Raw genomic sequence first — 112,319 nt, forward strand, 5'->3', positions numbered from 1 at the left:
ATTCAGGTTGTGTCGACGGACAGACACGTCCTTCAAGGATGAGGGATATGGATATCGCAGGACGCGATTCATCAGGACGATGAAAAGGAACACAGGGAATAGGGAAAAAATGTGGGCGGGTCAAACCGCCCCTTTTTTTGCCTGCAAAAAAGCAAAAAGGCCCTTTTGGGGCCTTTTACAGGAACGCGGGGGTAATCAGCGTTCGAGGTCTTTGAGCTTGTTGCCAACAGATTTGTTGATGACGCGATCAAACTCTTCTGCATCAGGCAACGATTCTTTCTTCTCGGTGATGTTCGGCCAGATATCGGCCAACTCAGCGTTCAGCTCGATAAAGTTCTCCATGCCGGCCGGAACCTCATCTTCGGAGAAGATAGCCACGGCAGGGCATTCAGGTTCGCACAGCGCGCAATCGATGCACTCATCCGGGTGAATCACCAGGAAATTCGGGCCTTCGTAAAAGCAGTCCACCGGACAGACTTCTACGCAGTCGGTGTACTTGCACTTGATGCAGTTGTCGGTGACGACGAAGGTCATTTCTAATTTTCTCCTCAGGCGCGGCTTGCTGCGCCCCTTCTCGTAGGGGTCGCCAGGTTCGGGAGCGATAGTCTGCTGGCCAGGCTATTAGCCAGCAGCATCCCAAACCGCGCGAGATTCTAACAGCTTGCAAGCCGCTGCGTTAGATCCGTGTCTTTAGTGTATAGAGCATTTCGAGAGCACGACGTGGTGTCATGTCGTCCAGGTCGAGCTTGGCCAGGTCATCCAGCACCGGGTGCGGCAGGCTGGCGAACAGATCGCTTTGCTGCGGTGCTGCCGGTTTGCCTTTGGCCGGTGCCGGTGTTTCATGGGGCAGGGCGGTGTCTTCCAGGCGGCTCAGATGCTCGCGAGCACGGGTAATGACCTCGCTCGGTACGCCTGCCAGTTGCGCAACGGCCAGGCCATAGCTCTGGCTGGCCGGCCCGGGCAGCACGTGGTGCAGGAACACGATGCGTTCATTGTGCTCGGTGGCATTGAGGTGCACGTTGGCCACCAGCGGCTGGGCTTCCGGCAGGACGGTCAGTTCAAAGTAGTGGGTGGCGAACAGCGTGTAGGCACGCAGATGCGCCAGGCGCTCGGCCGCCGCCCATGCCAGGGACAGACCGTCGAAGGTGCTGGTGCCACGTCCGACTTCGTCCATCAGCACCAGGCTGCGCTCAGTGGCGTTGTGCAGAATGTTCGCGGTTTCGCTCATTTCCACCATGAAGGTCGAACGCCCGCCGGCCAGGTCATCGCTGGAACCGATTCGGGTGAAGATGCGGTCCACCAGCGACAATTCGCAGCTCGCTGCCGGCACGAAGCTGCCGATGTGCGCCAAGAGCACGATCAAGGCGGTCTGACGCATGTAGGTGGATTTACCGCCCATGTTCGGACCGGTGATCACCAGCATGCGGGTGTTGTCGTCCAGGCTCAGGTCGTTGGCCACGAACGGCGTGGTCAGCACTTGTTCGACCACCGGGTGGCGACCCTGGGTGATGCGCATGCAGGGTTCGCTGACGAAGCGTGGGCAGTTCAGGTCGAGGTTCAGTGCACGTTCGGCCAGGTTGCTCAAAACGTCCAGCTCGGCCAAGGCGCCGGCAGTGTCCTGCAGCGGTGGCAGCTGGCTGATCAGGTCCTCGAGCAGTGCTTCGTACAGCATCTTCTCGCGGGCCAGGGCGCGACTCTTGGCTGACAGTGCCTTGTCTTCGAACGCCTTGAGTTCCGGCGTAATGAAACGCTCGGCGCCTTTGAGCGTCTGGCGGCGAATGTAGTCGGCCGGTGCCGATTCCGCCTGCTTGCTTGGCAGCTCGATGAAGTAACCGTGGATGCGGTTGTAACCGACCTTCAGGTGCGACAGGCCGGTGCGAGCCTTCTCCCGTGCCTCGAGGTCGATCAGGAATTGCCCGGCGTTTTCGCTCAGCGACTGCAGTTCGTCGAGTTCGCTGTCGTAGCCGGTTTTCAGCACGCCGCCGTCACGAATGACTGCGGGCGGGTTGTCGATGATGGCTTTTTCCAGGAGTGCCGCCAGTTCCGGGTAGGTGCTGGTGATGGTGGCGAGTTGCTGGAGGTGCGGGGCTTCGAGCTCCGTCATTGCCACTTGCAGTTCCGGCAGTGCGCCCAGGGCGTCACGCAAGCGGGCGAGGTCGCGGGGACGGGCATTGCGCAGGCCGATCCGCGCAAGAATCCGCTCGATGTCGCCGATTTCCTTGAGCTGCGGTTGCAGCCCTTCGAAGCGGTAACCGTCGAGCAGGCAAGTGATCGAAGTCTGGCGCGCCAACAGCACGGTCAAATCGCGCAACGGGCGATTTAGCCAGCGGGTCAGCAAGCGGCTGCCCATGGCGGTCTGGCAGCGGTCCACCACCGATTGCAGGGTGTTGTCGCGCCCCCCGGCCAGGTTGGTGTCGAGCTCCAGGTTGCGACGGCTGGCGCCATCGAGCACCACGGTGTCGTCCAGGCGTTCATGACGCAGGCTGCGCAAATGGGGCAGGGCAGTGCGCTGGGTTTCCTTGGCGTAGGCCAGCAGGCAACCGGCGGCGCCGATGGCCAAAGTCAGGTTTTCGCAGCCAAAGCCCTTGAGATCCTGAGTCGAGAATTGCTGGCACAGGCTTTTGAGCGCCGAATCACGCTCGAAATCCCACGGCGCACGGCGACGCACGCCACGGCGTTTTTCCGCCGGCAGGTCCTTGGGCCAGTCATCCGGGATCAGTAGTTCCACCGGGTTGACCCGCTCCAGTTCCGCCAACAGATTTTCCCAACCCTTGATTTCCAGCACGCTGAAGTTGCCGCTGGTGATGTCCAGCACCGCCAGGCCGAACAGGCGCTCATCGCCCAGGACGGCGGCGATCAGGTTGTCCCGACGCTCGTCGAGCAGTGCTTCGTCACTCACCGTTCCCGGGGTGATGATGCGCACCACCTGCCGGTCCACCGGCCCTTTGCTGGTGGCCGGATCGCCGACCTGCTCGCAGATCACCACCGATTCGCCAAGCTTCACCAGTTTTGCCAGGTAACCCTCGGCGGCGTGGTAAGGAATCCCGCACATCGGAATCGCCTGCCCGGCCGACTGCCCGCGGGCCGTCAGGGTGATGTCCAGCAACTTGGCGGCCTTCTTCGCGTCTTCATAGAAGATCTCGTAGAAGTCGCCCATGCGGTAGAACATCAACTGGTCGGGGTGCTGGTTTTTCAGGCGCCAGTACTGCTGCATCATCGGGGTGTGGGAGGACAGGTCAGAGACGGCTTTATTCATCGGATTGTCAGGAAGCTCGTTGAAAGAGGTGGGGCAAAAGCGGGGCAATGGCCGGGCTTTTCCGCGATGGGCGCAAGGTTACCATGGGCGGTCTACCCGACGCAGGCACCACGGCCGGGTGACATCTTTTACGATGCAAAAATCGTGTTATGCATCGATTATGCAAATCGACATTGTCTTCTTCGAGAAGAGCAAGCAGTATGTTGGTTATGCATAAACGCAACGTATCTACCGTATTAAGAGCATTGCTCGATCAGCACGGGATCTCCCCTACGGAGCTTCACCGTCGTACCGGCGTGCCTCAATCCACGCTCTCGCGCATTCTCAGCGGGAAGATCGTCGATCCATCGGATAAACATATTTCGAAGATCGCCGAGTATTTCTCCTTGAGCACCGACCAGTTACGTGGTCGCGCGGACGTCTCGTCTGCCGCTAATGCCGGGCGCGCTCCCGTGCATTCGGAACTCAAGGATATAAGTCTGTGGGATGACGATACCCCTGTCGATGACGACGAGGTGTCGGTCCCCTTTCTTCGCGAGGTTGAATTGGCAGCAGGATCAGGAAGATTCGTCATTGAAGAAAGCGAGCGCTCTAGCCTGCGCTTCGGAAAGCGAAGCCTGCGCCATAACGGTGTGCAGTTCGACCAGGCAAAATGCGTGACAGTGCGGGGCAACAGCATGTTGCCGGTGCTGCGCGACGGCGCCACGGTCGGGGTCAATGCCGGCAAGTGCGGCATTGGCGATATCGTTGACGGCGACCTTTATGCAATCAATCACAACGGCCAATTGCGGGTGAAACAGCTGTATCGCCTGCCGTCCGGAATCCGTCTGCGCAGCTTCAATCGTGATGAGCACCCGGACGAAGATTACACCTTTCAGGAAGTCCAGGAGGAGCCGATTGTTATCCTGGGACATGTCTTCTGGTGGGGCATGTACGCCCGCTAACACTCCCGGCGTTCAGATAAAGCCTGCTTCCCGAGCGGGCTTTTTTTCGCGAGCTGAAAACATTGGCTCATCTTTTAAATGCGTTAATGCATTGACTGAATATGCATCAATGCATAATCTGCTTGCCTGTCCAGGCAAGAACGCGATGTGACCGTTCACTCAAGGAGGCATGAAATGACCGTTGAGCAATATGCGTTGCTGGACATGCCTCTGTGGCTGGTCATCAGCCTGCCAATACTCGGTGGCGTTACCGGAGAAATGTGGCGTGCCGATAAAGAGGGCGTTCGTGGTTGGCCCCTCGTCCGGCGCCTGAGCCTGCGGTCTGGCTCCAGCATGATCTGCGGTGCCTCGGTCATCATGCTGCTGCACGCCGCCAATGTTTCCATCTGGGCTGCCTGTGCGGGTGGTTGTTTAGCGGCGATGGCCGGGACAGAAGTAGTTCTGGGGTTGTATGAACGTTGGGTGGCCAGGCGTATGTGGGGCGGTCATGGCCCGTCCGGTGAAGTCGAAGATTGATTCCCCCGACAGGCCTTTTCCAGAGCCTCTGGTTCTTTACATTTTGATCGCTCCTGTCGCTTGCAAGTGCGGTCTGCTCGTGTACGGTTAACCTCATCCCGCCCGATCAGGAGATGACCGTGAACGAAATCACCCAGCTCGCCGCCGAACTCGGCAGACGCCTGCAGGTTCTCAATGCCCACGTCACAACGGCGGAGTCCTGCACCGGCGGCGGCATCGCCGAGGCAATCACCCGTATCCCCGGGAGTTCGGCCTGGTTCGAGGCCGGCTATGTCACCTACTCCAACCGGCAGAAAACCCTGCAACTGGATGTCCCGGTGGAGTTGTTCACCACCGTGGGTGCGGTCAGTCGCGAGGTGGTCGAGGCCATGGTGCGGGGGGCGCAGAAGAAAAACAGCGCGTATTTCTCCGTGGCGGTCAGTGGCATCGCCGGTCCGGATGGGGGAACGGCGAACAAGCCGGTTGGCACGGTATGGCTGGCCTGGGGCGTTGGAGATCAGGTGTTCTGTGAACGGCAGCACTTCCCGGGTAATCGTGATGACGTCCGCCGACAAACGGTGAGGGCCGCGCTAGAGGGGCTGCTGCGGTATGCCGCGGCAGAAATCTCAAATCAGGGGTAGGCGATCCGGAATCGCTGTGGAATAATACTGGCTACTTATACAGGTGTTGGCCGTCAGGCCTTATTGATTACGTGAGGACTTTAATGGACGACAACAAGAAGAAAGCCTTGGCTGCGGCCCTGGGTCAGATCGAACGTCAATTCGGCAAGGGTGCCGTAATGCGTATGGGCGATCAGGACCGTCAGGCGATCCCGGCCATCTCCACTGGCTCTCTGGGTCTGGACATTGCTCTCGGCATCGGCGGCCTGCCAAAAGGCCGTATCGTTGAAATCTATGGTCCTGAATCTTCCGGTAAAACCACGCTGACCTTGTCCGTGATCGCCCAGGCTCAAAAAGCCGGCGCGACCTGTGCATTCGTCGACGCCGAACACGCCCTCGATCCTGAGTACGCCGGCAAGCTGGGCGTCAACGTCGACGACCTGCTGGTTTCCCAGCCGGACACCGGCGAGCAGGCCCTGGAAATCACCGACATGCTGGTGCGTTCCAACGCGGTTGACGTGATCATCGTCGACTCCGTGGCCGCGCTGGTGCCAAAGGCTGAAATCGAAGGCGAAATGGGTGACATGCACGTGGGCCTGCAAGCCCGTCTGATGTCCCAGGCGCTGCGTAAAATCACCGGTAACATCAAGAACGCCAACTGCCTGGTGATCTTCATCAACCAGATCCGTATGAAAATCGGCGTGATGTTCGGTAGCCCGGAAACCACCACCGGTGGTAACGCACTGAAGTTCTACGCATCGGTTCGTCTGGACATCCGTCGTACAGGCGCGGTGAAGGAAGGTGATGAGGTCGTCGGTAGCGAAACCCGCGTCAAGGTTGTGAAGAACAAGGTGGCTTCGCCGTTCCGTCAGGCCGAGTTCCAGATTCTTTACGGCAAGGGCATCTACCTCAACGGTGAGATGATCGACCTGGGTGTTCTGCACGGTTTCGTTGAGAAGTCCGGCGCCTGGTATGCCTATGAAGGCACCAAGATCGGTCAGGGCAAGGCCAACTCGGCCAAGTTCCTGGCGGATAACCCGGAAGTCGCGGCAAAGCTGGAGAAGCAACTGCGTGACAAGCTGCTGTCCCCGTCATCGGTAGCAGATGCCAAAGCTTCTGCGGTCAAAGAGACCGTAGACGACCTGGCTGACGCTGATATCTGATCGAAGCAATGACCGCCGTACTCGATACACCCGTCGCGGTGCGGCGAACCGCAATGGACCTGCTCGCACGACGCGAGCACGGTCGTGTCGAGCTGACGCGTAAACTGCGTCAGCGCGGCGCCATTCCCGAAATGATCGAAACAGCACTCGACCGATTGACGGAAGAGGGGTTGTTGTCCGAAACCCGTTACCTCGAAAGCTTCGTTTCCTACCGCGCCCGTTCCGGTTATGGCCCTTTACGCATTCGTGAAGAGTTGGGTCAGCGCGGCCTGCAGCGCACCGATATTGAACTCGCCCTGCGTGAGAGCGGTATCGACTGGCAGGAGCAACTGGCCGACACCTGGCGGCGCAAGTTCTCCGGGCAATTGCCGGCGGACGTCCGGGAGCGAGCCAAACAAGGCAGGTTCCTGGCGTATAGGGGATACTCCATGGAAATGATCAACCGCCTGTTCAGCGGTCGAGGGATGGACGATTGAACTGAAACGGCCCGCTATTTCGATAGCGGGCCGTTTTTTTATACCTCACGAAACCTTTGACGGCTCCCGGGTGCGTTGTTGTACCTGGGGTTTTGATTGTGCCCAGTTTTCCGGCAGGTTGATGAAGTCCACAAGCTCGCGCAGACGACCATGATTACGGGCGTTGAAGTTGAAGACCAGCCGCGCCAAATGGCTGAATTCGGTTTCGTCATGTTCCTCGCCACTGTACGCGCGCTGATGGAAATGATCACTCAGGCACAGGTCGGCGAAAGCCTCCTGCATGTGTTCGAGTGCGTGGTCGCTGAGTGTGTGATTCATGCGAATCAGGAACTGATGCTTGAGCCAGCGACTGGAGTGGAAGTTGCTGTAGAACTGGTTGATGTGCTCTACCGCTTCTTCGACGTTGTAGACCAGTTTCACCAGCTTCATGTCAGTGGGCAGGATGTAGTGGTTTTCCTCCAGTTGCTGGTGAATGAAGTCCAGTGCGCCTTGCCAGAATTTGCCGCCCGGCGCGTCGAGCAGCACCACGGGTACCAATGGACTCTTGCCGGTCTGGATCAGTGTCAGCACTTCCAGTGCCTCATCCAGCGTACCGAAGCCACCCGGGCACAGCACCAGGGCGTCGGCTTCCTTGACGAAGAACAGCTTGCGGGTGAAGAAGAAGTGGAAAGGCAGCAGGTTGGTCGTGCCGTCGACAGTGGGGTTGGCATGCTGTTCGAAGGGCAGGGTGATGTTGAAGCCCAGGCTGTGTGTCAGGCCGGCGCCCTCATGCGCAGCGGCCATGATGCCGCCACCGGCGCCAGTGATCACCATCATGTCCGAGCGCGCCAGCGCGGCGCCGAGCTCCCGGGCCATGTTGAAGAGCGGATGTTCCATGGGGGTACGGGCCGAGCCGAAAACAGTGACCTTGCGCCGCCCCTTGAACTGTTCGAGCACGCGGAAAGCCTGTTCCAGTTCGCGCAGGGCTTGCAGGGTGATTTTGGCATTCCAGCGATTGTGGTCTTCCTGGGCCATGCGCAGCACGGTCAGGATCATGTCACGGTAGATCGGGATGTTCGGGCTGTTGGGTGAAATCAGCTTGAGCTGTTCTTCGACCTTGCTGATGAGGTCGTGGCCGCTTTCTTCAAAGTGACGGCTCAGGAGGTCATTCGGTTGGTAAGGCATTCAACTTCTCCTTCTGCACAGAACCCTCGGCCCGACAACGTAAGTCGGTGCCACGACACTTCATGTGTCGCTGTCTGCCCAGGCCCATGCCTGGGCGACCTACTTGACCCGAAAGGCTCGGATCATCCAAACAGGCTCTGTTTTCCCTTGGATGAAAGAAACGTTCGCACTACACGACAATCGACGGCCAGCCCCTTTCCGGCCTTGAAAAAGTATAGGTGGATATCCTGAAATCCAGGCCTTCACAGTGAATTGCGCTGTCTTGATCATTGCGCCACAAAGTCTTTCCTGGCAACCGCTTATTGATGATTTGCAAGGTGCTTTCACCGCTCGTCTGAACATGCGTCGCATGTGCTGCACTCTGATTTACTAAGTTACAGGCGTCACACGACAACTTTGCGTCAACGGCAGGGCGCACGGTACAAGCAATTCAAGGATTTATCACTCAAACATGAGTGAAGTGCAGGGAGGCGGGAAACCATGGCCAGAGTTGTTCTGGAGATCGATACGCAACTGTATCGATTGCTGAAGTCATCAGCCGAGACCCATCATTTGAGTCTCGAAGAGGAGTGCTGCCGACGTTTGCGCGGTGGCGAGCGTCGTTCACATTACTTGCAGGCGCTGCTGGCAGAACTGCGCGCCGAAGATGAACAACGGCGCGCCAATTCCAGGTGATTACTTTTTCTTCTTGGCCGGTTGCAGGCAATCCGACTCCTGGAAGCTTGCGGAGCCGACCGGGCGGTTGGTCTTCACCTCAGTGAAGTCGTAACGCATGATCGCGCCCTTGGCCATCAGCTTGCGAAACCCTTCGTTTCGGCAGACAGAAGCGCCCAACTGGAAGTACACGGCTTTCGGGTCTGCACGCATCTTGTCGGCGTGGCTGCTCTGCACGCTCAGGTGGTTGATCAGCTGTTTGCCTTCAACGGTGTAGCCTTGATCGAGAATGTCTTCGTTGATCGCTCGAGGAGTGCCGACGCTGCTCTGGGTGGCGACGTTTTGCAGCATTTTGTTCAGTTCCGTGTCTTTCAAGGACGCAGCCTGGGCGTTGAAGGACGACGCCAGCAAAATGGCCGCGGTAGGAACGATAAGGCGCAGCATGAAACTCTCCTGGTTCAGTGATGCGGGGTTTGACCCGTCACGTGGCTGTGCGTTCAGTGGCGGCGAATTATAGGGGAGGCGGGCTGGACGGTACAGGCTTGCGCCGGGCGGTCTGGTAAACTGCTGGCACTTTTTACCCTGTCGAGTGTTTTTCGTGTCGATTTCCCTTCTCTGTGGGCATTGCCCACTATGAGTCATACCCCCGCGCGCTTTGCCTTGAATGCCGTAGCCCGCTTGCGCGATCAGCGTGAGGAGGAGGGCATCAAGCCGATTCAGGCCCGCGGCTGGCGCGCGACGCGCTGCCGTGACTGCCGGGTGATCGAGAGCCACTGCCTGTGCGCATGGCGCCCGCAGGTCGCTACCCGCTCCGGCGTTTGCCTGATTATGACCAACAAGGAAGTGTTCAAACCGAGCAACACCGGTTGGCTGATCGCCGACGTGGTGCCTGACAACCATGCCTTCATCTGGTCCCGTACCGAGACCGATCCGAAGTTGCTGGCGCTGTTGTCCGACCCGCAATGGCAGCCTTACCTGGTGTTCCCGGGGGAGTACGTCGAACCTGAACGCGTGACAAACACTGTGGACGTCGATGGCACGAAGCGCCCGCTGTTCATTCTGTTGGATGCGACCTGGACCGAAGCGCGAAAGATCTTTCGCAAGAGCCCCTATTTCGACCGACTGCCGATCCTCAGCCTGCTGCCGGAGAAACTCTCCCGCTACCGGTTGCGCCGCTCGACCCGCAGCGAGCATCTGTGCACCGCGGAAGTGGCGGCGCTATGCCTCGACCTTGCAGGCGATGTCGCCGCGGCATCGGCGCTGGATGCCTATTTCGATGTGTTCAGCCAGCATTACCTCGACGCCAAACACCAGTTGGACATGAACGTTTCGACCCCGGCGCACGCCGAGTTGATGCCCTATGTCCGGTCGGTCACCCCATTGATGGACTGATTGTCGCGCATACTGCAATAAAGTGTACCGGCCATGCTGCTTGACCACCCCGGCTTCGCTGGGCATGCTTGGCGCCGATTAGGGTGCGACCGGAATTTTCGACGCCGTTTTTTGCGTTGAGCGTGCCTTGTCAGTGCAGCTCCGTGGCTGTGTCTTGACTTGCTTTGGCGAGGTCCGAATGCATCGGGCGTCCCATGAAAAACAGGATCATTTGAAAAATGGCCACATACGAAATCCTGATTGCCGATGACCACCCACTTTTTCGTAGTGCCTTGCATCAAGCGCTGACCCTGGGCCTTGGCCCGGATGTGCGTCTGGTGGAAGTGGCGAGCATCGCCGAACTGGAAGTTCGCCTGACCGAAAAGTCCGACTGGGATCTGGTGCTGCTGGACCTGAACATGCCGGGGGCCTACGGTTTTTCCGGGCTGGTCCTGCTGCGCGGGCAGTACCCGCAGATTCCGGTGGTCATGGTCTCGGCCCAGGAAGAGCCGACCATCATGGTCAAGTCTCGTGAATTCGGTGCCAGTGGCTTCATTCCCAAATCCAGCGACTTGAGCGTGATTCAGAAAGCCGTGCGTGCGGTCCTCGATGGCGACGTGTTCTGGCCGCCGCAGGCGTTCGAAGCGGTCAGCGTCTCGGATGAGGCCAAGGCGGCCAGCGAAGGGCTTGCCAGCCTCACCCCGCAACAGTTCCGTGTGCTGACCATGGTCTGCGAAGGCTTGCTGAACAAGCAGATCGCCTACGAGCTGAGCGTTTCCGAGGCGACTATCAAGGCGCACGTGACCGCGATTTTCCGTAAACTGAATGTGCGGACCCGGACCCAGGCCGCGCTGCTCTTGCAACAACTTGAGTCAATTTCCAGCCATTAAAGGCTGGCAAATTCACGCTTTTTTGACTTTGGTTGAACTAGCTTTCTCACTTCTTTTTTGCCAGTTGCCCACTCTATGTCACCTTTCAAAGGCCAGACCGGCCTGAAACGTATTCTCAATGCTTCCGGTTATTCGCTGGACGGCCTGCGCGCAGCCTTCACCGGTGAAGCCGCCTTTCGGCAATTGGTATTGCTCAACGTCATCCTGATTCCTTTGTCGTTCTTCCTGAATGTCAGCCGGGTCGAACGGGCGTTGTTGATCGCGGTATGCCTGTTGGCGTTGATCGTCGAGTTGCTCAACTCGGCAGTGGAAGCGGCCATCGACCGCATTTCCCTTGAGCGGCACCCGCTGTCCAAGAATGCCAAGGACATGGGCAGTGCCGCCCAGTTCGTGGCATTGAGCATGATTGCCCTGGTGTGGGCGGTGATTCTGCTCTAAGCGATCGTCGGCAGCACGATCTCGTCGCTGCGCTGGACCCCGGCGGTGAAGGCGCGGCACAGATCGAGGAACTCGCGCATCGCCGAGGTCTGATATTTCTGTTTATGCCAGATGAAATAAAACTGTCGCGCCAGATCCAGATCCGGCGTCTCGACAGGCACCAGGCTGCCGCGGCGAAATGCGTCGCGCAAAGCCAGCCTGGAAATGCAGCCAATCCCCAAACCTGATTCCACTGCGCGTTTGATCGCTTCGGTGTGTTCAAGCTCGAGGCGGATGTTTAACGAAGTGCGGTGATGGCGCATGGCTTGATCGAAGGTCAACCGCGTGCCCGAGCCCTGTTCGCGCAAGATCCAGGCTTCGTGGCTCAACTCGTCCATGGTGGCCGTGCCGCGCTTGGCCAGCGGATGCTGGGGGGCGCAAAACACCACCAGTTCGTCCTCGACCCAGCTTTGCACTTCGATGTCCGGGTGGCTGCAGTCGCCTTCGATTAGACCCAGATCAATTTCATAGTGGGCCACTTGTTGCACGATATTGGCAGTGTTCTGCACATGCAGCTTCACCTGGCTTTCCGGGTGACGCTGCATGAAGCTGCCGATCAACAATGTGGCCAGGTAATTGCCGATGGTCAGGGTCGCGCCCACGGCCAGTGAGCCGAAACCGGACTTGCCGTTGAGCAGGTCTTCGATTTCCTTGGCCTGGTCCAACAGCGCCACCGCTTGCGGCAACAGTTGTTTTCCGAGGGCGTTCAGGCTCAACCGTTTACCGGCACGGTCGAACAACTGGCAGCTGCACTGGCGCTCCAGTTCGGTGATCGAGGTGCTCGCCGCCGATTGTGAGAGGTTGAGCAGGCCCGCGGCACGGGACACACTTTCCTGCTGGGCGACGGCGACGAATACTTGAAGTTGACGGAGAGTAAATCGCATATCGATATAACCGATAACCCTTATCTTAATAATCCATTTAACAGATATTGTCTCTGCCTTTAGAATGCGATGCAATTGCGCATATCACTGGCGCAGGCAAAATCTCCAGGAGTCCCACGTACATGAGCAACATGAACCACGAGCGTGTCCTCAGTGTTCACCACTGGAACGACACTCTGTTCAGCTTCAAGTGCACCCGTGATCCGGGCCTGCGCTTCGAGAACGGTCAGTTCGTGATGATCGGCCTGCAGCAGCCCAACGGCCGCCCGCTTATGCGCGCTTACTCGATTGCCAGCCCGAACTGGGAAGAGCATCTCGAGTTCTTCAGCATCAAGGTGCCTGATGGTCCGCTGACTTCGCAGTTGCAGCATCTGAAGGAAGGCGACGAGATCATCATCAGCAAGAAGCCTACCGGCACGCTGGTACTGGATGACCTGAAGCCTGGCAAACATTTGTACCTGCTCAGCACCGGTACCGGCCTGGCGCCGTTCATGAGCGTCATCCAGGACCCGGAAACCTACGAGCGTTTCGAAAAAGTGATCCTGTGCCACGGCGTGCGTTACGTCAACGAAGTCGCTTACCGTGAGTTCATCACCGAGCACCTGCCGCAGAACGAGTTCTTCGGTGATGCGCTGCGTGACAAGTTGATCTACTACCCGACCGTGACCCGCGAGCCGTTCGAGAACGAAGGTCGCCTGACCGACCTGATGCGCAGCGGCAAGCTGTTCAGCGACATCGGTCTGCCACCGATCAACCCGCAGGACGACCGCGCCATGCTGTGCGGCAGCCCGAGCATGCTCGACGAGACCAGCGAAGTGCTGAACAGCTTCGGCCTGAAGGTTTCGCCGCGGATGCGCGAGCCGGGTGACTACCTGATCGAGCGTGCGTTCGTCGAGAAGTAAGAAGCGCGCAACACTGAAAAGCCCGCGTTGCCTCAAGGCAACGCGGGCTTTTTGCTTTCCTGTAGGAGCTGCCGAAGGCTGCGATCTTTTGATCTGACATCAAAGTCAAAAGATCGCAGCCTGCGGCAGCTCCTACGTGTTGGCTGCCGGGATAACTTCAAGGATGCGGATCAGCTCCGGTGTCGGATAGTGCCAACGCACATCGACATCCCAAAACTGCGCGCCGTACTCCCGCTCCGGTGCAGGCGTTTGATAGGCTGGGCGCGGATCTTGCGCCAGGCATTGCTCGATCAACTCGACCAAAGGCTCTGCAAGGCGCTGGGCATGCTCGTGAGCCTGTTGCAGCGCTGTGTCCGTCCACTGCACGGGAATCAGTTGCGGCGCAGCGCTGGCGATGCTGTTGGCGGCTGTGTCGATGATGTCGGCGTAGGGCACGTAGGGTTTGATATCGAGAATCGGCGTGCCATCCAGCAGATCGATGCCCGAGATCCACAGCCGGCCGGCTTCGACCTTGTCCAGTTTCACCACTGACTGCCCGATGCCATTGGGGCGGTGGGTGGCGCGGGTGGCGAACACGCCCATGGATTTATTGCCGCCGAGGCGAGGGGGGCGGACCTTCAGGCGAGGCTTTTCCTCCAGGGCCTGGTGGAACAGGAACAGCAGCCACACGTGGCTGACCTGCTCCAGGCCCTGCACCGCGTCCCCTTGATCGAATGGCGCCACCAGTTCCAGCACCCCACGGGCAGCCGGGGCCAGTTGGGGTTGGCGCGGAATGGCGAACTTCTCCTTGAAGCAGGAGTGCACGAAGCCGATGGGGGAAACGCTGTAGGTCATGGTTTGGGGTCGAGGCGGAATTAAGGCAGGCATGATAACCCACACGGCCTTTGGCCCGGTGGCGCCTGTAAGTCCGTCATCGCGGGCAAGCCACGCTCCCACAGGTTTTGTGGCGGGCACAAGTTCTGTGTGCGCTCGAGAACCCTGTGGGAGCGTGGCTTGCCCGCGATGGCCGCACCGCCGATCTAGAGACTGAACCCGCCATCCAGCGGAATGATATTCCCGGTCATGTAGGCCCCTGCGGTACTCGCCAGACTGATCGCCAACGCCGCCATCTCTTCCTCGCGGCCCCAACGCTTCATCGGGATCTGCGCCGTATCCTCGGCCAATGCCTGTTCATCACTGCCAATGTGCTGGGTCATCTTGCTCGGAAAACGCCCCGGGGCGATCACATTGACGTTGATGTGCTGGCTGACCAGTTCTCGTGCCAGAATCCTCGACAGTTGGTGCAACGCAGCCTTGCTCGGCCCGTAGGCATACGCTTGCTCGCCGAAGGAGGAAATCCCGGCCACCGATCCGATGTTGATGATCCGCGCCGGATTCGCTTCGGAGCCGGCCTTGCGCAGCAGGGGCAGGAACTGCTGGATGCAGTTGAACACCGAGGTCACATTGAGCTGCATGACCTTCTCCCAGCCCTTGATCGGGTAGCTCTCCAGCGGTGCGCCCCAGGTGGTGCCGGCATTGTTCACCAGGATGTCCAGATGAGTGATCTGCTCGCCCAGGCGGGTGGCCAGTTGCAGGACGCCCTCTTCGGTGGCGAGGTTGGCCGCGATGGCGTGGCAGCGGCCAAGTGCACCGAGTTCGTCAGCGGTTTGCAGACAGGCTTCGACGTCGCGCGCACAGACGTACACGATGGCGCCAGCCTCGACGTAGGCCTTGGCGATCATCTTGCCGATACCACGGGTGCCGCCGGTCACCAGGGCGGTGCGGCCTTGCAGGGAAAAGTAGGGATGCATGGCGAATCCTTCAGAACTGAGGTCTTTAAACCCTAGTCGTCAGCCGCCAGAAGCGGAGCCACTATTTTTGTGCGGAATGGGGGGCCATATGGCCCGGCCTTGAACTGCATGCATGCCGTTCAAGGCCAGCGGGCGTTTATTGCGGGCGAACGCGCAAGGTCAGGCCCTTGAGGAAGTTGCGCAGCAGCTGGTCGCCGCACGGGCGATAGTTGGTGTGGCCGAACTTGCGGAACAGCGCGCTCAGCTCAGGCTTGGACACCGGGAACTCGGCGGCCTTGAGGATCGCGTGCATGTCGTCTTCTTTGAGCTCGAACGCCACCCGTAGCTTTTTCAGGATGATGTTGTTGGTCACCGGCACTTCGATCGGCTGCGGCGGACGGCTTTCGTCCTTGCCGCGCTTGAAGACCACCAGGCCGTCGAGAAAGTGCGCCATGACTTCGTCCGGGCAGCGTACGAAACCTTCCTCGTCTTCCTCTTTCTTGTCGAGGTAGGTCAGCAGGTCCGGCAGGGTCACGTCCATGTCGCCGAGCTTGATGATCTCGATGACTTTCTTGTCGCTGATGTCGAGCATGTAGCGCACGCTGCGCAGTACGTCGTTATGAATCATGTGGGCAGTCCTGATATTCAGCTGTGGGCGTCGCGGCCAGGCGCGGCGCCGAAATGTATGGCGGCGAGAAAAGCCTTAGAACTTCTCTTTGCCGGACAGGTAGCGCCATTGCCCCACCGGCACTTTGCCGATGGACACGCCGCCGATGCGGATGCGACGGATGGCGATGACCTTGAGGCCGACCGCCTGGCAAAGCAGGGCGATGATGCCCGGCTGCGGGTTCTTCATGGCAAAGCGCAGGCGGTTCTCGTTCTGCCAGCTGGCCTTGACCGCCGGCAACTCTTTGCCCTTGTAGGTCAGGCCGTGATTCAGGCGGTTCAGGCCGTGGGCCACCATCTCGCCTTCAACCTCGACCACATACTCTTGCTCGATCTTGCTGGAGTCGGCGGTGAGTTTGCGCAGGATTTTCCAGTCCTGGGTGAACACCAGCAGACCGCTGGCGTTGGCCTGCAGGTCGGTGCTGGCGGTCAGGCGCAGGAAGTGCCCGCGCAACGGGCGCTTGCCGTAGCGGTGCTCTTCGCTCAGGGTCTCGGCGCCGAGGGTGGCCATGGCGGTGTCTGCATCCATGCCGGCGGGCACGTTGAGCAGCAGGGTCACCGGTTCCGGCGCGGTGGCCTTGGCTTCGGGATCAAGCTCGACTTTCTGGGTGTCGACCTTGAATTGCGGCTCGTCGATGACCACACCGTCGACGGTGACCCAGCCGCCCTCGATGAACAGCTCAGCCTCCCGACGGGAACAGCCGACGAGTTCGATGAGGCGTTTGGAGAGACGAATCGGGTCAGTCATGTCAGGGCCGTAACAAAAAGGGGGTGGGCATTGTACCTGCCTGGCGCCGGTTAATCCCGGTTCCATTTCAATACATGTTTTTGGTTTTATGGTGTATCAGCCATTGCGCGTGAGTTTTTCATCCTGACGCATCCGCATGTGCAACAACGGATACGGCTGCCCCATGCCATCGACCTCCGAGCGACCGATGACCTCGAAGCCCTGCTTGAAGTAAAAGCCGAGGGCTTGCGGGTTCTGTTCGTTGACGTCCAGTTCGCAGGCGTTCAGGTGTTCCAGGGCATAGCGCAGCAATTTCTTGCCCAGGCCCTGGCCGCGATGGTCCGGGTCGATGAAGAGCATTTCGATCTTGCCGGCCGCAACGCCGGCGAACCCGGTGATGCGCTGGCTCGAATCCTTGGTGCAGATCAGCATCACCGAGTCGAGGTAGCGGGTCAGCACCAGGTTCTTCAGCAGTTCGATGTAGCTGTCCGGCAGAAAATCATGGGTGGCGCGGACCGAGGCCTCCCAGACCCGGGTCAATTCTTCGTAGTCGCCGAGTTTCGGCGTGTGGATGACCGAATGCTGACGCATGCCCGTCTGCCTCTTGTGCAGTGGTTGATAGGAATCCTTTCAACCTCAAACAATAGCCGTAAAAAAGCCCCGCATCTCGTCAGGAGAGCGGGGCTTTGCGTATTTTTTGCGTTTAGATCTGTTCAGCCCACAGATCGTATTCGTCGGCGTCGGTCACTTTGCACCAGACCTTGTCGCCCGGCTTCAGGTTGCTGCCGTTGTCGATGAATACGTTGCCGTCGATTTCCGGGGCATCGAAGAAGCAGCGGCCGACCGCGCCTTGCTCGTCGACTTCATCGACCAGCACTTCGATTTCACGGCCGATGCGCATTTGCAGGCGCGCCGAGCTGATGGCTTGCTGGTGCGCCATGAAGCGCTCCCAACGGTCCTGCTTGACGTCGTCCGGGACGACTTCCAGGTCCAGGTCATTGGCCGGTGCGCCTTCTACCGGCGAGTACTGGAAGCAGCCGACGCGGTCGAGCTGTGCTTCGGTCAGCCAGTTCAGCAGGTACTGGAAGTCTTCTTCGGTCTCGCCCGGGAAGCCGACGATGAAGGTCGAACGGATGATCAGGTCTGGGCAGATTTCGCGCCAGTTCTTGATCCGCGCCAGGGTCTTGTCTTCGAAGGCCGGGCGTTTCATCGACTTCAGCACTTTCGGACTGGCGTGCTGGAACGGGATGTCCAGGTACGGCAGGATCTTGCCGGCGGCCATCAACGGGATCAGTTCGTCAACGTGTGGGTACGGGTAAACGTAGTGCAGGCGAACCCAGACACCGAGAGTGCTCAGGGCTTCGCAGAGTTCGGTCATGCGGGTTTTCACCGGCGCGCCGTTCCAGAAACCGGTGCGGTACTTCACGTCGACGCCGTAGGCGCTGGTGTCCTGGGAGATCACCAGCAGCTCTTTGACGCCGGACTTGACCAGGCGCTGGGCTTCGTCGAGCACATCGCCCACCGGACGGCTGACCAGTTTGCCGCGCATCGACGGGATGATGCAGAAGCTGCAGCTGTGGTTGCAGCCTTCGGAAATCTTCAGGTAGGCGTAGTGGCGCGGGGTCAGCTTGATGCCTTGCGGCGGCACCAGGTCGATCAGAGGGTTGTGGTCCTGGCGTGGCGGCACGACTTCGTGCACGGCGTTGATCACTTGCTCGTACTGCTGCGGACCGGTCACGGCCAGCACGCTCGGGTGTACGTTGCGAATGTTGCCTTCTTCGACGCCCATGCAGCCGGTCACGATGACCTTGCCGTTTTCCTTGATGGCTTCGCCGATCACTTCCAGGGACTCGGCCTTGGCCGAATCGATGAAGCCGCACGTGTTGACTACCACGACGTCGGCGTCCTGGTAGGTGGACACCACGTCATAGCCTTCCATGCGCAGCTGGGTAAGGATGCGCTCGGAGTCGACCAGTGCTTTGGGGCAACCCAGGGATACGAAGCCAACCTTTGGATTGGCCGGCGCAGGAGTGGTGGACATGTCTAACCTCGGTATTTTGTGACGCCGTTTGCCGGGCAGGGCAAAACCGACGGACGGGCGCTTGAACTGCGCCTCTGATCAAAAAGTGCGCAATTCTAGCGATGAGTCGTTCACTTGACCAGCTTTATGCAGGGAAATACGACGAGTGCTGCGCTATGCTTCGCGCCGTTACGCTTTACTGATTTTTTACAGTCAACAAAACGTCTGTAACGTGAAGTAAAACAGCGCATGCTGCACGACAAAGCATAGTGCTTCTTTCAAAGAAGCCCGGGTCTGAGAAGTAGGAGTGGTGGATGGGTCAGGCAAGTAGTCAGGCTGCAGGTGCCGAGCATTCGGCGGTCAAGCCGATCGGCATGCTGGTCGCGGCAGTCGGGGTGGTTTATGGCGATATCGGCACCAGTCCGTTGTACACCCTCAAGGAAGTGTTTTCCGGAGGCTATGGCGTGCCGGTCAACCATGACGGGGTGCTGGGGATTCTGGCACTCATTTTCTGGTCGCTGATCTGGGTCGTGTCGATCAAGTACATGATGTTTGTACTGCGCGCCGACAACCAGGGCGAAGGCGGGATCATGGCCTTGACCGCACTGGCCCGGCGGGCGGCGGCGGGGCATGCCAAATTGCGCACGCTGCTGGTGGTCTGCGGACTGATCGGCGCAGCGTTGTTCTATGGCGACAGCATGATCACCCCGGCGATCTCCGTACTGTCGGCGATTGAAGGCCTGGGGCTGGCATTCGAAGGCATCGACCATTGGGTGGTGCCATTGTCGCTGGTGGTGCTGGTCGCGCTGTTTCTGATTCAGAGTCACGGGACCGCACGCATCGGCATTCTGTTCGGGCCGATCATGGTCACCTGGTTCCTTGTGCTGGGTGCATTGGGCGTCTATGGCATCAGCCAGCATCCGGAAGTCCTGGAAGCGATGAACCCGGTGTGGGGCGTCCGCTTCTTCATGAGCCATCCGGGTATGGGCGTGACGATCCTCGGCGCTGTGGTGTTGGCGCTGACGGGCGCTGAAGCGCTGTACGCAGACATGGGCCACTTCGGCCGCAAGCCGATTGCACGTGCGTGGTTCATCCTTGTACTGCCGGCGCTGGTGTTGAACTACTTCGGCCAGGGCGCGCTACTGCTGGGTGATCCGGAAGCGGCTCGCAACCCGTTCTATCTGCTGGCACCGAGCTGGGCGTTGATTCCGCTGGTTGGCCTGTCGACGCTAGCCACGGTAATTGCCTCGCAAGCGGTGATTTCCGGTGCGTTCTCCCTGACCCGTCAGGCGATCCAGCTCGGTTACATCCCGCGCATGCACATCCGACACACTTCCAGCGCCGAACAGGGCCAGATCTACATTGGCGCGGTGAACTGGGCGCTGATGGTCGGCGTGATCCTGTTGGTGATTGGTTTCGAATCCTCCGGAGCCCTGGCCTCGGCCTATGGTGTGGCGGTGACCGGGACCATGCTGATGACCACCATCCTGGTGGCGGCAGTGATATTGCTGTTGTGGAAATGGCCACCGCTTCTCGCCGTTCCGGTGCTGCTCGGTTTCCTGCTGGTGGACGGCCTGTACTTTGCCGCCAACGTGCCGAAAATCGTCCAGGGCGGGGCGTTCCCGGTGATCGCCGGTATTGTGCTGTTTGTGTTGATGACTACCTGGAAGCGCGGCAAGCAGTTGCTGGTCGAGCGCATCGATGAGGGTGGATTGCCGCTGCCGATCTTCATCAGCAGCATTGCCGTACAACCGCCCCATCGAGTTCAGGGCACCGCCGTGTTTCTGACAGCGCGGGCGGATGCGGTGCCCCACGCGTTGTTGCACAACCTGCTGCATAACCAGGTGTTGCACGAGCAAGTGGTGTTGCTGACAGTGGTGTACGAAGATATCCCGCGGGTGCCACCACAACGGCGCTTCGAGGTCGATTCCTACGGCGAAGGTTTCTTCCGCGTAATCCTGCATTTCGGATTCACCGATGAGCCGGACGTACCGCAGGCGCTGAAACTGTGCCACCTCGATGAACTGGATTTCAGCCCGATGCGCACCACCTACTTCCTCAGCCGCGAGACGGTCATTGCCTCCAAGCTCGAAGGCATGGCCCGTTGGCGCGAGGGGTTGTTTGCCTTCATGTTGCAGAACGCCAACGGCAATTTGCGATTCTTCAATCTGCCGCTGAACCGGGTGATTGAGTTGGGGACGCAGGTGGAGATGTAAGCCTCATCAAAAAGCCCCCGCAACCGTAAGGGCTGCGGGGGCTTTTTGCTGGCTGTCAGATCACTCTGTAGCAGCCGTTTCCTTCGCCTGCCGCTTCTCGATCACATCCACCAGGCGCTTGGCCAGCGCCGGGTAGTTTTCGTCGAAGTGGTGGCCGCCGGGCAGCTTGATGGCTTCACCCACCGCCGTCTTGTCGGTGCAGCCGCTTTCATCGGTTTCTTCTTCACCGTAGATGCACACCACTTTGGCGGCTGGCAGCTTGGCCATTTCCGGGCCGGTGGCGGCTTCCTTGCCGGCGTTGCCGAGCCAGCCTTCGACTTCGATCTCGAAGCTGCCGGTACGGGCGAAGGCCAGCAGGATGATCGCGTCGACGCGTTGCTGTTCCGATTCGGCCAGACGGTTGTAGATCGCCGGCAGTACGTCGGCGCCGAACGAGTAGCCGGTCAGGATGAAGCGCTTGGTGCCCCATTTCTGCCGGTAATGTTGCATCAGTTCAGCAAGGTCCAGCGCGCTTTGCTCCGGGCTCTTGTGCTGCCAGTAGTAGCGCAGGGTGTCGATGCCGACCACCGGGTAACCGATCTTGGCCATCTCGCCCGCTACGTCGCGGTCGAGGTCGCGCCAGCCGCCGTCACCGGACAGGAACAGGGTCACGGTGTCCCTGGCCTGGCCTGCCGGCACTTCGACCACCGGGATCTGCAGGCCGCCAGCGGCTTTGTCGCCACCGACGAGGATCTTGCGCAGTTCGTTGTTCAGCACTTGCGGCAGGTTGATGTCGTAGTCGCTGATGCTGGTTTCGGCGTTCGGTTGATCGCGCACGAAGCCGGCACTGGTGTCGTCCGGGTTGTCGTTCCACGCCGCCAGCCAGTGGCCGTGGGCGGCGCTTTTCGGCAACAGGTGCGTGCAGCCACCCTTTTCCAGGGCCAGGTCGACCGAGATGGCGTAGGCCTTGTCGTTCTTTTGCTCGGACAACCAGCGCCAGGCCAGCACGGCGCCAGGGCCGATGCCGCTGACGAGGGTCGCCGGGCCTTTGAGTTCTCGCAGGCCCGATTGCAGGGCGCGGCTTTGCAGCAGGCAATCCTTGGGCAGGATCACCTGGACAATTTGCGCCGAACCACTGCGGCTCAGTGTGATCAATTGCTTGTCGCTGAGTTTCTGGTCTTCATTGACCGCCACCAGCACCTGGGCGCGCGGGTTGGTGCCGGGGATGACACGGGTCATCGCTGCACCACCGGCCGGGGTCAGCAATTCGAGGGTCGGTTCCGGTGCCGGGCGTTTCAGGTACCAGTAACCGCCACCGAGAATCAGGGCCACTATCACCAGCGTGCCCAATACATACCGCAAGGAGCGTTGAATCATCAGCGTTTCACCAATCCGGTCAAGCCGCCCGCGATCAGGGCGGCAGTGTCGGCCAGCGCAACCAGCGGATCGAGTCCGGCGGGCACGGCCATATAACGGGGTTCCCAATCAGGCTGGAACTTGTCTTTGAAACGGCGCAAGCCCTGGAAGTTGTACAGCTGCTCACCACGGCGGAATACCATCGAGCCCAGGCGCTGGGTCAGAGGTGCGCCGCGACGGGGTTGTAACCCCGACAACGGCACCATGCCCAGGCTGAAACGCGCGTATCCATGGTTTTTATAATGTTGAATCAGGCCGACCATCATGAACTCCATGGTCAGCTTCGGGGCATCCGGGTGCGCGCGCATCAGGTCGAGGCTGGCCAGGTCATGGCCATAGGTCTCGAGCAGGTTGGCGAACGCCACCGGGCGTCCTTCGAAACGAATCACCGCGATGCGGAAATGCTTGAGGTAGTCATCGCTGAAGCGGCCCAGGGAGAAGCCTTTCTCCCGGACGTTCTTGCCGGTCAGCCAGGCATCGGAAATCACCTTGAGTTCATCCATCGGCGCCTGGCCCGGTTCATGGATTTCCAGGGACAGGCCATCACGGGTGCCACGGTTCCAGGTGTAGCGCAGGTCCTTCATCTCTTTGCCCTTGGCTTCGAGATCAAAACGCTTGAGGTCGACCCGGGCTTCTTCGCCGAGCTTGATCGCGGTCAGGCCGATGTCCATGTAGTACGGCAAGTTCTCGGCGCGCACTTGATAGAATACGGGACGGGCGTGGTGGATGTCGCACAGGTCGCGGAACTGCCAGATCATTTCCGCCCGTTGCTGGCCCGGGCCGATCGGGTCATACAACGCCACCAGGCTGCGGCCGCGACGGGCGTACATCAGGAACGCTTCGTCATTGGGGTGAAACAGCAGCGCCTTGTCACCGGTCAGGGCCAGGCCGCCATCCGGTTGGGCCGAAGCCATGAGGATCTTGCTGGCGCGCTCCAGTTCGTCGGGCGTGGGCAGGTGAATGACCGGACGCGCGGTGCGCAGCAGCCAGGTCAGGGACACCACCACCAGCAACACGGCAGCCCCAAGCAGCGAGCGCAGGCCGCGAGGAGCGTCGGCGTCGAGGGTGAACTGCCACCAGAGTTGGTGGCTGTAGGGAACGTCCTGGTAGGCGAACAGCAGCAGCCACATCGACGCACCGAGCACGCACAGACTGGCCACCAGATACAGCGGCGAGAACGGCAGTTCGGTCAGGCGGCTGGGGCGATAGAACGAGCGACGAAATACCCCGAGCAGGCTCGCTGTCAGCACCATCAGGCTGGCTTCTTCCCAGTCGAAGCCTTTGAGCAGCGAGAGCAGGGCGCCGACCAGCAACAGAATGGTGGTCAGCATCCACGCGGCCGACAGCCGGCGACGCAGTCCCTGGGCCAGCAACAGGCAAAGCACTCCGACCAGGCTGGCGCCAAAGTGCGAAGCATCGACCAGTCGATGGGGGATCAGAAAGCCGATGTGTTCCAGGCGGGTATCGATTTCCGGGGTGGCGCCGGAGAACAGCAGGACAACACCGGACAGGAATACCAGCACCGCCAGTATCGGAGCCGCCAGGCCCGATGCCGCTCGCAACGTCTGGCGCGTCTGGAACAGGCGCTGACCTTCGTTGATCAGCAGCAACAGGCAGGCCACCAGCAGGGGCAGGACCACATAGATCAAACGATAGAGCAGCAGGGCGGCCGCCAGTGGCGCAGCGCCCAGGGTGTCGGAAAACGCCGCCAGCAAAATGGCCTCGAACACCCCGACACCGCCCGGCACATGGCTGAGCACGCCGGCAGCCAGAGCCAGCAGGTAAACCAGAAGGAACGCACCGAAAGGTGGTGTTTCCGGCAGCAGCAGATAGAGCACGGTTGCGGCGGCGGCTACGTCCAGGGCGGTGATGATCAATTGCAGGAACGTCAGGCGACGCCCGGGCAGGCGCAAGGTGCGGCGCCCGACCCTGACCAGCAGGTTGTCCGGGTAAGGCTGATCCGGCAGCCGACGACGGTAGATACCGATGGCCACCACTGAAAACAGCACGAGCACGGCGGTCGCCACCACGCCCAGCAGCGTCTCGGAGAGTCCCAGGGCGGAGGACGCCGCTGGCAGGTCGCTGAGCGTCGCCAGGGCGGCCAGCGGTGGCAGGGCGCAACCCAGCGAGAGGCTGGCGAACAACGTCATGCGGGCGACTTCAGCCGCTCCCAGGCCATGGCGGGCATAGAGGCGATAGCGGACCGAACCGCCCGACAACATTGAAAGACCGATGGCGTTGCCGATGGCGAAGGCCGTGAAACCGCCCAGCGCCAACGTGCGCGGTGCCAGGCTCACTTCGGCATAGCGGCTGGCCGACCATTCGTAGCCGAGCAGAATAATGAAGCCCACCACGGTTGCGCCCAGTGCGCCCATCAAGGCAGGTTTTGGAACCTCGAGGATCGAGTCGTGCAGCGCGTAAAGGTCGAGTTCGCTCAACAGGTGGCGACAGGCAATCAGCGCGATCGCGAACAGCAGCAGGGTGACCGCCAGGCCGATGGGTTGGCGGTACTTGCTCAATCGATCAAGCAGGCGCAGGCGCTCGGCATTGATCGGTTGTGTCGCTGTGACAGTGTCTTGTGAATCAGACGAGTTGGCGCGCATCAATCACCTCTTGGATTGTGCGCGACAGGATGGAGGTATCCAGCCAAGTTACCAATCCCTGTAGAAAAAAATAATCACAAATATTAACGCCTATCACCGGGCAACGGGGACGGCGCGTTATCAGTCGTGAAGGCTTGAGCCTGTGATAGAGCATAGTCTGAACCCGGCGCATGGGTGACCCCCCAAGCGGCTTGCTGCACAGTGACAGGTCATTGTTGCGAAAGGACTTTTTCAACAGATACAAAAAAGGCCACTCTTTCGAGTAGCCTTTTTTGATGTTTGGTTGCGGGAGCCGGATTTGAACCGACGACCTTCGGGTTATGAGCCCGACGAGCTACCAGACTGCTCCATCCCGCGTCTGTGTGGCGGCATTCTATAGAGATACGCCGGGGTGTCAACCGTTAATCCTGAAGCAGGTCAAATAAATGTTGAATCGCGTCAAACGGTCGCAGGGGTGGCCTAAGTTTCGGAATCAGAACGATTTCCGGTTTCGCTCTGGTTGAGCGCCCAGGCCGTGTTTCGGCGTTCGATGCTACAAAACGAGTGCGCACAAAAAAGGCCACTCTTTCGAGTAGCCTTTTTTGATGTTTGGTTGCGGGAGCCGGATTTGAACCGACGACCTTCGGGTTATGAGCCCGACGAGCTACCAGACTGCTCCATCCCGCGTCTGTGTGGCTCATTCTATAGAGATGCGCTCGGGTGTCAACCTCCAATTCCGTTAAAACCTCTTCCCGTTCAATTGGTTAGCGTTCAAAAGGGGAGGCCGACCGGTCTGTGAGGCAGGCAGGGCAAGGCCTGTGGGTCTATTGAAAGTAACTTTTCGATTGAAAAAAACAAATTCACAATCGACTCTTCCTACGAATGGAAAAGAACATTCAGACTACTGGTGCTATATACAGGTGTCGGTGAGATACTGTTTATCCGGCACGTAATGACGCCTTTTCTTTGCCATGAACACGGCTTTGCTATGACCCAACGCAAGATCATCCACGTCGATTGTGACTGCTTCTATGCGGCCATCGAGATGCGCGACGACCCACGCCTCGCCGGTAAACCGCTGGCGGTAGGTGGGTCGGCGGACCGGCGTGGGGTGATCGCCACCTGCAATTACGAGGCGCGAGCGTACGGGGTGCGTTCGGCGATGTCCTCCGGGCATGCCTTGAAGCTGTGCCCGGACCTGACCATCGTCAAGCCACGCATGGATGCCTATAGAGAAGCATCCAGGGAAATTCACACGATCTTTCGCGATTACACCGAGATCATCGAGCCACTCTCGCTCGATGAGGCGTACCTCGATGTGTCGGACAGTGCGCATTTCGCTGGCAGTGCAACGCGAATCGCCCAGGACATCCGGCGCAGGGTCTCCAACCAGTTGCATATCACCGTGTCGGCGGGCGTGGCGCCGAACAAGTTTCTGGCCAAGATCGCCAGTGACTGGAAAAAACCCAACGGCCTGTTTGTCATCACCCCGGACCAGATCGAGGACTTTGTCAGTGGCTTGCCAGTGAGCAAATTGCACGGGGTCGGCAAAGTCACTGCCGACAAGCTCGGCAAGCTGGGTATCGCCGATTGCCTGCAATTGCGTGAGTGGGACAAGTTGGCGTTGGTGCGTGAGTTCGGCAGCTTTGGCGAGCGACTCTGGAGCCTGGCCCGTGGGATCGATGAGCGTGTGGTGCACAACGACAGTCGGCGTCAGTCGATCAGTGTTGAAAATACCTACGACGTTGATCTACCGGACCTGAAGAGCTGCCTGGACAAGTTGCCCGAGCTCCTCGAGACCCTGGCTGGCCGCATGGCGAGAATCGACAGCAGCTATCGTCCCGGCAAGCCATTCGTCAAAGTGAAATTTCATGATTTTACCCAGACCACGCTGGAGCAGGCCGGGGCGGGGCGGGACTTGGGCAGTTATCAGTTGATGCTGACCCAGGCTTTCAATCGCGGCGGTAAACCGGTGCGGTTGTTGGGTGTCGGCGTGCGGCTGGAGGACTTGCGGGGTGGGTTTGAGCAGATGGAGTTGTTTGAGCGGTAGCGGAAGATAGAGGTTTGGTGGTGAATGTCAGGCCGCCTTCGCGAGCAGGCTTCTGGCTTTTTAGTTCAGCCCCGGATTCGCCACCAGTCGCTCACCATTCCGGGCTAGTGACTTGAGGAATTCGGTCTGCAATTCTGGATCGTTGCGCGTCAATTCGATCAGGCTCTGTTCCAGTTCGCTGGCTTCTTCTTCAAGACCCAGCTCCGACAGGCGCTTGACCCGGTGGACCCACTGATTGACTTCGTCGCCTTCGAGATCGTCATAAATCAGCCCGTGGGCCTCATAGAGCTTGCTGCGCAAATTGCTACTGATGACCAAGGTGGAATCGTTGTGCACGTTGCTCTGGGCATCCTCTACACGGATCAGCAACCGGCTCAGATGATTGATGTCATGTTCTGCGAACGGGTTGTCCAGCAGGTTCAGGCGCAACACGCCGTTTTTGTCGGTGGTCAGTTCGAAGGTTTCCTTGCCGGCCTTGACCTCGACCGGGCGCTCGCTCCAGGGCAGGCTTGAGTATTCCGTGCGCTTGTCGCGCTGGACTTCATCAATGCCGGCCAGGTTCTGCTGCGCGCGACCGTGGGACTGCGTGTTCATGAACGGGTTGAGCCCGGCGAAACCGTAGCTCAGCCAGTCCTTGGTCACGCTGTCCGGCAGATTGCCAAGGGCGAACACGTTGACCACGTTGGCACCGATACCCGCCACCACGGCCACCGCGCCCAGCGGAATTTCGTAAATCTCCCGCCAGGGTTGGTACGGCGTATAGCGGTCGTAGTGACGCGTGACTTCGTACTCAGTGACTTCGAAAGTCTTCTGCTCGTGGATTTTCACCCGCCGTTGCGGCAGCTCAAGCACCTTGGGCTCACCGACATCGATCTGCAGGCTGTGATCGAGCAATTTGCGCTCGACCCGTTCCTCTTGCTCGCTGCGTTGCGACATGTGGTTGGCACAGCCGCTGACCAGCAGGGCGCCGCACAAGGCGGCACCACCGAGGCCTAAGGTGTTTCGCTTGAACATGACGTCTCTATATCTGGTATCAGCGGCGGATGCGGGCCTGAAGGAACGACAGCACGTCGGCGACCGGCAGCGCTTGCGCCTCGGCCTCGGTGCGGCTCTTGTATTCCAGGTTGCCTTCGGCGAGACCGCGGTCACTGACCACGATCCGGTGCGGAATGCCAATCAGCTCCATGTCCGCGAACTTGATGCCCGGGCTGGTTTTCTTGTCGCGGTCGTCCAGCAGCACTTCGAAGCCGGCAGCGGTAAGTTCCGCGTACAGCTTGTCGGTGGCTTCGCGAACCTGCTCGGTCTCGTAGCGCAGCGGCACCAGGGCAATCTGGAATGGCGCGAGAGTGTCGCTCCAGATGATCCCTTTTTCGTCGTTGTTCTGCTCGATGGCAGCCGCCACCACGCGGGACACGCCGATACCGTAGCAACCCATTTCCAGGGTGACCGGCTTGCCGTTCTCGCCCAGCACTTCGCATTTCATCGCTTTGCTGTACTTGTTGCCCAGCTGGAAGATGTGCCCGACTTCGATGCCGCGCTTGATTTCCAGGGTGCCCTTGCCGTCCGGGCTTGGGTCGCCAGCGACGACATTGCGCAGGTCGGCAACGGTCGGAACAGGCAAGTCACGCTCCCAGTTCACGCCGAAGTAGTGCTTGTCGTCGATGTTGGCACCGATGCCGAAGTCGCTCATCAGCTCGACGGAGCGGTCGATGATGATCGGCAGCGGCAGGTTCAACGGGCCGAGGGAGCCGGCGCCGGCACCGATGGCGTCGCGCAGTTCGCTTTCGGACGCCATGACCAGTGGGCTGGCAACGCCAGGCTGGTTGGCGGCCTTGATTTCGTTCAGCTCGTGGTCGCCACGGATGATCAGGGCAATCAGCTTGCCTGGCTCTTCAGCGTGAACCACGAGGGTCTTGATGGTCTTCTCGATCGGCAGGTTGAAGCCTTCGACCAGTTGCGCAATGGTCTTGGCGTTCGGGGTGTCGACCAGGCGCAGTTCTTCGCTCGGTGCGGCACGCGAGGTCTCGCGAGGCACGGCTTCAGCTTTCTCGATGTTCGCCGCGTAGTCGGAACCGTTGCTGAACACGATGTCGTCTTCACCGGACTCGGCCAGTACGTGGAACTCGTGGGAGCCGGCACCGCCGATGGAGCCGTTGTCGGCTTCTACAGGGCGGAACTTCAGGCCAAGACGGGTGAACACGTTGCAGTAGGCCTGGTGCATGCGGTCATAGGTGACCTGCAGCGAAGGCTGGTCGGCGTGGAACGAGTAGGCGTCCTTCATGATGAATTCGCGGCCGCGCATCAAACCGAAGCGTGGACGGATTTCGTCACGGAATTTGGTCTGGATCTGGTACAGGTTGATCGGCAGCTGCTTGTAGCTGCTCAATTCGTTGCGCATCAGATCGGTGATGACTTCTTCGTGGGTCGGGCCTGCGCAGAAATCGCGACCGTGGCGATCCTTGAAGCGCAGCAATTCAGGGCCGTACTCTTCCCAGCGCCCGGATTCCTGCCACAGCTCAGCCGGTTGAGTGCTCGGCATCAACACTTCGAGAGAGCCGGCGGCGTTCATTTCTTCACGAACGACGGCTTCGACCTTGCGCATTACCCGCAAGCCCATCGGCAGCCAGGTGTACAGGCCCGAGGCAAGTTTGCGGATCATGCCGGCGCGCAGCATCAGCTGGTGGCTGATCACGACCGCATCGGAAGGCGTTTCTTTCTGTGTGGCGAGCAAAAATTGACTGGTGCGCATGGTTGGCCGTTATCGATTGCTGATGACGAGAAATGACGGAGCATTGTACGGGCGAGATCCGCTGGCGTACAGGCGTGCGGTCGGCGGTGTGGCAGGAGGGCGCGATTCACTCGGCCCTCCGCGATTCTTCCTGCGTAAGCGCCTACGACTCTTCGGCGACTGGAGTCTGCATCGGTTCCGGTGTCGGTGTCGGGCCTGCACGGCGGTTCTCCTGGAACCAGTGCAAGGCGATCAATAGCAGGGTCGGGACGCCCAGCAGGGCGGTGATCAGGAAGAAGTTGTGGTAACCGAACTTTTCCACCATGACCCCGGAGTAGCCGCCGATCAGGCGTGGCAGCAACAGCATGATCGAGCTGAGCAGGGCGTATTGGGTGGCGGAGAACTTGAGGTTGGTCAGGCTCGACAGGTAGGCGACGAACGCCGAGGTCGCCAGGCCCGAACTGAAGTTGTCCAGGGAGATGGTCAGCACCAGCATGTTCAGGTTGGGGCCCATGTCGGCGAGCATCAGGAACAGGATGTTGGTCGCCGCGGATGCGACACCGCCGATGAACAGGATCGGCAGGATGCCGAAACGCACGATCAACAGGCCGCCCATGCCGGCGCCGACCAGGGTCATGATCAAACCGAAGATTTTACTGACGCTGGCGATCTGGTCCTTGGTGAAACCCTGGTCGATGTAGAACACGTTGGCCATCACGCCCATGACCGTATCGGACATCCGATAGGTGGCGATCAAGCCGAGCAGCAGCAGCGCTTGCCAGCGGTATCGCAGGATGAAGTCGTTGACCGGTGTCAGCACTGGCGCCAAGCCACGACGGCCCATGGCCGAGAGGCACAGGGCGGTGAGCGTGATATAGAGGATGGCTCGCAGGAAGGCGCGGTCTTCGAGCAGCAGGTCGAGCGGACTCATGCCTTCGAACAATACGCTGGCGAAGTCGGTGTTGTAGAGCTGGGTGAACATGGCCGGCACGGACACCAGCAAGATGATCAGCACGAACACCGAGGCCAATTGATGCACGAAGCTGTAGCGCCCGGCCTGCAGTTGCGTGCGCAAGGGCACGGGTGGTTCGCGCATGAACATGGAAGTCAGCAGTGCCGGGATCATCAGGGCACCGAACAGGATGTAAGTGCCGGCCCAGGCCGAATGCTTGTAGTTGAAGCCGGTGGAGCCAAAGCCTTCGGCGAAGTACAGCGCGCCTGCGGTAGCCAACAGCGCAGCGACCCGGTAACCGGACATGTAGCTGGCGGCGAGTGCGGCCTGGCGGTTGTCTTCGGCGATTTCCAGGCGGTAGGCGTCGACCGCGATGTCCTGCGTCGCTGATGCGAAAGCGACGACGACGGCAATGGCGATCAGCCAGGACAAATGCTTTTGCGGGTCGCAGAAACCCATCCCGATCAGGCCCAGGATGACCAGTGCCTGGGACAGCACGAGCCAGGATCGTCGTCGCCCGAGTTTACCGAGCAATGGCAGGCGCCATTGGTCGAGCAGGGGTGACCAGACCCATTTGAAGGCATACGCCAGGCCGATCAGGCTTGCATAGCCAATGGTTTCACGCGCAACGCCGGCTTCACGCAGCCAGACTGAGAGTGTCGAAAACACCAGCATGTAAGGCAGGCCGGCGGCGAAACCAAGCAGCAACAGCACGAGTGTCGAGGGGCTGGCATAAGCGGCGAGCGCGGCGCGCCAGGTTTTACGGGGCATGGGCTGGAGTCTGCCTCAAGAAATACGGAAACAAAGCGCGCACTCTAACCGCTGTGCTCTACCGGGCGCCAGCCATGGCGCTGAATATCAACACGATTGTTCAGGATACTGATGCCCTCCATGCGTAATCGTGCGCGCTGCTCATCACCCGAAGGGCTGCCCACCGGCAGGCTGATACGACCGTTTGCGCCCAGAACACGGTGCCAGGGCAACTTGCTGTCGCCGGGCAGTTGACTGAGGGTGCGCCCGACCCAGCGGGCGGCGCGACCCAGTCCTGCAAGTTCGGCCAGTTGGCCGTAGCTGACGACTTTGCCCTCGGGTACTTGGGCCAGTGTCAAATACAGCGCCGTGCGTCGGATTTGCGCTGCGCTCTCGGGTTCATCGGTTGGATCGGTCACGTCCGTCAGTCCTGAGGAAGATTGCTTTACCATCTGTAGAGTAATTCCTGCGCAGGAAGTTGAGAAATGAACTCAACAGAAATAGTCGGGTCAGTCCTTGTCAGGGCCTTGTTCCTACGGATAATGCCGACTTTTCTAGCAAGCCTGAGCCTGTATTTTGTTTATGTTGTCCAGATCCCTGCTGTGTCTCGCCGTCCTTGGCGCATCCTCTCCCTTGCTGGCCGATACCGTGTGGTTGAAGAACGGTGACAAGCTGAGCGGCAATATCACGCTGTTCGATGGCGGCAAGCTGCTGATTCAGACCGAGTACGCCGGTGCGGTGTTGATCGACTGGAAACAGGTCAAGACCCTGGACAGCGATCAGGAGTTGCTGGTCAAGCAGGATGCCTACAGTGGCGAGAAAGCCAAATCGTTGAAAGCGGCGGACGACGGCAAGGTCACGCTGGCCAACGGCGAGGCACCAAAGACGGTCGAACTGGCGAGCATCCAGCAGATTCTCAAGCCAAAACCGGTGGTCGAGGATCTGGTGTGGAAAGGCAACATCGATATCGCGCTGGATTACCAGCGGGCGGAAAACGACACCGATGACTACGACATTGATTTCAAGACCAGTGCGCGACACGGTCGCTGGCGGCACACCGCTGAAGGTGAATACAACCGTGAGTTTCAGGATGACGTGGTGACCACGGACAACTGGCGGGCGGAGTACTCCATCGACCGATTCCTGACCGAGCAATGGTTCTGGCAGGGGCGCCTGGTCTACAAGCGCGACAAGGTTGAAGACCTTTCCCGTCAACGCACCGTCGGTACCGGTCCCGGCTATCAGTTCTGGGATAACGAACTCGGGGCGTTCTCCCTGGGCTCGCTGGTCAACCGTACGGACTATGAATTCTCCGATGGCAGCAATGACGATTTCTACGCCCTGGCCATGAAGTGGGACTACAATCGCTACCTGGTCGGCAAGCGTGTCGAGTTCTTCACCAATGGTGAGGTTGGCAAGCCGCTGTCGAGTGTGGCCGACTACGCGCTCGATGCCGAGATGGGGTTACGCTACAAGGTGACTGACTGGGCTTCGCTGAACCTGAAGGCGGAGCGCGACATCATCAGCGGCACCGACGATTCGGATCTGGACAAGACACGCTACACCGCAGGGTTTGGCGTGACCTGGTAAGAACATCAAAAGATCGCCGCCTACGACAGCGCCTGCAGGGTCAACCCGGAAGCTGTCGAAGGTGGCGATCTTTTTTTGCGTGGACAAAACACCCGCCCACAAAAAAGCCCCGCTGTTGAGGGCGGGGCTTTTTACTAAAGCAAGTACAAGTTAGATAACTTGAACTTCTTCAGCTTGCATGCCTTTCTGACCGCGGGTAGCGATGAAAGAAACCTGTTGGCCTTCTTTCAGGCTTTTGAAGCCGTCGGATTGGATAGCTTTGAAGTGAACGAACAGGTCGTCACCGGATTGTGGAGTGATGAAGCCGAAGCCTTTTTCATCGTTGAACCACTTAACGGTACCGGTTTGGCGATTAGACATGGTGTAACTCCTTGAACAAAGATAACTGCGACTCAGGAAGAACCCTGGCCGAGACTGAGTGCAAAGAGCAGGAAAAATTCTTGTAGATGGTTGGATCGAAATTCAACATATCGTGTAGAGATTCTCAGTGACACAAGCAGCACAGTGACGCCACCTTAACCCTTTTTACGGGACGTGCCAATGCTTCTTGCACAGGTTTCTCTGTTTTAAGGATCGGCGGTGTGACGGTTCGTCGCCAGAGCAGGTAATTCCTGCCTGTTCGGCGAGAATTGCACCGCGGACTTTGAACCCGGCGGCGCGCCCGGTAAGATGCCGGACAGAATTTTTCGACCTCGCTATTCAGGACACCCGCCATGAGCATCAAATCGGACAAGTGGATTCGCCGCATGGCGCAGGAACACGGCATGATCGAGCCTTTCGTCGAGCGCCAGATGCGCGGTAGCGACGATAACCGTGTGATCTCCTACGGCGTGTCGAGCTATGGCTACGATGTGCGTTGCACCAATCATTTCAAGGTGTTCACCAACATCAATTCGGCCATCGTCGACCCGAAGAACTTCGATGCCGGCAGCTTCGTCGATATCCACAGCGACGTGTGCATCATCCCGCCGAACTCCTTCGCCCTGGCCAGCACCGTCGAATACTTCCGCATTCCGCGTAACGTTTTGACCATTTGCCTGGGCAAAAGCACCTACGCGCGCTGCGGCATCATCGTCAACGTCACGCCGCTCGAGCCTGAGTGGGAAGGCCACGTGACCCTGGAGTTCTCCAACACCACCAATCTGCCGGCGAAAATCTACGCGAACGAAGGCGTGGCGCAGATGCTGTTCCTGGAGTCCGACGAAGAATGTGAAGTGTCCTACAAGGACCGTGGCGGCAAGTATCAGGGCCAGCGTGGCGTGACCCTGCCGCGCACCTGAGTCAACCGTCTGACAAATGTCGGGAATTCCTGAGCGAGCGTACACTCTATGGGGTGTACTGTTCCGATCCGCGCAAGGCGGGTCGGGCCATCGCTCAGGAGCGTTAAATGAAGATCGATCCGCGAATCAGTGCCGAACTGGCAAGGCTTGAACCCAATCAGGTTGGCGTTCTGGCCTGGTCCTTGTTGGCACACCCGCCCGTCAGCATGGCAGGGGGTATTCCCGGCCAGCCTGATCCTGATACCCCTAACGAACAGCCTAACGAACCGGGCGAGCCTACGCTGCCGGATGAGCCGCCGCCTGCGCCTGTCGTCTGATTACCAGTGACTACAGATCAAAATAATGTGGGAGCGAGCCTGCTCGCTCCCACAGGTTTTGCTGTAGTCGTTACTTCAGGTTGCCGCTGAGGAACTGCTTCAACCGCTCGCTTTTCGGATTGCCCAGCACCTCTTCCGGCGCGCCTTCTTCCTCCACCAGGCCCTGGTGCAGAAACAGCACCTGGCTCGACACTTTGCGGGCGAAGCTCATTTCGTGGGTCACCATGATCATGGTCCGGCCTTCTTCGGCCAGGCCCTGGATCACCTTGAGCACTTCACCCACCAGTTCCGGGTCCAGCGCCGAGGTCGGCTCGTCGAACAGCATGACTTCCGGCTCCATGGCCAGTGCACGGGCAATCGCTACCCGTTGTTGCTGACCGCCGGACAGGAAGGCCGGGTATTGGTCGGCCACGCGGGACGCCAGCCCCACCTTGTCGAGGTAGCGCCGGGCGCGGTCCTCGGCTTCTTTCCTGTCGCAGCCCAGTACCCGGCGCGGCGCCATGGTGATGTTTTCCAGCACCGTCATGTGGCTCCACAGGTTGAAATGCTGGAACACCATGGCCAGGCGGGTGCGAATCCGCTGCAGTTCATCGGCGTCGGCCACGTGCATGCCGTGACGATCCTTGATCATGCGGATGTTCTGCCCGTCGAGGCTCATGGCGCCGTCGTTGGGTTGTTCCAGGAAGTTGATGCAGCGCAGAAAGGTGCTTTTACCCGAGCCGCTGGCGCCGATCAGGCTGATGACGTCGCCGGTCTTGGCCTTGAGCGAAACACCTTTGAGGACTTCATGGTCGCCGTAGCTTTTATGCAGGCCTTCGATGGTCAGTTTGTACATGGGGCATGCATCCTCAAGGCGAAAGTAGATAGCCGCTGCGATAGGCTTCGGTGCCCGCGACGTGGGCGATCACCATGCCGGCAGTGGCCATGCGGCGCAGCGAGCGGGCGTACATCAGCCCGGCTGTGGCGCAATGAACCGGAGTGACCCGATCGTTGACCGGATCAATGATCTCGGCGATCAGTTGCCCGGCTTCAAGGTATTCACCCGGCAATGCGGTGAACACCAGCAGTCCGCCCACCGGCGTGGCCACCGGCTCGACACCGGCCAGCGGTGTCGCCGGGTAGGGCAGGTCGGGAAGGGGCGCGGGTTCGCCGGCGATCGCGCCGTATTGGATCAGGTAATCGATCAGTGCCTGGCAATCGAGGCTGGCCATCGGGTGATTGACGTCGCCCTGACCGCGCAATTCGACGGTCACCGAAAAACTGCCTGGCGGAATGTCGAAGTGCTCGCCGAAGCGTTCCTTTAACTGCCACCACAGCAGGGTGAAGCATTCGTCGAATGACTGGCCGCCGGAATCGGTTGCCAGCAGGCTGGCTTGGGCGCCGATGTAGCGGGCCAGCGGCTCGACCTGCGGCCAGGCATCCGGCGTGGTGTAGAGGTGAGCGACCGCTTCGAAATCGCAATGCAGGTCGAGCACCATGTCGGCATCGCAGGCCAGCCGCTGCAGAGTCAGGCGCTGGGATTGCAATTGGGTGCCGGCGGTCTGGCGGGCCAGCGCATCGCGCAGGTTGCTGCGGATCAGTTGCAGGTTGTGCTGCGGATCGTCACCGAGCTTGCCTTCGATCGCGTTGCCGACTTCCTCACTGAGGTCGACGAACCAGCGGTTGAAGTTCTGGCCGCTTTCCAGCTCGTAGCGACCCAGCGGCACATCCATCAGTACCTGTTCCAGGCCCACCGGGTTGGCGACGGGCACCAGCACGATTTCGCTGCGCAGGCGACCGGCGGCTTCCAGTTCCGCCAGGCGTTGCTTGAGGTGCCAGGCCACCAGCATGCCGGGCATTTCGTCGGCGTGCAGGGAGGCCTGGATGTAGATCTTGCCGTTGGCCGGTTGTGGGCCGAAGTGAAAACTGTGGATCTGTCTCGCGGTCCCCGGCAGCGGGGCCAACAGGTCATGTTTCTGGTGGCGCATCTGTTGTTTCCTGAAGCAGGTTGAGACCTAGTGGGTCGGCCCGAGGAAGGCCAGCCATCGGCGTTCGGCAAGGCGGAACAGGCCGACCAGCGCAAAAGTGACGGTCAGGTAGATCAGCGCGGCGATGCCGAACGACTGGAAGGTCAGGAAGGTCGCCGAGTTGGCGTCCCGCGCGACTTTCAGGATATCCGGGATGGTCGCGGTGAAGGCCACGGTGGTCGAGTGCAGCATCAGGATCACTTCGTTGCTGTAGTACGGCAACGAGCGACGCAAGGCCGATGGCATGATCACATAGGCGTACAACTTCCAACCGGTCAGGCCGTAAGCCTTGGCCGCTTCGACTTCGCCGTGGTTCATGCTGCGAATGGCCCCGGCGAAAATCTCCGTGGTGTAGGCGCAGGTGTTCAGGGCGAAGGCCAGGATCGTGCAGTTCATCGCATCGCGAAAGAATGCGTCCAGTACGGGCTGGGCCCGAATGGCGGCCAGGCTGTAGATCCCGGTGTAGCAGATCAGCAGCTGGATATAGAGCGGCGTGCCACGGAACAGGTAGGTATAGAACTGCACCGGCCAACGGATGTAGAAGTGCGGCGATACACGGGCGATGGACAGCGGGATCGACACGATAAAACCGAAGAAGATCGAAGCGCTGAGCAGCCACATCGTCATGGCCAGGCCGGTGATGTTGTTGCCGTCGCTATAGAGGAAGGGTTTCCAGTATTCCTGCAGAAGTTCGATCATCGTACGGCCTCTCGGGTACCGGCGGAGTAACGACGTTCGAGCCAGCGCAGAATGAAGTTGGACGCGCTGGTGATCACCAGATAGATCAGCGCTGCAATTACCAGGAAGTAAAACAGCTGATAGCTGCTTTTGCCGGCGTCCTGGGCAGCCTTGACCAGGTCGGCGAGGCCGATGATCGACACCAGGGCGGTGGCCTTGAGCATCACCATCCAGTTGTTGCCGATACCCGGCAGGGCATAACGCATCATCTGCGGGAACACCACGATCCAGAAACGCTGGCCGCGCTTGAGGCCATAGGCGGTGGCCGCTTCGACCTGACCCCGTGGGACGGCGAGAATCGCGCCACGGAAGGTTTCGGTGAAATACGCACCGTAGATGAAGCCCAGGGTGATGACCCCGGCGCTAAACGGGTTGATCTCGATGTATTCCCATTCCATGTAATCGGTAAACGAGGTCAGCCAGGTTTGCAGGCTGTAGAAGATCAGCAGCATCAGGACCAGATCCGGAACGCCGCGAATGAGTGTGGTGTAGAGCTGGGCAGGCACGCGCATCAGTTTGACTTTTGACAGCTTGGCACTGGCGCCGAGCAGCCCGAGCAACACGGCTACCAACAGCGACAACGCCGACAACTTGATCGTCATCCAGGTGCCTTGCATCAGCAGCGGACCGAAGCCCTTGAGGCTGAAGGCAGAGAGCCCCAGATTTTCTAATAGGATTTCGAACATAAATCAGCAACCTGATCGGATGAAAAAAGCGCCCATCGAGAGATGGGCGCCGGGCATTATTTGCCGCTGTACAGATTCAGATCGCCAAAGTGTTTCTTCTGAATGGTGGCGTAGGTGCCATCATCGTGTAACGCTTTGATACCTTTATCCAAAAGTGCTTTCAGCTCGGTGTTACCTTTCTTAATGCCAACGGCTGTTTTGGCTGGCAGCAAAGCGTTGTCGACCGGCTTGGTGACATCGTAGTCGGTACCCTGTGGCGACTTCAGGAAGCCCAGTTCGGCTTGCAGCATGTCCTGGATCCCTGCATCGAGACGACCCGAAGTCAGGTCGGCGTAGACCTGATCCTGGTTGGCGTAAGCCTGGGTTTTCACCCCGGCCTTGTCCAGAACGGCCTTGGCATAGGCTTCCTGAATGGTGCCTTGTTCGTAACCGACGGTTTTGCCCTTGAGCGAGGCAACGTCTTCAGTCACGCCGGAACCTTTCTTGAACACGTAGGCGGTAGGGCCGGAGAACAGCTCGCTGGAGAAGTCGATGACTTTTTCGCGGGCTTCAGTAACGGTCATCGACGAGATCACTCCGTCGAATTTATTGGCTTTCAGGCCCGGAATCATGCCATCGAAGTCACTTTCGACCCACTTGCACTTGACCTTCAGTTCGGCGCAGATCGCGTTGCCCAGATCGATGTCAAAGCCTACCAGGCTGCCATCGGCCGCTTTCGATTCGAACGGTGCGTAGGAAGGGTCAACGCCGAAACGCAGTTCTTTGTACTCCTTCGCCATGGCGGAGCCAGCAGCCATGCACAACGCCAGTGCAGAAAGGGTCAGCAATGCTTTTTTCATTATTCAATCCCTAAAAACCAATATGAGCGCTTGTGGCGCAGAATTATTGTTACTGGAAAGCGTAAGACCTGTTGAAAGTAGCAATTTCCGAACCAGAGTGCCGAACAAGCGTTTTAAAAGGTGCTTGGAAATGGCCGGAGACAGATTTATGCACGAAAACGGGCGCAGGGAAATGGGTGCACCAAATCATCTCGCCACAAAAAACGGTTTGACTGAGCAGGGTCACCAGGCTCTCTACATCGTCGACACGACTTGTCCTTGCGTCAGCGCAACGGCGATGGCGGTTTGACATTCAAACTCTATGTTGAATATCAGACCGCCATCGCGAGTAAGTAAAGGGCTGGGTTACTTTCCTGGAGACAGTGTCAACCGCGCCTTGCCATAGGCATTGTCGAAGTTCTGCGGCTGCATCGGCAGGCTCATGTACTGGCCCTTGAGCCACGGTTCGATGCTGTTGAGGTAGTTCGGGCTGGCCGGGTTGCCGGACTGACCGGTGCCGTTCTGCGCCATCAGCGGTTCGGACTGGCCGAAGTCGACAATAAAGCGCATGGCTGGCGCCAGCGTGGTGTTGAAGTCCTGGCCCCAGGCGAAGGCGGCGGTGTTGAGGGTGGTGTGATCGCCGCCGGCCGGCAGGGGGCCGCGTACGGTCTGGCCGCTGGCGTTCTTCCATTCATAGCGATGCAGTTTGCCCCACTGCCAGGCTTTGTGATCGCCGCCCAACTGGCTGTCGCCGGCGCTGATCGCTGCGGCGAGGCTGCGTGCGAGGATCGCCGGTTTGTCTTCTTTCTGTGCGGTGCGCACGTCATCCCAGAACGGGCTGTCCTCACGCCCGAGCAAGTGATCGGCCTGGGCCGCGAAGGACAACTTGCCGTCGGCGACAAAGGCTTTCCACGCCGGGCTGCTTTCCGGGCCCAGTTCATCGAGGAAGATCTGTCGCGTGCTTTCCTGCAGGAACAGTTCGTAGATGGCGGCATCGGTGGAGGTCGGGCCGAGCTTGCCGTCGAACGCCATCAAGCGGCTGTAGGCTTCGTGTGCCTTGGCGCGATCGGCCGCCGGCAAGGCGTCCATGGCTTGTTTGAGCGGCTGGGCCATGCCCGGCGCTTCGAACATTTTCTTCAGCTTGGCAGCGAAGGTAGTGGTCTGGTCGTATTGCATGGCGATCAGGCTACGGCTGTCGTGCTTGCCTGCACCGGCCAGTTCGGCCAAGCGCTCGCCGCGCTCCGGAGCCGCCCATGAATTGGACAACTGCATGCCGTAGCCATGGGGAATGACCCGCTGGTTGGCAGTGCCGAGCCAGCCCTGGGCCGGGTCCTGGTCGTACGGGTGCAGCATCGGGTCGGCGTAACCGTCCCAATCGTATCGACCTTCCCAACCCGGCGAGGGCAGCAGGCCTTCACCTTCACGGCGGTTCGGGTAGCGGCCGGTGACTTGCCAGCCGATGTGGCTGGCATCGGCGAACACCAGGTTCAGCGCGATGGCGCGGATTTCGCGGCTGGCATCCGAAGCTTTCTCGACGCTCTGGGCGCGGGACAGGTCGAAGAACGCGTCCAGGGTCTTGTCGTCGGTGAAGCTCGGCGTCTGCAAGGCCAGGCCGAAACCATTGGCCAGCGTGGTGCCCTGGGCGCTGTTGAGCAGCGGGCCATGGCGGGTTTCGTACACGGCTTCGCGAATCGAGCGCTGGCCTTTGACGAAGTAGGTTTCGTTACGCACGATCACCGGCTGCCACTTCCCGGCGTTTTCGTAGGTCAGCCCGTTGCCCTGACGCTTGATTTTCTCCAGGAACAGGTCCTGGTTGTCGCCCATCACGGACGTCATGCTCCACGCCACTTTGCCGTTGAAACCGCCAAGCACCATCGGCAGGCCCGCGATGGTCACGCCGGACGCCTGATATTTCGGCGCGCGAATCTGCACATAACTGAACAACGAAGGCACGCCCAGCGGGCCGTGACTGTCACTGGCCAACAGGCTCTTGCCGCTGCGACTGCGTTGCGGGGCGATGGCCCAGTTGTTCGACGAGGTGGCGCCCAGCAGGTTCAGATCCGACAGTTGGCCCGTGGCTTTGCTGAGCTCGGTCAGCCCCGGTACTTGCCCGTTGAGCTTGAGGCCTTGCAGTTTTTCGCTTTCGGCGGCCGGCAGTTTTTCGTCGGGAGCCGACGGCGTCAGCCACGCCAGTTTGTCGGTGGTGACGGTCTGGGCCAGTACCAGCGAGGAAATTTCTTCCGGCAGGTTGGTCGACTGGCTGAAGTTCAGCAGGCAGAAAATCAGCGCCGAATCTTCCGGCTGCCAGTACTCAGGCTTGTAGCCGGTGGCTGCCAGATCCGCCGGCAGTTTGTCGCGGTAGCGGAACAGGTAGGCGTTGACCCCCCGCGCATAGACTTCGAAGAAACGCTTGAGGCGCGGCGAAGAAGCCTTGTACAACTCGCCGGCACTTTTCTTCAGGTTGACCGCCCGCATGTAGCGGTCGGCATCCAGCAGGTCCGCGCCGTGCATCTCGGCCAAACGGCCCTGGGCCAGCAGGCGCAGGGTGACCATCTGGGTGATGCGGTCGCTGGCATGCACGTAACCGAGGGTGAACAGCGCGTCGTGGAAGCTGTTGCTTTCGATCAGCGGCATGCCCATGGCATTGCGGCGCACCGAAACGCTCTGCGCCAGGCCCTTGAGTGGTTGTACACCGGAGGTCGGCGGGAGGGTGTCCTGGGCGTTGAAGTTCTGACAACCGGTCAGGCTCAACACACCGGCCACTGCTGCGGCAACGCCGAACCGGGGTAGAAAATGAGTAAGGGCTGGCGAGGCCATGGCAAAGCTCCTGCGGGGGTAGAGGCGGCGGCGCGCAATAAAGGCGCTACGTTAGTGAGCGGGAGGTGGCCGCGCAAGCGGGGTACAAGGTTATTTCAGGATTTGTCTGATAAACCGGAAAGATCGCAGTCTTGCCAGTCGCAATGGGGGATGTTGAAGTGCGACACGCTCAACAAATCCAGGAGAACAGTCGGCATGGAGCTCAAGGCAAACGCGGCACTGATCATCATCGATCAACAAAAAGGCATCCTGCATCCCGGGCTCGGTCGCAGGAATAACCCTCAGGCTGAAGAGCGCATGCAGGAATTGCTCAGCCATTGGCGGCGTACCGCCCGGCCGGTGATTCATGTGCAGCACCTGTCCCGCTCGGAAGACTCGGTATTCTGGCCGCAGCAGTCGGGGGTGGAGTTTCAGGAGCGGTTTCAGCCAATGGCCGGTGAACGCTTGATCCAGAAGCAGGTGCCGGATGCGTTTTGTTCAACGGGGCTGGAGGCGCAGTTGCGCGAGGCGGGGATCGGGCAGTTGATCATCGTGGGTGTCGCGACCCACAACTCGGTGGAATCCACGGCGCGTACCGCGGGCAACCTGGGGTTTGATACGTGGGTGGCCGAGGATGCGTGCTTTACCTTCGACAAGGCTGATTTTTTCGGCCAGGCCCATAGCGCCGAAGAGGTGCATGGGATGTCGCTGGGGAATTTGCACGGTGAGTATGCGACGGTTGTCAGTACTGCCTACCTATTAAGGGCTGACTGAAAACCTGTGGGAGCGAGCTTGCTCGCGATAGCGGTCTGACTGACACACGGGTAGTGAATGTGCTGCCGTCATCGCGAGCAAGCTCGCTCCCACAAGGGATCTGCATTCACAGGACGATTGCCTGGCGCAGTTTAGATGTGGGAGCGAGCCTGCTCGCGAAGATCCAGCCGGCGAAGAAAGACTTCGCCCGAAGCATCAAGCGCCGTGGCACTTCTTGAATTTCTTGCCGTTGCCGCAAGGGCACGGGTCGTTACGGCCGACATCTTTCAGGGCATTGCGCACCGGTTCCTGGTGAGCGTGGCCGCAGTTCGGACCGTGGACATGGCCGTGGTCGTGATCATGGTGGTGATGGTCGTGATCATGATCGTGGTTGCAGTCAGGGCCGTGGACATGGGGTTGCTGGGTCATCGGTGTTGCTCCGGAATTAAATCGGCGGCGATTATCACGCCATTGCGCGCCAGGTGCACGTAGTGGGCGATGAATATACCGGTTTCCAGTTCACCTTCCAGACGATAGGGAATGGGTTGATCGGATTTTTTCAGCAGTTTGGCCATTTCACGGACCTTGGACCACAGGTTGGTGCGGATCGGCACCTTGAAGTAAGCACTGTGCATGGGGCTGATGGTGAACCAGTGTTCGTACTCGCCGTCGGCCAGCAATATGTCACCCAGGTGAACGCGATACTCCAGACTGCGCACCGTCAGGTCGCTGTCGTTGGGGTTGTCGATACGAAAGTGCAGGAGGAATTTCTGTTCCAGCAGTTTGGCGCTGACCACCTCGACCTTCACCAGATGGACCTCGGGGTCCGGCAAGTCGTCGTCGAACCACGACGCACAGCCGCCGAGTCCCAGTGTCAGGAACAACGTGAGCAGACAGAGTGCGCTGCGGCGGATGATCATCGTGGTGTTTCTCCCTTGAGCCCAGTCTAGACCCAAAAGATCGCAGCCTTCGGCCGCTCTTGCGCGGTGGACAGTCATTCCATGTCCTAGCTGCTGAAATACCCCGCACAACACTTCTTGAACTTCTGTCCGCTCGCACACGGGCAGGCGTCATTGCGTCCGATCTTGAGCGGCACGGTCGGGTCGATGAAGTACCAGCGCCCGGTATTTTGCACAAATGACGAGCGCTCTCGATGGCTGTGCTCGCCATTACTGTCGTGCCAACGCGCGGTGAAGGTCACGAAAGCGTGTTCAGGCTGGCCGCCCAGCACTTCGGAGCTTTCCACCTCAAGGCCCAGCCACGTACTTTGCGCGCTCCAGTCACTGATCGATTGACGGTCCAGGCCGGCCTGTTGGGCGGGCAGGGTGGTGGCCACCAGATAGTCGACCAACCCCAGCACGTAGGCGCTGTAGCGCGAGCGCATCAAGGCTTCCGCGCACGGTGCCGGGTGTCCTTCATGGTAGTGACCGCAGCAGGCGTCGAGCAGGGTGCCGCTGCCGCATGGGCAAATGGATGTACTCATTGCATTACCACCAGTATTTCCCGAAGTTTTCCGGATTGGCCCAGAAGCGCGAATTGAGCCAGTCGGGGACTTGTTTGTATTCAAGCAGATCGTAGGTGAACAGGGTCAGGACCTGTTCATCCCGCTGGAAGCGCTCGCTGGCTTGCAGGGCCAGGGAGAAAAAGTCCGTTTCCTGCCAGCCGCAGGCCGGCAGATCCGCCAGCACTGCAATGCGGCTGGCGTTGAGGTTGCGGATGCCGCCCAGCAGGTTCAGGCCGTCGCGCTTGGGCAAATGCTCCAGGCAATCGACCACCAGGGCCAGATCGAAACGGCGGGCCGCCAACTCGGCGGGCAATGGCCCGGGGGCCGCGAAAGCGACGCTGCTGTCCGGGTGGGCGAGTTTGAACGCTTCCAGAGCCGGGAACTCGCTGGCTCCGATCAACAACAGGCGTGCGGGGGCATATCGGTCAAGTAAGGCGGCCAGTGCCTGCTGCGGCGTGCGTGAAGAAATACCTGCAATCATCGAAGATCCTCAATCAGATCTGCCAAGACTAGCCTGCCCTAACGTTCGGGCCTAGAGCGTCCTGGCGACAAAAGCGCCAACCTGCCGTTAATACTCGAATAAACAGCATGGCCTATTGCTGGCGGAGTTTAAAACTCGGGTCTTTACTACCTGAATCGGTTCTAAGCCGATCCTTCAGGAGAAAACTAGATGAGCATAGTTCGGACAGCATTACCCTTGGTTCTGCTAACCAGTGTCTTGACTGGTTGCGCAGGTTTGCAGAAAACCGACTGGCCGACCTGTGCGGCGGTTGGTGGTGTCGTTGGGGCGGGCCTCGGTGCGACCGAAAGCTCGGCATGGGCAGGGTATGGTGCTCTGCTCGTCGGCGGTACGGCAGCGGCTTATTGCTGGGTTCACGGTGATGGCGACGAAGACGGCGATGGTGTGCCGGATAGTCGCGACAAGTGCCCAGGCACGCCAAAAGGCGTTCAGGTCGATGCCAACGGTTGCCCACCACCAGCACCTGTGGTCGAAGAAGCGGTTGTGGTCAAGGAAGAAACCATCGTCATCCGCGATGTCCACTTCCAGTTTGATAAAGCCACGCTTACCTCGTCCGACAAACAGGTACTCGACAAGATTGCCACTCGCTTGAAAGCCGAAGCCCCTACCGCTCAACTGACCGTGACCGGCCATACCGACAGCGTGGGCAGTGACACCTACAACCAGAAACTGTCGGATAAACGCGCCCACTCGGTGGTTGAATACCTCATCGAGCAAGGCGTACCTCGCAGCAACTTCGTGTCGGTTGTCGGTGCCGGTGAAAGCCAGCCGGTTGCTGACAACAAAACCGCTGACGGTCGTGCACAGAACCGTCGTACCGAAATCAAAATCCAGCGTTAAGCCCCCCTCGCATCCGCGCCTTGTGCAGTCGCGGATGCGGGTCTTTACTCCTGTGTAACCGGTATGGGCCGGTACACAGGAGCTTTCAATATGATCGTTCTCACAAGGACCGTCTTGCCGGTTCTGCTACTTGGCAGCCTCTTGACCGGCTGCGCGACCCACAGTGATGGCACTGCCCCCCTCAATCAACGCACCTGGCCAATTTGCAGCCTCATCGGCGGACTGGTCGGCGGTGGTCTGGGCGCAATCGAGAGTGGTGCATGGGCGGCGGGCGGGGCGGCGCTGGGTGTCTTGTCCGGCGGCTTGATCTGTTATGCCCAGGATGGCGACGAAGACGGTGACGGCGTTTTCGACCGACGCGACCGTTGCGCTGATACTCCTGCCAATACCTCGGTCGACCATCGCGGCTGCCCGGCGCCGCAGTACCCGGACAGGGTCCAGGTCGAACCTGCGCAATCCGAAGTCATTACGCTGAGCGATGTACTGTTTGTCTTCAATCAATCCGACCTGACCCCGACGGCGAAGAGTCAACTGGACGCGTTGATGAGCAAGTTCGAGGATGCCGATGTGGTCAGCATCAAGGTGGTCGGCCATACCGACAGCGTCGGTTCGGATGCCTATAACCAGAGCTTGTCGGAGCGGCGTGCCAGCAGCGTGGCGGAATACCTGTTGAGCCAGGGTGTGGCACCGAACAAAGTCACCAGCGAAGGCAAGGGCAAGAGCCAACCGATTGCCGACAACGAAACAGAAGAAGGTCGTGCGAAAAACCGTCGCGTGGAGCTGCATATAAACCGCTGAGCCAAGAGATAGAGCCGTCGGGCGACGGGTGCGATCGCTGCGACGGCCGTTTGGCGGCCTTCATGAAGATTTTTCCGTTGCCCTCTGGCTTATCCCGCGTGGAAGCCGTTACTGTGCGCGCAAACAATAATTCTCATCGGGGGCGCGTATGAAAGTCATATGGGGACTGGGGCGGTTACTGACCTTGCTGTTCTGGGTGGTAGTGCTGGTCAATTTGCTCACGCCGTTTGTCTTTCCGCTGCACTCGTTGGTCAATCTGGCTGGCGGCCTGCTGGGGGGCATTCATCTTCTGGAAGCGTTGCTGTGCTATCGCAGCCTTCGAGGTCGCGCCCATCCCTGGCTTGACCGCCTGAAGATCGTCATTTTTGGCGTATTCCACCTGCAAACCATTCCTGCCCCCACCGCTTCGAAGGCTTCCCATGCGTAAACTCTGTCTGCTCGCCGCACTCATCAGTCCATTGGCCTGTGCACAGGTGGTGAGTGTCGAAACCAACTCGCTGATGCGCTTGCCCAACACCGCCAGCACCCTGCAACTGGAACGCCTGGAAGTGGCCGATTACGGCACCTTGCTGATTCCTTCGAACGTCACGGAAGTCACCGTGGGTGAATTGCATCTGGGGCGTGAAGCGCGCATTGCCATCGTGCCGGGGGAACAGGCGCTGGCGCTGAAGGTCCGTCGCGCTGATTTGTCCGAGGGCAGCCAGATCACCTCCCGTGGCGCCCCCGGGACCTACCAGAAAGCCGCTCGATCCGGGCGCAACCTTGATTTGCAGATCAAGACACTGAACGCAGCGCAATTGATCGTTGATGCTCGCGGTGGTGCGGGCGCCCCGGGGTTCGTGGGTCTAGATGGGGGCAACGGCCAGGAGCCGGGCTGCACCTGGGGTCAGGCGGGGCGCGGTGCCGATGGCAGTGATGGCAGCAATGGCCAGCCGGGAGCACCGGGGGCGCTGGTCAAGCTGGCAGTACCCCGCGACTTCCCGACAGACCGGATCAAGGTTCAGGTGGCTGGCGGTGCCGGCGGCCTGGCCGGCCCTGGCGGCAAACCGGGTGCGGGTGGCAAGGCCAAGGGCTGCCTGATTTACAAGGCCGATGGCGGCAAGAGCGGTAAACCTGGAGCTGACGGGCAGCCTGGGCCGGAAGGCGCGGCGGGTTCGGTGACAGTGCAGCGGATGTAAGAAACACCGAGAGCCCTATGGCGAGGGAGCAAGCTCCCTCACCACACCAAGCTCCCAAGCCAGAGTTACTTCAGAACATCGGCCGAGTCGCAGCAATCGCCACCAAAGCCAACCCCACCAACAGATTGATCCCCACCAACTTGCGGATCCGCCCCAGAACCGCTGCACCAGCGGGCCAATCCTGTTCTGCCACGGCGGTGCGCAGTTCCGGCAGCATCAGCGCCTGAATGCGGATAAACAGCGCGGTCATCACCACATACAAGCCCATCATCACCTGCACATAGCGCGGTGCGCCTTCAAAACCGTTGAATTGCATGTGCAGCATGCCCACACCGCTGACCGGCAACAGCACCACCGCCACCCAGACCCAGCGGAAAAAACCTTGAAACACTTCTACCCACAGCTTCAGCCGGGCCGGGCCTTCAAGTACCTTGATCGCGGCGGGGCGCAGGACCATCCAGGCGAAAAACATGCCGCCGACCCAGACCAGGGCCGCCAGTACATGCAGGCTATAAATGAGGCTAAAAGGTGTCATTGGGTTACTCCGTTCTGCGCGGGATTCATTAGCGGGGTATGATAGCGACCAAACCGAACTACTGAAAATTTATCCAGCGTTTTTGCGCCCGACAATCCATGATCAGCACTGAACTCAAAACCACGATCCAGGGCGCCTACTCGCGTTTTCTCGAAGCCAAGAGCCTCAAGCCGCGCTACGGCCAACGCCTGATGATCGCCGAAATCGCCAAGGTCCTGGGTGATATCGACACCGACGACGAAGGCCGGCGCAGTGGCGACCCCGCGATTGTCGCGGTGGAAGCCGGCACCGGTACCGGCAAGACCGTGGCCTACAGCCTGGCGGCGATTCCCACGGCGAAGGCTGCCGGCAAGCGCCTGGTGATCGCCACGGCCACCGTGGCCCTGCAAGAGCAGATCGTCTACAAGGACTTGCCTGACCTGATGCGCAACAGCGGGCTGAATTTCAGCTTCGCCCTGGCCAAGGGGCGCGGGCGCTACATGTGTCTGTCCAAGCTCGACATGTTGCTCCAGGAAGGTCACGCACAGACCGCCACCGCACAGTTGTTCGAAGAAGAAGGTTTCAAGATCGAGGTCGACGAGGCCAGTCAGAAGCTGTTCACCAGCATGATCGAGAAGCTCGCCGGCAATAAGTGGGATGGCGACCGCGACAGTTGGTCCACCGCCCTGGAAGACGCCGACTGGGCGCGCCTGACCACCGACCACAGCCAGTGCACCAACCGTCATTGCCCGAACTTCGGCCAGTGCGCCTTCTACAAGGCCCGCGAAGGCATGGGCAAGGTCGACGTAATCGTCACCAACCACGACATGGTCCTGGCCGACCTCGCCCTGGGCGGCGGCGCCGTGCTGCCGGACCCGCGCGACACCATCTACGTGTTCGACGAAGGCCATCACCTGCCGGACAAGGCCATCGGCCACTTCGCCCATTACACGCGCCTGCGCTCCACCGCCGACTGGCTGGAAACCACGGCCAAGAACCTCACCAAGCTTCTGGCCCAGCACCCGCTGCCGGGGGACCTGGGCAAGTTGATCGAGCAAGTGCCGGAGCTGGCGCGGGAGATCAAGACCCAGCAGCAGTTCATGTTCACCGCCTGCGAGCAGATTGCCGATTTCAAACCCGGCGAAGACGTCGAAGGCCGCGAGCGCCCGCGTCACCGATTCGTCGGCGGGGTGATTCCCGAGCACATGCGTGAAATGGGCATCGAACTGAAGAAAGGCTTTGCACGCCTGACCGACTTGTTCACCCGCCTGACCGAGCTGCTCAAGGAAGGCATGGACGGCGAGGTCAACATCGGCATCGCCAGCAACCAGGCCGAGGAGTGGTATCCGCTGTTCGGTAGTCTGTTGTCGCGTTCCTCCGGCAACTGGGAGTTGTGGACTGCCTTCACCGTCGAAGACCCGGAAGACAACCCGCCCATGGCGCGCTGGCTGACCCTGGCTGAAAGCGGTTCGCTGTTCGACATCGAGGTCAACGCAAGCCCCATCCTTGCGGCGGAAATGCTTCGCCGCAACCTGTGGAACGTGGCGTATGGCTGCCTGGTGACGTCGGCGACCTTGACGGCCCTCGGCACTTTCGACCGCTTCCGCATGCGCGCCGGCCTGCCGAAAAAGGCCGTGACGGCAGTAGTGCCAAGCCCGTTCCATCATGCGGACGCCGGTGTGCTGCGGGTGCCGAACCTGAACGCCGATCCCCGTGATGCCGCGGCGCATACCGCCGCGATCATTCGTGATCTGCCGGAGTTGGTCGAAGGCTCGCGGGGCACGCTGGTGCTGTTTTCCTCGCGTAAACAGATGCAGGACGTGTTCGACGGCCTGGACCGCGACTGGCGCAAGCAAGTGTTCATCCAGGGCAACCTGTCGAAACAGGAAACCCTCAACAAGCACAAGGCGCGGGTCGATGGCGGGGATTCCAGCGTGTTGTTCGGCCTGGCGAGCTTCGCCGAAGGGGTCGACTTGCCCGGTGCCTATTGCGAGCACGTGGTCATTGCCAAGATTCCATTCTCGGTACCCGATGATCCGGTCGAAGCGGCGCTGGCCGAGTGGATCGAAGCCCGGGGCGGCAATCCGTTCATGGAAATTTCCGTGCCGGACGCCTCGCTGAAGCTGGTCCAGGCCTGCGGTCGCTTGCTGCGCACCGAAGAAGACCGCGGCACCATCACCTTGCTCGACCGGCGCCTGGTGACCCAGCGCTATGGCAAAGCCATCCTCAATGCGTTGCCGCCGTTCCGTCGAGAAATTTCCTGAAGCACCGGTGGGCAGTTTTGCCCGCCGCGTTGTCTATCTCTCTGCCATCGCTTTTTCACTGGCCCATTGAAGGTCGTTAGGGAGAATTTCGTTCTCATGATTTGCCGTTCGTTGCCTGCTGTTTTTGCCCTGCTGTTCGCAACACCGCTGTTGGCCGCCCCCGCCAGCCAGCAGACGCTGTTCAACTTTGTGCGCCCCGCCGACGTGGTCCAGGTGGTGACTCAGGACGCCAGCCTGCCGCAATCCAACGCCGAGCAAACCCCCGAGGGCGAAGTGCTGCGCCGGGTGACGTTCAACCCGGTCGCCCGGCCGACTTTGCGCCTGACCCCGCAAACCGGCGCCTGGGACTGGTCGCAGTCGGGCGTCATGAGCCTGCGGATCCAGAGCGCCATGAATTGGGCCTTGACCCTGTACGTGACCATCCAGAGCAACGACGGCAAGACACTGGTCAGCCGCGTCGATCTGCCGGCGGGGCCTGCGCAAACCCTGTTGGTGCCTTTACAAGCGACATCACCGCTGAGCCAGGGCATGAAGGCCGGCCCGCCGATGCCGATGACCGTCGAGGGCCAGCGTGTGTTGCTGGCCAGCAGCGCCGGTGAACTGGATCGCAGCCAGGTGGTGTCGGTGAGCTTGTCGATGGACCAGCCCAAAGCCGCGCAAAGCATCCTGCTGGAGCGCTTTGGTGTGCAGGACGGCGAGTCGGTCACCCAGGCCGTGTATGGCGGGTTGGTGGATGCTTACGGTCAGTCGACCCGGGCCAGATGGCCGGAAAAAATCAGCAGCGACGAACAGCTGAAAAGCGCTGCCAGCAAGGAGCAGCTGCAACTGAAAACCTGGCTGGCCGAGCGCGAAAAGTCGTCCCTGGACAAGTTCGGTGGTTTGACCAAAGGCCCGTCCTTCAAAGCCAGTGGCTTTTTCCGCACCGAGAAACGCGACGGACGCTGGTATCTGGTGACGCCACAAGGCCATCCGTTTTATTCGCTCGGCGTCAACACCGTCGCTGCAGACGTCAACCCGACCTACGTTGCCGGTCGCGAGTGGATGTTCGAGTCCCTGCCCAAAGCAGATGACGCACTCGCCAGCCATTACGGCGAAGGCGACAACCGTGGCGGCAATGGTGCCGATCAAGGGCGTGGCTACAATGCCGGGCGCTGGTACGACTTCTATGGTGCCAACCTGCAGCGTCTGTATGGCGATCCGTGCGTGAAGGGTAGCGATACCAAGGCTGGCGTCGCCGAAGCGACAGAAGCGAAAGCCGCCGAGCAAAAACCTGCCGAACCGTGCAAGCCGCTGTTCGACGAGCAGCGCTGGGCCAGTCACACCCTTGATCGCTTGCAGGCCTGGGGTTTCAACACCCTCGGCAACTGGAGTGCCCCGGTACTGGGTGACGCTGATCGCGTGCCGTACACCTTGCCGCTGTCGATCGTCGGCGACTACGCCAGCATCAGCACTGGCACCGACTGGTGGGGCGGCATGCCTGATCCGTTCGACCCGCGTTTCGCCATGGCCACCGAGCGTGCAGTGGCAATTGCTGCCCGCGACCATCGTGACGATCCGTGGCTGATCGGTTACTACGCCGACAACGAACTCGCCTGGGCCGGCCCCGGGGATGACCCTAAAGCCCGTTATGCCCTGGCATACGGCACCTTGAAAATGACCACCGACGTGCCGGCCAAACGCGCATTCCTCAAGCAGCTGCGTGACAAGTACCGCAATCAGGCTGGCCTGTCGAAAGCCTGGGGCATTGATCTGCCAGCCTGGGAGCTGATGGAAGATCCGGGGTTCGTGCCACCGCTCCCGAGCGCCGAGCACCCGGAAATCGAAGCCGACTTCAAATACTTCCAGAAGGTCTTTGCCGATACTTACTTCAAGACCATCTCCGACTCACTCAAGTGGCACGCGCCGAACCAGTTACTGCTTGGTGGCCGATTCGCGATCAGCACGCCGGAAGCCGTGGAGTCCTGCGCCCAGTATTGCGACATGTTGAGCTTCAACATGTACACCCTGCAACCTCAGGATGGTTACGACTTCGCCAAGTTGCGCAGTCTCGACAAACCGGTGCTGATCACCGAGTTCAATTTCGGCTCGGCTGATCGCGGTCCGTTCTGGGGTGGCGTCACGCCATTGGTGAAGGAGGAAGACCGCGGCCCGGCGTACGCCAACTTCCTCAAGCAGGCATTGAGCGAGCCGTCGATTGTCGGCGTGCATTGGTTCCAGTACCTCGATCAACCTGTAACCGGGCGCTTGCTTGACGGTGAAAACGGTCACTTCGGGTTAGTGGGCATCACTGATTTGCCGTTCCAGGGTTTTGTCGACAGCGTGCGCAAGAGCAACCTGGCGACAGTCGAGCAATTGGGCAAAGAGGCCGAGAAGGCTGCAGCCGCCGCCGACAAAGCCAGCCACGACGCCGAGGGCGGCCGCAAGGCCGAAGCCGGCAAGGGGCCGGGGAAGGGCGCTGGCGGGCATTCCGGCAAAGGTCACTAATCGCTGAAACCCTGTGGCGAGAGGGCAAGCCCCTCGCCACAACCATCCGGCCCAACCCTGTTCCCAAAACCCTCAAGGGCTGGAACAATGCCGACCACTTTGTAGAGCGTTAATCCGGGGAGTTACGGGTGCAGATTCAGGGTCATTACGAGCTTAAGTTCGAAGCGGTGCGAGAGGCGTTCGCAGCGCTGTTCGACGATCCCCAGGAGCGTGGCGCAGCGTTGTGCATCCAGGTCGGTGGCGAAACCGTCGTCGATCTGTGGGCCGGCACTGCCGACAAGGACGGGGCCGAGGCGTGGCACAGCGACACCATCGCCAACCTGTTCTCCTGCACCAAGACCTTCACCGCAGTCACTGCGTTGCAACTGGTAGCCGAAGGCAAGCTGCAACTGGATGCCCCGGTTGCGCGCTACTGGCCCGAATTTGCCGCTGCCGGCAAAGAGTCCGTCACCCTGCGTCAACTGCTTTGCCATCAGGCCGGCCTTCCGGCATTGCGCGAGCTGCTGGCCCCCGAAGCCCTTTACGACTGGCAAACCATGGTCGACGCCCTGGCCGCCGAAGCGCCGTGGTGGACGCCGGGCGAAGGCCACGGTTATGCGGCGATCACCTATGGCTGGCTGATCGGCGAATTGCTGCGCCGTGCCGACGGTCGTGGGCCGGGTGAATCCATCGTTGCGCGGGTCGCCAAACCGTTGGGCCTGGACTTCCATGTGGGCCTCGCCGACGAAGAGTTCCATCGCGTGGCCCACATTGCACGGGGCAAGGGCAATGTCGGCGATGCCGCAGCCCAGCGCCTGCTGCAAGTGTCCATGCGTGAGCCAACGGCCATGACGACCCGGGCGTTCACTAACCCGCCGTCGATCATGACCAGCACTAACAAACCCGAGTGGCGACGCATGCAACAACCGGCCGCCAATGGCCATGGCAACGCCCGCAGCCTGGCCGGGTTCTACGCCGGCCTGCTCGACGGCAGCCTGCTGGAAAGCGAAATGCTCGATGAATTGACTCGCGAGCACAGCCTCGGCGAGGACAAGACTTTACTGACCCGGACCCGTTTTGGCCTGGGTTGCATGCTCGATCAACCGGAGGTTGCCAATGCCACCTTCGGCCTTGGCCCGCGGGCGTTTGGTCATCCGGGTGCCGGCGGCTCCATCGGTTTTGCCGACCCGGAGCACGATGTGGCGTTCGGATTTGTGACAAATACCCTGGGGCCGTACGTCTTGATGGACCCGCGCGCGCAAAAGCTGGTGCGGGTTCTGGCCACTTGTCTGTAAAAACGACTATCGGGTGCCAGGGCTGGAACCCGATAGCCATTCCAGTTTCAAACCGTCTGCTTCTACCGGCCAATCTGGCCTGATTTTTTTGACTTCATTTTTGTGGATATCCAATGTCATCCAATAAAACCCTCGCCTTGGCCCTGTGCTTCGCTATCACCGGTTGCGCACAGACTCCACAGAAAGACGCGACGGCACCTGTCGCCAAGACTGAAAGCGCCAGCCACTGGTACTGGCCGTTTGGTTCCGACGACAGCGCCGGCAAGCCCGTGGCCAAGCCTGAGGTGAAACCTGCAGTCAAACCCGTTGCGGTGGCCAAGGCCGAAACCGATAGCGGCAGCAAGTGGTGGTGGCCGTTCGGCGGCAGCGATCAGAGCACCGCCAAGGCTGTGCCGATGCCCGACCCGAAAATCACCCAGGCCTGGCTTGACGACTACGAACCGCGTCTGCGCGAGGCGGTCAAGGGCAGCAACATGCAACTCGAGCGCCGCGAAAACGTGCTGGTGGTGACTGCGCCGGTCGAAGGCTCGTTCAACCCTGATCGTCCAGCCATGCTGCTGCCGGTCACGCTCGGTCCGTTCACTCGCGTTGCCAAGATCCTTGAAGCCGATCCAAAGACCGCTGTTTTGATCCTCGGCCACAGCGATACCTCCGGCGCTGCGCCTGCCAACGTCAAACTGAGCCAGGAGCGTGCCCAGGCCGTTGCGGCAATTTTCCGCCTCAGTGGTTTGCAGCGTGATCGCTTGATGCTGCGCGGCCTGGGCGGTGATGCGCCGCGTGCCGCCAACGACAGCGTGCAAGGTCGTGCGTTGAACCGTCGCGTGGAACTGCTGGTGACCCCGCAAAACACCATGGTCGCGCTGCTGAGCAAGTACAACATGCCGGCTCCGGCACCTGTGACCATGGTTGCTGCCGCCGACGTCAAGCCGGTCGCCAAGCCTGTGACACCGGCCCCTGCGACTAAAAAGGCTGCGGTTCCCGCGACGAAAAAAGCACCCGCGAAAAAAGCACCGGCCAAGAAAGCACCTGCGAAAACCGCAACGCCGGTGAAGAAAACCACGCCAGCCAAAGCCTCCGCGGCTGACAAGAAAGTCGCCGCCACCGATACTGCAAAGCAGTGATTCGTTAACCAAAAGGAATGCGCCATGACCCAGGGCCTGGCTGATATGCGTCGTGACTACACCCGTGATGGCCTGACCGAGGCACAAGCCCCGGCCGAGCCGTTTGCGCTGTTCCACCAATGGTTCGCCGACGCGGTGAAAACCGAACAGGCACCGGTGGAAGCCAACGCCATGACCCTGGCCACCGTCGACCAGGACGGTCGACCGCACTGTCGCATTCTGTTGCTCAAGGGCCTGGACGAGCAGGGCTTCACCTTTTTCACCAACTACGAAAGCGCCAAGGGCCAGCATCTGGCTGCGAATCCGTTCGCGGCCATGACGTTTTTCTGGCCGGCGCTGGAGCGCCAGGTGCGCATCGAAGGGCGGGTGGTGAAGGTGACGCCTGAGGAGTCCGACGCCTATTATCAGGTCCGTCCACTGGGCAGTCGCCTGGGGGCCTGGGCGTCGCCGCAGAGCAGGGTGATCGCCAATCGTGGCGAGCTCGAAGCGCTGCTCAAGGACACCGAGCAACGTTTCAGCGACACCCAGCCCCATTGCCCGGAGCACTGGGGCGGTTATCGCCTGCTACCGGAGCGCATCGAATTCTGGCAGGGCCGCCCAAGCCGCCTGCACGACCGCCTCAATTACCGCCAGCAGGGCGCCGACTGGATGCTTGAACGTCTGGCACCCTGAGCAGTCTACCGATCGGAATAGCCTGCCGCAGCGGCCTCCAGCCACTTCGGCAGGTCTCGACGCTTGATCTTCTGCGCCTGGGCACTTGCCAATCGTTCGAGCATGAAGGCTTTTTTCTGCTCGTCCTTGCCCGCCAGCGCTAGCGCCAGGTCGCGGTCCATCCAGCGTTTGATCCGCACGTACAGCCACCAATGGAAGTACAAACCGGCAACAGTCGTGACGACGATGATAAAGTAGTCCATTGAAATCCTTGGCCTGTGGGGCAGCTTTGCGAATTTGCCGCTACTGTGTGAGTTCGTGGAGGCGCCTTAACGGAGCCTGAATCAAACCAATTTTACCCGGGCTGTGCCGTGACAGGCGTCAAGCTGCGGAGTTTAATGAACAACTGTTTCTTTGGAGTTGATGCTATGCGTAAGTCTGTTCTGCTGGTTGCTTCCTTTTCCACGATGGCGATGTTGCTCACTGGTTGCCAATCGAGCCTGACCGGTGACTCCTACTCCCGTGACGAGGCGCGTCGTGTGCAGACCGTTCGCATGGGCACCATCGAAGCATTGCGCCCAGTGAAAATCGAAGGCACCAAAACCCCGATCGGCGGCGCTGCAGGTGCAGTGGTCGGCGGCGTTGGCGGCAGCTCCATTGGCGGCGGCAAGGGCAGTATTGTTGCTGCGGTCATTGGCGCAGTCGCCGGCGGCCTGATCGGTTCAGCCGCTGAAGAAGGCCTGACCCGCACCCAGGGCGTGGAAATCACCGTGCGCGAAGACGATGGCAGCATGCGCGCCTACGTTCAGGAAGTTCAGCCGAACGAAGTGTTCCGTGTTGGCGAGCGTGTGCGCATCGCCAGTGTGAATGGCACCAGCCGCGTTTCGCACTAAGCGCAAACACCGTATAAAAAAACCCGATCAGGTGACTGATCGGGTTTTTTGTTTTTCAGCTCAGGCGAGTCGTGACCGGCGCCAGGCGTTATCGCGGTTTATCAGGAGGCCAGCGCAGTGTTCTTGCGACTCGCCATCGCCGTGACCACATAACCGATCAGCGCCGCCAGAATCGAACCGGTCAAGATCCCCATGCGGTCCATCCCGGCGAAATCACTCACGCCCGGCTCGAAGGCCAGTGAGCCGACAAACAGACTCATCGTGAAACCAATGCCGCAGAGAATCGCCACGCCGAGTATCTGGCCCCAATTGGCACCTTGGGGCAGGGTGGCAATACCGATTTTCACGGCCAGCCAGGTCAGGCCGAACACACCGACGGTCTTGCCCAGCAGCAGTCCGGCGGCAATGCCCATGGGGACGTGGTGAGTGAAGCTTTCGACGGTGACGCCGCTCAGGGACAGGCCGGCATTGGCAAAGGCGAACAGTGGCAGGATGCCGTAGGCGACCCACGGGTGCAGGGCATGTTCCAGGGTCAGCAGCGGCGAAGGCTCGGCATTTTTCGTGCGCAGCGGAATGCAGAAAGCCAGGGTCACGCCAGCCAGCGTGGCGTGGACACCGCTCTTGAGCACGCAGACCCAGAGGATCAAGCCAATGATCATGTACGGCCCGAGCTTGACCACACCAAGCCGGTTCATCCCGATCAGCGCCGCGATACAGGCCGCGGCCAGCGCCAGGGACAGGGTCGACAGCGCGCCGGAGTAGAAGATCGCAATGATAATGATCGCGCCGAGGTCGTCGATGATCGCCAGGGTCATCAGGAACAGTTTCAGCGATACCGGAACCCGTTTGCCCAGCAGCGCCAGCACGCCAAGGGCGAAGGCGATGTCGGTGGCGGTCGGGATTGCCCAGCCGTTGAGGGCCGGTGGCGTGTCGCGATTGAGGTACCAGTAGATCAGCGCCGGCACCACCATGCCACCAATGGCGGCGGCACCAGGCAGGACGATTTGCGACGGTTTGGACAACTGGCCGTCGAGGACTTCGCGCTTCACTTCCAGGCCGATCAGCAGGAAGAACAGTGCCATCAGGCCGTCGTTGATCCACAGCAGCAACGGCTTGGCGATTTTCAGGGCGCCGATCTGGGCGACCACAGGAGTGTCCAGCAGGCCACCGTAAAGCCACGACAGCGGCGAGTTGTTGATAATCAGAGCCAGAACGGCAGCGGCGATCAGTAACAGACCGCTGGCAGCTTCCAACTGAAAGAAACGTGTGAAAGTGCTACGCAGAGGCAAGGTCGCTCTCCATCTGTGAATTCAAAAGGTGTTACACCCTAACAAGTACTGTTAGTTGTTAAAACAAAAGTTATATTCTTTTTTGTTATATGCCGTTACAGAGTCATCCGCCAGCACCGAGCTGAGCCTAGCAGTTGCCGGGCGTATTGGAGCTCAGCTGTACCTGTGCCGGATGCAGGTTTTTTCCTAAGCTTGTTGAATGACCCTTGTCAAAAGGCCGACTCCTGCCCGATTCAACGAGAAAACCATCATGAGCGACAACCGACAGTGGTCCCGCGAAGCGATCCGGATCATCGAAGCCGATTTCCAGCGCAGCGCCGACACCCACTTGATCCCCTTGCCGCTGCCGGGTTTTCCAGGCATCGAGTTGTACTTCAAGGATGAGTCCAGCCACCCCACGGGCAGCCTCAAGCACCGCCTGGCCCGTTCGCTGTTCCTGTATGCGCTGTGTAACGGCTGGCTCAAGCCCGGTGCGCCGGTCATTGAGGCTTCCAGCGGTTCGACGGCGATTTCCGAAGCGTACTTCGCGCGCATGCTGGGCTTGCCGTTCATTGCGGTGATGCCGGCGACCACGTCCAAAGAGAAGATTGCGCAAATTGCTTTCTACGGTGGTCAAAGCCATCTGGTGGACGATCCGACCCAGATCTACGCCGAGTCCGAGCGACTGGCTCGCGAACACGACGGGCACTTCATCGACCAGTTCACCTACGCCGAGCGCGCCACCGACTGGCGGGCGAACAACAACATTGCCGAGTCGATCTTTCAGCAGATGCGTTTCGAGCAGCATCCCGAGCCGAGCTGGCTGATTTCCAGCCCCGGTACCGGCGGCACCACGGCCACCCTGGGCCGGTACGTGCGTTATCGCCAGCATGGCACCCGCGTGCTGTGTGCCGATGCCGAGCGTTCGGTGTTCTTCGATTATTACCAGACCGGCGATGCCAGCCTGCGACTGGACCACGGCTCGCGTATCGAAGGCATCGGCCGGCCGCGCGTGGAAGCGTCGTTTCTGCCCAAGGTGATCGACGCGATGGTCAAGGTGCCGGATGCCCTGTCGCTGGCGGCCATGCACTATCTGGCGGAACGTTTGGGACGGCATGTGGGCGGGTCGAGCGGGACCAACCTGATCGGCGCACTGATGGCCGCCCAGCACATGAAAGCAGCGGGGGAGACAGGGTCGATGGTGGCGATTCTGTGTGACAGCGGCGAGCGCTACGCCACGACCTATTACGATCAGGGCTGGCTCAAGGCTCAGGGGTATGAGTTGAGCGGGTTGATGGCTGCGGTGGCAGCGACGGTTGAGCGGGGTGAGGCGCTGCCGGCGAGCGTGCTGCGCGCCAATATCTGAGATCTTTCAGACACTGAGTACCCCTGTGGGAGCGAGCCTGCTCGCGATGGCGGATCAGCATTCAACAGTGATGTTGACTGATCTGGCGCAATCGCGAGCAGGCTCACTCCTACAGGGGATTTGTATCAGGCTTCGATACCGAGGATATCGCGAGCCACTGCTTCGGCGATGCGGATCCCGTCAACACCTGCCGACAGAATCCCGCCCGCATAACCGGCGCCTTCACCGGCCGGGAACAAGCCCTTCACGTTCAGGCTCTGCAACGACTCGTTCCGGGTAATGCGCAGCGGCGAGGAGGTGCGGGTCTCGATGCCGGTCAACACCGCGTCGTGCAGCGAGTAACCACGAATCTGCTTCTCGAATGCCGGCAAGGCTTCGCGGATTGCCTCGATGGCGAATGCCGGCAGTGCCAGGGCCAGATCACCCAGGGCGACACCCGGCTTGTAGGACGGCTCGACGCTGCCCAGTTCGGTGGACGGTTTGCCCGCAATAAAATCGCCGACCAGTTGCGCCGGCGCTTCGTAGTTGCTGCCGCCCAGCACGAATGCGTGGGACTCCAGGCGCTCCTGCAACTCGATACCGGCCAGCGGGCCGCCCGGATAATCGACTTCCGGGGTAATCCCGACGACGATCCCGGAGTTGGCATTGCGCTCGTTACGCGAGTACTGGCTCATGCCGTTGGTGACCACGCGGTTCGGCTCGGAAGTCGCCGCCACCACGGTGCCGCCCGGGCACATGCAGAAGCTGTAGACCGAACGGCCATTCTTGGCGTGGTGCACCAGTTTGTAGTCGGCGGCGCCGAGCTTCGGATGGCCGGCGTACTTGCCCAGGCGCGCACGGTCGATCAGCGACTGCGGGTGCTCGATGCGGAAACCCACCGAGAACGGCTTGGCTTCCATGAACACGCCACGGCCGTGGAGCATGCGGAAGGTGTCGCGGGCGCTGTGGCCGAGGGCCAGGATCACGTGTTTCGAGTGAATCTGCTCGCCGCCGTTGAGTTCGACGCCGACCAGTTGGCCATCTTCGATCAACACGTCAGTGACACGTTGCTGGAAGCGCACTTCACCGCCCAGGGCGCGAATCTGCTCACGCATGTTTTCCACAACACCGGTCAGACGGAACGTACCGATATGCGGCTTGCTGACGTAGAGGATTTCTTCCGGGGCACCGGCCTTGACGAATTCGTGCAGGACTTTGCGACCGAGAAATTTCGGGTCCTTGATCTGGCTATAGAGCTTGCCGTCGGAGAATGTCCCCGCGCCGCCTTCACCGAACTGCACGTTGGATTCCGGGTTGAGCACGCCTTTACGCCACAGGCCCCAGGTGTCCTTGGTGCGCTGGCGTACTTCGGTGCCGCGCTCGAGGATGATCGGCTTGAAGCCCATTTGCGCCAGCAGCAGCCCGGCGAAAATCCCGCACGGGCCGAAGCCGACGACGATCGGCCGCGCGCTCAGGTCGGCTGGTGCCTGGCCTACCGCTTTGTAGCTGACATCCGGCGCCACACTGACGTTACGGTCATCGGCAAACTTGTGCAGTACCGACGCCTCGTCGCGAACTTCAAGGTCGATGGTGTAGATGAAGCACAGTTCGGAGGACTTTTTACGCGCATCGTAGCTGCGCTTGAACAAGGTGAAATCGAGCAGGTCATCGCTGGCAAGCCCTAAGCGCTGCACGATGGCAGGGCGCAGGTCTTCTTCGGGATGGTCGATCGGCAACTTGAGTTCGGTGATTCGTAACATGGCGGGATCCGGTTCGCGGGGCGCACAACTGCGCCAGGGCGTTTGAAGCCCGCGATTATAAGCCTCAAAGGCGCAGGCCCGTGAGGCTTAAACGATCAGTCGTCGCGCGATCCGCCGAAATACCCGCAGCCGCGCTGTACCTGACCGTCGATGCGCAGTTCGGCGCTCATGTGCTGGATGCTGCCGGTGCTGCTGTCGACGCAACGTAGCGGTGCAACCCACAGTTCGATGTGCTGGTTGTTGGCTTCGGTGCTGAGGTTGAAACGGCCATCGCCCAGTTGCTCCTCGACGTAAGGCACGGCCAACGGCGGCTGGCCGGCCCGGTCCAGGACCATGCCTTTGCCACTGACCTTCACGCTCCACTCCGGGGTGTGGCCGGCGGCGCGCAGGATCAGCAGCTTGAAATTCGGATCGTCACACGCGGTGCCCGAACGCTCGACGCGGTACAGCTGCTCCAGATCGAGCCGGCCGTCACCACCGCTGCCGGCCACAACCCGCCCGCGCACGTCGGCAAACAGCTTGCCCTGCTTGTCCGCCAGGTTTGCAGCCTGCTGCAGGACGCTGGTGCCGCCCGTGTCGTTGACCACGTAGCGGTTGGTCTGGTTGCACGGCTGGAACAGCAGTTTGCCGTCCGCCGCGGTCAACTGGCCTTGCATGCGTGTCTGGCCGACATGGGAGGCGTTCTGCCGTTCACCGTCGAACAACTGGCAAGCGGCGAACAGCGGAAGCAGGGCAACGAGGACGAAGGAACGGGCAACACGCATCTTGGGGTCTCCTGACAGGTGCCGCCACGTTACTCAGGCAAGCCTGTGATCACAAGGCTTGAGTGTCAGGGATTGAGTTGCCGGGGACGTCGCAGCATAGTGGCGCACTTGTCCAGGATCGGGCCCACTTCGGCATGCACCAACACTTGTCTGTTTTCCCCAAGCGGCTGTACGCATTGGATGCATTGCGCGGTATCGCGGCGTTGGCGGTGGTGTTCTGGCACTGGCAGCACTTCTTTTTTCAAGGGGCAGCGCCGGGGCCGCTGCAAACCGAACAGCAACCTTTCTTCAGCCTGTTCTCATTGTTTTATCAACATGGCGGCGATGCGGTTGCGCTGTTCTTCAGCTTGTCCGGGTTCATCTTTTTCTGGTTGTTCGGTCATGCCGTGGCACGGGGAGACCTGACCGCAAAACAATTTTTTAACGAGCGCTTCAGCCGTATCTATCCGCTGCATCTGGCAACCTTCGCCGGTGTTGCGCTGCTACAACTGGTCTACACGCGGTTCACGGGAAACGCTTTTGTTTATCCGTTCAATGATCTCCATCACGGCGTGTTGAACATCTTTCTCGCCCCGGCGTGGGGATTGGAACAAGGCTGGTCTTTCAACGGCCCGGCCTGGTCGATCTCTGTTGAAGTGCTGCTCTACATGGCGTTCTTCTTGCTGTGGCGCTATTCACCTTTTCCAACGCTGATCAGCTTTTTGTTGATCGCCGTGGCGGCCTGGATCTTTCCTGCACAGTACAAAATCACCCTTGGCGTGTTCAGTTTTTTCTGCGGTGGCGTTGGTTATGTGTGGCTGGCGTGGCTGCTGCAACGGGCGCCCGCACGTTGGGTGGGAATTTGTTTGACGACAGGTTGCGTAGCGGGGTGGTGGCTGTTTGGCGCTGATCAGCCGTTGATCAAGTTTGCGTTGTTGTTTCCGCTGACGATCATGACCATTGCGGCGAGTCATCAGTTGCTGGAACCGATCGCCCGGCGTTTGGCGTGGCTGGGTGATATCAGCTACGCGTCCTATTTGCTGCACTTCCCGCTGCAAATTATCGCCGCGCTGCTGGCGGATAAATTCTTCCCGGGGCGTAGCGTCTTTTATCAACCCTGGACGTTGCTGCTGTTTTTTTCGGTTCTGATCGCTGCCAGCCTGATCTGTCATCAATGGTTCGAACGGCCGATGCAACAGTGGCTGCGACAGTTCGGGCGCGAGCGCCTGGCGAGCGGCGTGATCGCTCGCCAGTAACGCGTCTGTCAGAAAGGACGGTCAGCCGACGTGAAAGGTCTGACCTGTTTGCAGGCCTTCCACGCTTTTGGCGTAGGCCAAGGCCACATCTACCGCAGGAACCGGCTTGTAGCCGCGGAAGTACGGGGCATAGCTGCCCATGGCTTCGACGAGGACAGTCGGGCTGATGGAATTCACCCGCAGACCGCGTGGCAGTTCGATGGCGGCGGCGCGGACAAAACTGTCCAGTGCACCGTTGACCAGCGAGGCCGAAACGCCGCTACGGATCGGATCGTGGCTCAGTACGCCGGTGGTGAGCGTGAACGAAGCGCCGTCATTGGCGAACTCGCGGCCAATCAGCAGCAAATTGACCTGGCCCATGAGCTTGTCTTTCAGGCCCAGGGCAAAGCTCTCTTCGGTCATCTCGTTGAGCGGTGCGAAGGTCACGTTGCCAGCGGCACACACCAGTGCATCGAATTTGCCGGTCTGCTCGAACAGTTTGCGAATCGAGGCGCTGTCACTGATGTCCACCTGAAAGTCGCCGCTGGTACGACCGATACGGATGATTTCGTGGCGTTGCGACAGTTCCTTGTCGACTGCAGAACCGATAGTGCCGTTTGCGCCGATCAAAAGAATTTTCATGAAAGCTGATCCTCGTAGTGGGTTGAACGAGGTATCAGTTTAGGGTGGTTTTTTCTCCGGATAAGCGCACTAATAGGCAACCTTTGGTTTTCAAATGGAAACAATCCATGAGCGAGATGGATGACCTCGCCGCGTTCGCGGTGTTGATCGAAGCGGGGAGTTTTACCTTGGCGGCGCAGCAGCTCGGTTGCAGCAAAGGCCAGCTGTCCAAGCGCATCAGCCAGTTGGAAGCGCAGTTTTCCGTAGTGTTGTTGCAACGTACCACCCGCCGCTTAAGTCTGACCGCGGCCGGTGCTGCGTTGTTGCCACAGGCCCAGGCGCTGGTGGTGCAAGTCGAGCGGGCGCGCCAGGCCCTGGCGCGTCTGAAGGACGACATGGCCGGCCCGGTGCGGATGACGGTACCGGTGTCGCTCGGGGAAACCTTCTTCGATGGCCTGTTGCTGGAGTTCTCCGCCAAGTATCCCCAGGTACAGATCGAGCTGGAGCTCAACAACAGCTACCGCGAACTGTCTCGCGACGGTTTCGACCTGGCGATTCGCTCCGACGTGGCCATTGACCAGCGACTGGTGGCGCGTCCGCTGCTGGCGTGGCAAGAGCTGACCTGTGCCAGCCCGGCTTACCTGGAGCAATACGGTGAACCGCAAACGCCCCAGGCTCTGGCCGAACATCGCTGCCTGCTCAACAGCCATTACAGCGGCCGTGAAGAATGGCTGTATCACCAGCAGCACGAGTTACTGCGGGTGCGGGTGTCGGGGCCGTTCGCCAGCAACCACTACAACCTGTTGAAGAAAGCCGCACTGGTCGGCGCCGGTATTGCGCGCCTGCCGTCCTACTGTTTGCCAACAGAGCTGGCCGACGGGCGTTTGCGATGGCTCCTGCGCGATTATCAGACCCGCAGCATGCCGATGTACCTGGTGCATCCGTATCAGGGCGGTTTGCCCAAGCGCACGCAGGTGCTGGCGGATTATTTGATTGGGTGGTTCAAGCGCAGTGGAGAGGTGCTGGATCGGCTCTAAATCATCACTCGAACCTCTGTAGGAGTGAGCCTGCTCGCGATAGCAATTTCACCTTCAAAAGAGATGTTACCTGACCCACCGCCATCGCGAGCAGGCTCACTCCTACAGGGCTCTGTGTTGTTGGCGAGATTGTGGAGGGCATAAAAAAACGGCCCGCAAAGGCCGTTTTTTTGTTTACCGCAATGGCTTAACCACCGAGGTACGCTTCGCGCACTTTCGGGTCGGTCAGCAATGCTTCACCGGTGCCTTGCATCACCACCCGGCCGTTCTCCAGAACGTAGGCACGGTCAGCGATCTTCAGCGCCTGGTTGGCGTTCTGCTCGACCAGGAACACCGTCACACCGTCCTTGCGCAGCTGTTCGATGATGTCGAAGATCTGCTGGATGATGATCGGTGCCAGGCCCAGGGAAGGCTCGTCGAGCAGCAACAGCTTGGGCTTGCTCATCAGCGCACGGCCGATGGCAAGCATTTGCTGTTCGCCGCCGGACATGGTGCCGCCACGCTGGGCGAAGCGTTCTTTCAGGCGAGGGAAAAGTCCGAGAACCTTGTCCATCTGTTCCTGATAGTCGCCCTTGGCGGTGAAAAAACCGCCCATGGACAGGTTTTCTTCCACGGTCAGGCGGGAAAACACCCGACGACCTTCCGGCACCACGGCAATGCTCTTGCGCATGATCTGCGAGGATTCCTGGCCAACCAGTTCCTCACCCATGTAGCGGATGCTGCCGCTGTGGGCGCGCGGCGAACCGCAAAGCGTCATCAGCAGCGTGGACTTGCCGGCACCGTTGGCGCCGATCAGGGTCACGATCTCGCCCTGGCGGACTTCGACGTTGACGCTGTGCAGGGCCTGGATCTTGCCGTAGAAGGTGGAAACGTTTTCGAACTGCAGCATTTACGCTTCCCCCAGGTAGGCTTTGATCACTTCAGGATTGTCGCGGATCTGTTCCGGCGTGCCGTTGGCCAGAGGCGTGCCCTGGTTGATCACGACGATGTGGTCGGAGATGCTCATGACCAGTTTCATGTCGTGTTCGATCAACAGCACGGTGACGTTGTGCTCTTCACGCAGCATGCTGATCAGCGCCTTGAGGTCCTCGGTTTCCTTCGGGTTCAGGCCGGCGGCCGGTTCGTCGAGCATGAGGATCCGCGGACGGGTCATCATGCAGCGAGCGATTTCCAGGCGACGTTGCTGACCATAGGCCAGGGTGCCGGCCGGGCGGTTGGCGAACTCCTTGAGGTGAACCTTTTCCAGCCAGTACTCGGCGTATTCCATGGCCTCGCGTTCGCTTTTGCGGAACGCCGGGGTCTTGAACAGGCCGGCCAGGAAGTTGGTGTTCAGGTGACGGTGCTGGGCGATCAAGAGGTTCTCGACCGCCGTCATGTCCTTGAACAACCGCACGTTCTGGAAGGTACGCACCACGCCCTTGAGGGCGATCTTGTGGCCGGGCAGGCCTTCGATCGCCTCGCCGTCCAACAGGATGCTGCCGCCGCTCGGCTTGTAGAAGCCGGTCAGGCAGTTGAACACGGTGGTCTTGCCGGCGCCGTTGGGGCCGATCAACGCAACCACTTGTTTCTCTTTCACGCTCAAGGCCACGCCGTTGACCGCCAGCAAGCCGCCGAAGCGCATGCTCAAATTTTCTACTTTGAGGATCTCGCGGCTCATTTGCGCAGCTCCATGTGAGGACGTTGCATGGGCAGCAGACCCTGAGGGCGCCAGATCATCATCAGCACCATCAAGGCGCCGAACATCAACATGCGGTACTCACTGAACTCACGCATCATTTCCGGCAACAGGATCATCACCGTGGCGGCGAGTACAACACCCAGTTGCGAGCCCATGCCGCCCAGCACCACGATGGCGAGGATGGTCGCCGACTCGATGAAAGTGAAGGACTCCGGTGTCACCAGGCCCTGACGCGCAGCGAAGAAGCTGCCGGCGAAACCGGCGAAGCAGGCACCGAGGGTGAAGGCTGACAGCTTGATGATCGTCGGGTTCAGACCCAGTGCACGGCAAGCGATTTCGTCTTCACGCAGAGCTTCCCAGGCACGGCCCAGAGGCATGCGCAGCAAGCGGTTGATGACGAACAGGGCGAACAGCGCGAGGAACAACGCAACCAGGTAGAGGAAGATCACCTTGTTGATCGAGTTGTATTCCAGGCCGAAGTACTCGTGGAACGTTTGCATGCCTTCAGCCGCTTTACGTTCGAAGGTCAGGCCGAAGAACGACGGTTTCTCGATGTTGCTGATGCCGTTCGGACCGCCAGTGAGACCGGTCAGGTTACGCAGGAACAGACGAATGATTTCACCGAAGCCCAGGGTCACGATCGCCAGGTAGTCACCACGCAAGCGCAGCACCGGGAAGCCGAGCAGGAAGCCGAAGGTGGCCGCCATCAGGCCGGCAATCGGCAGGCAGATCCAGAAGCTCAGGCCATAGTAATGCGACAGCAGCGCATAACTGTAGGCGCCGACGGCATAGAAACCGACGTAACCCAGGTCGAGCAGACCGGCCAGGCCAACCACGATGTTCAGACCGAGGCCGAGCATCACGTAGATCAGCACCAGCGTGGCGATATCCACCGCACCGCGAGAGCCGAAGAACGGCCAGACCAGGGCTCCGGCGATCAACGCGATGATGATCCAGCGTTGAGTGGTCGGCAGGGTCAGGAAGTTGCTGGCCTTGGCCGGGATCATCGGCATGCTCGGCGAAGAGCGCCAGGCCGAGCTGATCTGCTGGTCGAACAGCACACGCAGGAACATCAGTACCGAGCACACCGCGATGGTGATCAGGGTGGTGTCGCTGGTGCCATGAACTTCGAGGTTGATGCCGACGATGGTCAGCTTCAGACCGAGTACCGGGTAGGCCACGGCCCACACCAGCAAAGCGCTGAACAGCGCCTGTTTAAGATTCCTAGTCATACCTTCTCAACCTCCGGACGGCCCAGCAGGCCGGTTGGCCGGAACAACAACACCAGAACCAATAGACCGAATGCCACGACGTCCTTGTACTGGTCGCCGAAGATGTCGGCACCAAAGGCTTCCGCTACCCCAAGCACGATCCCGCCGAGCATGGCGCCGGGGATGCTGCCGATACCGCCCAGTACCGCTGCGGTGAAGGCCTTGAGGCCGACGAGGAAACCGGCGTTCGGGTTGATCACACCGTACTGCATGCTCAGGAGCACGGCGGCGATGGCTGCCAGTGCGGCACCGATGACGAAGGTCAGGGCGATGATGTTGTTGGTGTTGATACCCAGCAGGTTGGCCATCTTGATGTCTTCGGCGCAGGCGCGGCAGGCGCGACCCAGGCGAGAGCGGGAGATGAACAGGGTCAGGCCGAGCATGGCGACGAGAGTCACCACGAACACCACGATTTGCATGTAGGAAATCAGCACTTCATGTGCGCCACCTGGTCCAAAGGCAAAGTTGCCCGGAATCAGGTTGGGGATGGATTTGTCCTTGGAGTCTTGCGCCAGCAGAACCGTGTTCTGCAGGAAGATCGACATGCCGATGGCGGAGATCAGCGGGATCAGACGGTTGCTGCCGCGCAACGGGCGGTAGGCGATCCGTTCGATGCTGTAGCCGTAGGCACTGGTTACAACGATGGTTGCGAGAAAAGCGGCGGTCATCAACAGCGGCACGCTGTCGAGTCCCAGCATGGCCAGCCCGGCAATGGCGATGAACGCCACGTAGGAGCCGATCATGTACACCTCGCCGTGGGCGAAGTTGATCATTCCAATGATGCCGTAAACCATCGTATAGCCGATGGCGATCAGGGCATACGTGCTGCCAATGGTCAGGCCATTAACCAGCTGTTGGAAGAAGTGATAGATGTCAGGCATTACAGCGCTCCTAAAAACCTGATACGCATTTCACTGGTGGAGTCATTTTCCCGCCCGGGCCCCGTGGATCTGCATCCACTTCGAATCCGGGGTTTGCCAGCGAACCGCTGATGACGGTTTTGAGATTTTCAGGTGGGGAGACTGGCGGATCACGCCAGCGCGGCCCAAATACGTTCGTAAAACAAAGCCCACGGCACGCCGTGGGCTTTGTTGGCAGTCAGTCAGGCAATGCCTTACTGAGGCTTGGCTTCAGTTTTTGGTTTGCCGAAGTGCCACTCGTAAACCACGAATTTGAAGTCTTTCAGGTCGCCTTTCTCGTCGAAGCTCAGGTCGCCGGTAGGGGTCTTGAAGGTGCCTTTGTGGATGGCTTCAGCCACTTTGGCGGAGTCTTCGGACTTGGCAGCCTTGATGCCTTCGGCGATCACTTCCACAGCCGAGTAGGCCGGGAAGACGAACGGACCGCTCGGGTCTTCTTTCTTGGCTTTGAACGCATCAGCCAGGGCAATGTTGGCCGGATCCTGGTCGAAGGACTTCGGCAGGGTCACCAGCAGGCCTTCGGAAGCGTCCTTGGCGATCTGCGAAATGGAGTCGTTACCCACGCCTTCCGGACCCATGAATTTGGCTTTCAGGCCTTTTTCCTGGGATTGACGCAGGATCAGGCCCAGCTCCGGGTGGTAGCCGCCGTAGTAGACGAAGTCGACGTTGGCTTGCTTGAGCTTGGAGATCATCGACGAGAAGTCTTTGTCGCCGGCGTTGACGCCTTCGAACACGGCGACTTTCACGCCTTTGCCTTCCAGGGTTTTCTTCACGGCGGTGGCGATGCCTTCACCGTATTGCTGCTTGTCATGCAGAACAGCAACGATCTTCGGTTTTACGAAATCGGCAATGTAGTTACCGGCGGCAGGGCCCTGGGCACTGTCCAGACCGATGGTGCGGAACACCATTTTGTAACCACGGGCGGTGATGTCCGGGCTGGTGGCAGCCGGGGTGATCATGATCACGCCTTCGTCTTCGTAGATGTCCGAAGCCGGTTGAGTGGAGCTGGAGCACAGGTGACCGACTACGAACTTGACGCCGTCGTTGACGACCTTGTTCGCGACTGCCACAGCTTGTTTCGGATCACAGGCGTCATCGTATTCAACGGCTTCGAGTTTCTTGCCGTCTACGCCGCCCTTGGCGTTGATTTGCTCGATGGCCATTTTGGCGCCACTGAACTGCATGTCGCCGTATTGGGCTACAGGGCCGGTTTTAGGGCCGGCGATGCCGATCTTGATGGTGTCAGCTGCGAACGAATGGCTGGCAACCCCGGCCAGAACCATAGCGGCAAACAGTTTGGAAATCTGCTTAGTAGCCTTAGTCATAGTGCTCCACTCTTACTGTTGTAGTTTTTATAGTCCTGGCGCCGAAAGCAGCAGAACCGGGTCAGATATCTGCGACATTCCCCGGAAAAGTCCCTCGGCAACTGTACCGGTACAGTGTAGAGCGCCGATTGTCAGCCTGGGAAGGCAGCGCCGGGGGACAAAACCTGCAGGTGTCGCTTTATTGAAAGTAAAAGACAGAATTGCGGCGGGGTGTTGAGGGGCTTATAGCCTTATTCAGTGCATTCCCTGGCTTTCCTGCGCTTTTCATTTCGGTCACTCAATTGCATCCGGGTTTTTCTGCCAGACCACCGACGTTATCATCTACGTCGATTTCTATTCCGGACAGTCCCATGAATCAAGAACCTAGCACCCTCTATGCCAAGCTGCTTGGTGAAACCGCATCTATTACCTGGAAAGAGCTGGAGCCGTTCTTCGCCAAGGGTGCCCTATTGTGGGTCGATCCTGGCCTGGATCTGATCGCCGCCGCCGAGGCCGTGGCCCAGGATGAAGGGGAGAAAGTGGCTGCCTGGCTGGCCGCCGACAAGCTCGCCAAGCTGTCTGAAACGCGGGCGCTGGATCTTTTTGAGCGTGATCCGCAGCTGTGGGCCGTGGTTGTTTCGCCGTGGATTCTGATCCAGGAAAGGGCGCAGGCTTAAAGGGTTGCACCTGATTGGTGCGCTTCTTTCAGAGGGAAAAGTGTGTAGCCGAGTAGCGTGATGGCATGTTGCCGTAGAGAAAGGCCACAGCCTCACGGTGACGTAAACGTAACGGGAACAGTTGAGAGGGCAACTGAACGTCCGCTCAATTGTTTCTGGATGTTGATATGCAGTGGGTTCAAGGCCGTCATCGCGAGCTACCTCGCTCACAGTTGACCGCGTTCTCTCTGAAAGAATGCGATTCCTGTGGGAGCGAGCTTGCTCGCGATGGGGGCGACGCGGTTTTGCGTCTTGTTAAGCCGTCTTGCCCGTATGGTTATTCAACGAAATAACCTTGGTCTTGCCGATGCGGTGACGGTAGATCTCGCGCAGGTACTTGATCGATTTCTTCACGCAATCCCGGGACAGGCGGATGTCGTTGATCGAGACGAACTTGTCCTTGTCGTTGATCAGCTCGCGGTACTTCTTCTCGTACATCGGCTTGATCGCGTACCAGTTGGTATCGAGGATCTTCGCCGGGTTCTCGAACTCGTTGAGCAGGTCGTCGATGCGGTCTTCATCGAACTGTTCGTTGATGATGAAGTCCAGGATCGAGTTGTCCAGGGTCTCGTCGAAGCGGTACGGGTTTTTCGCGAAGCAGCGCTTGATGAAGGCCACGATCAGCGTCAGGAAATCGTCCGACAGGCACGGGCTCTTGGCGATCAGGGTGGTCAGCGACAGGTTGGCCGAAGCACCGATCACCAGCGCGTAGCGCTTGAGCGTGGTGTTGGGGAACAGGCTGTTGAGATGAGTCTTCAACCGGTTCAAATCCATGTAGGACAGCTTGTAGTCCTTCGGCAAGGAAACGATCGACACCACCGACGAGCAATTCTTGAAGAAGTGCAGGTCATGCAGGGCCGCGGCGTCGTAACCCGAGTTCTTGTACTGCTCCAGTGACGCGCGATAGCGCTTGGACTCGATCGGCAACAGGCTGATGCCTTCGATGGCCTGGGTGACCTTGTTGAAGTGTGGCAGGTCGATCGAACGGAAGAACAGATCGTCGATGTTCAGGCGCTGCGGCTCTTTCTCGAACACCTTGAATTTGTCGCTGCTCGGCGGCGGGGTTTCCGGCACCACGGACTCGGCGTAGGCAATCGCCACCGGGCCGGCCAGGCTCATGAACAGGTCGTTGGCGTCCAGGCGGATGGTTTCGCCGATGTCGATGCCGGCGCGACGGAAATAGTTCTGGTCGTAGTCAGTCGTAACCGCCTGCGCCGTCAGAATGTTGAAGATCTGCTGCGAGATGTACTGGTTGGCATGCTTTTCCATGGCATTGACATCAATGTTCTGGATATTGCCGTCATCGTTCTCTTCGGCGTAACGCATGATGTCGTTGGAGATCAGCATCATCGCGTTCCACGGGCGGATGCGGCCCATGACACTGGCTTCGCTGCTGTCTTCGTTGGCGAAGTTGTAGGAAAAGTCCCACTCTTCCGACAGGTATTTGCACAGCAGGCGGCCGGCATTGATGTGCAGGGCTTCGGACATTTCACTGCGGTGATCGGAAATGTTCGGCAGTACACAGATGCCACTGGTGAAGATCGGTTCGAAGACGAAGGAGTGGCCGCTCTTGCTGTCGTGTTCGTCCATCGGTTTGGTGTCGAACGTCTTGTTCATGTACGAGTGCTGCTGGGCCAGGCCGAACTCCGAGGCCATGCCCGAACCGGTACCGCCGCCGGCACTGAAGATCGAGAAATACAGGCGCGACTGGTTGGCCTTGATGCCGCAGCTGTCGATCAGGTACGAGTGAATCATTTTCCAGTCAGGGCTGGAAAAACGCTGGGTGTCCTTGTTCAGGATGATCTTGGCCAGGTACTGGCCGAGGATCGGCGCGTTACCGGCGCCACCGGCGTGGACTTCCGACAGGTCCATGATTTTCATCTTGCTGTAGTCGCGCAGGAAGCCGCTTTTTTCGCCCTTGCGCGAGAAGCGGATGCGTCCGGCGATGTCCTTGTCCAGGTCGCCGAGCATCACCAGCGGCTCGACCAGAAACACCGGCTTGGTGTTTTTGTTGTGGCCCAGGCGCAGGTTGTTGCGGATCCACTGAGCCGGGCTGTAGCCCTTTTCGGCAAAGCGCTTGTCCGGCGACAGGCGATCTTCGTTGTTGAATTCGTTGAGGTAGAACTTGCGGGCGTTGTACACCAGCTCCGCCACGTCCAGCGCAATGTTCGAGCCGCAACGGCCCAGGCCGATGAGGCACACCGACGGGAACTCCTGATCGCTGTGCTGTTCGCTGTCGCCTTCCAGGTGCGGTGCGCGCGGGAACACCATGTCGCGCAGGCCGTCGAGGTTGTCGAGGATGCGGTCGGTGTTGGTTTCGGTGAAGTAGAGGTATTGCTGGGTCGCCAACGGGCGCGATTGAATCAATGGCTTCGGTGATGACGGGCTGTTGGCCGCAGGGCTCAGCGTCAGATCGGTTACCGCAGTGGCCGGGTTGTTTTTAGAAGTCATTGTTCGCCATCTACCTGGGCTGATTGGTTGGCCGACTCACTGTCGTCGAACCGTCACGGAATACAATCGCGTCTTTTTTCAGCGCGTACTTGGACCATGCCTTGGTCTTTAGCCTGAGCATCGCTCGGGGTGAATCCTTTCCTAAGTCATGATGAATCGGCCAATATTCGGTGATCTTTAATCGAGAAGAGGCAAAATGATGTCAATGCTACCTTCGCTAGGGTTTGCCGGGATCGGCCTGATGGGGTTGCCGATGTGCCGGCGCCTGCTGGCCGCGGGTTATCCGCTGGCGGTATGGAATCGCAATCCGGACAAGTGCAAGCCGCTGGTGGAGGCGGGGGCACGCCAGGTCGCCAGCCCGGCCGAACTGTGCCAGCACGCAGACGTGGTAATGCTGTGCCTGGCGGATACGTCAGTCGTACGCGAGGTGGTGTTTGGTCCGGCAGGCGTAGTGGAGGGCGCAAAAAAAGGCCAGCTGCTGGTGGATTTTTCCAGCCTGGAGCCCAACGCTACGCGGGAAATGGCCGCAGAACTCGCCGCTAAAACCGGCATGGGCTGGCTCGACACGCCGGTGTCCGGTGGCGTGGTCGGCGCCGAGGCTGGAAGCCTGGCAATCATGGTCGGCGGTGAAGTACAGGATCTGGAGCGGGTCCGGCCTGTGCTGTTGAGCCTGGGGCAGCGCGTGACGCACATGGGCGGCGTCGGGGCAGGGCAGGTGACCAAGGCCTGCAATCAGATGATCGTCGCCTGCAATGCATTGGTGATTGCTGAAGTCATCGCGCTGGCGGAACGTTCCGGGGTTGATGCCAGCCTGATCGCCGAAGCGCTGGCCGGCGGCTTTGCCGATTCGAAACCCTTGCAGATCCTGGCCCCGCAGATGGCTCAAAGTCGATTCGAACCGGTCAAGTGGCACGTACGGACGTTGCTCAAGGATCTGGATACGGCGGTGAAGTTTTCCCGTGAACAAGGCTCGGCGACACCGATCAGCGGTCTGGCCGCGCAGTTGATGCGCCTGCATGGGAGTCAGGGTTTCCTTGAAAAGGACCCGTCTACATTAGTGCAGATGTACCGTGAGCCAGACTCAGCGTCGTGACGGTGTAGGTGTCCTTGCGCTGGTTGATTTCATTCAACACCGGAAGCAAATCGGTCAGTGGCACCGGCCGGCTCAGCAGATAGCCCTGAACGAAGTCACAGCCATGGTTTTCCAGGAATTGGTATTGCTCAAAGGTTTCGACCCCCTCGGTGACCACTTGCAGGTGCAGGGTATGGGCCATGACGATGATCGCCTGGACGATCTCCATGTCCTGGGTCGCCTTGGGAATGTCCTGGATGAACGAACGGTCGATTTTCAGCGTGTTGAGCGGCAAGCGCTTGAGGTAAGCCAGGGATGAATAGCCGGTGCCGAAGTCATCGATCGACAGCGAAACGCCTAGGGCGCGGATCTGTCGCAGCAGCACCAGGGTGTTGGCGATATTGCCCATCAAGGCGTTTTCGGTGACCTCCAGTTCCAGCCGGTGGGGCTCCACACCGGAGACCCGCAATGCGTACTCGATTTCATCGGCCAGTTCTTCGCGCGCCAGGTTCAAGGGCGAGCAGTTCACGGCGATCTTCAGGTCTTCACAGCCCTGGCGCGACAACTCGCCCAAGTCCTCGCAGGCCTTGCGCAGCACCCAGTTGTCCAGCTCGGCGATCAGGCCGTTGGCCTCGGCGATGGCGATAAAACGATCCGGTACGAGGAAACCGTGGACCGGGTGTTGCCAGCGGATCAAGGCTTCGAGCTTGCTGACCTGACCGGTCTTGAGGTCATAGATCGGCTGGTAATAGAGCATCAGGCCGGTGTCTTCACGCAGGGCGTGGCGCAACTCTTCTTCCAGCTGCAGCTCGAGTGTGGCGCGGGTTTTCAGGTTGGCGCTGAAAAAGTTCAGCCCGTTGCGGCCGCTGCCCTTGGACTGATACAGCGCCAGGTCGGCGTTCTTCAACAGTTCCTCACAGGTCTTGCCGTCTTCCGGAAACAGGCTGATGCCGATGCTGGTTGTCATGACCATGCGCCTGCCGGCCAGCTCGATGGGCTCCTTCATTTTCAGCATGATGCGTTGGGCCATATGCCGCGCTTCTTCACGATCACGCAGGTCGATGAGCAGGCAGAACTCGTCGCCGCCGAAGCGCGCGACCACATCCTCGTGACTGCGAATCGAGCTCTTGATGTGCCCGGCAAGCACTTTGAGCAACTCGTCACCGGCATCGTGGCCAAGGCTGTCGTTGATCCGCTTGAAATGGTCGATGTCCAGGAACAGGACCGCCAGCATCCCGCCTTCGTTGGTTTTCTCGATGAGCTTTTCGGCGAAGATCTGGTTGAACCCGCGGCGGTTGATCAGGTTGGTCAGCGCGTCGTAGTGCGCCACCTGTTGCAGCGACATGCGCGCCTGGTCCAGTTGGCTGAGCAGGGAGTTGACCCGTTGCAGGTCGTGGTCCTTGTGTTGCAGCTTCTTGTCCGCCAGTGCCGCGCTGATGCTGCTGCCGATGATCAGCAGGGCCATGACCGTCACGGTCAGTGCCAGTTGCAGGTGGCTGTGTTCGCCGGATTGCGTCGGCAGGCTGTCGCTGGGCAGGACCAGGTTAAAGGCGGCCATGGCCGTGAGGTGCATACCGAGGATGCCCGCCCCGAGCAACAGGCTGGCGCAGTATTTGAGGAGCTGATGCAGCATGCCGGTGCCGTCGCGCAGATACCATGCCAGCAACAAGGCGGCCAGCGCGGCCCCGATCGCGATCGCGATGGAAAGGGCGAACAGGCCCGGATGGTAATAGACCGAGGCATTGGAGTGCATGGCCGTCATGCCCACGTAATGCATGGTCGCGATACCCAGGCCGATTCCGACCGATGCCTTGAGGCACCGCTGAAAACTCAAATCAGGCAGGCTGAGGGTATGCATTGCCAGCCACGCGGCGAGCAGCGCGATGGTCAGCGAGAACAGCGTGACAGGCAGTTGGTAGTGAAGATCGACAGGTGCCTGGAAGGCCAGCATCCCGACGAAGTGCATGGCCCAGATACCGCCGGCCAGGCATCCGCTGCCCACCCAGCGCCAGAGCGTCTTGGACGCGGATTTTTCAGCGTGAGCAACCCGTTCGGCCATGTCCAGTGTCGCGAAACCGCCGACACAGGCGACCAGATAAGCCAGCAGCACCAGAAAAGGGTCATGTGTGCAATTGAGTATGACCTGCCCGCTCTCTGGTAGCTCGGTAATGAAATGCAAACCAAGCCACTCCATAGCATGCCCCATCGTTATCCCTCAGGCCGGCGCAAGGAGCGACGGCGAATGCCTTGGAGTATAGAGGGCGTGGATGGAGCGCAAGCGGTAGTGGCACATTGGTGCCAAATATTTTGCCATTAGCCTGATAGCGATTAGTGCTAATCCTCAGGCGATTTGCTTCTGAGGCGTCTCGAACGCGGGTTGCAGGGCCGGCAAGCCGAAAGCGGCACGGGCCGCGTCGCAATCGGGATTGGCCAGGCCATCGACCCAGGAAGCCTCGAACTCCCGACATGTGCTGGAGCGTTTTTCGTAAATCGAGCACTGCACCGTACTGCCCACGTCTCCGACCAGGCTGGTGCAGCGCACGGGTTTGCAGCCGGTTCCGAGCATCGCGACCCGACTGGGGCTGATCTGCTCGACAAGCTCATCGGGTACCGTCCCCCCGGACGAGGCGCATTCACCCCAGAAAAATGACACGCGAAAATGAGAACAGCAGGCACCGCAATTCAGACACGGACTGGCTTCGGACATGGGCGATTATCTAAGGAGGAGTGGAGACACAGGGGGGAAACAAGGCCGCTATTCTAGGCTTCGCCAACGGCTTGGGAAGGGGGGCTGAAAGGTATTTTTCATCGATCGGACGGGCTGCGAAATACTCGTCCCGCGAAAGCTCCTACAGGTTGCCTCCCATGGGTTGATATCAGCCTGGCGAATAATCAAAGACAGGTGCGGCCGGCCTGTCTAGATTGCAAAGTCCGGGGGCAGTGACGCCCCAAAAACAATAAAAGAGACGGACCCATGCAGAACTCGACCCAAGCGGCCAATGCCTGGCGCATTCTGTTCCTGTTGTTCCTGGCCAACCTGTTCAATTTTTTCGACCGCACCATCCCGGCCATCATCATCGAGCCCATTCGCATGGAATGGCACCTCAGTGATTTCCAGTTGGGAATCATCGGGACGGCATTCACCATCGTCTACGCCATTGCCGGCTTGCCGCTGGGGCGCATGGCCGATACCGGCTCACGCAGCAAGCTGATGGGCTGGGGGTTGGCAGCGTGGAGCGGGTTGACGGCGGTCAACGGCATGGTGGGCAGTTTCTGGAGCTTCCTGATCGTGCGCATGGGCATCGGCATCGGCGAGGCCAGTTATGCGCCGGCCGCCAACTCGCTGATCGGCGACTTGTTTCCGGCTCACCGCCGGGCGCGGGCCATGGGGATCTTCATGCTGGGGCTGCCATTGGGGCTGTTGCTGGCGTTCTTCACCATCGGCGCGATGGTCAAGGCCTTCGATAGCTGGCGCGCGCCGTTCTTTATCGCTGCGGTACCCGGGCTGATCCTGGCGATCTTCATGTTCTTCATCAAGGAACCGAAGCGCGGCGCCGCGGAGAGCGTTCAGGTTTCGCAGGAAAAGATCGATCGGCCGATCCGTCGTGTGTTGGCCGTGCCGACCTTCCTGTGGCTGGTGATGGCCGGCCTGTGTTTCAACTTCGCCACCTATGCCTGCAACTCATTTCTGGTGCCGATGCTGCAACGCTATTTCCTCATGCCATTGCAGGATGCAGCAGTGGCGACCGGGGTTATTGTCGGTGTGACCGGGCTGGTCGGCCTGACCCTCGGTGGCTGGATTGCGGACAAGATTCACCAGCGGGTCGCCAACGGGCGGCTGTTGTTTGCCGCGTTCAGCCTGGTGATTTCGACGGTCTGCACCGCGTGGGCGCTGCATTCCGGGCGAGTCGAGATCGGCGTGTTCGTTGCCGTGTTCAGCCTCGGTTGGCTGTTCGCCTACAACTTCTATACCTGCGTGTACACGGCGATTCAGGATGTGGTCGAGCCGCGGTTGCGGGCAACGGCGATGGCGCTGTTCTTTGCCGGGCTGTACCTGTTGGGCGGTGGCCTGGGGCCGGTGGTGGTCGGGGCCTTGTCGGATCACTTCGCCCACACGGCGATGCTCGCGGCGGGCGCGGAACAGATGACTGAGGCGTTTAAAGCGGTCGGCCTGCATGACGCGATGTACCTGATTCCGGTGGCGCTGTTGTTCACCGTGGTGTTTCTGTTCCTGGCTTCTCGGTGTTTCGTGCGCGATGCCAGGCGGATGAAGGAAGGGTTGGTGGCGGTGGTTGAGCCTGAAGGTTCTGCGGTGACTGCTTAACCACTATCGTCGGAACGCCGCCCGGAGCAAGCTCGCTCCCACAGAGATCTCATAGGCACTGAAGATCCAATGTAGGAGCGAGCCTGCCCGCGAAGAGGCCATCAGCAGCACTACTGAAATTGAAGTAAACAAAAAGGCCCGCATCACTGCGGGCCTTCTTTTTAAGCAGGGTGGAGCAGGGGATTAACCCGCCACCAACACCCGAATCGCTTCCAGTCGCAGCGCAGCCTTGTCGAGCATGGCCAGGCCTTGCTCACGTTGTTTGCGCAGGGCCACCAGTTCGCTGTCGCGCACGGTCGGGTTGACCGCTTGCAAGGCAGTGAGGCGCGCAAGTTCTTCCTCGGTATCAGCGGCCAGGCGACGCTGCGCCTCGGCGACACGTTCAGTGTGGCGCGGCAGGATCTTCGCTTCACCGGCGTTGATCCGTGGCGTCAGTTGGTCACGCTGGGCCTGGATGAACTTGTTGGCGCTGGCACGCGGTACGCTTTCGAGCTGGTCGTTCAAGGTTTCGAACGACACGCGGGCCGACAGGTCGTTGCCGTTGGTGTCGAGCAGGCAACGCAGGGCGGCCGGCGGTAGGTAACGGCCCAGTTGCAGTGAGCGCGGGGCAACCACTTCGCTGACATACAGCAGTTCCAGCAACACGGTGCCGGGCTTGAGCGCCTTGTTCTTGATCAGCGCCACGGCGGTATTGCCCATGGAGCCGGACAGGACCAGGTCCATGCCGCCCTGAACCATCGGGTGCTCCCAGGTGATGAACTGCATGTCTTCGCGAGACAGCGCCTGGTTACGGTCGTAGGTGATGGTTACGCCTTCGTCGTCGCCCAGCGGGAAGCTGGCGTCGAGCATTTTTTCGCTCGGCTTGAGGATCAGCGCGTTTTCCGAATGGTCTTCGCTGTCGATGCCGAAGGCGTCGAACAGGGTTTCCATGTAGATCGGCAGCGCGAACTGATCGTCTTGCTCAAGGATATCTTCCACCAGCGCATCGCCTTCGCCAGCGCCGCCGGAGTTGAGTTCCAGCAGACGGTCACGACCGGTGTGCAACTCGGCTTCCAGACGTTCACGCTCGGTGCGGGCTTCGTCGATCAGCGCTTGCCACTCGCCATCGTCGGCTTCTTCGAGCAGTGGCAGCAGGCGCGGGCCGAACTGGTGCTGCAGGGCGTTGCCGGTCGGGCAGGTATTGAGGAATGCGTTCAGCGCTTCGTGGTACCACTGGAACAGACGCTCTTGCGGGCTGGTTTCCAGGTACGGCACGTGCAGTTCGATGATGTGCTTCTGGCCGATCCGGTCCAGGCGACCGATGCGTTGTTCCAGCAGGTCCGGGTGGGACGGCAGGTCGAACAGCACCAGGTGATGGGAGAACTGGAAGTTGCGGCCTTCACTGCCAATTTCCGAGCAGATCAGCACTTGCGCGCCAAACTCTTCGTCGGCGAAGTAGGCGGCGGCGCGGTCACGCTCGAGGATGTTCATGCCTTCATGGAACACCGTGGCCGGGATACCGGAGCGCACGCGCAGGGCGTCTTCCAGGTCCATGGCGGTTTCGGCGTGGGCGCAGATCACCAGCACTTTGGTGCGCTTGAGCATCTTCAGTTGATCGATCAGCCACTCGACGCGCGGGTCGAACTTCCACCAGCGTTCTTCTTCGCTGGCGTCCGGTTGGGCCTGGAAGCTGACTTCCGGGTACAGCTCGGCGTGATCGCCCAGCGGCAGTTCGAGGTATTCGTCCGGGCACGGCAGCGGGTACGGGTGCAGCTTGCGCTCCGGGAAACCCTGCACGGCGGCGCGGGTGTTACGGAACAGCACGCGGCCGGTGCCGTGGCGGTCGAGCAATTCACGCACCAGACGCGCGCTGGCTTCGGTGTCGCCATCGTTGACGGCGGCCAGCAGGGCTTCGCCTTCGTTGCCGAGGAAGCCGTGGATGGTCTTGTGGGCTTGCGGCGACAGGCGCCCCTTGTCCAGCAACTCCTGAACGGCTTCAGCCACCGGGCGATAGTTTTCGCTCTCGGCGCGGAAGGCTTGCAGGTCGTGGAAACGGTTCGGGTCGAGCAGGCGCAGACGGGCGAAGTGGCTGTCCTGGCCCAGTTGTTCCGGGGTGGCGGTCAACAGCAACACGCCGGGAATGGTCTCGGCGAGTTGTTCGACCAGGGAATATTCAGGGCTGACCTGATCTTCGTGCCACACCAGATGGTGAGCCTCGTCGACCACCAGCAAGTCCCAGCCCGCCGCGAACAGCGCGTCCTGGGCCTTCTCGTCGTCCACCAGCCACTCAAGCGCGACCAGCGCGAGCTGGGTGTCTTCGAAGGGGTTGCTGGCATCGCTTTCGATGAAGCGTTCTTCGTCGAACAGCGCGACCTGCAGGTTGAAGCGGCGGCGCATCTCGACCAGCCACTGGTGCTGCAGGTTCTCCGGAACCAGAATCAGCACGCGGTTGGCACGGCCCGAGAGCAATTGACGATGGATCACCAGGCCGGCTTCGATGGTTTTACCCAGGCCCACTTCGTCGGCCAGCAGAACCCGTGGCGCGATACGGTCGGCGACTTCGCGGGCAATGTGCAACTGGTGCGCGATCGGTTGCGCACGCACGCCACCCAGGCCCCAAAGGGAGGACTGCAACTGGCGGCTGGTGTGTTCCAGGGTGTGATAACGCAGGGAGAACCAGGCCAGCGGGTCGATCTGGCCGGCGAACAGACGGTCGCTGGCCAGGCGGAACTGGATGAAGTTCGACAGTTGGGTTTCCGGCAGGGTGACCACTTCGTTCTGCCCGTTGAGGCCGTGGTAAACCAGCAGGCCATCGACGTCGTCGACTTCGCGAACAGTCAGCTTCCAGCCTTCGAAGTGAGTGATGGAATCACCGGGCGAAAACCGCACACGGGTGAGGGGCGCATTCCTTAGCGCGTACTGGCGAGTGTCGCCAGTGGCCGGATAGAGCACGGTCAACAAGCGGCCGTCCTGTGCCAGAACGGTGCCTAAACCCAGCTCGGCTTCGCTGTCACTGATCCAGCGTTGCCCCGGTTGATACTGCTGCGCCATGCTGCCTGACTCCCACCTGAAAAAGCGGGCTATCTTAACGGAATGAGGGCTTCAGGGCCAAAGGACTCTCAGAAAAACTCACAGTCATACGTTAGCCCACCTGTGCATGACGCGCCGCTCATCGCACTAATGAGTGCCAAATGAGTCACAGTTTGCGACCGATGGCTCAAGTCGCCATCCCCGCAGCCGACAGCCTGCTGACAGGAGACTGAAAAACATGCTGCCACCGATGCTCCCCTTGAGTGCCGTGCCGATCACTTCACAGACCGACCCGATCCGACCGCGTCCGGATATTCCACCGGTGGTGCCGGTGCAGGAAAGCTCCAGTGAAAGCACGATCGACCTGCAAAAGCGCAATCCTGAAGAGGACGGGCTGGTGCTGCGCGAAGAGCAGCGCCGCAGGCAGGAGCAGGAACGACGTCGCCACGAGGCTGATAATGACCCCGAGGCTCACCTGGCGATTCCCGGGGATGAGCTCAATGCCGACAACACCGTGCCGGTGGCGCCGCTGATGGAAGATCAGCCGCGGCAGGGGCTGTGGGTCGATATCGAGATTTGAGCGCAGGCTGGTCAGCAAGGCCGTCAGGCCGCATTATTGGCGCAGGGTTGCCGAACGCTACGGCGGCTGAAACTCATTTCAAGCGATGCACTGACCGCCATGAGCCAAGACGACAAACTGATTGACCTCAATGCTGAGCGCGCCAAGCGTGTTCATGACCTCAATGACAAGCGACTCAATGAAGTTCGCCAGGCGTTCGAACAGGCCATGCCATTGGGCAAGGCGAAAAAAAAGCCGAAAAACAAACCGAAAAAACGCTGAAATCCCCCGCATTCATTGATGCGGGTCAAACTTCTCCCTTCCTCTTGCCCAGTCTCGGGCGACATTGATCCCGGTCAATATTCTCTCCTGCCTGTTTGGTTAACTTAGCCCTATCGCAACAGGGCAGGTACAGGAGACGCGTCATGTTTTTCGACAACGTGGTGATCGCCGGAGTGCTGACTGTCAGCCTCATGTTTGTATTTTTTGCAGGGTTCGGACTTTTTATCTGGAAGGATTCGCACAAGCGGAAGTAACCGTAGTTCTTTCTGGATGTAATGAGCACGCAAGGCATTTTGGGCAACTTCGGTTGCCCTTTTTTTGCCTGCAAAAAACTGTTGGAGTGCATAAAGCCCGCTCCTACATGGGTTCTATGGTGTTAAGAAACTCATGGCAATAAAAAAGGCGCGGTCCTTGCGGAGCGCGCCTTTTCTGGTTTGGCTGCTTATCAGCTGCCAAGGGCCTTCGATGCCAGCCAGAACAACCCGGCCGACAGGGCCACGGTGGCTGGCAGGGTCAATACCCAGGCCAGCAGGATGGTTCTGACGGTGCCGCTTTGCAGGCCGCTTTTGTTGGCGACCATGGTGCCCGCCACACCCGAGGACAGCACGTGGGTGGTGGAAACCGGCAGGCTGAAGATGTTCGCCATGCCGATCAGGGTGGCGGTGGTGATCTGCGCCGACATGCCTTGGGAGTAGGTCATGCCTTGCTTGCCGATCTTCTCGCCAATGGTCAGTACCACGCGTTTCCAGCCGACCATGGTGCCCAGGCCCAAGGCCAGTGCAACCGCCAGGATCACCCAGAACGGGGCGTATTCGGTGGTGGTGGTCAGGTCCTTGCGCAGCTTGTCCAGGTCAGCCTTTTCACGGGCGCCGAGCGTTGGCAACTTGCTGACTTTCTTCGCCGTGTCGTCCAGGCAGAGCAGGTAACGACGCACTTCGATGCGGCTTTCCGACGGCAGCGAGTGATAGTCGGCTACACCCTTGAGGGTGCCGAGCAGGGCGGTGATGGTCGGTTCGGTCTGTTGCGGGTTGCAACGGAACTTCTCCGGCAGATCGCCTTCCACGCTCTTGCCCAGGGCCAGGAACTCGCCCAGGGTTTCAGAATTACGCTGGTAGAACTGGCTCAGGTGCAGCGTGGCGTCGCGAGTCCGCTCGATCTGATAGGTCGTGCTGTTCAGGTCGAGAACGAACTGCGCCGGCACGATACCGATCAGGACCAGCATGATCAGGCCGATACCTTTCTGGCCATCGTTGGAGCCGTGCACGAAACTCACGGCCATGGCCGAGATCACCAGTACCAGGCGATTCCAGAATGGCGGGTGCTTCTTGTCGTCGATCTTGCGGCGCTGTTCCGGCGTCTTGTGCATCTTCGACAGCGGACGCCACCATTTAAGACCGATCAGGATCAGCGCGGCGATCAGGAAGCCGGCCATTGGCGAGAACACCAGCGAGGCGCCGATATCGATCGCTTTCTGCCAGTTCACACCGTCAGCCAGCGGAATATCGTTGATCAGGGCATTGGCCAGGCCGACACCGAGGATCGAACCGATCAGCGTGTGGGAACTGGACGCGGGAATACCGAAGTACCAGGTGCCCAGGTTCCAGGTAATGGCGGCGGCGAGCAACGAGAACACCATGGCGAGTCCGTGACCAGTGTTCACATTGATCAGCAGTTCTACCGGCAGCAGGTGGACGATGGCATACGCCACGCCGACCCCGCCCAGCAGCACGCCGAGGAAGTTGAACACACCGGAGAAGAACACCGCCAGGTGAGGCGGCATGGCTTTGGTGTAGATAACGGTCGCCACCGCGTTAGCGGTGTCATGAAAGCCGTTGATGAACTCGAAGGCGAGGACAAAGGCCAGGGCGAGCAAGAGGCTCACAAGCACCCAAGCATCCAGTCCGCTGAATAAATCGATCATGAAGGTTTTCTGACCCGGTCATAAGGGGGCGCGATTATGCCAGAAAAGACTGCTAATCAATGCACTAGCTGCTCATCGGTAACATTCTTCAATGATTTTTTTTGCCGCCGCACCTGAAAACCCACGGTTTTGCTGCGTTTTTTAAGTCATTGATTTAATTTAAAAAACACACCGTCACAAAACCTTCACAGCCCGGTAAGAGGGGCTTGAACGGTTGTGAGAAAAATCTGAGAAATAGGTCAGATACCGGAAATCTGCCTGATTCGGCGACGGTGATGGCCGCTGCCCGCTCGTAGCGGGCGCGAAAGGCAGCATCAATACATCCCGCTTTTAACGGGTGCAGAGGCAGGCCCTTGTAAGGATCAGGCCGAAGCAGTCACGGCTCTTCGGCTTTGAGTTCCTTTTCCATTTTTTGAATTTCCTGCTGGAAAACCTGATCCTGAACGGTGGCGCGTTTACGCCAGGGTTTGCGTTCCGGTTCGGGTTGAGCGGCGTAAGTGGTGACTTCTCCGCCGTAAACTTCCTTGTAACGTTGTTCCTGGCGCTCTAGTTCCGCGCGCAGTTCGTCTTTCGTCACAGTGCTACCTGTTTGAGTTGGGATAAATTCTGGTGAAAACGCGCTGCATCAATTCGTTTGATCACGTTCGTCGAATGGGCAATGCCCGTCAAGGCATCGTTTTTGACAACAAGGTGATCAATACTTCCATGTCACAGGCGGCCACGGCACCAGAGATAAATAGCTGACGTAGCTTCAGTTTCCTGTTTCGGCAAGCGCATCGGCAAGGCTGTGCAATGCGGATCTGGCGCTTGCGGCGGGCAACGGCGACGGAACATCGCATTGCCGGGCAGCGGGTTCGGCAAGTAAAAAACCGAAGCGCTACTGAATTGTATTATAGCGGCCGATTTGAAGAACACTATCTCCAAAGAGTTAAAAGTTGTTCTTGGTGTGTGACCGTTTTGTTGCTCGCAACTTTACGATTAAGTGGAGCGTCGACTGATACCAGATCGCTGCGATGCCTTTCTGATGCCATTAAGTCAGGCAAGTTGCGGTAATTGGATTGCCCCATTAAGTCCTGTGTCGAGTTGGCGTAAACATGGGGTCGTGTGTCGGCGGAAAAAACGGGCATCGGTGGATCCGGTTGTTCATTTGGTGGATTGCGATTATCGGTCGAGCGTTCGATAATCGCACGGAGTTGGCGGGCCGGGCTTGAGCGTCAGGCGCTGGCCCTTTGTAATAGTCGCTGATCCGAATGGGTAAAAGGACCTTGTATGAACGATCAAATGCGTAATTCCTTCGCTTCAGTGGCTCCTCCCATCGTTGCCTCACCTGCCAAACGGATCCAGGCACTGACCGGCGACCCGGATTTCATGACGTCCCTGGCCCGTGGCCTGGCCGTGGTGCAAGCGTTCCAGGAGCGCAAACGGCACCTGACCATCGCCCAGATCAGCCACCGCACGGAAATTCCCCGCGCTGCCGTGCGCCGTTGCCTGCACACCCTGATCAAGCTCGGCTACGCCACCACCGACGGCCGCACCTATTCGCTGCTGCCCAAAGTGCTGACCCTCGGCCATGCCTATGTGTCCTCGACGCCACTGGCGGTTTCCGCCCAGCCTTACCTGGACCGCATGAGCGAGCAACTGCACGAGGCCTGCAACATGGCCACGCTGGAGGGTGATGACATTCTGTACATCGCCCGCTCTGCGACCACCCAACGCCTGATTTCGGTGGACCTGTCGGTAGGCGGGCGCTTGCCGGCCTATTGCACATCGATGGGACGGATCCTGTTGGCCGCGCTGGATGACACCTCGCTGGGCGAATACCTCGACCACGCCGAATTGCAAGCCAAGACCAGCCGCACGATCCACACCCCCGAGGCATTGCTCGAATGCCTGCAAGAAGTACGACTGCAAGGCTGGTGCATCGTCGACCAGGAACTCGAGCAAGGGCTGCGTTCGATTGCCGTCCCGGTGTACGACGCTTCCGGGCAGGTGGTTGCGGCCCTCAACGTCAGTACCCATGCGGGGCGGGTCAGCCGCAATGAGCTTGAACAGCGTTTCCTGCCCGGTTTGTTGAGCGCCAGCCGCGACCTCAGCGCCCAGTTGTTTGCCTAAGCTGTTCGATAAACGCACAGAGTTGCGTTTATCGAATTGACGCTGTTTCCTGCGGATCATTACTGTCGCGGCTTCGTCAGCATCTGCTGACACCGTTCGACAGCGATCCGTGGAATAAAAATAATGAACCAGCCTCAGTCTGCTGTAGGAAACTGCCTCGACGTGCAGTCCTTCATCAATGCCCAACCCATTTCGCGCTACCAGTGGCGCGTGGTGATCCTGTGTTTCCTGATTGTCTTCCTCGATGGCCTCGACACTGCGGCCATGGGTTTCATCGCCCCGGCCCTGTCCCAGGACTGGGGTATCGACCGCGCCAGTCTCGGCCCGGTGATGAGTGCGGCGTTGATCGGCATGGTCTTCGGCGCACTGGGCTCCGGCCCTCTGGCTGACCGCTTCGGGCGAAAAGTCGTACTGGTCGGTGCGGTGCTGTTGTTCGGCGCCTTCAGTCTGGCCTCTGCCTACAGCAGCAATGTCGATCAATTGCTGGTGTTGCGCTTCCTGACCGGCCTGGGTCTGGGCGCCGGCATGCCGAACGCCACCACGCTGCTGTCGGAGTACACACCGGAGCGCAAGAAGTCCCTGCTGGTGACCAGCATGTTCTGCGGCTTCAACCTCGGCATGGCTGGCGGCGGATTTATCTCGGCCAAGCTGATTCCGGCCTTTGGCTGGCACAGCCTGCTGCTGATCGGCGGGGTTCTGCCGTTGATCCTCGCCGTCGTTTTGCTGCTCTGGCTGCCGGAGTCGGCGCGTTACCTGGTGGTGCGTAACCGCGGTACGGACAAAGTGCGCAAGGCACTGGCGCCGATCGATCCGACGGTGGTGGCCCAGGCGTCCAGCTTCAGCGTGCCGGAGCAGAAAACCGTGAAGGCGCGCAATGTGTTCGCGGTGATCTTCTCCGGCACCTACAGCACCGGCACCTTGCTGCTGTGGCTGACCTACTTCATGGGCCTGGTGATCGTTTACCTGCTGACCAGCTGGCTGCCGACCCTGATGCGCGACAGTGGCGCGAGCATGGAGCAGGCCGCCTTCATCGGCGCGCTGTTCCAGTTTGGTGGCGTGCTCAGTGCAGTGGGCGTGGGCTGGGCAATGGACCGGTTCAATCCGCACAAGGTCATCGGCACTTTCTACCTGCTGGCCGGGGTATTTGCCTACGCGGTAGGGCAGAGCCTGGGCAACATCACAATCCTGGCGACCCTGGTGCTGGTGGCCGGGATGTGTGTCAACGGTGCGCAATCGGCGATGCCGTCACTGGCGGCGCGGTTCTATCCGACTCAAGGGCGGGCCACCGGCGTGTCGTGGATGCTCGGCATCGGTCGCTTCGGCGCCATCCTTGGTGCCTGGATGGGCGCGACGCTGCTGGGGCTGGGCTGGAACTTCGAGCAGGTGCTGACGGCGCTGGTGATTCCGGCGGCGCTGGCAACGACGGCGGTGGTGATCAAGGGCATGGTCAGTCATGCGGATGCGACCTGATTCCGGTTTGAAATAGTGGTGTAGCAGGAAAAGATCGCAGCCTTCGGCAGCTCCTACAGGGGAATGTGTAAATCTGTAGGAGCTGCCGCAGGCTGCGATCTTTTGGGGGCAGCCCATAAAGATAGTCAAGCAACAATATGTTCGATAATCGAACGCTTAGTCGATTATCGGATTGTTTGGCGTTTTGCACGGGCTTAATCTTCAGTCATTCCGGCGCTGCGCATCGGCGCCTTCTTCCACTGTCGGTTAACAATAAACGGGAGCCTGCCCCAATGGCTGAAATCCTTTCGCTGCACGACGCGGTGAAGCAATTCGTAAACGACGGCGATACGGTCGCGCTCGAAGGCTTTACTCACCTGATCCCGACGGCGGCGGGTCACGAAATCATTCGCCAGGGCAAGAAAGACCTGACCCTGGTGCGGATGACTCCTGACTTGATCTACGACCAGTTGATCGGTGCCGGTTGTGCCCGCAAGCTGATTTTCTCCTGGGGCGGCAACCCGGGTGTCGGCTCCCTGCATCGCCTGCGTGACGCTGTGGAAAAGCAGTGGCCCCACGCGCTGGAAATCGAAGAGCACAGCCACGCCGACCTGGCCAATGCCTACGTCGCCGGCGCTTCCGGCCTGCCGTTCGCGGTGCTGCGTGCCTACGCCGGTTCCGACCTGCCGAAGGTCAACCCGCTGATCAAATCCGTCACTTGCCCGTTCACTGGCGAAGTGCTGGCCGCCGTGCCTTCGGTGCGCCCGGACATTACCGTGATTCACGCGCAGAAAGCCGACCGCAAGGGCAACGTGCTGCTCTGGGGCATCCTCGGCGTGCAGAAAGAAGCCGCTCTGGCCGCCAAGCGCTGCATCGTCACCGTTGAGGAAATCGTCGACGACCTCAATGCACCGATGAACTCCTGTGTATTGCCAACCTGGGCCTTGAGCGCGGTTTGCCACGTACCTGGCGGTGCGCATCCTTCCTACGCCCACGGTTACAACGAGCGCGACAACCGCTTCTACCAGGCCTGGGACCCGATTGCCCGCGACCGTGAAACCTTCACCGCGTGGATCAACGAATACATCCACGGCAGCGCTGACTTCAGCGAGTTCCAGGCCAAACTGGCCGCCGCTTCGGAGGCGAAGTAATGACTTACACCACCAATGAAATGATGACCGTCGCCGCCGCTCGCCGTCTGAAGAACGGTTCGGTGTGCTTCGTCGGTATCGGCCTGCCGTCGAAAGCGGCCAACCTGGCACGCCTGACGTCCTCGCCTGATGTGGTCCTGATCTACGAATCGGGTCCGATCGGCGCCAAACCAAGCGTATTGCCGCTGTCGATCGGTGACGGTGAGCTGGCGGAAACCGCCGACACCGTAGTCCCGACCGGCGAGATTTTCCGCTACTGGCTGCAGGGCGGGCGCATTGACGTCGGTTTCCTCGGTGCGGCGCAGGTCGACCGTTTCGGCAACATCAACACCACCGTCGTGGGTGATTACCACTCGCCGAAAGTCCGTCTGCCGGGTGCCGGTGGCGCGCCGGAGATCGCCGGTTCCGCCAAGAGCGTGTTGATCATCCTCAAGCAGTCGTCGCGCTCCTTTGTCGACAAACTCGATTTCATTACCTCGGTCGGCCACGGCGAGGGCGGTGATTCGCGCAAGCGCCTCGGCCTGCCAGGCGCCGGTCCGGTGGGGATCATCACCGACCTGTGCATCATGGAACCGGAGGAGGGCACCCACGAATTCGTGGTCACCGCACTGCATCCGGGCGTGACCCGCGAGCAAGTGGTTGCTGCCACCGGTTGGGCAATTCGCTTTGCCGACCATGTTGAGCAAACCGCCGAGCCGACTGAAGTCGAACTGACCGCGCTGCGCGACCTCGAAGCCCGCACAGCTGCCGCACACGGCCAAGCCCCCGGAGAAGCGTGATGCGTGACGTTTATATCTGCGACGCGATTCGTACCCCCATCGGCCGTTTCGGCGGTGGCCTGTCGACGGTACGTGCCGACGACCTGGCTGCCGTACCAATCAAGGCCTTGATGGAGCGCAACCCGTCGGTGGACTGGAACGCCGTGGACGAGGTGTTCCTCGGCTGCGCCAACCAGGCCGGTGAAGACAACCGCAACGTTGCGCGTATGGCGCTGTTGCTGGCCGGCCTGCCGGAAAGCATTCCCGGCGTGACCCTCAACCGCCTCTGCGCTTCGGGCATGGATGCCATCGGCACCGCGTTCCGCGCCATCGCCAGCGGCGAGATGGAGCTGGCGATTGCCGGTGGCGTCGAGTCGATGTCTCGCGCACCGTTTGTGATGGGCAAGGCCGATGCCGCGTTTTCACGCAACATGAAGCTCGAAGACACCACCATCGGCTGGCGCTTCATCAACCCGTTGATGAAAGCCCAGTACGGCGTGGACGCGATGCCGCAGACCGCTGACAACGTCGCCGACGATTACAAGGTGTCCCGCGCCGATCAGGACGCGTTCGCCCTGCGCAGTCAACAACGCACGGCCGCCGCGCAAGCCGCCGGGTTCTTCGCCGAAGAAATCGTTGAAGTGCGGATCGCCCACAAGAAGGGTGAAACCGTGGTCAGCCAGGACGAACATCCTCGCGCCGACACCACCCTGGAAGCCCTGACCAAACTCAAACCGGTCAACGGCCCCGACAAGACCGTCACCGCTGGCAATGCCTCGGGTGTGAACGACGGCGCCGCCGCGTTGATCCTGGCTTCGGCCGAAGCGGTGAAGAAACACGGCCTGACTGCCCGTGCCAAAGTACTGGGCATGGCCAGCGCCGGTGTTGCTCCGCGTGTAATGGGCATCGGTCCGGTGCCGGCGGTGCGTAAACTGATCGAACGCCTCGGTGTGGCGGTCAGCGATTTCGACGTGATCGAACTCAACGAAGCCTTCGCCAGCCAAGGCCTGGCGGTGCTGCGTGAACTGGGGATCGCGGACGACGCAGCCCAGGTCAACCCGAACGGTGGCGCGATTGCCTTGGGCCATCCATTGGGCATGAGCGGTGCGCGGTTGGTACTGACGGCTTTGCATCAATTGGAAAAAAACGGCGGCAAGAAAGGTCTGGCGACCATGTGCGTCGGTGTCGGCCAAGGTCTGGCTTTGGCGATCGAGCGCGTCTGACGCGCTTTCAAGACTATAAGAACTGAGGAATGCTTCATGACTGACAAGCCTGGTTACCGTCGCCCGCAGGCGGGCACTCAGCCGGAATACCTGCACCCGGCCTATCAATCCACCAACCTGCGCTCGCCGTCCAAACCGTTGGTGTTCCTGCCTCATTCGTTGTCGGAAATTACCGGTCCGACCGTCGGCGCCGAGCGCGTCAACGAGAAGGACAGCGACCTGACCGCCCAGCACGAGGGGCAGCCACAGGGTGAGCGCATCATCATCCACGGCCGCGTGCTGGATGAAAACGGTCTGCCGGTGCCGGGGATTCTGGTGGAGATCTGGCAAGCCAACGCCGCCGGTCGCTACGCACATGCCCGCGACCTGCACGACGCACCGCTGGACCCGAATTTCACCGGCACCGGCCGCACCGTGACCGACGCCGATGGCTGGTACCAGTTCCAGACCATCAAGCCAGGTGCGTATCCGTGGGGTAACCACCACAACGCGTGGCGCCCGGCGCACATCCATTTCTCGCTGTTCGGGCCGAGCATCCTGACGCGCCTGGTGACGCAGATGTATTTCCCGGGCGACCCGCTGCTGGCGTACGACCCGATCTACAATTGCGTGCCCGATACCAGCGCCAAAGAGCGTTTGATCGCCACGTTCGATCTGGAAAAAACCATCCCTTCCTATGCCCTCGGTTATCGCTGGGACATCGTTTTGCGCGGCCGCGACGCCACGCCGATGGAGAAATAAGATGACGCTGACTGCGACCACGTCCCACACCGTCGGGCCGTACTACCACATCGGCCTGACCTGGCTGAACCGCGAAAACCTGACTGTCGAGCAAACCCTGGGCGAGCGCGTGGCGATCACCGGGCAAGTGGTCGACGGCAATGGCGACATCGTCAACGACGCGATGCTGGAAGTCTGGCAGGCCAACGCCGCCGGTAAGTATGACCACCCGGAAGACGACCAGAAAAAACCCCTGGACCCGAACTTCGAAGGCTTTGGTCGGGTGCCGGTAGATGCCGAAGGGCGTTTTCGTTTCACCACCATCAAGCCCGGTACGGTCGAGGGGCTCAAAGGCACGACCCAGGCACCGCACCTGGTGGTACTGGTGTTTGCCCGTGGCCTGGTCAAGCACCTGTTGACGCGGATTTACTTTGATGGCGAAGCGGCTAACGTCGACGATCCGTTGCTGGAGTGCGTGCCGGCGGATCGTCGCGGCACGTTGATCGCCAAGCAGGATGCGTCGGGTGTTTATCAGTGGAATGTGATTCTGCAGGGCACCGATGCCGAGACGGTGTTCTTCGACTATTAAGTGAACACCGCAAAACCTGTAGGAGCGAGCCTGCTCGCGAAAGCGGTGTATCAGACAGCATTGATATCGACTGATACGACGCCGTCGCGAGCAGGCTCGCTCCTACAGGGGTTGTGTGTTGCTGATGCATCTGCGGAACGGGACTGTTGCAAAGTGTGTCTAGACTCTCACTGTCCCCACAGAGTGGAAAAAACAATGGCAACCCCTATAGCTACTACAGCGCTATACACCGGTGAAGAGCGCAACAAGCGGATCTTCGCCATTGTCGGTGCGTCGTCCGGCAACCTGGTCGAATGGTTCGACTTCTACGTCTATGCCTTCTGTGCGATCTATTTCGCACCGGCCTTTTTCCCGTCCGATAACCCCACCGTGCAGTTGGTCAATACCGCCGGTGTGTTCGCCGCCGGGTTCCTGATGCGGCCGATTGGCGGCTGGATTTTTGGGCGGTTGGCGGACAAGCACGGGCGCAAGAATTCGATGTTGATCTCGATTCTGATGATGTGCTTCGGCTCGCTGCTGATCGCCTGCCTGCCGACCTACAACAGCATCGGGGTCTGGGCACCGATCCTGTTGCTGTTCGCCCGTTTGCTGCAAGGCCTGTCGGTGGGCGGTGAGTACGGCACTACCGCGACCTACATGAGTGAAGTGGCGCTCAAGGGCCAACGCGGTTTCTTCGCCTCGTTCCAGTACGTGACCCTGATCGGCGGCCAGTTGCTCGCGGTGTCGCTGGTGGTGATCCTGCAACAGTTCCTCACCGAAGATGATCTGCGTGCCTACGGCTGGCGGATTCCTTTCGTGGTGGGTGCCATGGCGGCGCTGGTTTCGCTGTATCTGCGTCGTTCGCTGAAAGAAACTTCGAGCAAGGAAATGCGCGAAAACAAGGACGCCGGCAGCATCAGCGCCCTGTTCCGCGACCATAAAGCCGCGTTCATCACCGTACTCGGTTATACCGCCGGTGGTTCGCTGATTTTCTACACCTTCACCACGTACATGCAGAAGTACCTGGTGAACACCGCCGGCATGCCGGCCAAGACCGCCAGCTACATCATGACCGGCGCGCTGTTCCTCTATATGTGCATGCAGCCGGTTTTCGGCATGCTCGCCGACAGGATCGGCCGGCGTAACTCGATGCTCTGGTTCGGCACCCTCGGCACGCTGTGCACCGTGCCGATCCTGTTGAGCCTGAAAAGTGTCAGCAGTCCATTCCTGGCCTTTGTGCTGATTACCCTGGCGCTGGCGATCGTCAGTTTCTACACCTCCATCAGTGGCCTGGTGAAAGCCGAGATGTTCCCGCCCGAGGTGCGTGCACTGGGTGTCGGCCTGGCGTATGCGGTGGCGAATGCGATCTTCGGTGGTTCGGCGGAGTATGTGGCCTTGAGCCTCAAGGCCGTGGGCATGGAAAACTCCTTCTACTGGTACGTGACGGTGATGATGGCGATAGCGTTCCTGTTCAGCCTGCGTCTGCCGAAACAGGCGAAGTATCTGCATCACGATCTTTGATCTTCACGCGCGGACCGCAGGCCCGCGCCTCCAGGAAATGTTTATGAACCAGCGACCGGGCAATCAATTGTTCGATGCCTATTTCACTGCCCGCGATATGCGTGAGGTGTTCTGCGATCAGGGCCGGGTCCAGGCCATGCTCGATTTCGAAGCGGCACTGGCCCGGGCCGAAGCGCGGGTCGGAATGATTCCGTCGAGTGCTGTCGCACCGATTGAAGCGGCTTGCAGCGCCGGGCTTTACGACTTTGCGGCGTTGGGCGAGGCGATTGCCACGGCGGGTAACTCGGCGATTCCGTTGGTCAAGGCGCTGGGTAAACAGATCGCGGCCTGCGATGCCGAGGCCGAACGCTATGTGCATCTGGGTGCGACCAGCCAGGACGTGATGGACAGCGGCCTGGTGCTGCAACTGCGTCGTGCGTTGGAACTGATTGAAAACGATCTGGCGCAGTTGGGGCAGATTCTGGCGACTCAGGCTCAGCGTTATGCAACCACGCCGTTGGCGGGGCGCACGTGGTTGCAACACGCGACACCGGTCACTCTCGGCATGAAAATCGCTGGTTGGTTGGGGGCGGTGACCCGCAGCCGTCAGCGTTTGCTGGAACTCAAACCGCGTCTTTTGGTGCTGCAATTCGGCGGTGCTTCCGGAACCCTCGCAGCACTGGGCGAGCAGGCGATGCCGATTGCCCAGGCACTATCTGAAGAACTGCAACTGACCTTGCCCGATCAGCCGTGGCACACCCAGCGCGATCGCGTGGTGGAGTTCGGCGCTGTGTTTGGCCTGATCGCCGGCAGTCTCGGCAAGTTCGGGCGTGATATCAGCCTGTTGATGCAAACCGAGGCCGCCGAAGTGTTCGAACCTTCGTCGCCGGGCAAGGGCGGTTCTTCGACCATGCCGCACAAACGCAATCCTGTAGGCGCGGCGGTGTTGATCGGCGCGGCGACGCGTGTGCCGGGTCTGCTGTCGACGCTGTTCAGCGCCATGCCTCAGGAACACGAACGCAGCCTCGGCCTGTGGCATGCCGAGTGGGAAACCCTGCCGGAGATTTGCTGCCTGGTGTCCGGCAGTCTGCAGCAAGCGCTGTTGATCGCCCAAGGACTGGAAGTGGATGCCGAGCGCATGGCTCGCAATCTCGATTTGACCCAGGGCCTGGTGCTCGCCGAAGCGGTGAGCATCGTCCTCGCGCAACGGGTAGGGCGCGATACCGCGCACCACCTGCTGGAGCAATGCTGCAAACGCGCCGTGGCCGAACAACGTCACCTGCGTGCGGTCCTCGGTGACGAACCGCAAGTGACCGCCGAGCTGTCGGCCGCCGAACTCGATCATCTGCTGGACCCCGCCCACTATCTCGGTCAGGCCAAAACCTGGGTCGAGCGGGCGGTGGCTGAACATTCTGCATTGACTGCCTGAAGGAGACTTGCTGTGGCTTTTGTACAACTCGCCGAGGGCGAACTGCATTACCAACTCGATGGACCGGTCGATGCGCCGGTGCTGGTGCTGTCCAACTCCCTGGGCACGGACTTGCACATGTGGGACGCGCAAATCCCGGCGTTCTCCGAGCATTTTCGTGTGTTGCGTTTTGATACCCGTGGTCACGGCCAATCGCTGGTGACGCCGGGCCCGTACAGCATCGAGCAACTGGGCCGCGACGTGCTGGCGCTGCTGGATGCCTTGCACATCGAACGCGCGCATTTCTGCGGCTTGTCCATGGGCGGGCTGATTGGGCAGTGGCTGGGTATCAATGCCGGCGAGCGCCTGAACAAACTGATCGTGTGCAACACCGCAGCGAAAATCGGCGATCCATCGATATGGGATCCGCGCATTGAGATGGTGCTGCGCGATGGTCAGGCGGCCATGATTGCCCTGCGCGATGCGTCGATTGCCCGCTGGTTCACCCCGGACTTCTCCGAAGCCAACCCGGCGGCGGCCAAGCAGATTACCGACATGCTCGCGACCACTTCGCCGGAAGGCTATGCGGCCAACTGCGCGGCGGTGTGCGATGCCGATTTCCGTGATCAGTTGTCGTTGATCAAGGCGCCGCTGCTGGTGGTTGCCGGTACTGAAGATGCTGTGACGCCGCCGTCCGGCGGGCATTTCATTCAGGAACATGTGCCGGGCGCCGAGTACGCCGAGTTCTATGCCGCGCATTTGTCCAACGTCCAGGCCGGCAGCGCGTTCAGCGAGCGGGTACTGGCGTTTCTGTCGGCTGATTGAGGGTTTTCCTGTGGATGAGAAACAACGTTACGACGAGGGGATGAAAGTCCGTCGCGCGGTCCTCGGCGACGCTCACGTCGACCGCAGCCTGACCACCCTGACCGAGTTCAACTCGGAGTTTCAGGAAATGATCACCCGTCACGCCTGGGGGGACATCTGGACCCGCCCGGGCCTGCCACGTCATACCCGCAGCCTGATCACCATCGCCATGCTGATCGGCATGAACCGCGAGGGCGAACTCAAACTGCACCTGCGCGCCGCCGCCAACAATGGCGTCAGCCGTGGCGAGATCAAGGAAGTGATCATGCAGAGTGCAATCTACTGCGGGATTCCGGCGGCCAATGCGACGTTCCACCTGGCCGAGTCGGTGTGGGATGAGTTGGGGGTTGAATCGCGGGAGTAAGCGGCAAAACGGTGAACAACCTGTGGGAGCGAGCTTGCTCGCGATGGCGTCGGCATATTCACTATTGATGTCGCCTGATACACCGCCATCGCGAGCAAGCTCGCTCCCACATTTGTTTTGTGTTTACAGCAGGCTGATCGGATAGCTGATGATCAAGCGGTTCTCATCGAACTCGTTGTTGCTGTAATCCCGGCGCATGGTCGAGTTGCGCCATTTCAGGTTCAGGTCTTTCAGCGCACCGCTTTGCACGGTGTAGCCCAGTTCCGATTCACGTCCCCATTCCTTGCCATCGGTGATGCTGCCGGTGTGCACATTGTCGCCGCTGATGTAGCGGTTCATCAGGGTCAGGCCCGGTACGCCCACGGTGGCGAAGTTGTAGTCGTGACGTACTTGCCAGGATTTCTCCTGGGCATTGTCGTAGCTGGAGTTGTAGCTGTCGTTGGCCAGTGTCCCGCCGCTGGTGCCGTTGACCCGCATCCAGGCGTTGTCTCCGGTGAGTTTCTGCAGCCCGACGTAGAAGGTGTTGCCGTCGTACTTGGCCGAGAACAAACCGTACAGGGTCTTGTTGTCCAGCTCGCCGGCCCGGGCGCTGCCGTCATCCTTGCCGTAGAAGTAGCCCAGGTTGGCACCCAGGGTCCAGTCGCCAAGCGGCTGGCTGTGGATCAGATTGATGAATTGCTGGCTGTAGATGTCCTTGAGCTCGGCGTTCCACAGACCAATCTGGGTGCGCTTGTCGTTGAACACGTACTCGCCGCCCTGGAAGTTGAAACGGTCCGAGGTGAACGCCGCTTTGCCGGTCATCGACATGTCGTCCATGCTGCTGTCGTCCCGTGGGCTGTTCTGGCGGAACTGGCCGCCGTAGAGCGTCAGGCCATTGATCTCCTTCGAGGTGATCTGGCCACCCCGGAAGGTTTGCGGCAGCGAACGACCGTCGTCCGAACGCAGGATAGGCAGCACCGGCATCCACTCGCCGACTTTGACTTCGGTCTGTGACAGCTTGGCCTTGAACGCCACGTTGGTGCGCCCGAAGTTATCCGCCGGGCGACCGTCGTGATCCAGTGGCAGCAGTTGCGTGCCGCCGGTGCCTTTGCCGCCGTCGAGCTTCACCGAGTACAAACCGAGCACATCCATACCGAACCCAACGGTGCCCTGGGTGAACCCGGACTTGGCGTCGAGAATGAAACTCTGCGTCCACTCTTCAGCCTTGCCCTGGGCCTTGGTCGGGTTGGTGAAGTTGCGGTTGATGTAGAAGTTGCGCAGGTTAAGGTTGACCTTGGCCCCTTCGACAAAACCCAACTCCTCGGCGTAGGCAGGCAGGGCGGCACTTGCCAGAGCGGCGGCGATCAGGCTAGGAACGAAATACTGCGCGGTGGAAGACGTCATGAACTCGGGTCTCTCTAATTCTTGGGGATGAAACAGGGTGATGCCGCAACCCGGGGTTGCAGACGAATATTCGAAATCAGCACAAAACGAAGCGGGTCAGCCGGAGAGGGCGGGGCGCGGGGGCATGGTGTCGAACCTGTTGTTATTGGTTTTGTGGTTCGGATGGTGCGTGGAATGTACTGGATGGTTCAATCGTAAAAAGCGGGTTTTGGGCGATTATCGAACGATAGTGTGCGTATGCGTTTACGTGTCTGAGTTGGTTGTCATCCTGTTATATCTGACAGTTGTTTGTGGAAGATCAAAGGTCTAGTTTCAATTGCTCTGAAGTATATTTGATTTTGCTTCTTCGTAAATCTGAGAGGTTGCTATGAAAGTCGAAAGCGATGAGGTTCGATTAAAAGATGAGAAATGGCAGGCGTTTCTGGAGGGCAAGGTTGTAGAGCAAGTACTTGGCGGGAGAATGAATGGGCGGTATACGGTTGAAAACGATCCGGAGGTTATTATTCAACTTAGAGATCCATATTTGTGGTGGGATAACAATTTCCCTGGGTTTTTTATGCTGTTCAGGGATGATGATAGTGAAACTGAGTTGGTATTGAGATGTTGGTACAGGTTGGAGCAAGGTGGCAGTTACCCGATCTCAGAGCATGTTGATCATGTGGATGCGTGCTTTCTTAGGAAGGATGTCACAAGCGGTGGCATAAGTTATACGGTGCCGAAAGGAACGTTTCATGTCCGGTTTCTTGAAGCACAGGCAGTTGAAGGTTTTTTTGATTTTGAATTTAAAGTTAACTTTGGATCAGGTAGATATCGAGGTGTAAGTTTTAGGTGCGATAAGTTTGATGTCAGGTTGAATGCTTGAAGTGCCTGGAGTTATGTCGTTTGTTTGATCTTCGGGAAGGAGGTAGGGTAGGTGCGATGGTTGTTGGCTGGTAACTGAGCGTTACTATGAAAGTATAGTGGCTGTTGAGCAAGCGCATCATGGAATTTTGTAGTTCCATGATGCGTTTTCTTGCATTAAAACTTCAGAACAACTTCATCTTCGGCGCTTCTTCCTTCAACGGCTCGTTCTTCGCCGTCTGTTCGTTCCAGCCACCACCCAGGGCCTTGTACAGGTTGACCTGGCTGACCAACTGCGCCAGACGGTCGGTGATCAGCACCTGCTGCGCACTGAACAGCTGACGCTGGGCATCGAGGAAGGTCAGGTTGCTGTCGACACCGATACGGTAACGACGCTCGGCCAGGCGGTAGTACTCCTGGTTGGCACTGACGAAATCTTTCTGTGCCTGCAACTGCTGGACGTAGGTCTGGCGGGCGGCCAGGCCGTCGGCGACTTCCTGGAAGGCCGTTTGAATGGACTTCTCGTAGTTCGCCACGCCGATGTCTTTCTGGATTTTCGAGTAATCCAGGCTGGCGCTCAGGGCGCCGGCGTTGAAGATCGGCAGGTTGATCTGCGGCTGGAACAACCAGGTGCCCGAACCACCCTTGAACAGACCGGACAGGTCCGGGCTCAGGGTACCCGCATTGGCCGTGAGGCTGATGCTCGGGAAGAACGCAGCCCGCGCCGCGCCGATGTTGGCGTTGGCGGCCTTCAGGTTGTACTCGGCCTGAAGTACGTCCGGTCGACGGTGCAGCAAGTCAGAGGGCAGACCCGCTGGCACGTCACTCAACAAATCGTCGTCGAGCGGTTTGGCTGCTTGCAGGTTGGCCGGGATACCGGTGCCGAGCAGCAGCACCAGGATGTTCTCGTCCTGGGCGACCTGACGGGTGTACTTGGCCAGTTGCGCACGGGCGTTTTCCACCGAGGTACGCGACTGCGCCAGGTCCAGGGCCGAGGCGACGCCGACTTCATTGCTGCGGGCGGTGAGCTTGTAGCTCTCCTCGAAGGCGGCCAGGGTGTCCTGGGTCAGCTTGTACAGTTCCTTGTCGGCCTGCCAGGTCAGGTAGGCATTGGCCACGCTGGCCACCAGGCTGATCTGTGTGCTGCGGCGGCCTTCTTCAGTGGCGAAGTACTTCTGCAGCGCTTCTTCGTTCAGGCTGCGAACCCGACCGAACAGGTCGAGTTCATAGGCGCTGACCCCGACCGTGGCCGAGTAGGAACTGACGATGCCCGACTGACCTGTTTGCGAGGAGTTTTCCGGAACCCGCTGACGGCTGCCGGTGCCGTTGGCCGAGACGGCCGGGAACAGATCGGCACGGGAGATGCGGTATTGAGCCGCAAACGCATCGATGTTCAGGGCCGCGACACGCAGGTCACGGTTGTTTTCCAGGGCCACCTGGATCAGCTGTTGCAGTGCCGGGTCATGGAAAAACTGCTTCCAGCCCTGCTCGGCAGCCGCTTGCGCCGGTGCCTGGGCCGGCGAGTACGCCAGGCCCTGCGGGTACTGGCCCGCCACCGGTGCTTTGGGCTGCTGATAATCAGGTATCAGCGAGCAGCCACCGAGTACGAAGGCGGCGACTGCCAGGGAGAGTAGCGACTTGCTCATTAGCCAGCCTCTTTAGGAGTTTCAGTAGCGTCATCCTGGTCGACCTTTTTACGCTGGCCAATGGACGACACGGTGACGAAGAACAGCGGGACCCAGAAGATCGCCAGCACAGTGGCCGTGATCATACCGCCGATCACGCCGGTACCGATTGCATGCTGGCTACCCGAACCTGCACCGGTGGATATCGCCAGGGGTACCACACCGAGGACGAAGGCGAGCGAGGTCATGATGATCGGTCGCAGACGCATGCGGCACGCCTCGATCGCCGCATCGCGCAGGCTACGCCCTTGTTCGTGCAGTTCCTTTGCAAATTCGACAATCAAAATGGCGTTTTTCGCCGCCAGACCGATAGTCGTCAACAAACCTACCTGGAAATACACGTCGTTGGACAAACCACGCAGGCTGGTGGCCATCAGTGCACCGATGATCCCCAGCGGTACCACCAACATTACCGCGATCGGAATCGACCAGCTTTCATACAACGCCGCCAGACACAGGAACACCATCAGCAGCGACAGGGCGTACAGCGCCGGCGCTTGCGAACCGGACAGACGTTCTTCATACGACAGGCCGGTCCAGGAAATACCGACACCCGCCGGCAGTTTCTTGGCAATGGCTTCGACTTCGAGCATGGCTTCACCGGTGGAATAGCCAGGCGCCGGGGCACCGAGGATTTCCATCGCTTCCACGCCGTTGTAACGGGCCAGTTTCGGCGAACCGTAGATCCACTCGCCCTTGGCGAACGCCGAGAACGGAACCATGGTGCCGGTGGCGTTGCGCACGTACCATTTCTGCAAGTCTTCAGGGCCCATGCGAGCGCCTGGCTGGCCTTGCACGTAAACCTTCTTCACCCGACCACGGTCGATGAAGTCGTTGACGTAGCTACTGCCCAGGGCAATCGACAGGGTGTTGTTGATGTCGGCGATGGTAATACCCAGGGCACTGGCCTTCTCGTCATCGATTTCCAGCTGGTATTGCGGTTCGTCGTTCAGGCCGTTCGGACGCACCTGGGACAGGATCTTGCTTTGTGCGGCCATGCCGAGGAACTGGTTACGCGCTTCCATCAGTTTTTCATGGCCGATACCGGCACGGTCCTGCAGGAATACGTCGAAACCGGTGGCGTTACCCAGTTCCAGTACCGCCGGTGGCGCGAAGGCGAACACCATGGCATCGCGGAAGGTGAAGAAGTGCTGCTGGGCACGGGCCGCCACCTTGAACACGTTGTTGTCGGCGTTACGTTCGTCCCACGGACGCAGCATGATGAACGCCATACCCGAACTCTGGCCACGGCCGGCGAAGTTGAAGCCGGTCACGGTAAACACCGAGTTCACCGCATCGCCTTCGCCGCCATCCTTGCCAGGGCGCAGCAGGAATTCACGCATTTCGTCGACGACCACCTGGGTGCGCTGGGCCGTGGAGCCGGCCGGGGTCTGCACCTGGGCAAACAGTACGCCTTGGTCTTCTTCCGGCAGGAACGCCGTTGGAATGCGGGTGAACAGCCAGATCATACCGACGACGATGATCAGGTAAGCCAGCAGGTACGGGGCCTTGTGCGTGAGCATGTTGCCCACGCCGCGCTCGTAGCTGCGTACGCCGCGGTCGAAGTTGCGGTTGAACCAGCCAAAGAAACCGCGCTTCGGTACGCCGTGCTCGCCTTTGCGGATCGGCTTGAGCATGGTGGCGCAGAGCGCCGGGGTGAAGATCAGTGCAACCAATACCGACAGGGCCATGGCCGAGACGATGGTGATCGAGAACTGCTTGTAGATCACACCGGTGGAACCGCTGAAGAACGCCATCGGCAGCAGAACCGCCGACAATACCAGGGCGATACCGACCAGCGCACCCTGGATCTGCCCCATGGATTTCTTGGTGGCTTCCTTGGGCGACAGGCCTTCTTCGCTCATCACCCGCTCGACGTTTTCCACCACGACGATGGCGTCGTCCACCAGCAAACCGATGGCCAGCACCATGCCGAACATGGTCAGGGTGTTGATGCTGAAACCGGCTGCCGCGAGGATCCCGAATGTACCCAGCAATACCACCGGCACGGTCATGGTGGTGATGATGGTGGCACGGAAGTTCTGCAGGAACAGGAACATCACCAGGAACACCAGCGCGACCGCTTCGACCAGGGTGTGAACCACGCCCCTGATCGATTCCGTTACTACCGGAGTAGTGTCATACGGGAACACCACTTCCATCCCTTGCGGGAAGAACGGCTTGAGGTTGTCGATGGTGGTGCGCAAGGCTTTTGCGGTGTCGAGGGCGTTGGCACCGGTGGCCAGTTTCACCGCCAGACCGGAAGCCGGGGCACCGTTGAACTGGGCGTTGATGCTGTAGTTCTCGCCACCCAGACCGACTTCGGCGACATCTTTCAAGCGAACCTGGGAACCGTCCTTGTTGACCTTGAGCAGGATCTTGTCGAATTGCTCGGCGGTCTGCAGGCGGGTCTTGCCGATGATGGTCGCGTTCAGCTGGGTGCCGGGCAGGGCAGGCAGGCCGCCGAGCTGGCCGGACGAGACCTGGACGTTTTGCGCGGCGATAGCGGTCTTGACGTCGATCGGGGTCAGGTTGAAGTTGTTCAACTTGGCCGGGTCGAGCCAGATACGCATGGCGTACTGGGAACCGAACACCTGGAAGTCGCCGACACCGGCGGTCCGCGAGATCGGGTCCTGCATGTTCGACACGATGTAGTTGGACAGGTCGTCCTTGGTCATGCTGCCGTCACGCGACACCACGCCAATCACCAACAGGAAGTTCTTCACCGCCTTGGTGACGCGGATACCCTGTTGCTGCACTTCTTGCGGCAGCAGCGGGGTGGCCAGGTTCAGCTTGTTCTGGACCTGAACCTGCGCGGTGTCGGAGTTGGTGCCTTGCTCGAAGGTCGCGGTAATGGTCATGGTGCCGTCGGAGTTACTTTCCGACGAGACATAACGCAGGTTGTCGATACCGTTGAGCTGTTGCTCGATCACCTGAACCACGGTGTCCTGAACCGTTTGTGCCGAAGCACCCGGGTAGGCCACGGAGATGGCGATCGCCGGAGGTGCAATGCTCGGGTACTGGTTGATCGGCAACCGGAGGATCGATAGTGCCCCGACCAACATGATCACCAGGGCAATTACCCAGGCGAAAATCGGACGGTCGATAAAAAATTTCGACATGGTTTACTCCCCTTTGCCGCCGGAGGCTTTATCAGCTGCCTGGGCGGGGGCCGGGTTCTTTGCGGCTACGTTGGTCGCTTCACTGACCTTGACTTCGATGCCGGGTTTGACGAATTGCAGACCTTCGGTGATCAGGCGATCGCCGGCCTTCAGGCCGTCTTCGATCAGCCATTGATTGCCGACGGTGCGGTTGGCCTTGAGTTGACGCAGTTCGACCTTGTTGTCCGGGCCGACAACCAGTGCGGTTGGCGTCCCCTTGAGGTCGCGGGTCACGCCTTGCTGCGGGGCCAGGATCGCCGCGCTGTTCACACCGGCCAGCAACTTGGCGTGCACGAACATGCCAGGCAGAAGGGTGTGATCAGGGTTCGGGAAAATGGCGCGCAGGGTGACGGAACCGGTGGTCTGGTCAACCGAGATTTCGGAGAACTCCAGCTTGCCGTCCAGCTTGTAATCGCTGCCGTCTTCGAGGGTCAGCTTGACCGAGGCTGCGTTATCGCCGGCCTTTTGCAGGCGACCGCTTTCCAGCTCACGGCGCAGTTGCAGCAACTCGACCGAGGACTGCGTCACGTCGACGTAGATCGGGTCGATTTGCTGAATTACCGCCATCGCGTCGACCTGGGCATTGCTGACCAGCGCGCCTTCGGTCACCGAGGAGCGGCCGATGCGGCCGGTCAGCGGGGAATAGACCTTGGTGTAGCGCACGTTGATCTGTGCGGTTTGCAGCGCGGCTTCCGATTGCAGGCGGTTGGCCACGGCGGTGTCGTATTCCTGACGGCTTACGGCTTGTTCGTCGACCAGTTGCTTGTAGCGGTCGGAAATCGACTTGGTCGAACGCAGGTTGGCTTCGGCGCTGGCGAGCGTTGCTTCATAGATCGACGGGTCGATCTGATAGAGCTGCTGGCCGGACTTGACGTCGCTGCCTTCCTTGAACAGGCGCTTGAGAATGATGCCGTTGACCTGCGGGCGGACTTCGGCAATGCGGAATGCACTGGTACGGCCGGGCAGATCGGATGTCAGGGTGAAAGCTTGCGGTTGCAGAGTCACGACGCCGACCTGAGGCGGTGGGGCGGCCGGTGCTGCCTCTTCCTTTTTACATCCGCTGAGCAGCGATGCCAGGGCGACGGCGGCGACCAGAGCGGTAACAGCTGGCTTGAATTGCATGAAAATCCTCGGGTCAGGCGCGCAAGGAGCGCACTAGAAAGGTGGAAGGTTGAAAAATGTTTGCCGAGTGGATAAGTAGCTTGCTAAGGAATATACTTACGTACATGGCTGTTTGTAAATACCCAGGCTGCGTATCAACGTCGTTACATGGGCCGTTACACGAGCCGTTGAAAGGTTGGAATTGTAGGCCGGGGACGCCCCCCAGAACGTTCGCCCCACTTTTATTCAGCCGATGTTCAGGCATCGCTGAAGCACCCTGATTGAGGTTGTACTGCCATGGTCCGTCGTACCAAAGAGGAAGCTCAGGAAACCCGCGCGCAAATTCTCGTGGCGGCCGAAAAGGCCTTTTACGAGCGAGGCGTGGCGCGCACGACCTTGGCGGACATCGCGACCCTGGCCGGCGTCACTCGAGGGGCCATCTACTGGCATTTCAGCAACAAGGCGGATCTGGTGCAGGCCATGCTCGACACCCTGCATGAGCCCCTGGAAGAAATGGCCAAGGCCAGCGAGAGCGAAGACGAACTTGATCCCCTGGGCTGCATGCGCAAGCTGTTGATTCATTTGTTTCATCAAATTGCGCTGGACCCGAAAACCCGACGCATCAATGAGATTCTTTTTCATAAGTGCGAATTCACCGATGAAATGTGCGACCTGCGCCAACAACGGGTGTCAGCCAGCCTCGAATGCAATGTGCGGATCGGCCTGGCCCTGAGTAATGCCGTGAATCGTGGCCAGTTGCCGGAAAACCTCGACACCGCCCGCGCCGCAATCAGCTTGCATGCTTACATTGACGGCATCCTGTACCAGTGGTTGCTGGCCCCCGACAGTTTTGAACTGCACACCGAAGCCGAGCGTTGGGTCGATACCGGGCTGGATCTGTTGCGCTTCAGCCCCAGCCTGCGCGCATAAAGCAAAATGCGTAATCGGCACCTTGTGTGTCAACCGATGACGCCGAAGATGAACAGTTCTTCACGCGCCCTTCGCCAATGCGGTGCTTTTATATACTTACACTCGGCAGGTTGACAGGTAGCAAGCTCAGTATTTTGTAGGGAAATTGTGTCGAGTCTGTGAGCGAATGTGAGTCTTCCGTTTTTTGCACCGTGCGGACATCGGTTTGTGAACTGATCTCGGGGTGCAGGGGAGGTCGGAGGGAGTGGCACAGAGGTCGGTACGTTCCCCTCCGACTTATTACGATGTTTATTTACTGATACTAAAGTTAACCATGTAACTGAAGGGTGGCCTCGTCATCTTTTTTGAGATCGTCGCGTTGCATTTGTACTGGCCATTTCCTGATGGTTCGACTGTTATCTTCCAGTCAGGTTTGTAGTCAGGCTCTAAAACGCCGTAACCAACCGGAGCATCCATTCGGGTTTTCAAGCGGCATCGATAACCATGCACTTCATATACCAGGTCGAGGCTGACAGGTTCAACTTTTTGCCTGCGAGGTTGCCAGCCTGATTTGTCGAGTGTAAATGGTCTGGGATAGGGTATGTCGAGAAATTCTTTGGTGCCTGGCCCGACATTAAACGTTATCAAGGGACCATTCAGCGGAACTTCCAAGCCCGAAATGCTCTTCAGTTTTAACGTGCCGAAAGTGTTGTTCGACAGTTTGAGGGTGATGACGGTGTCGGTCATGCTGTTTGCATTGATTGAGTAAAATAAAAGCAATGCAAGTATTGGCAGTTTGTAAATTTGCATTTTTGGTTGCTCGTAGATGGGAGGTGTGGGGGGTTATTCCATGGTGAACTCAATGCTCATACTATTTGGGTAACTGTTTTGCACTTCGAGAATTTCAGTTGAGCAGTCAGCCGCTTCAGTTCCCGTTGATTTGCCATTGCCCGACCAGTGGGGCACTCGTTCGGCGTCGCCTCCTTGTTTTTCCAGTCTGACTTCAATGGACGCTGTGTATAGGCATTCCTTGTTTCCCGAAACGTAGGCAAATGTTTCTGTCAGCTCGGTCGCTTTGCCGAAAGCAATAGAGCTGAAGAACTTCGGAAAGTCAGCTGCATACTCGTATCGGCCCTTGGCGGGGACATCGAACTCACTGATGGGGTAGGAGGAGTTGCTTTGTTTTTTTGTAGGCTTTGAAAGCTTCATTGTGCTGTTTGTGAGGTTTTTAAAGTGGTAGTGAATAGTCGTTGTGTCCGAGTCTTTGGATTGAATGAGTGGCTTTTGCTTTTCATTTGAAGCAAAGCTGAAGCTGCTTGTTATGAGGGCGAGTGTTAGCCCGGTCAGAGTAGCCTTTATGTGTTTTGCGAGTGGAGGCATTGGCTTAATTCCATTTAAGTGGTGCTTGGGTGTCAATGGGTTTAAGTCATTGTTGTTCGTGAGGGGTGGTTATTCAATAAGTGGGCTGAAGTGAGTTGTTAGTTTATCTTGCTTGATGTGGGTGGAGTGCTTGATGGCGGGAAATTGAGAGGGTTAGTAAAAGCAGTATTGTTTGATTTTTACGGACAAAAAAAGGCCTCGGCGCAAGAGCGCGGAGGCCTTTGAAGCAAGAAGGTGTCAATTACAGCGTCGGGTAGTCGATGTAGCCGACCGGGCCCTTGGCGTAGAACAGTTCCGGGCGCGCTTCGTTCAGCGGCGCGTCAGCCTGCAAGCGTGCCGGCAGGTCCGGGTTGGCAATGAAGGGTACGCCGAAGGCGACTGCATCGGCCTTGCCACTGGCGAGCAACGCGTTGGCGCTGTCCTTGGTGAAACGCTCGTTGGCAATGTAAGGGCCGCCGAAGGCTTCCTTGAGTTGAGGGCCGAGGCTGTCGGCGCCTTCTTTCTCCCGCGAGCAGATGAAGGCGATGCCACGCTTGCCCAGTTCGCGAGCGACGTAGGTGAAGGTCTCGGCTAGGTTATCGTCGCCCATGTCATGCAAATCGGCGCGTGGCGACAAGTGCACACCTACACGGCCGGCACCCCAGATTTCGATGGCGGCGTCAGTCACTTCCAGCAGCAGGCGGGCACGGTTTTCCAGGGAACCGCCGTAGTTGTCCGTGCGCTGGTTGGTGCTGCTTTGCAGGAACTGGTCGAGCAGGTAACCGTTGGCGGCATGGATTTCCACACCGTCAAAGCCGGCGGCCTTGGCGTTCTCGGCACCGACGCGGTAAGCGTCGACGATGTCGGCGATTTCAGCGGTTTCCAGGGCGCGCGGCACCGGGAAGTCGGCCAATGGACGCACCAGGCTGACGTGGCCCTTTGGCTGGATGGCGCTCGGAGCGACCGGGGCTTCATCGTTCAGGTACAAACCGTGGGAAATGCGACCCACGTGCCACAGTTGCAGGAGGATTTTGCCGCCCGCGCCATGGATCGCCTTGGTCACGTTGGACCAGCCACGCACCTGATCGTTGGACCAGATGCCCGGGGTGTCCGGGTAGCCGACGCCCATCGGCGTGACCGAAGTGGCCTCGCTGAGGATCAGGCCGGCGGAGGCGCGTTGCACGTAGTACTCGGCCATCAGCGCGTTGGGCACGCGACCTTCGTCGGCGCGGCAGCGGGTCAGCGGCGCCATGATGATGCGGTTGGCCAACTCGAGGTCGCCCAGTTTGATCGGATCGAAAATAGTCGTCATTTAAAGCAACCCTCGTGAGGTAATGGTTGATCAGTTGGTAGCAGGGGCCAGATCGGGATTGCCGCTCTGACGGAAAGTAACCAGGGTCACCAGCAGGGCGAGTACCGCCAGTACGGCTGCCGCGAGCGGCACGCTGGTCAGGCCGAAGCCGTGGGCGATCACGCTGCCGCCGACCCAGGCACCCAAGGCGTTGCCGATGTTGAAAGCGCCGATGTTCAGGGTCGACACCAGGTTCGGTGCGGCCTTGCCGAAGGTCACCACGTTCACTTGCAGCGCCGGTACGGCGGCGAAGCACGCGGTGGCCCAGAGGAACAGGGTGATTTCGGTCGGGATCAGCGCGACGCTGGTCCAGGTCAGCACGGTGGACACTACAGCCATGGTGATGAACACACCGATCAGCGTCGCGGCCATGCCTTTGTCGGCCAGCTTACCGCCGATGATATTGCCGACCGTCAGGCCCAGGCCGATGAGCATCAGGGTCCACGTCACGCCACGGGGCGAGACGCCGGTGACTTCGCCGAGCAGCGGCGCGACGTAGGTGAACAGGGTGAACACCGAGGCGGCGAACAGCGCGGTCATGCTCAGGGACAGCCAGATGCCGCCGCCCTTGAGTGCGGCCAGTTCGGCGCGCATGTCGAGTTTTTCTTCATCACGCTTGGCCGGCAGGAAGCGGATCAAACCGATTAGTGCGATTACACCGATCACCGTTACGGCCCAGAAGGTCGAACGCCAGCCGGCTTCCTGGCCGAGGGCGGTGCCCAGCGGTACGCCGAGGACGTTGGCCAGGGTCAGGCCGGTGAACATCAGGGCCACGGCCGAAGCGCGTTTGTTCGCAGGCACCAGGCCGGCGGCGACCACTGAACCGATACCGAAGAAGGCGCCATGGCACAGGGCGGTGACCACACGGGCGAACATCAGCACGTTGTAGTCGCCGGCCACTGCGCAAAGCAGGTTGCCGACAATGAAAATTCCCATCAACGCCACCAGGGCTGCCTTGCGCGGCAGTTTGGCGGTGGCCAGCGCCATGAACGGCGCGCCGATGGCCACGCCCAGGGCGTAACCGGTCACCAGCCAGCCGGCACCGGGAATCGACACACCGAGGTCAGCTGCCACGTTGGGCAGCAGGCCCATGATGACGAACTCGGTGGTGCCGATGGCGAAGGCGCTCAAGGCCAGGATGAGTAGCGAGAGGGGCATTGTTTAATTCCTTGTCGGCCGACTGACGTTAAGGGTCAGAGCTCTTTACTGAAGGTTTTGAGGAACTCCTGAATGGTTTCCTCGTTGCGTTTGAAAAAATGCCACTGGCCGACTTTGCGGCTGCTGATCAGGCCGGCGCGTTGCAGGGTCGCCAGGTGTGCGGACACCGTGGACTGCGACAGGCCGCAACGTTGATCGATCTGCCCGGCGCAAACGCCGTGCTCGTTGCTATGGGACTGGTCGGGAAATTCGACGGTCGGGTCCTTGAGCCAGTGCAGGATTTCTCGCCGTACTGGGTGTGCCAGGGCTTTTATTATTTCGTCGAGATTGATGGTCATGATGTGGGCTCGTGATGTGTAAAACGCTATATCGCGATGAGGCGAACTTTAAATCGGTATTTCGCGATATACAAATATGATTTGGCTCTGACCAGCTCACATTTCGGTATATCGAGTTATAACGATATGGTGAGTGTAACAAGACAAGGGGGCAGTGCTAAGCTGCGCCCATGAACTATCTCGCACATCTTCACCTCGGTGGCCAGCGTCCCGGCCAGTTGCTCGGCAGTCTGTATGGCGATTTCGTCAAGGGACGGCTGCAAGGGCAGTTCGCTCCGGAAATCGAGGGGGCTATCCAGTTGCACCGCAGCATCGACGTGTTCACCGATCGCCATCCGCTGGTGGACGTCGCACTGTCGCGTTTCTCCCTGACCCGTCGTCGCTATGCGGGGATCGTGCTCGACGTGTTTTTCGACCATTGCCTGGCTCGTGACTGGACGCTGTACGCCGACCGGCCCCTGGCGTTGTTCACCTCGGACGTTTACCGGGTGCTGTCCAGTGAACGACAACTGCCGGAGCGGCTGGCGAAGATTGCGCCGCACATGGTGGCCAATGACTGGTTGGGGTCGTATCAGGAATTCGAAGTGCTGGATCAGGTATTGGGCGGGATCTCGCGGCGCCTGACCCGGCCGGAAGAACTGGCGGCGGCGATGCAGGAATTGCGGCGGTTGTATGAGCCGTTGAGCGAGGACTTCAGGTTGTTCTATCCGCAGTTGCAGGATTTTGCCCGGAACTATCCAACAACATAAAACCACTGTAGGAGCGAGCCTGCTCGCGATTGCGGTCTGTCATTCAGCAGCATCGTTGAATGTTAATCCGCTATCGCGAGCAGGCTCGCTCCTACAGGGGGGTGTTTTTACGCTGCAATTGCGGGGCGCATCGGTGCTCGCTGAGGTTCGACAGCGGCTCCGAACAACGCCTTCTGCACCGCCTGCTGCGCCTCGAACGCCAGCGCCGCGCGTTCCCGGCCTTCGCAAGCGATTGGCTTGAGCAGGTGAATTTCCACACCGCCACGGTCGTTGGCAAACAACCGCATCAGATGCGACAGCAAGTCATCGTCGCCAATAAATGGAGCCAGCGCGCAAGGCTGGCCGTCACGCACATAACGAATCGCCACCGGCTGCATCGCCACTTCGGAATCGATGGCGGCGGACAGCAGGCGGCCGTGGAAAGTACGCAGCGAACGGCCATCGGTAGTGGTGCCTTCCGGGAACATCAGCAGGGGGTGTGCCTGTTCCAGGTGACGGGTCATCTGCTTGCGGATCAACTGGCTGTCACCCGAGCCACGACGGATAAACAGGCTGCCAGCCTTGGCCGCCAACCAGCCGGCCACCGGCCAGGTGCGCACTTCGGCCTTGGACAGGAACGACAGCGGCGTGAGCATGCCCAGCAGCGGGATGTCGGTCCAGGACACGTGGTTGCTGACCCACAGCATCGGTGCCTTCGGCAGTTCGCCGTGGACGATCACGTCGAAGGGCAGGGCGTTGCTCAGGCGGGCCATGAAAAACCGCGACCAGCGCTGACGACGCGCCATCGAATGGGCCATGCCCAGGCGTTCGAACACCCCGAACACACTGGCCATGCCCAGGCCCAGCGTTACCACCAACAGCACTCGCGCGATTCGCGCGTACACCCGCAACCGGCTCATTACACAGCCGCCTTGAAGTGTTTGGCGTAACGCGGGCAGAGTTCGTCGCGCTTGAGCAGGATGAACACGTCGGCGACCTGGAAGTCTTCGTCCCAGCATGGCTCGCCGCAGATCTTCGCGCCCAGGCGCATGTAGGCCTTGAGCAGCGGTGGCATTTCGGCGATCACGTTCGACGGGATGTCCAGGCTCGGCAGCGGGTTTTTCGGCTCGGCGCGCAGATGTTCGGTGCACAGGTAGCGTTCGCGCAGACGTTGCATGATCGCGTGGGCCTGCACGCCGCCATCCTGCATCGGAATGCTCGCGCAACCCATCAGATAGCTGTAGCCGCCCTGGTTCAGGACTTCGGCCAGTTCGCCCCAGAGCACGGCGATGGTGCCGCCGTTGCGGTAGGCCGGGTCGACGCAGGTGCGACCGATTTCCAGGATCGGGCCTTGCAGGTGCACCAGGCCGTGGAGGCTGAATTCTTCTTCGCTGTAGAATTTGCCCAGGCTGCTGGCCGCCGTGTGGTCGAGCAGACGGGTGGTCGCCACCAGACGCCCGGTGTTCAGGTCACGCACGCCGATGTGGGCGCAGTGAACGTCGTAGTCATCCATGTCCAGACCCAGTTCCGCGCCTTTGAGCTTGGCGTTGAACTCACCGCTGAACACGTTGAAGCGCAAGGCCTGGGCTTCCTGCAATGCCTCGGCGCCCACCAGGCGTTCGGCTTGCAGGCGGCGTTCGTTGCCGGTGTCGCTGATGCGGGCGATCTGAGTCATGGCGAATCTCCGTGCGGGCTGCTCACCCGTCTTTGGGCTACAGCGAATCGACTTTCTTTGTCTAGCCGTGTTGTGCAAAGTCAGGCTATGTAGCCCCGGTGTCATCGCCATTAAGCTTTGGTGATGCTTATATGACAGCCCTCGAGGAGCCTCTTATGCCCTGGCAAACCCTGTTGAACCGTCGTGATCGCTTGCCCGCCAACCCGGATCTGGCCGAAGGTTTCGCGACCTTGTTGCAGCAGTTGGGAGCGGTCACGCCGTTTGAATTGGCGGTGCTTGGCGGGCGGTTGATGGCGACGCCGGGGTTGGCGTTTCTGGTGGGCTATCAGGCGGCCTTGCGCATGCTCTGGCCGAGCGCGCCCCTGAGCCTGGGCGCGCTGTGCGCCACCGAACAGCGCAGCCTGCGCCCGGCCGACATGCAAACCCGGTTGAGCGGTTTGCGCCTGAGCGGACGCAAGGATTTCGTCACCGCCGGCGATGCCGCCGACTGGCTACTGGTGGCGGCGCGCAGCGAGGATTCCGGCGCCGATCCACGCTTGAGCCTGGCGGTGATCTATCGCGATGAGCCGGGTGTGCGGGTGGAAAAACTGGCGCCGATCCCGTTGATGCCGGACATCAGCCATGGCCGCTTGTTTCTGGATAACGCGCTGTGCGAGTTGCTTGCGGGGGATGGTTGGGACGCGTACGTCAAACCGTTCCGCACCCTGGAAGACATCTATGTACTGAGTGCCATGACGGCGTGGTTGTACGGCATCGGCCAGGAATGCGATTGGCCGCAAGGCTTGCAATTGCGGTTGCTGGGGTTGCTGGCGGGGTGCGCGGAAA

107 protein-coding genes, 2 tRNA genes and 1 pseudogene (1 of these 110 running past the window's edge) are annotated in these 112,319 nt (G+C 59.9%); 51 read left to right on the top strand and 59 right to left on the bottom strand.

Features of this window, described 5'->3' with window-relative positions:
- Positions 1–195: 195 nt before the first annotated feature.
- Positions 196–534: a ferredoxin FdxA gene (gene fdxA, locus AABM52_RS05965; protein WP_347910910.1), complete on the bottom strand. Its 339-nt coding sequence runs from the start codon at positions 532–534 to the stop codon at positions 196–198.
- 142 nt (positions 535–676) lie between these two features.
- Positions 677–3,256: a DNA mismatch repair protein MutS gene (mutS, locus tag AABM52_RS05970; RefSeq protein ID WP_347910911.1), complete on the bottom strand. Its 2,580-nt coding sequence runs from the start codon at positions 3,254–3,256 to the stop codon at positions 677–679.
- 209 nt (positions 3,257–3,465) lie between these two features.
- On the opposite strand from mutS, the gene AABM52_RS05975 reads away from it, so the two are divergent.
- The 5 genes from AABM52_RS05975 (at position 3,466) to recX (ending at position 6,954) form a co-directional block, all read left to right on the top strand.
- Complete coding sequence (locus AABM52_RS05975; RefSeq protein WP_347912589.1) at positions 3,466–4,200, top strand: S24 family peptidase; 735 nt, start codon at positions 3,466–3,468, stop codon at positions 4,198–4,200.
- A 174-nt stretch (positions 4,201–4,374) separates the two neighbouring features.
- On the top strand, positions 4,375–4,716 hold the full coding sequence (locus AABM52_RS05980) for a phage holin family protein (RefSeq protein WP_347910912.1): 342 nt from the start codon (positions 4,375–4,377) through the stop codon (positions 4,714–4,716).
- 119 nt (positions 4,717–4,835) lie between these two features.
- The gene (locus AABM52_RS05985) at positions 4,836–5,336 is read left to right on the top strand and encodes a CinA family protein (RefSeq protein ID WP_046041286.1); all 501 of its coding nucleotides are present in this window, start codon (positions 4,836–4,838) and stop codon (positions 5,334–5,336) included.
- Positions 5,337–5,419: 83 nt separating this feature from the next.
- Complete coding sequence (gene recA / locus AABM52_RS05990; RefSeq protein WP_347910913.1) at positions 5,420–6,478, top strand: recombinase RecA; 1,059 nt, start codon at positions 5,420–5,422, stop codon at positions 6,476–6,478.
- 8 nt (positions 6,479–6,486) lie between these two features.
- A complete protein-coding gene (gene recX / locus AABM52_RS05995; RefSeq protein WP_347910914.1) occupies positions 6,487–6,954 on the top strand; it encodes a recombination regulator RecX in 468 nt (155 codons plus the stop codon).
- Between the two features lie 45 nt (positions 6,955–6,999).
- Here recX and AABM52_RS06000 read toward each other — a convergent pair whose 3' ends face one another.
- Complete coding sequence (locus tag AABM52_RS06000; protein ID WP_347910915.1) at positions 7,000–8,118, bottom strand: TIGR00730 family Rossman fold protein; 1,119 nt, start codon at positions 8,116–8,118, stop codon at positions 7,000–7,002.
- Between the two features lie 480 nt (positions 8,119–8,598).
- Between AABM52_RS06000 and AABM52_RS06005 the strand changes: the two genes are divergently transcribed.
- Complete coding sequence (locus AABM52_RS06005) at positions 8,599–8,793, top strand: hypothetical protein (RefSeq protein WP_057716151.1); 195 nt, start codon at positions 8,599–8,601, stop codon at positions 8,791–8,793.
- Here AABM52_RS06005 and AABM52_RS06010 read toward each other — a convergent pair whose 3' ends face one another.
- Positions 8,794–9,216, bottom strand: a complete 423-nt coding sequence (locus AABM52_RS06010) for a quorum-sensing-regulated virulence factor family protein (RefSeq protein WP_007990204.1) — start codon at positions 9,214–9,216, stop codon at positions 8,794–8,796.
- Positions 9,217–9,405: 189 nt separating this feature from the next.
- On the opposite strand from AABM52_RS06010, the gene AABM52_RS06015 reads away from it, so the two are divergent.
- From AABM52_RS06015 to AABM52_RS06025, 3 genes are all read left to right on the top strand, one after another.
- A complete protein-coding gene (locus AABM52_RS06015; protein ID WP_347910916.1) occupies positions 9,406–10,164 on the top strand; it encodes a tRNA-uridine aminocarboxypropyltransferase in 759 nt (252 codons plus the stop codon).
- Positions 10,165–10,382: 218 nt separating this feature from the next.
- The gene (gene erdR, locus AABM52_RS06020) at positions 10,383–11,033 is read left to right on the top strand and encodes a response regulator transcription factor ErdR (protein WP_008054094.1); all 651 of its coding nucleotides are present in this window, start codon (positions 10,383–10,385) and stop codon (positions 11,031–11,033) included.
- 75 nt (positions 11,034–11,108) lie between these two features.
- Positions 11,109–11,471: a diacylglycerol kinase gene (locus tag AABM52_RS06025; RefSeq protein WP_007996906.1), complete on the top strand. Its 363-nt coding sequence runs from the start codon at positions 11,109–11,111 to the stop codon at positions 11,469–11,471.
- On the opposite strand, the gene AABM52_RS06030 is transcribed toward AABM52_RS06025, so the two are convergent.
- The gene (locus tag AABM52_RS06030) at positions 11,468–12,394 is read right to left on the bottom strand and encodes a LysR family transcriptional regulator (protein WP_046041182.1); all 927 of its coding nucleotides are present in this window, start codon (positions 12,392–12,394) and stop codon (positions 11,468–11,470) included. The two genes, AABM52_RS06025 and AABM52_RS06030, sit on opposite strands and share 4 nt — an antisense overlap.
- A 122-nt stretch (positions 12,395–12,516) precedes the next feature.
- On the opposite strand from AABM52_RS06030, the gene fpr reads away from it, so the two are divergent.
- Positions 12,517–13,296 (top strand): ferredoxin-NADP reductase, encoded by a 780-nt coding sequence (gene fpr, locus AABM52_RS06035; RefSeq protein WP_008054100.1) that lies wholly within the window; start codon positions 12,517–12,519, stop codon positions 13,294–13,296.
- Between the two features lie 132 nt (positions 13,297–13,428).
- Here the strand turns inward: fpr and tsaA are convergent, their stop codons facing one another.
- From tsaA to rimO, 6 genes are all read right to left on the bottom strand, one after another.
- Entirely contained in the window at positions 13,429–14,130 is a 702-nt protein-coding gene (tsaA, locus tag AABM52_RS06040) for a tRNA (N6-threonylcarbamoyladenosine(37)-N6)-methyltransferase TrmO (protein WP_347910917.1), read from the bottom strand.
- A gap of 185 nt (positions 14,131–14,315) precedes the next feature.
- The gene (locus AABM52_RS06045) at positions 14,316–15,086 is read right to left on the bottom strand and encodes an SDR family oxidoreductase (RefSeq protein ID WP_347910918.1); all 771 of its coding nucleotides are present in this window, start codon (positions 15,084–15,086) and stop codon (positions 14,316–14,318) included.
- A gap of 136 nt (positions 15,087–15,222) precedes the next feature.
- The gene (locus AABM52_RS06050) at positions 15,223–15,693 is read right to left on the bottom strand and encodes a DUF1456 family protein (protein WP_347910919.1); all 471 of its coding nucleotides are present in this window, start codon (positions 15,691–15,693) and stop codon (positions 15,223–15,225) included.
- A 75-nt stretch (positions 15,694–15,768) separates the two neighbouring features.
- A complete protein-coding gene (locus AABM52_RS06055) occupies positions 15,769–16,479 on the bottom strand; it encodes an rRNA pseudouridine synthase (protein ID WP_046041187.1) in 711 nt (236 codons plus the stop codon).
- A gap of 96 nt (positions 16,480–16,575) precedes the next feature.
- The gene (locus AABM52_RS06060; protein ID WP_347910920.1) at positions 16,576–17,049 is read right to left on the bottom strand and encodes a GNAT family N-acetyltransferase; all 474 of its coding nucleotides are present in this window, start codon (positions 17,047–17,049) and stop codon (positions 16,576–16,578) included.
- A 112-nt stretch (positions 17,050–17,161) separates the two neighbouring features.
- On the bottom strand, positions 17,162–18,499 hold the full coding sequence (gene rimO, locus AABM52_RS06065; protein WP_347910921.1) for a 30S ribosomal protein S12 methylthiotransferase RimO: 1,338 nt from the start codon (positions 18,497–18,499) through the stop codon (positions 17,162–17,164).
- A 293-nt stretch (positions 18,500–18,792) separates the two neighbouring features.
- Between rimO and AABM52_RS06070 the strand changes: the two genes are divergently transcribed.
- Positions 18,793–20,694 (top strand): potassium transporter Kup, encoded by a 1,902-nt coding sequence (locus tag AABM52_RS06070; RefSeq protein WP_347910922.1) that lies wholly within the window; start codon positions 18,793–18,795, stop codon positions 20,692–20,694.
- Between the two features lie 60 nt (positions 20,695–20,754).
- Here the strand turns inward: AABM52_RS06070 and AABM52_RS06075 are convergent, their stop codons facing one another.
- The 4 genes from AABM52_RS06075 to AABM52_RS06090 form a co-directional block, all read right to left on the bottom strand.
- Positions 20,755–22,050 carry an AcvB/VirJ family lysyl-phosphatidylglycerol hydrolase gene (locus AABM52_RS06075; RefSeq protein WP_347910923.1) on the bottom strand — a complete coding sequence of 432 codons (1,296 nt, stop codon included), beginning with the start codon at positions 22,048–22,050 and terminating at the stop codon, positions 20,755–20,757.
- The gene (mprF, locus tag AABM52_RS06080) at positions 22,050–24,692 is read right to left on the bottom strand and encodes a bifunctional lysylphosphatidylglycerol flippase/synthetase MprF (RefSeq protein WP_347910924.1); all 2,643 of its coding nucleotides are present in this window, start codon (positions 24,690–24,692) and stop codon (positions 22,050–22,052) included. The genes AABM52_RS06075 and mprF overlap by 1 nt, the downstream gene beginning before the upstream one ends.
- Before the next feature lie 280 nt (positions 24,693–24,972).
- Positions 24,973–25,049: transfer RNA gene (locus tag AABM52_RS06085), tRNA-Met, on the bottom strand.
- Between the two features lie 232 nt (positions 25,050–25,281).
- Positions 25,282–25,358, bottom strand: a tRNA-Met gene (locus tag AABM52_RS06090).
- Between the two features lie 301 nt (positions 25,359–25,659).
- Between AABM52_RS06090 and dinB the strand changes: the two genes are divergently transcribed.
- Complete coding sequence (gene dinB / locus AABM52_RS06095) at positions 25,660–26,721, top strand: DNA polymerase IV (RefSeq protein ID WP_347910925.1); 1,062 nt, start codon at positions 25,660–25,662, stop codon at positions 26,719–26,721.
- 60 nt (positions 26,722–26,781) lie between these two features.
- On the opposite strand, the gene AABM52_RS06100 is transcribed toward dinB, so the two are convergent.
- From AABM52_RS06100 to AABM52_RS06115, 4 genes are all read right to left on the bottom strand, one after another.
- Positions 26,782–27,735: a hypothetical protein gene (locus AABM52_RS06100; protein ID WP_347910926.1), complete on the bottom strand. Its 954-nt coding sequence runs from the start codon at positions 27,733–27,735 to the stop codon at positions 26,782–26,784.
- 19 nt (positions 27,736–27,754) lie between these two features.
- Complete coding sequence (locus AABM52_RS06105; RefSeq protein ID WP_347910927.1) at positions 27,755–29,470, bottom strand: proline--tRNA ligase; 1,716 nt, start codon at positions 29,468–29,470, stop codon at positions 27,755–27,757.
- Between the two features lie 142 nt (positions 29,471–29,612).
- A complete protein-coding gene (locus AABM52_RS06110; RefSeq protein WP_347910928.1) occupies positions 29,613–31,172 on the bottom strand; it encodes an AmpG family muropeptide MFS transporter in 1,560 nt (519 codons plus the stop codon).
- Between the two features lie 44 nt (positions 31,173–31,216).
- A complete protein-coding gene (locus AABM52_RS06115) occupies positions 31,217–31,570 on the bottom strand; it encodes an MGMT family protein (RefSeq protein WP_347910929.1) in 354 nt (117 codons plus the stop codon).
- Positions 31,571–31,733: 163 nt separating this feature from the next.
- Between AABM52_RS06115 and AABM52_RS06120 the strand changes: the two genes are divergently transcribed.
- Positions 31,734–32,741: a DUF481 domain-containing protein gene (locus AABM52_RS06120; RefSeq protein ID WP_347910930.1), complete on the top strand. Its 1,008-nt coding sequence runs from the start codon at positions 31,734–31,736 to the stop codon at positions 32,739–32,741.
- A gap of 150 nt (positions 32,742–32,891) precedes the next feature.
- Here the strand turns inward: AABM52_RS06120 and AABM52_RS06125 are convergent, their stop codons facing one another.
- Positions 32,892–33,101, bottom strand: a complete 210-nt coding sequence (locus AABM52_RS06125) for a cold-shock protein (protein WP_002554837.1) — start codon at positions 33,099–33,101, stop codon at positions 32,892–32,894.
- A gap of 353 nt (positions 33,102–33,454) precedes the next feature.
- Between AABM52_RS06125 and dcd the strand changes: the two genes are divergently transcribed.
- Together dcd and AABM52_RS06135 are read left to right on the top strand one after the other, a co-directional pair.
- Positions 33,455–34,021, top strand: a complete 567-nt coding sequence (gene dcd / locus AABM52_RS06130) for a dCTP deaminase (RefSeq protein ID WP_150769737.1) — start codon at positions 33,455–33,457, stop codon at positions 34,019–34,021.
- Between the two features lie 107 nt (positions 34,022–34,128).
- Positions 34,129–34,338 (top strand): hypothetical protein, encoded by a 210-nt coding sequence (locus tag AABM52_RS06135; protein WP_008052149.1) that lies wholly within the window; start codon positions 34,129–34,131, stop codon positions 34,336–34,338.
- A 70-nt stretch (positions 34,339–34,408) separates the two neighbouring features.
- Here AABM52_RS06135 and AABM52_RS06140 read toward each other — a convergent pair whose 3' ends face one another.
- The 5 genes from AABM52_RS06140 to AABM52_RS06160 are packed head-to-tail and all read right to left on the bottom strand — an operon-like array spanning position 34,409 to position 38,607.
- Positions 34,409–35,173: an ABC transporter ATP-binding protein gene (locus tag AABM52_RS06140; protein ID WP_150727640.1), complete on the bottom strand. Its 765-nt coding sequence runs from the start codon at positions 35,171–35,173 to the stop codon at positions 34,409–34,411.
- Positions 35,174–35,186: 13 nt separating this feature from the next.
- On the bottom strand, positions 35,187–36,305 hold the full coding sequence (locus tag AABM52_RS06145; RefSeq protein ID WP_347910931.1) for a succinylglutamate desuccinylase/aspartoacylase family protein: 1,119 nt from the start codon (positions 36,303–36,305) through the stop codon (positions 35,187–35,189).
- 27 nt (positions 36,306–36,332) lie between these two features.
- Entirely contained in the window at positions 36,333–37,043 is a 711-nt protein-coding gene (locus AABM52_RS06150) for an ABC transporter permease (RefSeq protein ID WP_046029299.1), read from the bottom strand.
- A complete protein-coding gene (locus AABM52_RS06155; RefSeq protein WP_347910932.1) occupies positions 37,040–37,768 on the bottom strand; it encodes an ABC transporter permease in 729 nt (242 codons plus the stop codon). The genes AABM52_RS06150 and AABM52_RS06155 overlap by 4 nt, the downstream gene beginning before the upstream one ends.
- Before the next feature lie 56 nt (positions 37,769–37,824).
- A complete protein-coding gene (locus AABM52_RS06160) occupies positions 37,825–38,607 on the bottom strand; it encodes a transporter substrate-binding domain-containing protein (RefSeq protein WP_347910933.1) in 783 nt (260 codons plus the stop codon).
- Here AABM52_RS06160 and AABM52_RS06165 point away from each other — a divergent pair.
- The gene (locus tag AABM52_RS06165; RefSeq protein WP_347912716.1) at positions 38,564–38,896 is read left to right on the top strand and encodes a hypothetical protein; all 333 of its coding nucleotides are present in this window, start codon (positions 38,564–38,566) and stop codon (positions 38,894–38,896) included. The two genes, AABM52_RS06160 and AABM52_RS06165, sit on opposite strands and share 44 nt — an antisense overlap.
- Positions 38,897–38,952: 56 nt before the next feature.
- On the opposite strand, the gene AABM52_RS06170 is transcribed toward AABM52_RS06165, so the two are convergent.
- Positions 38,953–41,403: a penicillin acylase family protein gene (locus tag AABM52_RS06170; RefSeq protein ID WP_347910934.1), complete on the bottom strand. Its 2,451-nt coding sequence runs from the start codon at positions 41,401–41,403 to the stop codon at positions 38,953–38,955.
- A 195-nt stretch (positions 41,404–41,598) separates the two neighbouring features.
- On the opposite strand from AABM52_RS06170, the gene AABM52_RS06175 reads away from it, so the two are divergent.
- A complete protein-coding gene (locus AABM52_RS06175) occupies positions 41,599–42,156 on the top strand; it encodes a cysteine hydrolase family protein (RefSeq protein WP_347910935.1) in 558 nt (185 codons plus the stop codon).
- A 195-nt stretch (positions 42,157–42,351) separates the two neighbouring features.
- Here the strand turns inward: AABM52_RS06175 and AABM52_RS06180 are convergent, their stop codons facing one another.
- From AABM52_RS06180 to AABM52_RS06195, 4 genes are all read right to left on the bottom strand, one after another.
- On the bottom strand, positions 42,352–42,564 hold the full coding sequence (locus tag AABM52_RS06180; RefSeq protein WP_015093814.1) for an SEC-C metal-binding domain-containing protein: 213 nt from the start codon (positions 42,562–42,564) through the stop codon (positions 42,352–42,354).
- Positions 42,561–43,055, bottom strand: a complete 495-nt coding sequence (locus AABM52_RS06185) for an LEA type 2 family protein (RefSeq protein ID WP_347910936.1) — start codon at positions 43,053–43,055, stop codon at positions 42,561–42,563. The genes AABM52_RS06180 and AABM52_RS06185 overlap by 4 nt, the downstream gene beginning before the upstream one ends.
- Positions 43,056–43,141: 86 nt before the next feature.
- Positions 43,142–43,618, bottom strand: coding sequence for a YchJ family protein (locus AABM52_RS06190; protein WP_347910937.1), 477 nt, complete (start codon positions 43,616–43,618; stop codon positions 43,142–43,144).
- A 4-nt stretch (positions 43,619–43,622) separates the two neighbouring features.
- Positions 43,623–44,120: a DUF6231 family protein gene (locus AABM52_RS06195; protein ID WP_347910938.1), complete on the bottom strand. Its 498-nt coding sequence runs from the start codon at positions 44,118–44,120 to the stop codon at positions 43,623–43,625.
- A 189-nt stretch (positions 44,121–44,309) separates the two neighbouring features.
- Here AABM52_RS06195 and AABM52_RS06200 point away from each other — a divergent pair, with 189 nt between their 5' ends.
- From AABM52_RS06200 to AABM52_RS06215, 4 genes are all read left to right on the top strand, one after another.
- Positions 44,310–44,999, top strand: a complete 690-nt coding sequence (locus tag AABM52_RS06200) for an OmpA family protein (protein WP_046041243.1) — start codon at positions 44,310–44,312, stop codon at positions 44,997–44,999.
- Positions 45,000–45,089: 90 nt separating this feature from the next.
- A complete protein-coding gene (locus tag AABM52_RS06205; protein ID WP_347910939.1) occupies positions 45,090–45,797 on the top strand; it encodes an OmpA family protein in 708 nt (235 codons plus the stop codon).
- 148 nt (positions 45,798–45,945) lie between these two features.
- On the top strand, positions 45,946–46,224 hold the full coding sequence (locus AABM52_RS06210) for a DUF1145 domain-containing protein (protein ID WP_347910940.1): 279 nt from the start codon (positions 45,946–45,948) through the stop codon (positions 46,222–46,224).
- Positions 46,217–46,975: a collagen-like protein gene (locus tag AABM52_RS06215; protein ID WP_347910941.1), complete on the top strand. Its 759-nt coding sequence runs from the start codon at positions 46,217–46,219 to the stop codon at positions 46,973–46,975. Before AABM52_RS06210 ends, AABM52_RS06215 begins: the two co-directional genes overlap by 8 nt.
- A gap of 70 nt (positions 46,976–47,045) precedes the next feature.
- Here the strand turns inward: AABM52_RS06215 and AABM52_RS06220 are convergent, their stop codons facing one another.
- Entirely contained in the window at positions 47,046–47,510 is a 465-nt protein-coding gene (locus tag AABM52_RS06220; protein WP_347910942.1) for a CopD family protein, read from the bottom strand.
- A 98-nt stretch (positions 47,511–47,608) separates the two neighbouring features.
- Here AABM52_RS06220 and dinG point away from each other — a divergent pair, with 98 nt between their 5' ends.
- From dinG to pdxH, 5 genes are all read left to right on the top strand, one after another.
- A complete protein-coding gene (gene dinG / locus AABM52_RS06225; RefSeq protein WP_150718616.1) occupies positions 47,609–49,753 on the top strand; it encodes an ATP-dependent DNA helicase DinG in 2,145 nt (714 codons plus the stop codon).
- Between the two features lie 96 nt (positions 49,754–49,849).
- Positions 49,850–52,237, top strand: coding sequence for a beta-agarase (locus tag AABM52_RS06230; protein WP_347910943.1), 2,388 nt, complete (start codon positions 49,850–49,852; stop codon positions 52,235–52,237).
- Positions 52,238–52,365: 128 nt separating this feature from the next.
- Positions 52,366–53,511: a serine hydrolase domain-containing protein gene (locus AABM52_RS06235; RefSeq protein WP_347910944.1), complete on the top strand. Its 1,146-nt coding sequence runs from the start codon at positions 52,366–52,368 to the stop codon at positions 53,509–53,511.
- A gap of 113 nt (positions 53,512–53,624) precedes the next feature.
- Complete coding sequence (locus tag AABM52_RS06240; RefSeq protein WP_347910945.1) at positions 53,625–54,632, top strand: OmpA family protein; 1,008 nt, start codon at positions 53,625–53,627, stop codon at positions 54,630–54,632.
- 24 nt (positions 54,633–54,656) lie between these two features.
- Positions 54,657–55,304: a pyridoxamine 5'-phosphate oxidase gene (gene pdxH / locus AABM52_RS06245; protein ID WP_347910946.1), complete on the top strand. Its 648-nt coding sequence runs from the start codon at positions 54,657–54,659 to the stop codon at positions 55,302–55,304.
- Positions 55,305–55,309: 5 nt separating this feature from the next.
- Here the strand turns inward: pdxH and AABM52_RS06250 are convergent, their stop codons facing one another.
- Entirely contained in the window at positions 55,310–55,546 is a 237-nt protein-coding gene (locus tag AABM52_RS06250; RefSeq protein WP_347910947.1) for a hypothetical protein, read from the bottom strand.
- Positions 55,547–55,711: 165 nt separating this feature from the next.
- Here AABM52_RS06250 and AABM52_RS06255 point away from each other — a divergent pair, with 165 nt between their 5' ends.
- Positions 55,712–56,176 carry a glycine zipper 2TM domain-containing protein gene (locus AABM52_RS06255; RefSeq protein WP_056720838.1) on the top strand — a complete coding sequence of 155 codons (465 nt, stop codon included), beginning with the start codon at positions 55,712–55,714 and terminating at the stop codon, positions 56,174–56,176.
- 101 nt (positions 56,177–56,277) lie between these two features.
- On the opposite strand, the gene nhaA is transcribed toward AABM52_RS06255, so the two are convergent.
- Complete coding sequence (gene nhaA / locus AABM52_RS06260) at positions 56,278–57,465, bottom strand: Na+/H+ antiporter NhaA (protein ID WP_347910948.1); 1,188 nt, start codon at positions 57,463–57,465, stop codon at positions 56,278–56,280.
- 247 nt (positions 57,466–57,712) lie between these two features.
- Here nhaA and AABM52_RS06265 point away from each other — a divergent pair, with 247 nt between their 5' ends.
- Positions 57,713–58,810 (top strand): PLP-dependent cysteine synthase family protein, encoded by a 1,098-nt coding sequence (locus AABM52_RS06265; RefSeq protein WP_347912590.1) that lies wholly within the window; start codon positions 57,713–57,715, stop codon positions 58,808–58,810.
- Between the two features lie 125 nt (positions 58,811–58,935).
- On the opposite strand, the gene AABM52_RS06270 is transcribed toward AABM52_RS06265, so the two are convergent.
- Both AABM52_RS06270 and AABM52_RS06275 read right to left on the bottom strand, forming a co-directional pair.
- Positions 58,936–60,549 (bottom strand): NAD(P)/FAD-dependent oxidoreductase, encoded by a 1,614-nt coding sequence (locus AABM52_RS06270; protein ID WP_347910949.1) that lies wholly within the window; start codon positions 60,547–60,549, stop codon positions 58,936–58,938.
- 95 nt (positions 60,550–60,644) lie between these two features.
- Entirely contained in the window at positions 60,645–61,313 is a 669-nt protein-coding gene (locus AABM52_RS06275; protein ID WP_347910950.1) for a hypothetical protein, read from the bottom strand.
- A 134-nt stretch (positions 61,314–61,447) separates the two neighbouring features.
- On the opposite strand from AABM52_RS06275, the gene AABM52_RS06280 reads away from it, so the two are divergent.
- The gene (locus AABM52_RS06280; protein ID WP_347910951.1) at positions 61,448–62,548 is read left to right on the top strand and encodes an acyltransferase; all 1,101 of its coding nucleotides are present in this window, start codon (positions 61,448–61,450) and stop codon (positions 62,546–62,548) included.
- A 21-nt stretch (positions 62,549–62,569) separates the two neighbouring features.
- Here AABM52_RS06280 and AABM52_RS06285 read toward each other — a convergent pair whose 3' ends face one another.
- Complete coding sequence (locus AABM52_RS06285) at positions 62,570–63,169, bottom strand: short chain dehydrogenase (RefSeq protein WP_347910952.1); 600 nt, start codon at positions 63,167–63,169, stop codon at positions 62,570–62,572.
- Between the two features lie 107 nt (positions 63,170–63,276).
- Between AABM52_RS06285 and AABM52_RS06290 the strand changes: the two genes are divergently transcribed.
- Complete coding sequence (locus tag AABM52_RS06290) at positions 63,277–64,185, top strand: LysR family transcriptional regulator (protein WP_046041267.1); 909 nt, start codon at positions 63,277–63,279, stop codon at positions 64,183–64,185.
- A 187-nt stretch (positions 64,186–64,372) separates the two neighbouring features.
- Here AABM52_RS06290 and AABM52_RS06295 read toward each other — a convergent pair whose 3' ends face one another.
- The 5 genes from AABM52_RS06295 to AABM52_RS06315 form a co-directional block, all read right to left on the bottom strand.
- Positions 64,373–65,074 (bottom strand): ABC transporter ATP-binding protein, encoded by a 702-nt coding sequence (locus AABM52_RS06295; RefSeq protein WP_095945384.1) that lies wholly within the window; start codon positions 65,072–65,074, stop codon positions 64,373–64,375.
- Entirely contained in the window at positions 65,075–65,842 is a 768-nt protein-coding gene (gene livG / locus AABM52_RS06300; protein ID WP_347910953.1) for a high-affinity branched-chain amino acid ABC transporter ATP-binding protein LivG, read from the bottom strand. It lies immediately after the preceding gene.
- Entirely contained in the window at positions 65,839–67,095 is a 1,257-nt protein-coding gene (locus AABM52_RS06305; protein WP_347910954.1) for a high-affinity branched-chain amino acid ABC transporter permease LivM, read from the bottom strand. The genes livG and AABM52_RS06305 overlap by 4 nt, the downstream gene beginning before the upstream one ends.
- A complete protein-coding gene (livH, locus tag AABM52_RS06310) occupies positions 67,092–68,015 on the bottom strand; it encodes a high-affinity branched-chain amino acid ABC transporter permease LivH (RefSeq protein ID WP_008052916.1) in 924 nt (307 codons plus the stop codon). The genes AABM52_RS06305 and livH overlap by 4 nt, the downstream gene beginning before the upstream one ends.
- A gap of 233 nt (positions 68,016–68,248) precedes the next feature.
- Positions 68,249–69,376 carry a branched-chain amino acid ABC transporter substrate-binding protein gene (locus AABM52_RS06315; RefSeq protein ID WP_347910955.1) on the bottom strand — a complete coding sequence of 376 codons (1,128 nt, stop codon included), beginning with the start codon at positions 69,374–69,376 and terminating at the stop codon, positions 68,249–68,251.
- Between the two features lie 350 nt (positions 69,377–69,726).
- On the opposite strand from AABM52_RS06315, the gene AABM52_RS06320 reads away from it, so the two are divergent.
- Positions 69,727–70,032, top strand: coding sequence for a DUF2288 domain-containing protein (locus AABM52_RS06320; protein WP_108227850.1), 306 nt, complete (start codon positions 69,727–69,729; stop codon positions 70,030–70,032).
- 294 nt (positions 70,033–70,326) lie between these two features.
- Here AABM52_RS06320 and AABM52_RS06325 read toward each other — a convergent pair whose 3' ends face one another.
- Positions 70,327–72,522 (bottom strand): hypothetical protein, encoded by a 2,196-nt coding sequence (locus AABM52_RS06325; RefSeq protein ID WP_347910956.1) that lies wholly within the window; start codon positions 72,520–72,522, stop codon positions 70,327–70,329.
- A gap of 196 nt (positions 72,523–72,718) precedes the next feature.
- Between AABM52_RS06325 and AABM52_RS06330 the strand changes: the two genes are divergently transcribed.
- Positions 72,719–73,615 (top strand): NAD(P)-dependent oxidoreductase, encoded by an 897-nt coding sequence (locus AABM52_RS06330; RefSeq protein WP_347910957.1) that lies wholly within the window; start codon positions 72,719–72,721, stop codon positions 73,613–73,615.
- Here AABM52_RS06330 and AABM52_RS06335 read toward each other — a convergent pair.
- Together AABM52_RS06335 and AABM52_RS06340 are read right to left on the bottom strand one after the other, a co-directional pair.
- Positions 73,572–75,788 carry an EAL domain-containing protein gene (locus AABM52_RS06335; RefSeq protein ID WP_347910958.1) on the bottom strand — a complete coding sequence of 739 codons (2,217 nt, stop codon included), beginning with the start codon at positions 75,786–75,788 and terminating at the stop codon, positions 73,572–73,574. The genes AABM52_RS06330 and AABM52_RS06335 overlap by 44 nt on opposite strands.
- A 147-nt stretch (positions 75,789–75,935) precedes the next feature.
- Entirely contained in the window at positions 75,936–76,301 is a 366-nt protein-coding gene (locus AABM52_RS06340; protein WP_150754146.1) for a YkgJ family cysteine cluster protein, read from the bottom strand.
- 267 nt (positions 76,302–76,568) lie between these two features.
- Between AABM52_RS06340 and AABM52_RS06345 the strand changes: the two genes are divergently transcribed.
- The gene (locus AABM52_RS06345; RefSeq protein ID WP_347910959.1) at positions 76,569–77,918 is read left to right on the top strand and encodes an MFS transporter; all 1,350 of its coding nucleotides are present in this window, start codon (positions 76,569–76,571) and stop codon (positions 77,916–77,918) included.
- A 183-nt stretch (positions 77,919–78,101) separates the two neighbouring features.
- On the opposite strand, the gene rapA is transcribed toward AABM52_RS06345, so the two are convergent.
- A complete protein-coding gene (rapA, locus tag AABM52_RS06350) occupies positions 78,102–80,948 on the bottom strand; it encodes an RNA polymerase-associated protein RapA (RefSeq protein WP_008054181.1) in 2,847 nt (948 codons plus the stop codon).
- 217 nt (positions 80,949–81,165) lie between these two features.
- Here rapA and AABM52_RS06355 point away from each other — a divergent pair, with 217 nt between their 5' ends.
- From AABM52_RS06355 to ccoM, 3 genes are all read left to right on the top strand, one after another.
- Positions 81,166–81,507: an aspartate-semialdehyde dehydrogenase gene (locus tag AABM52_RS06355; RefSeq protein WP_347910960.1), complete on the top strand. Its 342-nt coding sequence runs from the start codon at positions 81,166–81,168 to the stop codon at positions 81,505–81,507.
- A 99-nt stretch (positions 81,508–81,606) separates the two neighbouring features.
- Positions 81,607–81,768: a hypothetical protein gene (locus tag AABM52_RS06360; RefSeq protein ID WP_008016476.1), complete on the top strand. Its 162-nt coding sequence runs from the start codon at positions 81,607–81,609 to the stop codon at positions 81,766–81,768.
- A 143-nt stretch (positions 81,769–81,911) separates the two neighbouring features.
- Positions 81,912–82,022 (top strand): cytochrome c oxidase subunit CcoM, encoded by a 111-nt coding sequence (ccoM, locus tag AABM52_RS06365; RefSeq protein ID WP_007976669.1) that lies wholly within the window; start codon positions 81,912–81,914, stop codon positions 82,020–82,022.
- Between the two features lie 191 nt (positions 82,023–82,213).
- Here ccoM and AABM52_RS06370 read toward each other — a convergent pair whose 3' ends face one another.
- Positions 82,214–83,689: an inorganic phosphate transporter gene (locus tag AABM52_RS06370; RefSeq protein ID WP_095945395.1), complete on the bottom strand. Its 1,476-nt coding sequence runs from the start codon at positions 83,687–83,689 to the stop codon at positions 82,214–82,216.
- A gap of 376 nt (positions 83,690–84,065) precedes the next feature.
- Positions 84,066–84,266: a hypothetical protein gene (locus AABM52_RS06375; protein ID WP_008054177.1), complete on the bottom strand. Its 201-nt coding sequence runs from the start codon at positions 84,264–84,266 to the stop codon at positions 84,066–84,068.
- Between the two features lie 692 nt (positions 84,267–84,958).
- Here AABM52_RS06375 and pcaR point away from each other — a divergent pair.
- The 7 genes from pcaR (at position 84,959) to pcaG (ending at position 91,691) form a co-directional block, all read left to right on the top strand.
- Positions 84,959–85,801: a pca regulon transcriptional regulator PcaR gene (gene pcaR, locus AABM52_RS06380; protein WP_008054175.1), complete on the top strand. Its 843-nt coding sequence runs from the start codon at positions 84,959–84,961 to the stop codon at positions 85,799–85,801.
- A gap of 123 nt (positions 85,802–85,924) precedes the next feature.
- Positions 85,925–87,271, top strand: a complete 1,347-nt coding sequence (locus tag AABM52_RS06385) for an MFS transporter (RefSeq protein WP_046041439.1) — start codon at positions 85,925–85,927, stop codon at positions 87,269–87,271.
- A 272-nt stretch (positions 87,272–87,543) separates the two neighbouring features.
- On the top strand, positions 87,544–88,401 hold the full coding sequence (locus tag AABM52_RS06390; RefSeq protein ID WP_008054173.1) for a CoA transferase subunit A: 858 nt from the start codon (positions 87,544–87,546) through the stop codon (positions 88,399–88,401).
- On the top strand, positions 88,401–89,180 hold the full coding sequence (locus AABM52_RS06395; protein ID WP_056720807.1) for a CoA-transferase subunit beta: 780 nt from the start codon (positions 88,401–88,403) through the stop codon (positions 89,178–89,180). The genes AABM52_RS06390 and AABM52_RS06395 overlap by 1 nt, the downstream gene beginning before the upstream one ends.
- Complete coding sequence (gene pcaF, locus AABM52_RS06400; protein WP_347910961.1) at positions 89,177–90,382, top strand: 3-oxoadipyl-CoA thiolase; 1,206 nt, start codon at positions 89,177–89,179, stop codon at positions 90,380–90,382. The genes AABM52_RS06395 and pcaF overlap by 4 nt, the downstream gene beginning before the upstream one ends.
- Before the next feature lie 36 nt (positions 90,383–90,418).
- Positions 90,419–91,123 carry a protocatechuate 3,4-dioxygenase subunit beta gene (gene pcaH, locus AABM52_RS06405; protein WP_347910962.1) on the top strand — a complete coding sequence of 235 codons (705 nt, stop codon included), beginning with the start codon at positions 90,419–90,421 and terminating at the stop codon, positions 91,121–91,123.
- A gap of 1 nt (position 91,124) precedes the next feature.
- Positions 91,125–91,691 carry a protocatechuate 3,4-dioxygenase subunit alpha gene (gene pcaG / locus AABM52_RS06410; RefSeq protein WP_347910963.1) on the top strand — a complete coding sequence of 189 codons (567 nt, stop codon included), beginning with the start codon at positions 91,125–91,127 and terminating at the stop codon, positions 91,689–91,691.
- Positions 91,692–91,704: 13 nt separating this feature from the next.
- Here pcaG and AABM52_RS06415 read toward each other — a convergent pair.
- Positions 91,705–91,821, bottom strand: a pseudogene (locus AABM52_RS06415) (DUF4381 domain-containing protein); the annotation flags it as partial.
- A gap of 65 nt (positions 91,822–91,886) precedes the next feature.
- Here AABM52_RS06415 and AABM52_RS06420 point away from each other — a divergent pair.
- The 4 genes from AABM52_RS06420 to pcaC are packed head-to-tail and all read left to right on the top strand — an operon-like array spanning position 91,887 to position 95,806.
- Complete coding sequence (locus AABM52_RS06420; protein ID WP_347910964.1) at positions 91,887–93,191, top strand: MFS family transporter; 1,305 nt, start codon at positions 91,887–91,889, stop codon at positions 93,189–93,191.
- A gap of 43 nt (positions 93,192–93,234) precedes the next feature.
- The gene (locus AABM52_RS06425) at positions 93,235–94,599 is read left to right on the top strand and encodes a 3-carboxy-cis,cis-muconate cycloisomerase (protein WP_347910965.1); all 1,365 of its coding nucleotides are present in this window, start codon (positions 93,235–93,237) and stop codon (positions 94,597–94,599) included.
- Positions 94,600–94,611: 12 nt separating this feature from the next.
- Complete coding sequence (gene pcaD / locus AABM52_RS06430) at positions 94,612–95,403, top strand: 3-oxoadipate enol-lactonase (protein ID WP_347910966.1); 792 nt, start codon at positions 94,612–94,614, stop codon at positions 95,401–95,403.
- Positions 95,404–95,413: 10 nt separating this feature from the next.
- Positions 95,414–95,806, top strand: a complete 393-nt coding sequence (gene pcaC / locus AABM52_RS06435) for a 4-carboxymuconolactone decarboxylase (protein WP_007976697.1) — start codon at positions 95,414–95,416, stop codon at positions 95,804–95,806.
- A 123-nt stretch (positions 95,807–95,929) separates the two neighbouring features.
- Here pcaC and AABM52_RS06440 read toward each other — a convergent pair whose 3' ends face one another.
- Positions 95,930–97,189, bottom strand: coding sequence for an OprD family porin (locus AABM52_RS06440; protein WP_347910967.1), 1,260 nt, complete (start codon positions 97,187–97,189; stop codon positions 95,930–95,932).
- Between the two features lie 367 nt (positions 97,190–97,556).
- Here AABM52_RS06440 and AABM52_RS06445 point away from each other — a divergent pair, with 367 nt between their 5' ends.
- Positions 97,557–98,051: a hypothetical protein gene (locus AABM52_RS06445; protein WP_347910968.1), complete on the top strand. Its 495-nt coding sequence runs from the start codon at positions 97,557–97,559 to the stop codon at positions 98,049–98,051.
- 163 nt (positions 98,052–98,214) lie between these two features.
- Here the strand turns inward: AABM52_RS06445 and emhC are convergent, their stop codons facing one another.
- From emhC to emhA, 3 genes are read right to left on the bottom strand one after another with little or no spacing between them, the layout of a single operon-like run.
- Positions 98,215–99,675 (bottom strand): efflux RND transporter outer membrane subunit EmhC, encoded by a 1,461-nt coding sequence (gene emhC / locus AABM52_RS06450; RefSeq protein ID WP_347910970.1) that lies wholly within the window; start codon positions 99,673–99,675, stop codon positions 98,215–98,217.
- Positions 99,675–102,836, bottom strand: coding sequence for an efflux RND transporter permease subunit EmhB (gene emhB, locus AABM52_RS06455; RefSeq protein ID WP_347910971.1), 3,162 nt, complete (start codon positions 102,834–102,836; stop codon positions 99,675–99,677). The genes emhC and emhB overlap by 1 nt, the downstream gene beginning before the upstream one ends.
- A gap of 3 nt (positions 102,837–102,839) precedes the next feature.
- On the bottom strand, positions 102,840–103,997 hold the full coding sequence (gene emhA, locus AABM52_RS06460; protein WP_347910972.1) for an efflux RND transporter periplasmic adaptor subunit EmhA: 1,158 nt from the start codon (positions 103,995–103,997) through the stop codon (positions 102,840–102,842).
- 276 nt (positions 103,998–104,273) lie between these two features.
- Here emhA and emhR point away from each other — a divergent pair, with 276 nt between their 5' ends.
- Positions 104,274–104,906 carry an efflux system transcriptional repressor EmhR gene (gene emhR / locus AABM52_RS06465; RefSeq protein WP_347910973.1) on the top strand — a complete coding sequence of 211 codons (633 nt, stop codon included), beginning with the start codon at positions 104,274–104,276 and terminating at the stop codon, positions 104,904–104,906.
- 288 nt (positions 104,907–105,194) lie between these two features.
- Here emhR and AABM52_RS06470 read toward each other — a convergent pair whose 3' ends face one another.
- The 5 genes from AABM52_RS06470 to AABM52_RS06490 form a co-directional block, all read right to left on the bottom strand.
- Positions 105,195–105,695: a hypothetical protein gene (locus AABM52_RS06470; RefSeq protein ID WP_347910974.1), complete on the bottom strand. Its 501-nt coding sequence runs from the start codon at positions 105,693–105,695 to the stop codon at positions 105,195–105,197.
- 33 nt (positions 105,696–105,728) lie between these two features.
- Positions 105,729–106,265, bottom strand: a complete 537-nt coding sequence (locus AABM52_RS06475) for a hypothetical protein (protein WP_347910975.1) — start codon at positions 106,263–106,265, stop codon at positions 105,729–105,731.
- A gap of 241 nt (positions 106,266–106,506) precedes the next feature.
- Positions 106,507–107,556 (bottom strand): alkene reductase, encoded by a 1,050-nt coding sequence (locus AABM52_RS06480; RefSeq protein WP_347910976.1) that lies wholly within the window; start codon positions 107,554–107,556, stop codon positions 106,507–106,509.
- 30 nt (positions 107,557–107,586) lie between these two features.
- Positions 107,587–108,753 carry an MFS transporter gene (locus AABM52_RS06485; RefSeq protein ID WP_347910977.1) on the bottom strand — a complete coding sequence of 389 codons (1,167 nt, stop codon included), beginning with the start codon at positions 108,751–108,753 and terminating at the stop codon, positions 107,587–107,589.
- Between the two features lie 35 nt (positions 108,754–108,788).
- A complete protein-coding gene (locus tag AABM52_RS06490) occupies positions 108,789–109,091 on the bottom strand; it encodes a helix-turn-helix transcriptional regulator (protein WP_007983055.1) in 303 nt (100 codons plus the stop codon).
- Positions 109,092–109,261: 170 nt separating this feature from the next.
- Here AABM52_RS06490 and AABM52_RS06495 point away from each other — a divergent pair, with 170 nt between their 5' ends.
- Positions 109,262–109,840, top strand: a complete 579-nt coding sequence (locus tag AABM52_RS06495) for an ACP phosphodiesterase (RefSeq protein ID WP_347910978.1) — start codon at positions 109,262–109,264, stop codon at positions 109,838–109,840.
- A 107-nt stretch (positions 109,841–109,947) separates the two neighbouring features.
- On the opposite strand, the gene AABM52_RS06500 is transcribed toward AABM52_RS06495, so the two are convergent.
- Both AABM52_RS06500 and olsB read right to left on the bottom strand, forming a co-directional pair.
- Positions 109,948–110,739, bottom strand: a complete 792-nt coding sequence (locus AABM52_RS06500) for a lysophospholipid acyltransferase family protein (RefSeq protein WP_347910979.1) — start codon at positions 110,737–110,739, stop codon at positions 109,948–109,950.
- Positions 110,739–111,494, bottom strand: a complete 756-nt coding sequence (gene olsB / locus AABM52_RS06505) for an L-ornithine N(alpha)-acyltransferase (protein WP_007996073.1) — start codon at positions 111,492–111,494, stop codon at positions 110,739–110,741. Before olsB ends, AABM52_RS06500 begins: the two co-directional genes overlap by 1 nt.
- 155 nt (positions 111,495–111,649) lie before the next feature.
- Here olsB and AABM52_RS06510 point away from each other — a divergent pair, with 155 nt between their 5' ends.
- On the top strand, positions 111,650–112,319 hold the 5' portion of the coding sequence (locus AABM52_RS06510; RefSeq protein WP_347910980.1) for an acyl-CoA dehydrogenase family protein. Its footprint extends 218 nt past the window's final position; the window shows 670 of its 888 coding nt (coding positions 1–670); it begins with the start codon at positions 111,650–111,652; its stop codon lies off the right edge, out of view.

Origin of the sequence: Pseudomonas grandcourensis, from assembly GCF_039909015.1 — a bacterium.
GTDB lineage: Bacteria > Pseudomonadota > Gammaproteobacteria > Pseudomonadales > Pseudomonadaceae > Aquipseudomonas > Aquipseudomonas grandcourensis.

Coding starts and splice junctions, on each gene's coding strand:
- fdxA (WP_347910910.1), bottom strand. CDS start 534: ATGACCTTCGTCGTCACCGACAACTGCATCAAGTGCAAGTACACCGAC.
- mutS (WP_347910911.1), bottom strand. CDS start 3,256: ATGAATAAAGCCGTCTCTGACCTGTCCTCCCACACCCCGATGATGCAG.
- AABM52_RS05975 (WP_347912589.1), top strand. CDS start 3,466: ATGCATAAACGCAACGTATCTACCGTATTAAGAGCATTGCTCGATCAG.
- AABM52_RS05980 (WP_347910912.1), top strand. CDS start 4,375: ATGACCGTTGAGCAATATGCGTTGCTGGACATGCCTCTGTGGCTGGTC.
- recA (WP_347910913.1), top strand. CDS start 5,420: ATGGACGACAACAAGAAGAAAGCCTTGGCTGCGGCCCTGGGTCAGATC.
- recX (WP_347910914.1), top strand. CDS start 6,487: ATGACCGCCGTACTCGATACACCCGTCGCGGTGCGGCGAACCGCAATG.
- AABM52_RS06000 (WP_347910915.1), bottom strand. CDS start 8,118: ATGCCTTACCAACCGAATGACCTCCTGAGCCGTCACTTTGAAGAAAGC.
- AABM52_RS06005 (WP_057716151.1), top strand. CDS start 8,599: ATGGCCAGAGTTGTTCTGGAGATCGATACGCAACTGTATCGATTGCTG.
- AABM52_RS06010 (WP_007990204.1), bottom strand. CDS start 9,216: ATGCTGCGCCTTATCGTTCCTACCGCGGCCATTTTGCTGGCGTCGTCC.
- AABM52_RS06015 (WP_347910916.1), top strand. CDS start 9,406: ATGAGTCATACCCCCGCGCGCTTTGCCTTGAATGCCGTAGCCCGCTTG.
- erdR (WP_008054094.1), top strand. CDS start 10,383: ATGGCCACATACGAAATCCTGATTGCCGATGACCACCCACTTTTTCGT.
- AABM52_RS06025 (WP_007996906.1), top strand. CDS start 11,109: ATGTCACCTTTCAAAGGCCAGACCGGCCTGAAACGTATTCTCAATGCT.
- AABM52_RS06030 (WP_046041182.1), bottom strand. CDS start 12,394: ATGCGATTTACTCTCCGTCAACTTCAAGTATTCGTCGCCGTCGCCCAG.
- fpr (WP_008054100.1), top strand. CDS start 12,517: ATGAGCAACATGAACCACGAGCGTGTCCTCAGTGTTCACCACTGGAAC.
- tsaA (WP_347910917.1), bottom strand. CDS start 14,130: ATGACCTACAGCGTTTCCCCCATCGGCTTCGTGCACTCCTGCTTCAAG.
- AABM52_RS06045 (WP_347910918.1), bottom strand. CDS start 15,086: ATGCATCCCTACTTTTCCCTGCAAGGCCGCACCGCCCTGGTGACCGGC.
- AABM52_RS06050 (WP_347910919.1), bottom strand. CDS start 15,693: ATGATTCATAACGACGTACTGCGCAGCGTGCGCTACATGCTCGACATC.
- AABM52_RS06055 (WP_046041187.1), bottom strand. CDS start 16,479: ATGACTGACCCGATTCGTCTCTCCAAACGCCTCATCGAACTCGTCGGC.
- AABM52_RS06060 (WP_347910920.1), bottom strand. CDS start 17,049: ATGCGTCAGCATTCGGTCATCCACACGCCGAAACTCGGCGACTACGAA.
- rimO (WP_347910921.1), bottom strand. CDS start 18,499: ATGTCCACCACTCCTGCGCCGGCCAATCCAAAGGTTGGCTTCGTATCC.
- AABM52_RS06070 (WP_347910922.1), top strand. CDS start 18,793: ATGGGTCAGGCAAGTAGTCAGGCTGCAGGTGCCGAGCATTCGGCGGTC.
- AABM52_RS06075 (WP_347910923.1), bottom strand. CDS start 22,050: ATGATTCAACGCTCCTTGCGGTATGTATTGGGCACGCTGGTGATAGTG.
- mprF (WP_347910924.1), bottom strand. CDS start 24,692: ATGCGCGCCAACTCGTCTGATTCACAAGACACTGTCACAGCGACACAA.
- dinB (WP_347910925.1), top strand. CDS start 25,660: ATGACCCAACGCAAGATCATCCACGTCGATTGTGACTGCTTCTATGCG.
- AABM52_RS06100 (WP_347910926.1), bottom strand. CDS start 27,735: ATGTTCAAGCGAAACACCTTAGGCCTCGGTGGTGCCGCCTTGTGCGGC.
- AABM52_RS06105 (WP_347910927.1), bottom strand. CDS start 29,470: ATGCGCACCAGTCAATTTTTGCTCGCCACACAGAAAGAAACGCCTTCC.
- AABM52_RS06110 (WP_347910928.1), bottom strand. CDS start 31,172: ATGCCCCGTAAAACCTGGCGCGCCGCGCTCGCCGCTTATGCCAGCCCC.
- AABM52_RS06120 (WP_347910930.1), top strand. CDS start 31,734: ATGTTGTCCAGATCCCTGCTGTGTCTCGCCGTCCTTGGCGCATCCTCT.
- AABM52_RS06125 (WP_002554837.1), bottom strand. CDS start 33,101: ATGTCTAATCGCCAAACCGGTACCGTTAAGTGGTTCAACGATGAAAAA.
- dcd (WP_150769737.1), top strand. CDS start 33,455: ATGAGCATCAAATCGGACAAGTGGATTCGCCGCATGGCGCAGGAACAC.
- AABM52_RS06135 (WP_008052149.1), top strand. CDS start 34,129: ATGAAGATCGATCCGCGAATCAGTGCCGAACTGGCAAGGCTTGAACCC.
- AABM52_RS06140 (WP_150727640.1), bottom strand. CDS start 35,173: ATGTACAAACTGACCATCGAAGGCCTGCATAAAAGCTACGGCGACCAT.
- AABM52_RS06145 (WP_347910931.1), bottom strand. CDS start 36,305: ATGCGCCACCAGAAACATGACCTGTTGGCCCCGCTGCCGGGGACCGCG.
- AABM52_RS06150 (WP_046029299.1), bottom strand. CDS start 37,043: ATGATCGAACTTCTGCAGGAATACTGGAAACCCTTCCTCTATAGCGAC.
- AABM52_RS06155 (WP_347910932.1), bottom strand. CDS start 37,768: ATGTTCGAAATCCTATTAGAAAATCTGGGGCTCTCTGCCTTCAGCCTC.
- AABM52_RS06165 (WP_347912716.1), top strand. CDS start 38,564: ATGCACAACGCCAGTGCAGAAAGGGTCAGCAATGCTTTTTTCATTATT.
- AABM52_RS06160 (WP_347910933.1), bottom strand. CDS start 38,607: ATGAAAAAAGCATTGCTGACCCTTTCTGCACTGGCGTTGTGCATGGCT.
- AABM52_RS06170 (WP_347910934.1), bottom strand. CDS start 41,403: ATGGCCTCGCCAGCCCTTACTCATTTTCTACCCCGGTTCGGCGTTGCC.
- AABM52_RS06175 (WP_347910935.1), top strand. CDS start 41,599: ATGGAGCTCAAGGCAAACGCGGCACTGATCATCATCGATCAACAAAAA.
- AABM52_RS06180 (WP_015093814.1), bottom strand. CDS start 42,564: ATGACCCAGCAACCCCATGTCCACGGCCCTGACTGCAACCACGATCAT.
- AABM52_RS06185 (WP_347910936.1), bottom strand. CDS start 43,055: ATGATCATCCGCCGCAGCGCACTCTGTCTGCTCACGTTGTTCCTGACA.
- AABM52_RS06190 (WP_347910937.1), bottom strand. CDS start 43,618: ATGAGTACATCCATTTGCCCATGCGGCAGCGGCACCCTGCTCGACGCC.
- AABM52_RS06195 (WP_347910938.1), bottom strand. CDS start 44,120: ATGATTGCAGGTATTTCTTCACGCACGCCGCAGCAGGCACTGGCCGCC.
- AABM52_RS06200 (WP_046041243.1), top strand. CDS start 44,310: ATGAGCATAGTTCGGACAGCATTACCCTTGGTTCTGCTAACCAGTGTC.
- AABM52_RS06205 (WP_347910939.1), top strand. CDS start 45,090: ATGATCGTTCTCACAAGGACCGTCTTGCCGGTTCTGCTACTTGGCAGC.
- AABM52_RS06210 (WP_347910940.1), top strand. CDS start 45,946: ATGAAAGTCATATGGGGACTGGGGCGGTTACTGACCTTGCTGTTCTGG.
- AABM52_RS06215 (WP_347910941.1), top strand. CDS start 46,217: ATGCGTAAACTCTGTCTGCTCGCCGCACTCATCAGTCCATTGGCCTGT.
- AABM52_RS06220 (WP_347910942.1), bottom strand. CDS start 47,510: ATGACACCTTTTAGCCTCATTTATAGCCTGCATGTACTGGCGGCCCTG.
- dinG (WP_150718616.1), top strand. CDS start 47,609: ATGATCAGCACTGAACTCAAAACCACGATCCAGGGCGCCTACTCGCGT.
- AABM52_RS06230 (WP_347910943.1), top strand. CDS start 49,850: ATGATTTGCCGTTCGTTGCCTGCTGTTTTTGCCCTGCTGTTCGCAACA.
- AABM52_RS06240 (WP_347910945.1), top strand. CDS start 53,625: ATGTCATCCAATAAAACCCTCGCCTTGGCCCTGTGCTTCGCTATCACC.
- pdxH (WP_347910946.1), top strand. CDS start 54,657: ATGACCCAGGGCCTGGCTGATATGCGTCGTGACTACACCCGTGATGGC.
- AABM52_RS06250 (WP_347910947.1), bottom strand. CDS start 55,546: ATGGACTACTTTATCATCGTCGTCACGACTGTTGCCGGTTTGTACTTC.
- AABM52_RS06255 (WP_056720838.1), top strand. CDS start 55,712: ATGCGTAAGTCTGTTCTGCTGGTTGCTTCCTTTTCCACGATGGCGATG.
- AABM52_RS06270 (WP_347910949.1), bottom strand. CDS start 60,549: ATGTTACGAATCACCGAACTCAAGTTGCCGATCGACCATCCCGAAGAA.
- AABM52_RS06275 (WP_347910950.1), bottom strand. CDS start 61,313: ATGCGTGTTGCCCGTTCCTTCGTCCTCGTTGCCCTGCTTCCGCTGTTC.
- AABM52_RS06280 (WP_347910951.1), top strand. CDS start 61,448: ATGCACCAACACTTGTCTGTTTTCCCCAAGCGGCTGTACGCATTGGAT.
- AABM52_RS06285 (WP_347910952.1), bottom strand. CDS start 63,169: ATGAAAATTCTTTTGATCGGCGCAAACGGCACTATCGGTTCTGCAGTC.
- AABM52_RS06290 (WP_046041267.1), top strand. CDS start 63,277: ATGAGCGAGATGGATGACCTCGCCGCGTTCGCGGTGTTGATCGAAGCG.
- AABM52_RS06295 (WP_095945384.1), bottom strand. CDS start 65,074: ATGCTGCAGTTCGAAAACGTTTCCACCTTCTACGGCAAGATCCAGGCC.
- livG (WP_347910953.1), bottom strand. CDS start 65,842: ATGAGCCGCGAGATCCTCAAAGTAGAAAATTTGAGCATGCGCTTCGGC.
- AABM52_RS06305 (WP_347910954.1), bottom strand. CDS start 67,095: ATGACTAGGAATCTTAAACAGGCGCTGTTCAGCGCTTTGCTGGTGTGG.
- livH (WP_008052916.1), bottom strand. CDS start 68,015: ATGCCTGACATCTATCACTTCTTCCAACAGCTGGTTAATGGCCTGACC.
- AABM52_RS06315 (WP_347910955.1), bottom strand. CDS start 69,376: ATGACTAAGGCTACTAAGCAGATTTCCAAACTGTTTGCCGCTATGGTT.
- AABM52_RS06320 (WP_108227850.1), top strand. CDS start 69,727: ATGAATCAAGAACCTAGCACCCTCTATGCCAAGCTGCTTGGTGAAACC.
- AABM52_RS06325 (WP_347910956.1), bottom strand. CDS start 72,522: ATGACTTCTAAAAACAACCCGGCCACTGCGGTAACCGATCTGACGCTG.
- AABM52_RS06330 (WP_347910957.1), top strand. CDS start 72,719: ATGATGTCAATGCTACCTTCGCTAGGGTTTGCCGGGATCGGCCTGATG.
- AABM52_RS06335 (WP_347910958.1), bottom strand. CDS start 75,788: ATGGAGTGGCTTGGTTTGCATTTCATTACCGAGCTACCAGAGAGCGGG.
- AABM52_RS06340 (WP_150754146.1), bottom strand. CDS start 76,301: ATGTCCGAAGCCAGTCCGTGTCTGAATTGCGGTGCCTGCTGTTCTCAT.
- AABM52_RS06345 (WP_347910959.1), top strand. CDS start 76,569: ATGCAGAACTCGACCCAAGCGGCCAATGCCTGGCGCATTCTGTTCCTG.
- rapA (WP_008054181.1), bottom strand. CDS start 80,948: ATGGCGCAGCAGTATCAACCGGGGCAACGCTGGATCAGTGACAGCGAA.
- AABM52_RS06355 (WP_347910960.1), top strand. CDS start 81,166: ATGCTGCCACCGATGCTCCCCTTGAGTGCCGTGCCGATCACTTCACAG.
- AABM52_RS06360 (WP_008016476.1), top strand. CDS start 81,607: ATGAGCCAAGACGACAAACTGATTGACCTCAATGCTGAGCGCGCCAAG.
- ccoM (WP_007976669.1), top strand. CDS start 81,912: ATGTTTTTCGACAACGTGGTGATCGCCGGAGTGCTGACTGTCAGCCTC.
- AABM52_RS06370 (WP_095945395.1), bottom strand. CDS start 83,689: ATGATCGATTTATTCAGCGGACTGGATGCTTGGGTGCTTGTGAGCCTC.
- pcaR (WP_008054175.1), top strand. CDS start 84,959: ATGAACGATCAAATGCGTAATTCCTTCGCTTCAGTGGCTCCTCCCATC.
- AABM52_RS06385 (WP_046041439.1), top strand. CDS start 85,925: ATGAACCAGCCTCAGTCTGCTGTAGGAAACTGCCTCGACGTGCAGTCC.
- AABM52_RS06390 (WP_008054173.1), top strand. CDS start 87,544: ATGGCTGAAATCCTTTCGCTGCACGACGCGGTGAAGCAATTCGTAAAC.
- AABM52_RS06395 (WP_056720807.1), top strand. CDS start 88,401: ATGACTTACACCACCAATGAAATGATGACCGTCGCCGCCGCTCGCCGT.
- pcaH (WP_347910962.1), top strand. CDS start 90,419: ATGACTGACAAGCCTGGTTACCGTCGCCCGCAGGCGGGCACTCAGCCG.
- pcaG (WP_347910963.1), top strand. CDS start 91,125: ATGACGCTGACTGCGACCACGTCCCACACCGTCGGGCCGTACTACCAC.
- AABM52_RS06420 (WP_347910964.1), top strand. CDS start 91,887: ATGGCAACCCCTATAGCTACTACAGCGCTATACACCGGTGAAGAGCGC.
- AABM52_RS06425 (WP_347910965.1), top strand. CDS start 93,235: ATGAACCAGCGACCGGGCAATCAATTGTTCGATGCCTATTTCACTGCC.
- AABM52_RS06440 (WP_347910967.1), bottom strand. CDS start 97,189: ATGACGTCTTCCACCGCGCAGTATTTCGTTCCTAGCCTGATCGCCGCC.
- AABM52_RS06445 (WP_347910968.1), top strand. CDS start 97,557: ATGAAAGTCGAAAGCGATGAGGTTCGATTAAAAGATGAGAAATGGCAG.
- emhC (WP_347910970.1), bottom strand. CDS start 99,675: ATGAGCAAGTCGCTACTCTCCCTGGCAGTCGCCGCCTTCGTACTCGGT.
- emhB (WP_347910971.1), bottom strand. CDS start 102,836: ATGTCGAAATTTTTTATCGACCGTCCGATTTTCGCCTGGGTAATTGCC.
- emhA (WP_347910972.1), bottom strand. CDS start 103,997: ATGCAATTCAAGCCAGCTGTTACCGCTCTGGTCGCCGCCGTCGCCCTG.
- emhR (WP_347910973.1), top strand. CDS start 104,274: ATGGTCCGTCGTACCAAAGAGGAAGCTCAGGAAACCCGCGCGCAAATT.
- AABM52_RS06470 (WP_347910974.1), bottom strand. CDS start 105,695: ATGCAAATTTACAAACTGCCAATACTTGCATTGCTTTTATTTTACTCA.
- AABM52_RS06475 (WP_347910975.1), bottom strand. CDS start 106,265: ATGCCTCCACTCGCAAAACACATAAAGGCTACTCTGACCGGGCTAACA.
- AABM52_RS06480 (WP_347910976.1), bottom strand. CDS start 107,556: ATGACGACTATTTTCGATCCGATCAAACTGGGCGACCTCGAGTTGGCC.
- AABM52_RS06485 (WP_347910977.1), bottom strand. CDS start 108,753: ATGCCCCTCTCGCTACTCATCCTGGCCTTGAGCGCCTTCGCCATCGGC.
- AABM52_RS06490 (WP_007983055.1), bottom strand. CDS start 109,091: ATGACCATCAATCTCGACGAAATAATAAAAGCCCTGGCACACCCAGTA.
- AABM52_RS06495 (WP_347910978.1), top strand. CDS start 109,262: ATGAACTATCTCGCACATCTTCACCTCGGTGGCCAGCGTCCCGGCCAG.
- AABM52_RS06500 (WP_347910979.1), bottom strand. CDS start 110,739: ATGAGCCGGTTGCGGGTGTACGCGCGAATCGCGCGAGTGCTGTTGGTG.
- olsB (WP_007996073.1), bottom strand. CDS start 111,494: ATGACTCAGATCGCCCGCATCAGCGACACCGGCAACGAACGCCGCCTG.